At 57.8% G+C, this 82,936-nt stretch carries 69 protein-coding genes and 7 pseudogenes; 53 read left to right on the top strand and 23 right to left on the bottom strand.

The features are described 5' to 3' along the window. Nucleotides 1-177 precede the first annotated feature (177 nt). From cysD to K0P03_RS35200, 6 genes are all read left to right on the top strand, one after another. Nucleotides 178-1,107, top strand: a complete 930-nt coding sequence (gene cysD / locus K0P03_RS35225) for a sulfate adenylyltransferase subunit CysD (RefSeq protein WP_272792257.1) — start codon at nucleotides 178-180, stop codon at nucleotides 1,105-1,107. Beyond that, nucleotides 1,107-3,008 carry a sulfate adenylyltransferase subunit CysN gene (cysN, locus tag K0P03_RS35220; RefSeq protein ID WP_272792256.1) on the top strand — a complete coding sequence of 634 codons (1,902 nt, stop codon included), beginning with the start codon at nucleotides 1,107-1,109 and terminating at the stop codon, nucleotides 3,006-3,008. The genes cysD and cysN overlap by 1 nt, the downstream gene beginning before the upstream one ends. Before the next feature lie 45 nt (nucleotides 3,009-3,053). Continuing rightward, nucleotides 3,054-4,331: a capsular polysaccharide export protein, LipB/KpsS family gene (locus K0P03_RS35215; protein ID WP_272792255.1), complete on the top strand. Its 1,278-nt coding sequence runs from the start codon at nucleotides 3,054-3,056 to the stop codon at nucleotides 4,329-4,331. 13 nt (nucleotides 4,332-4,344) lie between these two features. Next, a complete protein-coding gene (locus K0P03_RS35210; protein ID WP_272792254.1) occupies nucleotides 4,345-7,041 on the top strand; it encodes a tetratricopeptide repeat protein in 2,697 nt (898 codons plus the stop codon). Nucleotides 7,042-7,087: 46 nt separating this feature from the next. Then, the gene (locus K0P03_RS35205; protein ID WP_272792253.1) at nucleotides 7,088-9,484 is read left to right on the top strand and encodes a capsular polysaccharide export protein, LipB/KpsS family; all 2,397 of its coding nucleotides are present in this window, start codon (nucleotides 7,088-7,090) and stop codon (nucleotides 9,482-9,484) included. A gap of 155 nt (nucleotides 9,485-9,639) precedes the next feature. Beyond that, nucleotides 9,640-10,980, top strand: a complete 1,341-nt coding sequence (locus K0P03_RS35200) for an IS1380 family transposase (protein ID WP_050746896.1) — start codon at nucleotides 9,640-9,642, stop codon at nucleotides 10,978-10,980. A 369-nt stretch (nucleotides 10,981-11,349) separates the two neighbouring features. Here K0P03_RS35200 and K0P03_RS35195 read toward each other — a convergent pair whose 3' ends face one another. Continuing rightward, nucleotides 11,350-12,444: a nucleotidyltransferase family protein gene (locus tag K0P03_RS35195; RefSeq protein ID WP_272792252.1), complete on the bottom strand. Its 1,095-nt coding sequence runs from the start codon at nucleotides 12,442-12,444 to the stop codon at nucleotides 11,350-11,352. 708 nt (nucleotides 12,445-13,152) lie between these two features. Here K0P03_RS35195 and K0P03_RS35190 point away from each other — a divergent pair. Both K0P03_RS35190 and K0P03_RS35185 read left to right on the top strand, forming a co-directional pair. Beyond that, nucleotides 13,153-13,413 (top strand): type II toxin-antitoxin system Phd/YefM family antitoxin, encoded by a 261-nt coding sequence (locus K0P03_RS35190; protein ID WP_272792251.1) that lies wholly within the window; start codon nucleotides 13,153-13,155, stop codon nucleotides 13,411-13,413. Continuing rightward, nucleotides 13,406-13,828 (top strand): hypothetical protein, encoded by a 423-nt coding sequence (locus K0P03_RS35185; protein ID WP_272792250.1) that lies wholly within the window; start codon nucleotides 13,406-13,408, stop codon nucleotides 13,826-13,828. The genes K0P03_RS35190 and K0P03_RS35185 overlap by 8 nt, the downstream gene beginning before the upstream one ends. A gap of 220 nt (nucleotides 13,829-14,048) precedes the next feature. Here the strand turns inward: K0P03_RS35185 and rfbC are convergent, their stop codons facing one another. Both rfbC and rfbA read right to left on the bottom strand, forming a co-directional pair. Continuing rightward, entirely contained in the window at nucleotides 14,049-14,603 is a 555-nt protein-coding gene (gene rfbC, locus K0P03_RS35180) for a dTDP-4-dehydrorhamnose 3,5-epimerase (RefSeq protein ID WP_272792249.1), read from the bottom strand. Then, entirely contained in the window at nucleotides 14,600-15,484 is an 885-nt protein-coding gene (gene rfbA / locus K0P03_RS35175) for a glucose-1-phosphate thymidylyltransferase RfbA (RefSeq protein WP_272792248.1), read from the bottom strand. The genes rfbC and rfbA overlap by 4 nt, the downstream gene beginning before the upstream one ends. Before the next feature lie 170 nt (nucleotides 15,485-15,654). On the opposite strand from rfbA, the gene rfbB reads away from it, so the two are divergent. Together rfbB and rfbD are read left to right on the top strand one after the other, a co-directional pair. After that, on the top strand, nucleotides 15,655-16,722 hold the full coding sequence (gene rfbB / locus K0P03_RS35170) for a dTDP-glucose 4,6-dehydratase (protein WP_272792247.1): 1,068 nt from the start codon (nucleotides 15,655-15,657) through the stop codon (nucleotides 16,720-16,722). 6 nt (nucleotides 16,723-16,728) lie between these two features. Further along, nucleotides 16,729-17,628 (top strand): dTDP-4-dehydrorhamnose reductase, encoded by a 900-nt coding sequence (gene rfbD / locus K0P03_RS35165; RefSeq protein ID WP_272792246.1) that lies wholly within the window; start codon nucleotides 16,729-16,731, stop codon nucleotides 17,626-17,628. 19 nt (nucleotides 17,629-17,647) lie between these two features. Here rfbD and K0P03_RS35160 read toward each other — a convergent pair whose 3' ends face one another. Further along, nucleotides 17,648-19,003 carry a hypothetical protein gene (locus K0P03_RS35160; protein ID WP_272792245.1) on the bottom strand — a complete coding sequence of 452 codons (1,356 nt, stop codon included), beginning with the start codon at nucleotides 19,001-19,003 and terminating at the stop codon, nucleotides 17,648-17,650. Nucleotides 19,004-19,074: 71 nt separating this feature from the next. Next, complete coding sequence (locus tag K0P03_RS35155) at nucleotides 19,075-19,950, bottom strand: M23 family metallopeptidase (protein WP_272792244.1); 876 nt, start codon at nucleotides 19,948-19,950, stop codon at nucleotides 19,075-19,077. A 229-nt stretch (nucleotides 19,951-20,179) separates the two neighbouring features. Here K0P03_RS35155 and K0P03_RS35150 point away from each other — a divergent pair, with 229 nt between their 5' ends. Genes K0P03_RS35150 through K0P03_RS35140 form a run of 3 tightly spaced genes read left to right on the top strand, consistent with a single transcriptional unit; the run spans nucleotide 20,180 to nucleotide 24,137 of the window. Then, nucleotides 20,180-21,901 (top strand): beta-1,6-N-acetylglucosaminyltransferase, encoded by a 1,722-nt coding sequence (locus tag K0P03_RS35150; RefSeq protein ID WP_272792243.1) that lies wholly within the window; start codon nucleotides 20,180-20,182, stop codon nucleotides 21,899-21,901. Continuing rightward, nucleotides 21,894-22,901, top strand: a complete 1,008-nt coding sequence (locus tag K0P03_RS35145; protein WP_272792242.1) for a glycosyltransferase family 2 protein — start codon at nucleotides 21,894-21,896, stop codon at nucleotides 22,899-22,901. Before K0P03_RS35150 ends, K0P03_RS35145 begins: the two co-directional genes overlap by 8 nt. Before the next feature lie 21 nt (nucleotides 22,902-22,922). After that, nucleotides 22,923-24,137 carry a glycosyltransferase gene (locus K0P03_RS35140; protein WP_272792241.1) on the top strand — a complete coding sequence of 405 codons (1,215 nt, stop codon included), beginning with the start codon at nucleotides 22,923-22,925 and terminating at the stop codon, nucleotides 24,135-24,137. A gap of 9 nt (nucleotides 24,138-24,146) precedes the next feature. Here the strand turns inward: K0P03_RS35140 and K0P03_RS35135 are convergent, their stop codons facing one another. The 7 genes from K0P03_RS35135 to K0P03_RS35105 form a co-directional block, all read right to left on the bottom strand. After that, a complete protein-coding gene (locus K0P03_RS35135; RefSeq protein ID WP_272792240.1) occupies nucleotides 24,147-24,887 on the bottom strand; it encodes a sulfotransferase in 741 nt (246 codons plus the stop codon). Next, on the bottom strand, nucleotides 24,802-26,661 hold the full coding sequence (locus K0P03_RS35130) for a hypothetical protein (protein WP_272792239.1): 1,860 nt from the start codon (nucleotides 26,659-26,661) through the stop codon (nucleotides 24,802-24,804). Before K0P03_RS35130 ends, K0P03_RS35135 begins: the two co-directional genes overlap by 86 nt. A gap of 53 nt (nucleotides 26,662-26,714) precedes the next feature. Further along, on the bottom strand, nucleotides 26,715-27,317 hold the full coding sequence (locus K0P03_RS35125; RefSeq protein WP_272792238.1) for a class I SAM-dependent methyltransferase: 603 nt from the start codon (nucleotides 27,315-27,317) through the stop codon (nucleotides 26,715-26,717). 20 nt (nucleotides 27,318-27,337) lie between these two features. Next, nucleotides 27,338-28,564 (bottom strand): glycosyltransferase, encoded by a 1,227-nt coding sequence (locus K0P03_RS35120; RefSeq protein ID WP_272792237.1) that lies wholly within the window; start codon nucleotides 28,562-28,564, stop codon nucleotides 27,338-27,340. A gap of 21 nt (nucleotides 28,565-28,585) precedes the next feature. After that, nucleotides 28,586-29,962 (bottom strand): HlyD family type I secretion periplasmic adaptor subunit, encoded by a 1,377-nt coding sequence (locus tag K0P03_RS35115; RefSeq protein WP_272792236.1) that lies wholly within the window; start codon nucleotides 29,960-29,962, stop codon nucleotides 28,586-28,588. Between the two features lie 20 nt (nucleotides 29,963-29,982). Beyond that, complete coding sequence (locus tag K0P03_RS35110) at nucleotides 29,983-31,662, bottom strand: type I secretion system permease/ATPase (RefSeq protein WP_272792235.1); 1,680 nt, start codon at nucleotides 31,660-31,662, stop codon at nucleotides 29,983-29,985. A 235-nt stretch (nucleotides 31,663-31,897) separates the two neighbouring features. Then, entirely contained in the window at nucleotides 31,898-32,827 is a 930-nt protein-coding gene (locus tag K0P03_RS35105) for a calcium-binding protein (RefSeq protein WP_272792234.1), read from the bottom strand. Nucleotides 32,828-33,185: 358 nt separating this feature from the next. Here K0P03_RS35105 and K0P03_RS35100 point away from each other — a divergent pair, with 358 nt between their 5' ends. Both K0P03_RS35100 and K0P03_RS35095 read left to right on the top strand, forming a co-directional pair. Then, nucleotides 33,186-33,974, top strand: coding sequence for an FkbM family methyltransferase (locus tag K0P03_RS35100; RefSeq protein ID WP_272792233.1), 789 nt, complete (start codon nucleotides 33,186-33,188; stop codon nucleotides 33,972-33,974). Nucleotides 33,975-34,060: 86 nt separating this feature from the next. Then, on the top strand, nucleotides 34,061-34,477 hold the full coding sequence (locus tag K0P03_RS35095; RefSeq protein ID WP_272792232.1) for a hypothetical protein: 417 nt from the start codon (nucleotides 34,061-34,063) through the stop codon (nucleotides 34,475-34,477). Between the two features lie 578 nt (nucleotides 34,478-35,055). On the opposite strand, the gene K0P03_RS35090 is transcribed toward K0P03_RS35095, so the two are convergent. Together K0P03_RS35090 and K0P03_RS35085 are read right to left on the bottom strand one after the other, a co-directional pair. Then, a protein-coding gene (locus K0P03_RS35090) for an IS5 family transposase (RefSeq protein ID WP_443020527.1) occupies nucleotides 35,056-35,810 on the bottom strand; the annotation gives its coding sequence in 2 pieces (ribosomal slippage) (nucleotides 35,056-35,466 and nucleotides 35,469-35,810; 753 coding nt in all). A gap of 114 nt (nucleotides 35,811-35,924) precedes the next feature. Next, nucleotides 35,925-36,857, bottom strand: a complete 933-nt coding sequence (locus tag K0P03_RS35085) for a LysR substrate-binding domain-containing protein (RefSeq protein ID WP_272792231.1) — start codon at nucleotides 36,855-36,857, stop codon at nucleotides 35,925-35,927. A gap of 103 nt (nucleotides 36,858-36,960) precedes the next feature. Between K0P03_RS35085 and K0P03_RS35080 the strand changes: the two genes are divergently transcribed. The 4 genes from K0P03_RS35080 to K0P03_RS35065 all read left to right on the top strand — a co-directional run bounded on the left by K0P03_RS35080 (nucleotide 36,961) and on the right by K0P03_RS35065 (nucleotide 40,707). Then, nucleotides 36,961-38,373 (top strand): M20 family metallopeptidase, encoded by a 1,413-nt coding sequence (locus K0P03_RS35080; RefSeq protein ID WP_272792230.1) that lies wholly within the window; start codon nucleotides 36,961-36,963, stop codon nucleotides 38,371-38,373. Nucleotides 38,374-38,437: 64 nt separating this feature from the next. Then, nucleotides 38,438-39,268: a transporter substrate-binding domain-containing protein gene (locus tag K0P03_RS35075; protein ID WP_272792229.1), complete on the top strand. Its 831-nt coding sequence runs from the start codon at nucleotides 38,438-38,440 to the stop codon at nucleotides 39,266-39,268. A 6-nt stretch (nucleotides 39,269-39,274) separates the two neighbouring features. After that, nucleotides 39,275-39,985, top strand: a complete 711-nt coding sequence (locus tag K0P03_RS35070; protein WP_272792228.1) for an ABC transporter permease — start codon at nucleotides 39,275-39,277, stop codon at nucleotides 39,983-39,985. Between the two features lie 2 nt (nucleotides 39,986-39,987). After that, nucleotides 39,988-40,707 carry an ABC transporter permease gene (locus K0P03_RS35065; RefSeq protein WP_272792227.1) on the top strand — a complete coding sequence of 240 codons (720 nt, stop codon included), beginning with the start codon at nucleotides 39,988-39,990 and terminating at the stop codon, nucleotides 40,705-40,707. 394 nt (nucleotides 40,708-41,101) lie between these two features. Here the strand turns inward: K0P03_RS35065 and K0P03_RS35060 are convergent, their stop codons facing one another. Both K0P03_RS35060 and tnpC read right to left on the bottom strand, forming a co-directional pair. Beyond that, the gene (locus K0P03_RS35060; protein ID WP_272792226.1) at nucleotides 41,102-42,046 is read right to left on the bottom strand and encodes a M10 family metallopeptidase C-terminal domain-containing protein; all 945 of its coding nucleotides are present in this window, start codon (nucleotides 42,044-42,046) and stop codon (nucleotides 41,102-41,104) included. 337 nt (nucleotides 42,047-42,383) lie between these two features. Then, a pseudogene (tnpC, locus tag K0P03_RS35055) lies at nucleotides 42,384-43,157 on the bottom strand (IS66 family transposase); the annotation flags it as partial. A 287-nt stretch (nucleotides 43,158-43,444) separates the two neighbouring features. Here tnpC and K0P03_RS35050 point away from each other — a divergent pair. The 8 genes and pseudogenes from K0P03_RS35050 to K0P03_RS35020 form a co-directional block, all read left to right on the top strand. Then, nucleotides 43,445-43,717, top strand: a complete 273-nt coding sequence (locus K0P03_RS35050; protein ID WP_272792225.1) for an antitoxin — start codon at nucleotides 43,445-43,447, stop codon at nucleotides 43,715-43,717. Further along, nucleotides 43,714-44,116: pseudogene (locus K0P03_RS35045) on the top strand (type II toxin-antitoxin system VapC family toxin). The gene K0P03_RS35050 and the pseudogene K0P03_RS35045 overlap by 4 nt, the downstream one beginning before the upstream one ends. A 60-nt stretch (nucleotides 44,117-44,176) precedes the next feature. After that, a pseudogene (locus K0P03_RS35040) lies at nucleotides 44,177-44,433 on the top strand (IS6 family transposase); the annotation flags it as partial. A gap of 58 nt (nucleotides 44,434-44,491) precedes the next feature. Next, nucleotides 44,492-44,701, top strand: a pseudogene (locus K0P03_RS35650) (type II toxin-antitoxin system prevent-host-death family antitoxin); the annotation flags it as partial. Beyond that, nucleotides 44,698-45,120: a type II toxin-antitoxin system VapC family toxin gene (locus tag K0P03_RS35035; protein ID WP_272792224.1), complete on the top strand. Its 423-nt coding sequence runs from the start codon at nucleotides 44,698-44,700 to the stop codon at nucleotides 45,118-45,120. The pseudogene K0P03_RS35650 and the gene K0P03_RS35035, both read left to right, overlap by 4 nt. Nucleotides 45,121-45,276: 156 nt before the next feature. Beyond that, nucleotides 45,277-45,534: a type II toxin-antitoxin system VapB family antitoxin gene (locus tag K0P03_RS35030; RefSeq protein ID WP_023516401.1), complete on the top strand. Its 258-nt coding sequence runs from the start codon at nucleotides 45,277-45,279 to the stop codon at nucleotides 45,532-45,534. Next, nucleotides 45,534-45,920 carry a type II toxin-antitoxin system VapC family toxin gene (locus K0P03_RS35025; RefSeq protein ID WP_272792223.1) on the top strand — a complete coding sequence of 129 codons (387 nt, stop codon included), beginning with the start codon at nucleotides 45,534-45,536 and terminating at the stop codon, nucleotides 45,918-45,920. Before K0P03_RS35030 ends, K0P03_RS35025 begins: the two co-directional genes overlap by 1 nt. A gap of 2 nt (nucleotides 45,921-45,922) precedes the next feature. After that, nucleotides 45,923-46,099 (top strand): annotated as a pseudogene (locus K0P03_RS35020) (integrase); the annotation flags it as partial. Between the two features lie 217 nt (nucleotides 46,100-46,316). Here K0P03_RS35020 and K0P03_RS35015 read toward each other — a convergent pair. Continuing rightward, nucleotides 46,317-47,411 carry a nucleotidyltransferase family protein gene (locus tag K0P03_RS35015; protein WP_272792222.1) on the bottom strand — a complete coding sequence of 365 codons (1,095 nt, stop codon included), beginning with the start codon at nucleotides 47,409-47,411 and terminating at the stop codon, nucleotides 46,317-46,319. A 563-nt stretch (nucleotides 47,412-47,974) separates the two neighbouring features. On the opposite strand from K0P03_RS35015, the pseudogene K0P03_RS35010 reads away from it, so the two are divergent. The 3 genes and pseudogenes from K0P03_RS35010 to K0P03_RS35000 all read left to right on the top strand — a co-directional run. Beyond that, a pseudogene (locus K0P03_RS35010) lies at nucleotides 47,975-48,342 on the top strand (integrase); the annotation flags it as partial. A gap of 133 nt (nucleotides 48,343-48,475) precedes the next feature. Further along, a complete protein-coding gene (locus K0P03_RS35005; protein WP_050746849.1) occupies nucleotides 48,476-48,730 on the top strand; it encodes a type II toxin-antitoxin system VapB family antitoxin in 255 nt (84 codons plus the stop codon). Further along, a complete protein-coding gene (locus K0P03_RS35000; protein WP_272792221.1) occupies nucleotides 48,730-49,116 on the top strand; it encodes a type II toxin-antitoxin system VapC family toxin in 387 nt (128 codons plus the stop codon). The genes K0P03_RS35005 and K0P03_RS35000 overlap by 1 nt, the downstream gene beginning before the upstream one ends. Nucleotides 49,117-49,446: 330 nt before the next feature. Here the strand turns inward: K0P03_RS35000 and K0P03_RS34995 are convergent, their stop codons facing one another. After that, the gene (locus tag K0P03_RS34995; RefSeq protein WP_272792220.1) at nucleotides 49,447-49,677 is read right to left on the bottom strand and encodes a helix-turn-helix domain-containing protein; all 231 of its coding nucleotides are present in this window, start codon (nucleotides 49,675-49,677) and stop codon (nucleotides 49,447-49,449) included. A gap of 145 nt (nucleotides 49,678-49,822) precedes the next feature. Between K0P03_RS34995 and K0P03_RS34990 the strand changes: the two genes are divergently transcribed. Beyond that, a complete protein-coding gene (locus tag K0P03_RS34990; RefSeq protein ID WP_272792219.1) occupies nucleotides 49,823-50,452 on the top strand; it encodes a hypothetical protein in 630 nt (209 codons plus the stop codon). A 27-nt stretch (nucleotides 50,453-50,479) separates the two neighbouring features. Here the strand turns inward: K0P03_RS34990 and traA are convergent, their stop codons facing one another. Further along, the gene (traA, locus tag K0P03_RS34985) at nucleotides 50,480-54,205 is read right to left on the bottom strand and encodes a Ti-type conjugative transfer relaxase TraA (RefSeq protein ID WP_272792218.1); all 3,726 of its coding nucleotides are present in this window, start codon (nucleotides 54,203-54,205) and stop codon (nucleotides 50,480-50,482) included. Between the two features lie 269 nt (nucleotides 54,206-54,474). Here traA and K0P03_RS34980 point away from each other — a divergent pair, with 269 nt between their 5' ends. The 16 genes from K0P03_RS34980 to K0P03_RS34905 all read left to right on the top strand — a co-directional run bounded on the left by K0P03_RS34980 (nucleotide 54,475) and on the right by K0P03_RS34905 (nucleotide 69,045). Beyond that, nucleotides 54,475-54,777 (top strand): mobilization protein, encoded by a 303-nt coding sequence (locus K0P03_RS34980; RefSeq protein ID WP_130520845.1) that lies wholly within the window; start codon nucleotides 54,475-54,477, stop codon nucleotides 54,775-54,777. Next, a complete protein-coding gene (locus K0P03_RS34975; RefSeq protein ID WP_272792217.1) occupies nucleotides 54,774-56,441 on the top strand; it encodes a type IV secretory system conjugative DNA transfer family protein in 1,668 nt (555 codons plus the stop codon). The genes K0P03_RS34980 and K0P03_RS34975 overlap by 4 nt, the downstream gene beginning before the upstream one ends. Then, nucleotides 56,428-56,649, top strand: coding sequence for a hypothetical protein (locus K0P03_RS34970; RefSeq protein ID WP_272792216.1), 222 nt, complete (start codon nucleotides 56,428-56,430; stop codon nucleotides 56,647-56,649). Before K0P03_RS34975 ends, K0P03_RS34970 begins: the two co-directional genes overlap by 14 nt. Before the next feature lie 167 nt (nucleotides 56,650-56,816). Continuing rightward, entirely contained in the window at nucleotides 56,817-57,110 is a 294-nt protein-coding gene (gene tnpB / locus K0P03_RS35760; RefSeq protein WP_080600525.1) for an IS66 family insertion sequence element accessory protein TnpB, read from the top strand. A gap of 208 nt (nucleotides 57,111-57,318) precedes the next feature. Continuing rightward, complete coding sequence (gene phnC / locus K0P03_RS34960; RefSeq protein WP_006473175.1) at nucleotides 57,319-58,128, top strand: phosphonate ABC transporter ATP-binding protein; 810 nt, start codon at nucleotides 57,319-57,321, stop codon at nucleotides 58,126-58,128. Next, nucleotides 58,125-58,973, top strand: a complete 849-nt coding sequence (gene phnD / locus K0P03_RS34955; protein WP_046802286.1) for a phosphate/phosphite/phosphonate ABC transporter substrate-binding protein — start codon at nucleotides 58,125-58,127, stop codon at nucleotides 58,971-58,973. The genes phnC and phnD overlap by 4 nt, the downstream gene beginning before the upstream one ends. 70 nt (nucleotides 58,974-59,043) lie before the next feature. Continuing rightward, on the top strand, nucleotides 59,044-59,850 hold the full coding sequence (gene phnE, locus K0P03_RS34950) for a phosphonate ABC transporter, permease protein PhnE (protein ID WP_006473411.1): 807 nt from the start codon (nucleotides 59,044-59,046) through the stop codon (nucleotides 59,848-59,850). A gap of 13 nt (nucleotides 59,851-59,863) precedes the next feature. Beyond that, nucleotides 59,864-60,862: a phosphonate dehydrogenase gene (locus K0P03_RS34945; RefSeq protein ID WP_003501101.1), complete on the top strand. Its 999-nt coding sequence runs from the start codon at nucleotides 59,864-59,866 to the stop codon at nucleotides 60,860-60,862. Between the two features lie 12 nt (nucleotides 60,863-60,874). After that, entirely contained in the window at nucleotides 60,875-61,795 is a 921-nt protein-coding gene (locus tag K0P03_RS34940; protein WP_003501100.1) for a LysR family transcriptional regulator, read from the top strand. 340 nt (nucleotides 61,796-62,135) lie between these two features. Further along, nucleotides 62,136-62,738, top strand: coding sequence for a recombinase family protein (locus K0P03_RS34935; protein WP_003501098.1), 603 nt, complete (start codon nucleotides 62,136-62,138; stop codon nucleotides 62,736-62,738). After that, nucleotides 62,731-64,383: an IS481 family transposase gene (locus K0P03_RS34930; protein WP_003501095.1), complete on the top strand. Its 1,653-nt coding sequence runs from the start codon at nucleotides 62,731-62,733 to the stop codon at nucleotides 64,381-64,383. The genes K0P03_RS34935 and K0P03_RS34930 overlap by 8 nt, the downstream gene beginning before the upstream one ends. Then, the gene (locus tag K0P03_RS34925; RefSeq protein ID WP_003501092.1) at nucleotides 64,380-65,360 is read left to right on the top strand and encodes an ExeA family protein; all 981 of its coding nucleotides are present in this window, start codon (nucleotides 64,380-64,382) and stop codon (nucleotides 65,358-65,360) included. Before K0P03_RS34930 ends, K0P03_RS34925 begins: the two co-directional genes overlap by 4 nt. A 157-nt stretch (nucleotides 65,361-65,517) precedes the next feature. Next, on the top strand, nucleotides 65,518-66,246 hold the full coding sequence (locus tag K0P03_RS34920; RefSeq protein WP_272792215.1) for a HEPN domain-containing protein: 729 nt from the start codon (nucleotides 65,518-65,520) through the stop codon (nucleotides 66,244-66,246). 420 nt (nucleotides 66,247-66,666) lie between these two features. After that, on the top strand, nucleotides 66,667-67,350 hold the full coding sequence (locus K0P03_RS34915) for a ParA family protein (protein ID WP_272792214.1): 684 nt from the start codon (nucleotides 66,667-66,669) through the stop codon (nucleotides 67,348-67,350). Next, a complete protein-coding gene (locus tag K0P03_RS34910; protein ID WP_272792213.1) occupies nucleotides 67,350-67,658 on the top strand; it encodes a hypothetical protein in 309 nt (102 codons plus the stop codon). Before K0P03_RS34915 ends, K0P03_RS34910 begins: the two co-directional genes overlap by 1 nt. A gap of 223 nt (nucleotides 67,659-67,881) precedes the next feature. Beyond that, a complete protein-coding gene (locus tag K0P03_RS34905) occupies nucleotides 67,882-69,045 on the top strand; it encodes a calcium-binding protein (protein WP_272792211.1) in 1,164 nt (387 codons plus the stop codon). 65 nt (nucleotides 69,046-69,110) lie between these two features. On the opposite strand, the gene K0P03_RS34900 is transcribed toward K0P03_RS34905, so the two are convergent. Continuing rightward, entirely contained in the window at nucleotides 69,111-70,187 is a 1,077-nt protein-coding gene (locus K0P03_RS34900; protein ID WP_272792210.1) for a hypothetical protein, read from the bottom strand. A 293-nt stretch (nucleotides 70,188-70,480) separates the two neighbouring features. Between K0P03_RS34900 and K0P03_RS35755 the strand changes: the two are divergent. The 3 genes and pseudogenes from K0P03_RS35755 to K0P03_RS34885 form a co-directional block, all read left to right on the top strand. Then, nucleotides 70,481-70,816: pseudogene (locus K0P03_RS35755) on the top strand (class I SAM-dependent methyltransferase); the annotation flags it as partial. Between the two features lie 45 nt (nucleotides 70,817-70,861). After that, the gene (locus K0P03_RS34890; RefSeq protein WP_272816006.1) at nucleotides 70,862-71,113 is read left to right on the top strand and encodes a hypothetical protein; all 252 of its coding nucleotides are present in this window, start codon (nucleotides 70,862-70,864) and stop codon (nucleotides 71,111-71,113) included. A 13-nt stretch (nucleotides 71,114-71,126) separates the two neighbouring features. Further along, nucleotides 71,127-72,719: a class I SAM-dependent methyltransferase gene (locus K0P03_RS34885; RefSeq protein WP_272792208.1), complete on the top strand. Its 1,593-nt coding sequence runs from the start codon at nucleotides 71,127-71,129 to the stop codon at nucleotides 72,717-72,719. A gap of 27 nt (nucleotides 72,720-72,746) precedes the next feature. Here K0P03_RS34885 and K0P03_RS34880 read toward each other — a convergent pair whose 3' ends face one another. Next, nucleotides 72,747-73,493 carry a sulfotransferase family 2 domain-containing protein gene (locus K0P03_RS34880; RefSeq protein WP_443020647.1) on the bottom strand — a complete coding sequence of 249 codons (747 nt, stop codon included), beginning with the start codon at nucleotides 73,491-73,493 and terminating at the stop codon, nucleotides 72,747-72,749. 420 nt (nucleotides 73,494-73,913) lie between these two features. Between K0P03_RS34880 and K0P03_RS34875 the strand changes: the two genes are divergently transcribed. From K0P03_RS34875 to K0P03_RS34865, 3 genes are all read left to right on the top strand, one after another. Then, nucleotides 73,914-76,220, top strand: a complete 2,307-nt coding sequence (locus K0P03_RS34875; RefSeq protein WP_272792206.1) for a capsular polysaccharide export protein, LipB/KpsS family — start codon at nucleotides 73,914-73,916, stop codon at nucleotides 76,218-76,220. 119 nt (nucleotides 76,221-76,339) lie between these two features. Beyond that, a complete protein-coding gene (locus K0P03_RS34870; protein WP_272792205.1) occupies nucleotides 76,340-77,524 on the top strand; it encodes a calcium-binding protein in 1,185 nt (394 codons plus the stop codon). Nucleotides 77,525-77,972: 448 nt separating this feature from the next. Continuing rightward, a complete protein-coding gene (locus K0P03_RS34865; protein ID WP_272792204.1) occupies nucleotides 77,973-80,696 on the top strand; it encodes a cadherin domain-containing protein in 2,724 nt (907 codons plus the stop codon). Between the two features lie 78 nt (nucleotides 80,697-80,774). Here K0P03_RS34865 and K0P03_RS34860 read toward each other — a convergent pair whose 3' ends face one another. Next, nucleotides 80,775-81,095: a hypothetical protein gene (locus tag K0P03_RS34860; protein WP_053190917.1), complete on the bottom strand. Its 321-nt coding sequence runs from the start codon at nucleotides 81,093-81,095 to the stop codon at nucleotides 80,775-80,777. Between the two features lie 620 nt (nucleotides 81,096-81,715). Further along, on the bottom strand, nucleotides 81,716-82,936 hold a 1,221-nt coding region (locus K0P03_RS34855; RefSeq protein ID WP_272792203.1), incomplete at its 5' end, for a replication initiator protein A.

Genomic DNA, 82,936 nt, shown 5'->3' with positions numbered 1-82,936 from the left:
GTCCGGATTGTCCTGTATTCGGCCCGCTTTCAAGCCTTGTGGGGCAGGAGGGGCGCATGTCGTAGTGAGGATATAACCAACAGGAGGCCTTTTCCGCCAGAGCAGATAGGCGTCTCCAAGTAGCGGTTCGCCAGAAAGCCTTTTGCTATCGTGCGGACGTTGTGCAAAGAGAACGGGATGTTCAATGGACCATCGGAGCACGTATTGACGTCTCTTACTCACCTTCAGCGACTGGAAGCTGAGGCGATCCATATTTTTCGCGAGGTCGCTGCGACTTTTTCCAAGCCGGTTATGCTCTATTCGGTGGGTAAGGACTCCTCCGTCATGCTGCATCTGGCGATGAAGGCCTTCTATCCGGCAAAGCCGCCCTTTCCGTTCCTGCATGTCGATACGACCTGGAAATTCAAGGACATGATCGCCTTTCGAGACCGCATGGCGGCCGAACTCGGCTTCGATCTGCTCGTCCATGTCAATCCGGAAGGCGTCGAGCAGCAAATCTCCCCCTTCACGCACGGCTCCAGCATCCACACCCATGTGATGAAGACGGTAGCGCTGCGCCAGGCGCTCGACCAATACGGTTTCGACGCGGCTTTCGGCGGTGCCAGGCGTGACGAGGAGAAGTCGCGTGCCAAGGAGCGCATTTTCTCTTTCCGCAACGCCGCCCATGCCTGGGATCCCAAGAACCAGCGCCCGGAAATGTGGAAAACCTACAATACGCGTGTTGCGCCCGGAGAATCGATCCGCGTCTTTCCGCTTTCCAATTGGACCGAACTCGATATCTGGCAGTACATCCTGAAGGAGAACATCCCGATCGTGCCGCTCTATTTTGCGGCGCGGCGTCCGGTCGTCGAGAAGGACGGCATGCTGGTCATGGTAGACGACGAGCGCATGCCGATCGGTAAGAGTGAAACGGTCGAGGACCGCCTCGTGCGCTTCCGCACGCTCGGCTGCTATCCGCTGACCGGCGCGATCGATTCCGATGCGACGACGCTGGAGGATATCGTGCGGGAAATGCTGACGGCGCGGACCTCCGAGCGCCAGGGTCGGATGATCGACAAGGACGAGGCCGGCTCGATGGAGAAGAAGAAGCGCGAGGGTTATTTCTGATGGCGACCGTCGCTTCGGACCTTTCCGCAAAGGGGATTGCCGATTATCTGCGCGAGCAGGAGAACAAGTCCCTGCTGCGTTTCCTCACCTGTGGTTCGGTGGACGACGGCAAGTCGACCCTGATCGGCCGTCTGCTCTACGACACAAAGCTGATCTTTGAGGACCAGCTCGCTGCGCTCGAGCGCGACAGCAGGAAGCACGGAACGGCCGGCGACGAAATCGATTTTGCGCTGCTGGTCGATGGGCTGGAGGCCGAGCGCGAGCAGGGTATCACCATCGACGTCGCCTATCGCTTTTTTGCCACCGATCGGCGGAAGTTCATCGTCGCCGATACGCCCGGCCATGAGGAATATACCCGCAATATGGCGACAGGTGCCTCGACGGCAGATCTTGCTGTCGTGCTGATCGATGCGCGTCAGGGCATCCTGCGGCAGACCCGTCGCCATGCCTATATCGCCTCGTTGCTCGGCATCCGGCATATCGTGCTCGCCGTCAACAAGATCGACCTCGTCGGCTACGACCGGACGGTGTTCGATAAGATCGTCGCGGAATTCAGGGCCTTTGCCGGCGCGCTCGGCTTTGCCACGATCCAGCCGATCCCGCTGTCGGCCCGTCACGGCGACAACGTCACCCGCCGCTCGGAGAATACGCCCTGGTATCAAGGGCCGCATCTGCTCGAACATCTGGAAACGGTTCCGGTCGAGGAGGCTAACCGCGAAAAACCCTTCCGGTTCCCGGTCCAGTACGTCTCCCGCCCGGATCTCGATTTCCGCGGTTTCGCCGGCCAGGTCGCCTCCGGCGCCGTCGCCGTCGGTGACACGGTGATCGTCGCCAAATCCGGCCAGTCGACGCGGATCAAGGAGATTGTCACCCGGGACGGTTCACTCGATCGCGCCGTGGAAGGGCAGGCGGTGACATTGGTCCTCGAGGACCAGCTCGAAGTCTCGCGCGGCAACATTCTGGTCGCCCCCGACGACCGACCGACCGTTGCCGACCAGTTCCAGGCGCATGTCATCTGGTTCGATGCGAACCCGATGATCCCCGGCCGCAGCTACATCCTGCGCACCGAAACGGACAGCGTCGAGACGACGGTGACAGCCCTCAAGTACGAGGTCGACGTCAACACCTTCGCCCATCTTGCCGCCAAGGCGCTGCACATGAACGGCGTTGCGGTGTGCAATTTCTCGGCCCGGGCGCCGATCGCTTTCGACAGCTACGCCGCCAACCGCGTGACCGGCAACTTCGTCCTGATCGACCGGATGAGCAACCGGACGGTCGGCGCCGGCATGATCGATTTCGGGCTGCGCCGGGCCGACAATGTGCACTGGCAGGCGATGGAAGTCGATCGCACGGCGCGGGCGGTCCTGAAGCACCAGAAAGCCGCGGTCGTCTGGTTCACCGGCCTTTCCGGCTCGGGCAAGTCGACGGTCGCCAACCACCTGGAGAAGCTGCTGCACGCCGAGGGCCGCCATACCTACATGCTCGATGGCGACAATGTCCGCCATGGACTCAACAAGGATCTCGGCTTCACCGCCGAGGACCGTGTCGAAAACATCCGCCGGGTGGCCGAAGTCGCCAAGCTGATGACCGATGCGGGTCTCATCGTGCTGGTCTCCTTCATCTCGCCCTTCCGCTCGGAGCGGCAGCTTGCAAGGGATTTGATGGTCGAGGGCGAGTTCATCGAGGTGTTTGTCGATACGCCCATCGAGGAATGCGCGCGGCGCGATCCGAAGGGGCTCTACAAGAAGGCGATGCGCGGCGAGCTCGCCAATTTCACGGGCATCAGTTCGCCCTATGAAGCGCCCGAAAATCCTGAAGTGCACCTCGAGACCGTCGGAACCGAGCCGGACAAGCTGGCGATGCGGATCCACGCGGTTCTGGAAAGCCGGATGGAGGGATGATCGACCGCATCCCGGCGCTACGCCGGATGCGGAGACGATAGAGCGATGGCGACCGACGCACCGAAAATCCCTACCTTTGCGCTCCATATGAACGGCTGGAAGCGGGCTGTCTTCCAGTCCTTCTTTCCGGAGCGGCGCTTCGTCTATCTGCCGCTGAACGTCACGGCGGAAGTGTTCGAGCGCAAGTGGATGGCGCGCATCGCGGCGACGAGGGGGGCGGAGGTCTTCATCTGGGGCCACAATCTGCCAGCCAACCTCGAGACCTTCGTGCGGGACCGAGGCATCCCCTGTTTCTTCATCGAAGACGGTTTTCTGCGATCGAACCGGCCCAACGCTGCGCGTACGCCACCCTTGTCGCTCTCGCTCGACAGTCGCCGGCCCTATTTCGACAGCCGGGGGCCATCAGACTTGGAAGTGATGCTGGAGACGCATGATTTTTCCGGCGATCCGGATCTTCTGGAACGGGCGAGGGCAGGCATCCGCCTCATCGTGGAAGGCGGCCTCAGCAAGTACAACATGGTGTCGAGCCTCTCCCTTGCGGACCTGCTCGGGGAGAAGACGAAGCCGCGCGTACTCGTCATCGGCCAGGTCGAGGATGACGCCTCCATCCTCTATGGATGCGACCGGAAATTTGGCAATAACGACCTCGTGCGGCTCGCCGCCGCGGAAAATCCGGACGCCGAAATCCTCTACAAGCCGCATCCGGATATCCTGAACGGCGTGCGCGACGCCCAGTCGGATCCGCAGGAGGTCGCCCATCTCTGCCGCATCCTCAGGGAAAAGATTCCACTCGCCCGGTCCTTCGAAACGATCGACAAGGCCTATGCGATCACCTCGCTCGGCGGCTTCGAGGCGCTGCTGCGTGGCATTCCGCTGACCGTGCTCGGCTGTCCCTTCTACGCGGGCTGGGGCCTTACCGACGACCGGCAGCCCAATCCTAGGCGCACGCGTCGGCGCACGGTGGAAGAGGTCTTCGCCGCCGCCTATCTTCGCTATCCGACCTATTTCGAGCCGGTGACGGGCGCGCGTTCCACATTCGAGCAGGCCGTCGAATGGTTGAAGCTGCGCCTTGAAAACCCGGAAAAATACCGGAACGAATTTGGCGATGCCAAGCCGGATGAATGGCGGCCCTGGGGCGCCTATGGCATCCTCGGCTGGCGCCACCTTTTGCCTTTCATCCTCATTCCCCTCATCGGGTGGGGCGGCAACAGGAGGCTCGTCGAGAAATACAGGGCCAATCCGATCCGCTTCTTCCGCGAGAGGACATCTCTGAAAGCGCGCATCGTCGGACGGGTCCTCTATCCGTTCGACGCACGGAAATAGAGGAGGCCGCGTCTTGTTCGAAAAACCGCTCATCACGGCCGTCATTCCCGTGCGTCTCTCCGCCGACCGGCTTTACGACGAGCCCGAGCGCATCGCCCGGATCATCGCGACACTGCCCCAAGGGTATGCGCCGCTCATCGTCGATTACGGCACGCCGGCGGAAAGGGCGGGAGAGTTGCGTGATCTTGCCGCCGCGACAGGAACGCGGCTGGTGCGCGTGGAAACGGGTGATGCCCCCTTCAGCGTCGGCCATGCGCGCGACATCGGCACACAGCATGCGCAAACGCCGCTGATCCTCTACCACGACATCGATTTTCTCATGTCGCCGCGCAGCTACGAGCGCGTGCTGGAGGAGACGCGGCTGCGCGGCATGCCCGACAATGCCTACACCTTTTTCGCCTTGCCCGGCGCCTATATGACGGAGGATTTCACCCGGCGTTACCTGGATCTCTTCGCACGCAGGGAGGCAGCCTTCGCTGATACGCTGCTGCATGACGGGGTGATGCGGGACGACAGGACGGTCTACCAGAATCACACCTATGCGATCTCGGCGATCGTCGCCAGCCGCTACCATCTCCTGGCGATCGGCGGGCACGACAAGAGTTTCGTCGGCCATGGGGCGGAGGATTTCGAGCTTCTGCACCGGCTCGCAAGCTACGGGCCGAAGGGACCGCGCACGGGCAATTATTATCTCAACACCCGCCGCAACGCGATCCAGCGCTATGAGGGGTTCCGGGCCTATTTCGCGCTCTATGGCATCGACGTCTTCCAGCGCGGCATGCAGATGGCTCATCTGTGGCACCCGCAGCGCGAGGATGCGAGCTATGTGACGCCGATGACGGAAAACCAGGAGCGCGTCTCCGGCATCATGGAAGCCTATGATACCGGTGCGTCCTGGCTCCTGCCCATGGAAGACCTGCATTCCCGGGAAAAGACGCTTGTCCTTGCCGAGGAAGACGCTCCGGCCCTCCGGGTGCTACGGCATGCTTTCCCCGCCTTCGGGCATTATCGGATCCGGCAGGAGGGGGATTTTGCCGATAGCGAATTGCTGAGCCGCACCCTGGATGCAGAAGGGTTTACCCGGATCCTTTTCCTCGACCCCTATGGCAATGACCATCGCTGCTCCCTGTACAAGGGCCTCAAGGCGGCGGGGCGGCGTCTTGTTGTCTGGGGGCAGGGTGGGCTGCCGGGAAGCTGGTTCTTCGATCCAGAAGGGTTTTGTGCTGACAGTGCCTCGTATGCGGCGGCGCGTTGGGACAAGCCTCTGGACGAGGCTGCCCGGCAGAGGGTGTTGGACTGGCTGGAAAGCGAAAAGCCCACACTTGCGGAGGACACCGAGGTAGCAGGGCCTGCTCTCGCCGAACGACTTGGTCTCGGCGGGCGGCGGATGGTGCTTGTGGATATGCAAGACCTGGATGACGGAATGGCCCGCGCCTTCGCTGGCCCTTGCGGCGGGGCTGATGCATTCAAGGACTGGATCGCTTATCTCGCAGAGGTGCTTGATCCGCAGACCTATCTCGTTGTGGCAAAATGCACGCCAGGCGCCGCCGTCCCTGATATGGCGCATGTCCTCTTCGTGGAGGAGAACGAGGAAGCGGCCGATCTGATTGACTTGGCTGCGTCGGTCGTCGTTCTCAACTCCGGTCTCGGTCTTGCGGCGCTTGCAAAAGGCAAGCCCGTGATCTGCTGCGGCGAAGCCTTCTACGCCCAGCCCGGCCTTGCGTGCACGGTTTCCGAAAGGGAGGCGCTGGTCGCGGCTGTCAAGGAGGCCTCCTTACCGGATGAGGACAGGCGGCTGAGCTTCCTGCGCTACCTGACCGAGGATTTCTATTCGTTCGGCGTTGCCGATCAGGTTCCCTCCAGCGCGGGAGGGACGACAAACCGTATCCTTTTTTCCGTCATCCGCGGACTGACCGAAGCTCCCATCGCTCTGGGGCAGGTTCCGGGAAACGTTTCTCTCAAGGCACCGCTCTATTTTTCCTTCGGCGGCCGTGAGGGGGTGCAGGAAGAGACGAAGGCTATCAATACATTCATCCGCATGGGAAGTGCGGCCTGCGAGAAAGGCGAATATGACGAAGCGCTTCGCCTGTTTGCGATTGCCAACCGGCGGCAGCTTGCCAACAAAAACCTGTCCCGTGCCATGATCGAAGCGGGCAAGGTGGCGCATGCGGCCGGCGAGCGTGATGAAGCTGCGCGCCTCTTCGAGATGGCGCGCCGATGGGTTCCCGATGGCATGAGTGCCGCGCGTCCGCTCATTGAGCTGGCGAAAGCCGTGCGTTTGGCGGGAGATTACGAGGATGCCGATCGCCTCTTTGAGATTGCCCATCGCTGGCTTCCGGAGGATCGGAATCTCCATAAACTCCTCCTCGAAACCGGCGTCCAGCGGCATGGTGGTCCCCTCGCCGACTGGATGATCCTGCCGGCCGGGAAACTGAGCGAAAAGGCACGGGAAGCCTTCGCCGCAGGCGATTACAGAAAGGCAACGCAGCTTTTTGAGGCCCTGCGTACGCGCGAACCCGATGAGGTCGAGCACCTGCGATGCCTAGCGGAATGCTATCTGAAGCGCGGTGCGGACGCTTTGGCGCTGGAATGCCTGGATGAGGCTTTGAAGCGCTTGCCCGAAAACAAGCGGCTGCAGCGCAGGAGGCGGGATGCAGCCTTGCCGCAATGGCTGCGCCGGTTCTTTCCAGGCCGGCCTTTCCTGCCCTGATGAAAGCGGCGGTGGGTGTGTCTTTCTTTACGACCAAGGATGACGAATGAGTTCCGCAGAAACCTCCCCCGGTAGACCGGGTGCGCCGATCAGCGTGCAGGACATCACCATGGTGTTCTGCGTCCGCCTTCATGACGGCAATCCCTGGATTGCCGACCGACTGGATGCGATGGCTGAATACTACCAGCCTTGCCCGCCGATCGTTGTCGTGGATTTCGGATCGGAGCCCTCGCACCGAAACGCCATTGCAGCCATCTGCACACGACGCGGCTATCGCTATCATTTCGTCGATGATCCAGGTGTGTTCTCGCTGTCGCTTGCCCGTAATATCGGTGCATCGCTGTGCGCTACGGATTTCATTTACTTCTGCGATCCTGATTTCATCAGTGAACGCGATCTCTTCCAGCGGCTGGCGGAGACGGCGAGCGCGCTCGATATGCGCAATGTCATCGACGTCATGCTCAATCCGCCGGCCTTTCATCTTGGGGCCGCCGAGACGCAGCAGCTCGAAAGCCTCGGCAGCGCCGAGCAACAATCATTCCTCCTGCGTAAATTCGCCTTCACGCTGAACTATTCCGAGGTGAGCGGCCCAGATGAGCGTTATGTCGCGCCCTATTCGAACGTCTTCCTGATCAGTCGGAAGATGTTCTCCCTCGTCGGAGGCTATGATCCATCCTTCCGTGGGCATGGATCTGAAGATTTCGAATTCCTGCTGCGCTTCTGCCTCCATGCGGGCCTTCTGCCTTTGCCGGAGGAGCCCGAAAAGGACCTGTTCGGGCCGCTTAGGGCCAATTTCTATCAGGCGCGGCCCTATGCCGGCTTTCGCAGGCTCTTCGAGCTGCTTTCTCAGCCGACGGCGGGGTTGGGGCTCAAGGTTTTCCACCGGCACCATCCTCGCGCGAAGGAACAGGCGTGGTATGCGTCTGGCGACAGGAAACGGGAGAATTTCCTTTCCGCGGCGCAAAAGTATCTCGCCGATCGCACAAGGTTGCTGTCGATCGACCATCTCGACCGCAAAAAGACGATTGCCTGCCTGTGCAAGAACAAGGACACGCTGGGCTATTTCCTGCCGCTCCGGCTTCTCGGCTACCGGCTCGTTCCCGTCCTCTCCGACAAGGCGGACGCGGTCGGCGAAATCCTTTCCGGCCTTGAACAGGGCCGGATCGACGACATCGCCATCTTCAATCCTTACATGAAGAGCCACGCCGCCTTCCGCCCGATCTTCGACAAGGCCAAGGCGCTCGGCCGGCACACGGTTGTCATCGAAAGGGGCGCCTTGCCGGAGACGATCTATTATGACGAGGACGTCTGCTACAACAGTGAGCGCTTTTCCGAAGCCGCCTTCCTTGCGGAAACGTTTTCCACCGAAGAGCTGGAAGATGCCCGGGCCTATGTCGACGACCTGCGCGGGGGCGGCAAGACCCTCGAACAGATGGGCGTTTACGAGGAGACGGCGGCAAAATACCGCCATCTCCAGGACGACCGCCGCCTCAAATGCTTCGTGCCGCTCCAGCTGGAAGACGACATGGCCGTTACCCTGTTCCTTCGCGGTGAACAATCCTACCCGCAGTTCCTGGCGTCCCTGGCGTCTTTGGTGACTGACAACCCCGACGTCCTCTTCATCATAAAGCCGCACCCCCTGTCGAAGACGGACCTTCCGCTTTCAAGTCCGAATGTCGTCACGGCGGAAAGGGATGACAACATCCACGCCCTCATCGACAGCGTCGATGCCACGCTCTGCTACAATTCCGGGGTCGGCCTTCTGTCCCTCATGCATGAGACGGTTACGATCACCCTCGGCAACGCCTTCTACAATCTCGCCGGGGCAGGCTATCGCGCACCCTCCGCCGCCGCCGGCATCGCGGCGCTGAAGAAAGGAGAGCTCAAGCGGCCTGCGCGTGACCTCGTTCTTCGCATCACCGCCTGGTTCATCCTCAGAAAATACTCCCGTTTCCGCGCCACGGACCACATCGTCGAGTTCCAGACCCGCAAGAGCCATGGATACAAGGACATCCGCGTGACGGAACTGCGCTGGAAGGATACGGCAGAGCGGCTCGGCCGCTTGAACGAGACGGTGCGTTTTTCCTGGCTGAGTTATGCCGGAGCCAAAATGGCGCCGACGCGATTTATGGGCGAGCCGGACCCATCAAGCGCTGAAGCGCTCAGCATGTCTGGTTTTGCCGCCTATCGGGAGGGCCGATACGAACAAGCGGCCGAACAGTTGATGCAGGCCTTCGCGTTGAAGGAGAACCAGCCGAACCTCTTGCGCCACGCGGCCGAGGCTTACCTTCTGGCCGGCGACCGGAAAGCGGCGATCGCGGCGCAGAAGGCGGCGATCGCACGCCTGCCGACCAACAAGCGCGTGAAACTGCGTCTCTGGATCATGCGAGCGCCGCTTCTCGGCATCATCCTCGGACAGCAGCAGTTCAAACGCCCGCAGTAAATGCCAGGGAGTGATTGTCATTTTGAGCGTTGATCGAACCGCGCCTAGCCCGAATAATTCATGAGGGGTTGGCGGATGTGGTTCAAGCCGTTGAAATGACGTAGGATTTGGTTGCTTACGCCGATCCGCGTCGTTTCTGGGAGACCGCACCCGCCATGAATGATCCTACGCTAGCGCTGCCCGGTTTGTCATCTGTTCGCGGCAAGTGCGTTGTCGCCCGTTTTGATGGCGGCATGCTGTCGTCCAACAGTGGGGTTCTCGCTCTTGCCGAAGTCGAGAAGCGGCTGCGGGTGGCTGACCGTCTGGCGCGCTGCATCGACGATCCGCGCTGCCCGGACCAGACCATCCATAGCCTGGCCGACATGATCGGCTTTCGCATGAAGATGATCGCTGCCGGCTACGAGGATGGCAACGATGCCAACCGTCTGCGTTCCGATCCGGTCTTCAAGATGGCCCAGGACGCGCTGCCGTCGGGTCGTAACCTGGCCTCGCAATCGACGATCTGCCGGCTGGAGAACCTGCCCGGCGTGCGGGAACTGGTGGCGATGGGCCGGGCGATGGTCGACCTTTACTGCGTCTCTTTCCGGCAAGTTCCCAAGCGGATCGTGCTCGACATTGACGACACCTTTGACGCCGTGCATGGCGGCCAGCAATTGCGGCTGTTCAATGCCCATTACGATGAATATGGCTTCCAGCCGATTGTTGTGTTCGATGACGCGGGACGGTTCGTCGGTGCGGTTCTGCGACCGGCAAAGCGGCCGAGCGGGGTCGAAATCCGTCCCCACTTGCGCCGCCTGGTGCAGGCGATCCGGAGCAATTGGCCGAACACCCGGATCCTGATCCGGGCCGACAGTCATTACTGCAGCCCGCAGGTCATTGACTGGTGCCGCGCCAACCATGTCGACTTCATCTTCGGTCTCGCGCCCACCACCACCTTGCGCAAGCATGTCGCAGACCTGGAAACCAGCACGGTGGCGCGGTTCGAAGCGTCGGCGAAGACGGGCAAGGTCCGCAGGTTCAAGGAATTCTTTGATGGCGCCGCCAGCTGGAGCCGCGTCGAGCGCATCATCGCCCGCGTCGAGGTTGGCGCCCAAGGCGCCGACACCCGCTTCATCGTCACCAACCTTGCAGGTGGCAAGGCCAAAGCGCTCTACGAGGACGTCTACTGCCGGCGTGGAGCGGCCGAGAACCACATCAAGTCATGGAAGACGCATCTCGCCGCCGACCGGACCTCCTGTACGAGAGCGGCGGCCAACCAGTTCCGGCTGTTCTTGCATGCTGGCGCCTACTGGTTGATGTGGGGCCTGCGCGCCGCAATGCCGAAACGATCCAGCTTTGCCGTCGCCCAATTCGACACGCTGCGACTGCGCCTCATCAAGATTGCCGCGCGCGTGGTCGAGATGAAAACCCAGATCCGCCTGCACCTGCCGACATCCTGCCCGGATCAGCGCATCCTGCGCATCGTCCTGGATCGCATCCCGCGGCTCGTGACATAGCCAACGGGGCGCTGACGCCCCAAAACGACCCCTGACCTCAACCTGCAAACCCCGCCTTCCATCGCGACGGATCAACTCCGGCGACTGGAAAAACTTGCCTGCGGTGTCGCGCAGCCAGCAAAAGCCTCGCATCTCGTCGCCAAAACGGCCCGCGCCATGCATTAAGGCGGCTAGGAGGCCTGCGCGCGAACAGCCCTAGTCACACGCACGGTTGCAAGGTGTTGATACCCGTGGTGGTTTCCACAGGGAAGGCTGACAAACACACGCCGGGGACGCTGTTCCTCTCGGAGAGAGAGCAGAGGTCGTTGCAGCGATCCGAGCGACGCTAACTGTCGTCGGCGCAAAGGAGCGGTTGAGTGGCCGGGGAGGTCATTTGGAACGCTCACCAGCTCTCAATTTCTCCAAATCAGGCATCTTCGACCCGAGCACCTTGCCGAGCGCTTGGGCGCCTTTAACTGGCAGCCTCAAGAAACCGTTGCAAAGGCTTGCCTTCCAAGCTCCCCCGCGATCCCATGCCTCTTCCCAAGCATCGACCAACTCATATTCGTGGCGCGTCTCTACCAGGGCTTCGAATAGCAAGGAAGCCTGCACCAGGTCTTTGTCTGACTTCACGCGTCCTAGCGCGTCATTGAGCCTTCTGGAGGCTACGATTAGCTTATGGACGGCATATCGTTCGGGAGCGGGGACCAGGACGTTCACGCCTTCGCGGAAGAGAAGCACCGTGCGGACAGGCTCGTAGATCAGGAAGTCTAGGAACCGGAGGTTTTCTGCCGACGCGCCGCCAAGGGCAGGCATGGAAGACGGCTTGCCCGTGTATTCGTCCGATCCTCGGTTTCCAGTTAAGAACTCTACCCGATAGCCTCTACCATTTTGGAATGCGACCACCTTGGCTTTGTCCGCCTGGTGCGGCACGGATCGGAAATCGGGATCGACCGACTGAAGGATGTCTAGAATGGGCGGAAGGCTGTCTTGGACCCTGGCTGAGATCGCAAAGTCCTGCGCGAAATCCGCGTCGCCTGTCTGCATGGCAGACGAGGGGAGTCGAACGCCGAGCATCCCCGCATAAGTGCTGAATGCCACCGACCCAATCAGGACCGCGCGCAGCCGGAACAATCCGGCGTCGGCAAGCGCCTTCGTGATGTCGCCCGCGAAGGTGTCGGGACCGGGGAGACCTGCACGACGCAGAGTGCTCACCATGCGCCTCCGCTCCCGGAGGCTGTCCTTGATCTCCTTGTGCGCCTTCACCCGCGCTGTGATCTCTTCGTCGCTTTCTGGACCGACATAGCTTCGCTTGTATTTGCCTTCGCCATCTGGGAGATCGAAATACCAGTAATTGCGGTCTTTGACGGTCACAGTCACGAACCATCCTTTCATCGGGAAGTCTGCCAAAAACTGACCGTCAAGCGTCCGCTGCGTCAGCTCCGCGAACATTGTCCGATAGCTGATGTCGATCTCTCTCATCATTGGCATTTCGTCCTTTTACAAGCGCCGACAAGCGTAGCGATCTGCCTGCCTTGCGCTTCCCTTTGACCAAAGTCGGTATCTCCAATCTTGGTCATCGTTATAATTTTTTGCCATAACATTATAACGCTGTATGCGCCCGTCAATGTTATAATTTTCTGCCAATATCTTATAACCGACATCAGCGCCGGAAAAGTGCGAACGCAATTGCGACGTTGCCTCTAGGCGCTTTTCGATCAACGCTTGATAACGTGGTAGCTCCCTTTTTCGGCCTGTTAGCTACGGCATTACTGAAGGCAGCGGCTCTCTCGGTGTCGATTTGCGAAGAATGGGAACATTGCCGGGTTTCATCGTTCCCATCTTGAGAAGGAACACTCTCCATTCGGGCATGCAGTCGCAGAGCGCCGGAATTGAGGGACTGGATGTACGCCTGAACTTCTGGCGCATACCTCTTCGCTAGGTTGAGCCCATATTACTGACCGGCGAACATCTCGGGCCAAGGAAGCAACGGCTTAGTGTCGTTTTGCCCCAGCCGAAACCGACCCTCGCCGCTGACGAGAGAGCAACCACTTTCTCCCCGCGTTCCCATTCTCACTCGTTCAGCGCATAAAGCCATAAGACAAGCCTAGTCCGGAGCGAGCGCACCCACAAACTTGCGAAATTCTGTTTTTTCTGTATTATCCTGTGAATACAGAAAATGAGGCGCTTCCTATGCACACCGTAACGACAGTCGAATTTATGCGTCACTTCGGCCGCTATCACGACGAGGCGAAGAAGAGTCCGATCACACTGACCAAGCATGGCCGTCCCTCGGTAGTCGTCCTCCCCGTCGAGCTTTACGAAAAGCTGAGGGGGCATGCGGATCCTCGTCGCGTCTATAAGGCAGGGGAAATGCCTGACGAACTGGCGACAATGTTCTTGGAGCAGTTGGAAAAGGATTCCGCGGAGCATCAGGCATCACCTGATGAATGATGGATTTTGTCGAGGCGACATCATCTCCTATCCTTACCTCTGGCAATGGCAGGTTGAGGAAAATCCGGACCGTGAACACGGCGAGAAGGATCGCCCTGTCTGTATGATCTTGACGATCACCGATAAGCAGGGCCTCACCCATCTTTTGCTGCTACCCATCTCTTCCAAGCCACCCTTTGAAGGTCAGGATGCTATCGAGATTCCGGGGCTGGAACTGCGCCGAGCAAAGCTCGCGGGCTATGAGCGCGGTTGGATCACGGTCAGCGAGTGCAACTACGACGTTTTGGAACGGTCGTACTATCTCGCTTACGGGCAGAAGCCAGTCGGCCGGTTCAGCAATGCGTTTCTTGAGAAAGTACGCCAAGCCTTTGCGCCGTTTCTGGCGGCTGGATCAGCAAAGGTCAATCGAACCTGATCGCGCGTCGGTCTGCTACTGGATTTCTGTCTCATTTAGGTATCCCCCAGAGAGGCGTCCAAAGCGAGTACGTCATCGACTGGGAAATATGGTCGAATGCACCGTGTATCGAGAGGGCTTTGCTTCTCCAGGAGGAGATCACGCTCAAGCGTGGCGTCTATCATCGTTTTCGACAGGGGGACATTCCAACTTATCCGCCACAGTGGGTCGCATACGCGGTTTATGCAAAGACGTCCGCTTCCGCCAACCGGGCGGCGGCGAGATCCTTGTCCGATAGCTGCAGGTCGCCAGCGGTGATCGGCCAGTCGATGGCGATGTCGGGGTCGTCGTAACGGATCGATCGGTCATGTTCGGGCGAATAGTAGTCCGTCACCTTGTAGACGACCTCCGTATTCTCGGTGAGCGTGACGAAGCCGTGGGCGAACCCCTTGGGGACCAGAAGCTGGTTCCATTTTTCTGCAGAAAGTTCGATGCCGACCCATTGGGCGAAGGTCGGAGACCCCCTGCGGATATCGACCGCCACATCGAAGATTGCTCCGCGGACGACACGGACGAGCTTGTCTTGCGCCCGCGGGGGCAGTTGATAATGCAGCCCCCGCAGCACGCCGCGTCTTGCGGACAGGGAGTGGTTGTCCTGCACGAAGGTGAGGTTGATACCGGAGCTCGCGAGCCGGGCGGCGTTGTAGGTCTCGGAAAAGAAGCCACGCGCATCGCCGAAGCGGGCGGGCACGATTTCGAGCACGCCGTTGAGCCTGGTGGGACGTATCTCGCTCATGCCGTGCAGAGCTCCCGGGCGCGCCGGCGCAGGTAGTTGGCGTATTCGCTGCGTCCCATCTGTTCCGCCCGCTGCAGCATCCTGTTGACCGGCAGCCAGCCCATTTCCACGCCGATTTCCTCCGGGCAGGCGATCTTGATGCCCTGGCGATGCTCGATGGTCCTTACGAAGGCGGAAGCCTCGTGCAGGCTGTCGAGTGTGCCGGTGTCGAGCCAGGCGTAACCGCGGCCGAGCTGCTTCACATGCAGCTTGCCCCGTTCGAGATAGGTGCTGTTGACGGTGGTGATTTCCAGTTCGCCGCGAGCGGACGGGGTGATGGAGGCGGCGATGTCGACGACGTCGTTGTCATAGAAATAGAGCCCGGTCACGGCCCAGCTCGATTTCGGGACGACGGGTTTTTCCTCGATGGATAGCGCCGTGCCGCCGGCGTCGAACTCCACCACGCCGTAACGCTGCGGGTCGTTGACGTAATAGGCGAAGACGGACGCGCCGCTTTCACGCGCTGCCGCCTGTCGGCAGAGGTCCGAAAGCCCGTCGCCGAAGAAGATGTTGTCGCCGAGAACCATGGCAACCGAGGAGGAGCCGATGAACTCCCGGCCGATGATGAAGGCTTCGGCGAGCCCGTTCGGCTGGGGCTGCACGGCGTAGGAAAGCTCGATGCCGAAATCCGATCCGTCGCCGAGCAGTTCCTGGAACAGCGGCAGGTCGCGCGGCGTGGAGATGATGAGGATCTCGCGGATGCCCGCCAGCATGAGTACGCTGAGAGGATAGTAGATCATCGGCTTGTCGTAGATCGGCAGGATCTGCTTCGAAACCGCGATGGTGAGAGGATAAAGGCGCGTGCCGCTTCCCCCCGCCAGAATGATACCTTTGAACGCCATGTAGGATAGACCAGTCACCAACGGAAAATCGCGCCGAACCTCGCATGGATGAGGGCCGTGTTGCAACACTTGCGCGCACCCAAAGACGCAGTCCTGTCCTTGCCCTGAAACTTCCCCTTCGGTTAAAGGTGAAGCCTCGCACTTCAGGCGAAGCGGACAGGAAAGCTAGCATGCGCGTACTCGTCACCGGCGGAGCCGGCTTCATCGGATCAGCCGTTGTCCGGCACCTCGTTCTGGAAAAGCGCTATGAGGTCCTGAACGTCGACAAGCTCACTTATGCCGGCACGGAGACGTCTTTGCAGGCTGTTCGCGGGGCGCCCAACTATCGTTTCCTGCGCGCCGATATCTGTGATGGCGAAACCATGTCGCGAACACTTACGGATTTCCAGCCCGACCGGATCATGCATCTTGCCGCTGAAAGCCATGTCGACCGTTCGATCAACGGGGCGCAGGACTTCATCAACACCAACATCCTCGGCACCTTCACGCTTCTGGAATGCGCCCGGGCTTACTGGTGCGCTCTGGAGGGAGAACAGAAACAGGCCTTTCGCTTTCTGCATGTCTCGACGGATGAGGTCTATGGATCGCTCGGGGAGAGTGGCCTTTTCAGCGAAACGACGGCCTATGATCCAAGTTCGCCCTATTCGGCCTCTAAGGCGGCCTCTGACCATCTCGTCAAAGCGTGGGAACGCACCTATGGCCTGCCGGTGGTCGTCTCCAACTGCTCCAACAATTACGGCCCCTACCATTTCCCGGAAAAACTGATCCCGCTTGTCATCCTCAATGCCATGGAGGGCAAGCCGCTGCCGGTTTATGGCAACGGCGCGAATGTGCGGGACTGGCTTTATGTCGAGGACCACGCCCGCGCCCTCGACATCATCGCTGAGCGTGGCCGGATCGGAGAGACCTACAATGTCGGCGGCCGTAACGAGCGGCGCAACATCGACGTGGTGACGCGGATCTGTGGTCTGATGGATGGTTTTCGCCCGCGTGCAACGCCGCATGGTGACCTCATCACCTATGTGACCGACCGGCCGGGACATGACGCCCGCTATGCGATCGATGCGACGAAGCTTGAAACGGAGCTGGGCTGGCGGGCTGACGAAACGTTCGAGACCGGCATCGAAAAGACCGTGCGCTGGTATCTCGACAATGAATGGTGGTGGAACCCCCTGCGCGAGCGTTATTCCGGTGCACGGCTCGGCCTTCCCGGCCATGCGCAGAAAACCGGCGTGTGAGGCGGCATGCACAGCACGCGTAAACGCATGGTGGTGACGGGCCGCGAAGGCCAGGTCGTCCGTTCGCTCCTGGAGCGCGGAGCCTTGAACGACCGCTTCGAGATCGTGGCGCTGGGCCGCCCCGAAGTCGACCTTCGCAATCCGGATGGGGTCGGTGCGGCCTTCCGGCTGGCACAGCCCGATATCATCGTTTCCGCAGCCGCCTATACGGCGGTGGACCATGCGGAGACCGAGGAGGCGGAGGCCCACGCTATCAATGCCATTGCCCCCGGGCGGATCGCCGGCGTTGCGGCTGACCTCGGTATTCCGGTCATCCACCTTTCCACGGATTATGTGTTTGATGGCGAAAAGCCTGGGCCCTATCTGGAAACGGATCCGGTTGGGCCGGCGAGCGCTTACGGCCGAACGAAACTCGCCGGCGAGCGCGCCGTGGCAGAGGCGACGGACAATCACGTCATCCTGCGTACGGCCTGGGTCTATAGTCCTTTCGGCAGGAACTTTCTGAAGACCATGCTCACTCTTGCGGAGAGCCGCGACCAGGTCAATGTGGTGGACGATCAGCGCGGCAATCCCACATCGGCGCTCGATATCGCCGATGGAATCCTGGCGATCGCCGAAAATCTTCTCGACAGCGCTGCTCCGCAGCTTCGCGGGATCTTCCATATGACGGGCTCGGGCTCGGCAAGCTGGGCGGATTTTGCAACGGAAATATTCGCTGTCTCCGCTAAGCAGGGCGGCCCCTCGGCTGCTGTCGGACGGATACCGTCCTCAGCCTATCCGACGCCCGCGCGCCGGCCCGCCAATTCGCAGCTCGATTGCGGCAAGTTGGAGCACGTTCATGGTGTAGCGCTCCCTCATTGGAAAAGCGCTGTCGCCGAAACAATCAAGGAACTGGTTTCGGCGTGATTGCCAAGGCGTCCTTCCATCAGTTTGCGAGCTTGTGTTCTTTGAGGACTTTTTCGATGTAGGTCTTCTTGGAGGCCTCTCCTGCGAAAAGTGCCCAATTCCGCCCCTGATTGTAGAGGACTTTGTCGCAGTTCTTAAAGGTGATCTGATCCTTTAAGTCTACATAAGCATAGAAAAGTGCGCATTGGTCTGCGAACCACATAGGGCTCTTTTTTCCTTGGGCCAGAACAAAAACTTTTGCCAGATAGTCGCGTAGATACTGTGCAAAGAGCCTACCACCCCGGGTGTCTCGTACTAGATTCGCTGCGGCTGGAATGGTTGACCATGGCAGATTGAAGACGACGTGGCCCGGTCGTAAGATTTTGGATTTAATGACGACATCTGCCTCCGCCAGTTCGGCGAGCACCTCACTTGCTGACAAATCCACAGAGCCGTCCGCATCTGATATCAGAATATCGGTATAGATATCGAGATAAGCGATCGCATGCATTAGCCGTGCACAGGCGTAATATCCTATTCTGTCGCGTTTTCCGAGGTTAGTAAGATCCGTCCGGTCTATGGTGAAGCCGATTGTCTCGTTAATATCCACGGCGCCACTAAGTGTTCGTGGGTCAAAGCCGACACAATGAAAGTGGACGCTGCGGTCAGGGTTTGTCACCGCGTGAATGGCGATAAACGTCGATGCATAGCGCTCGTAATAAGTCTGATCGATAGAGATAAGCGTTGCACGGCTCTTGTTGGCTCTTACAATCTCAAGAGGCCAGCTGGTTGTGTCGTACTCGGGCTCAAATAGTGTTGCCTTTGCCGCTGCAAGAGGCGGAATGAGTTCCAGTCCTTCGGACAAGCGTATAATCATGTCTCGCGCTGCTAACCTCTCTCCAAGAGAGTTTTGTAGGAGAGTTGAAAACAAATCGGCTCGGCGTGATTCAGAGGGCCAATATTTTCGCACGAATGTGATTGCATCAGATATTATGTTCTCGAATCCATCGGAATCAACGCCCTCGGCAATGATTTTCCAGTTCAATCGATATGAGCAGAGGAAATACAGGTCAGCTATATGCTCTGGAAATTTATGCAATGGAGCGGTGTCGCGAATAGCATCTGCCAGTTTTTTCCAATCTTTTAGAAAAAACATCAGCCAGGCGAACTCTATAATGGCTTTTGGCTTTTTCAGGCCTTTGTGGCCTTCTCGCCTGACTTCATCGGAAAGCTCTTTGAAGAAATTACCCTTTGAGCTTTCCTTTGCGAGAAAAAGCACCCTGGCATCTGCCGATTTAAAATGAGGGATCTCATGCCGAATGGCTTTAGCGGTCGCATAGCGACCGACCATGACCTCGAGGCTCTGATCTAGAGAGGGAAACCATTTTGCGAACATCACTTGTCCTTCTTCTGGGCAAGGTACCCTCTTTGCATCAACCAGCTCGTTACCTAGATTTCCCTCAGATGTCATTCAACGATGATAGTTGTCGTGGAGCTACGCACCACAGCCTCGTTGTTAAGAACGGAGACGCCGACCTCGTAGCGGCCGGGGTTGAGTGTGCGTTTCTTGCCGGCGAAGGCCGAATAGGTCGCCTTGTTTCGATCGAGCGGCTCGCTCGTGTGATCGACCAGGGTGTTTCCCTTGTCGTCCTTCAGGGCGAACTTGATGATGTCGCCTTTCCTGAGATTGGCGAACCAGGACCAGACGACGAAGACGCTGTCGCGCGAGGAAACCTGCGGTGGCGGACCGTCGTTGACGAGCGACTGGTGATCGATCGGCTTGCCGGCGAGGCCCGATGCGAGGATGTCGGGCTTCTTCAGGTCAATCTTTTCGACGATATCGGGGGAAAAGAGAGAGGCTGCCTGCTGGAAGGTCTGTATGCATCCCTCCGAAAGCTTGCGTCCCGTCAGGGGATCGAGTGTTTCCCCGTTTCGGGAAACAGTGATGTGGACATGAGGGAACTGGGCAAGGCCGGAAGAACCCACATCCCCGAGGCGGGCGCCCTTGCGCACGTCCGTTCCCGGTTTGACGGCAAGACTTCCCTTTTTGAGATGGCAATATTGGACCTCGTAGCCATCCTCCAGCTGCATGACCAGACCGTTGCCGCATTCCTTCCCGGAGATCCTCGTCCGGTCTTCCTCGGTTTCGACGAGATGATCTACCTCCCCGTCCCTGACGCGCAGCACCTTGCCGTCGGCGACGGCGATGACGGGATAACCCTTCTCCATATCTTTCAGGGAAAGGATGCGCAGGTCGGTTCCCTTGTGCCCGTCATAGGACTGGCCGCCGCACAGCGGGTCGGCAGTGCCGGCTCCCGCATCCATGTCGGGATATTGCTGCATAAAGCACGTCTTGCCGAGCTCACATTGGGCCGGCAGGCCAAGCTCGATCGCCAAGGCGGGTGCGGCGAAAAAAAGGGGCGTGAGAAGGGCTGAGCCCAGAAGGGGGAAAAGAGTTCGCAAAGGTTTTTCCTGAATTGAGGGAAAGACAACAGGACATATGGAAAGGCTGGCAGTTGACGGCTGGCGTGGCGAAGCTCTACCTAGCAAGCCGCAAGGAGACAGGCGGAATATGGCCATTTTAGCGTTCGTCTTGATAGCGCACGAGCCGGCGGAGGTGGTCGGAAATTCGATCGACATGCTGTTAAAGGCCGATGGCGAATGTGTGGTCTGCGTTCATTACGACGGCAACTCGTCTCTCAAGGAATTTGCCGAACTCAAGCGACGTTATGGCACAAGCGACCGGGTCCTTCTCGTAGAAGACAGGGTCCGTTGCGGCTGGGGCCAGTTTGGGCTCGTTGACGGAACGATCCGCGCGCTGCGCCTGCTCGCCGCATCCAGAAAGGCCTATAGCCACGCCTATCTGGTCAGTTGTTCCTGCTGGCCGATCCGGCCGATTATCGAGCTCAGACAGTTTCTTGACCGGAACGACGACGTCGACTTCATCGAAAGCCATGACGAGCGCTGGATGACGGGCGGCCTGCGGGAAGAGCGTTACACTCTGCGCCATCCCTTCAGCTTCACCCGCCAGCGTGCTTTGTTCGAGGCGGGTGTTCGCCTGCAGCGCAAGCTTAGGATCAGGCGGAAAATCCCGGCCGGACTCAGCCCGCGCTATGGGTCGCAATGGTGGTGCCTGCGGCGGGAAACGATTACCGGGATTCTGCGCTGGGTGGAGGAAAACCCTGCCGCTTATGCGTTTTACCGGCAGGTCTGGATTCCCGACGAAACCTTCTTCCAGACGATCGCCCATGCACTCGGCGCCACCGTGGCGCGAGGCTATATTCCGACTCTCTATACGTTCAACGTCCATGGCAAGCCGATCGTCTTTTACGATGACCATCTCGCCTGGTTGCAGCAGCAGCCCCATTTTTTCGCGCGGAAGGTCGCCCTGTCGGCGGAGCGTTGCCGCGCCGTGCTTTTCTCGCTCGCCGGTTCGCCAGCCCAGACGGAGCAGCCGGTCATCGACATCCCGAAGCGCGCGACGCGAATTCCGCCTGCGACAAGGACCGAACCATATTATGGCCGGATGTTCGAACCGGGCTCGGGCGTGCGAAACTGGCCGAAGAATCTGGAAACGATGCGTCAGAAGAGCGTGGTTCTCTACGGCCCTCCATCGCTGACGCGGCTTGCTGCCGAAACACTGCGCGCTTCAGGTGGCCTCACCGTACTGGGGCGGCTTTTCCATCCCGACCGGATCGAGTTCCAGCCGGGCCGATCCGATTTCCACGGGCTGAATTCCGGTGAGATTGCCCTTCGCGACTACGACCGGCCCCTCTATCTGTCGCGGGCCTTGCTTCGCTGCCCGGTATTGCCAGTCTTCGAGCTGTGCCCCGGCGACGACCCCGCTCTCGAGAGGCTCGTTTTGGAGAAAGAGGAGAGTTTCGTGGCGATCCCGCTCGTCCCGGGCGGGCGATCACCCGCCTGGCGCGTGTTGTTCTGGTATCTGGCCTTGCCGGAGTCGCAACGGGTTGCCATTGATGCCGCGACAAACCGGTTCGACCGCTTCCGACGTACGGAAGAGGCGGCCGCGAAACATTTCGGCCAGAAACATGTGGCGGCGATGGAGAGAAAACTCTTCGGCGCGGCGGCCGACAAGACCCTGGTGTTTTCCGGCGCGGGCGACGCGCCCGATCCTGAATGGAAAGCCGCGCTGCGGTTCCTGCATGGGGGGCGGATTGAGCCGCTTCTCACAGCCCTCGACGGGCTGGCCGGAGTTTTCAGTAAGCAGGACTGGCGAAAGCTTGCGCCGTCTTTCTCTGAGGAAGATGCAGGATTTGCGGCAAGCCATGGCTAGAAAAATCAAGCATCGCCTCGTCAGCAGCCGCGCCTATAATTTCGTCCTCGCACATTGGCAGAATCTTCGCTTCGGCGGCCAGTTGCGTTGTGTGCAAAATCGCCTTCGCAAGAGTGATCCCTGCGTGCTTTTCAGCTGCATCCGCAACGAGATGCACCGGATCGATTTCTTCTATCGTTATTACAAGGACCTTGGCGTCGATCACTTCGTTTTTGTCGATAACGGCTCCACGGACGGATTTCTGGAATGGAGCGCGGGCAAGAATGACGTGTCAGTCTGGCATACCGACAGGAGTTATAAGAAGGCTGGCTTCGGTATCTACTGGTGCAACTACCTTCTTCGGAAGTACGGGACGGGCAAGCTCTGCGTGACCGTCGATCCGGACGAATTCCTCGTCTATCCCCACATGGAGAGCCGTTCGATCAAGGACCTTGGCCAGCACCTCAAGGAAATAGGCTGGCCCTGCCTGCATGTGTTAATGCTGGATGCCTATAGCGACCGCTCAATCGACGAGACGACGATGGCGCCTGGTGACGATCCTTTCGCCCTCTGCCCCTATTTCGACCGCGACGGCTATGTGCAACGGTCGAACTATATGTCAGGCACCTTTGTGCAGGGCGGTCCGAGGCTGCGCGCCTTTAATCGCGAGACGCCGAAGGAGGCCCCTGCCCTCAACAAGATGCCGGTCGTCTGGTGGCGGAAGCATTACCGCTATCAGAGTTCCGCACATCTCATGTGGCCCTGGTCCCTCAACAAAACGTCCATGAAAACCGGCATTCCTCTGTCGGCCGCCCTTTTCCACTTCAAGTTCGTCTCTTCCCTTCAAGAGAAAGTGGAGGAAGAGATGAGCCGCGGCCAGCACTATGGTGGCAGCCGGGAGTACCGGCGCTACAAGGAAAATATCGCCGCGACCCTTTATCAGGAAGGCATCAGCGTGAAGTATGAGGATCCCGATCAACTCGTGAAGCTGGGCCTCGTGCATATGGGAGAGTGGATTTAACGATGCCCCGGATTATTGAGTATGGCTAAAATCCTTTTCGTCCATCATTTTTTTCCGGGCCAGTTCGGTTTTCTCGCGACCGCGCTGGTGGAGGGGGGTAACGAAGTCGTCGCCCTTGGCAGTACGACGGCGAGCGAGCTGCCGGGCGTCTCCCTGGTGCGTTGGCAAAATAAAAGAGGCACGACGCCCAATATCCTGCCAACAGCTATCCGGGCGGAAGCGGACATGATCCGCGCCGCGGCCGCCCTTGAAGCTGCAAGAGGTCTTCTTGAACGCGGGTTTTCACCTGATGTGATCATCGGTCATCCCGGTTGGGGGGAGACACTTTATCTTCGTGAGCTCTGGCCTAATGCACGGCTTATTCTGCACGCCGAATTTTTCTACAGTGCAACCGGTGGCGAACTCGGCTTTGACCCGGAGTTCGGTGCGGTCACCTTGGCCGACCGTTGTCGAGCGGTCTCGAAAAGCGCGACACTGGCTCTGGCCTATTCACAGGCTGACCGGCTCGTGGCTCCAACGCCCTTCCAGGCGAGCCGGCTTCCCGAATGTTTCCGGTCACGGACGGCCGTCATTCACGAAGGGGTCGATCTTCAGAAGATCCGCCCCACCCCGGATACCAGAGTAGCTATTGGCGAAAAAAGGTTCGGTCGGGACCGGCCACTCGTGACTTTCGCAAGCCGGGTCCTCGAGCCTTTGCGGGGTTGCCATACGTTCTTCCGTGCCCTGCCCCGTATCCTTGACGAGGTGCCAGACGTGGAAATCGTCATTGCGGGCGCGGAAACCGGCGCAGGTTATGGTCTTTCTCCCCCGGAGAACGAAACCTGGAAGAGCCATTTCTGGAAGGAGATCGAAGGCAGGGTCGATCCGGCCCGCATCCATTTCGTGGGATGGCTGCCGAACGAAACCCTGAACGCCCTCATGTCGATCGCAAGGGCCCATGTCTATCTGACCTACCCTTTCGTACTGTCCTGGTCTCTTCTGGAGGCAATGGCCTGCGAGGCCCTCGTGATCGGATCCGACACGCCGCCGCTTCACGACGTCATCGTCAATGGTGAGAATGGTCTCCTCGTCGACTTCCTGAGGCAGGATCTGCTCGCCGAAGCCGTCGTTGAAGCCTGCCGTCATCCCGAGCGGTTTCAAGGAATGCGCGCGGCAGGGCGGCAATCCATACTAGCGCGTTATGATCGCCGCAACGTCTGTCTGCCGCAGTGGCTGGACCTCGTTCGATCTACATAAGCTTGCGGATCAATAGGAGTGGCGGGTCTCCATGACCTTCTTGTAGGTTTCGGGGTCGAAGGGAACGCCCAAGAATTCCGTCAGCTTGCGGGCATGCTCCGGTCCCTTGACCAGCTCTTCGTATTCGACATGGAAGGCGTTCGGGGCGGCGGCGAAAGCGTTGTCCCGCAGCCGTTGATCCATGCTGCGGATTGTGGCGTAGGAATGGGCGGTATCCTTCCACCAGCTGCTCTTGGAGGTGGCGAGGATGTCGCGATGGTTGAAGATGATTTTCACGTCGCCGAAAATTTCCGTGACGTCCGACAGGAAAGCGTTGAGATCTTTAACCTCATTCCAGTTGATGCGAATTTCCTTGCATCCGACAACCTTCGCGTCCGCTGGCGGATTGAGGATGGATTCCACAAACACCTTGCGCAAAGTACCACGCATATCATCTGGCCTGATCAGATCGGCTCCGTACCAGGGGTGGACTGCTAACATCGACTTCTTAGCAACCTGCCCTTTTGTCTCCTTAGCGGATCGATAAAAGCTGCACAGGTGCGCAAGCGCGTTGTAGTTTTCCCCACGAATGCAAAAACCTGGCAAGCTGTTTAAATAGCCCATCAACAGGGTCGAGCCAGAGCGACCGTAGGTGAAAATGAAGACGTAGCGATAGGGATTGCGCTTACTTGGCGTCTTCTTCTGGGAATTCGAAGCGCCAGCGATTCTTGGCCTCGAGAGTTTGCTGATTAAGCTTCGAAATGATTTCATAAAGTTCAAAGGTCCTTTCAACGCTAGATACGTCGCTGATGACCGCTCCCTCGTAGTCCCGATCGTCCTTGATATAGATTTCCCTAATCGAGAGGAACTTCGAGTTCAAGGACGTGGCTTCCAGGCCGTTAGCGCTCATCACTCGACCTGTGGCATAATCTTCGAGGATATGCTGATATTTAGGGAGTGGCGTCGATGCGATGAGGCGCGCCGCTTTTCGGCTGAGGAAATAGCCGCCTTGACCATCATACCACGTCTGTTCGGGGTCGATCTCAAATATCAGGCCAGCGAGCTGCTTATTGGAGACAGCAGTGCTGTGCCAGTCAAAGGCCGTCCGGCTGCCTAGATTGACGTCGCTACCGATGTAATCAAAGTTCTCATAGGCGAATTCCAAAAGCTTCTGAACATTGAGTAGGCAATCGTCGTCAAGCTTGAAGTAATGCTCCGCATCAATGATACGCAAAGCTGCGGAAACCCCATGCCAGATCTTATGAGAGAGATACTCGTAGGTGTCTGGAACAGGTAGGATCAACCGGTCTTCGAAGAGCAGTGCTTGGGATTGCTCTGGGTGTCCCTCGATAAAGTAGACATCGATATTGGCAAGGCGAGCGTCTTTGGCCCAGGTGTCCCGTATTGCTTGCTGCTTATGACGGTTTTTTTTGCAACTCACGACCAGAACGGCCAGCTTGCCGCGTCGTGGAAGGTGAGAAACTTTTTTCTGATCGCGAAGTAGAATCGGTGAATCGGAAAGCCGCACCTCATCAATGTCCCATTGGAGGCCAGCCCTTGGTGTGATTACTGGGGCATAAATCGGATGACGTCCGGCGATGTCCTCTGGCGAAAGATGTAGCTTCCCACCAGCTTCCACGAAGTAAGTCTGCTTCCCAATAGAAAAGGCCTGAAGATCCCCGGAACGCCCGTCATCTAGCAAGAGGAAATCATCCGTTCGGCTACGCAACCGCTTGTCGTGGACGACGGCGGTGAGACGCTCAGGATCTGTTCCTGAATCGAGAAGGACGACATTGCGATGCCGGACCTCCGACAAAGCCCGGTTCATAAACAGCGCGCCTTTGAGCTTGCGCAAGGCCCCATCGCTTTTAACAGTCATTTCTATGACAGACGTGCGGATATTGAAGTGGGTACTTTGCAGTCCGACGAAGAAGCTGTGCTGAAAGAGGCTAGAATTATGGATGATGACGAGAATTTCATCGAAGTGCGAGTGGACTTTCTCCACTAGTCGAACGAATGTATCCTCGTTCCCATCCCACAGGTAAAGTCCGCATAATCCAGGTTTGAGCGCCTCCGTCTCTCCAAGAGCTCGCAACCGTGAACCAAGGCCCATCCTGAACCGATACTCGGGGAAGAAGCGCCACCGTCTGGAGAGGGCTTCAGTCACAGTTTCGTCGTCGCCAATCGTCATATAACGAAAATTACTATAGACGCTCCAGACGATGGATTTCGGAAAAGCCTTGCAAGGAAATTCGAGCCGAAAATCCTTCAGCTCGAGAATAAAGGTCTCACCTTCAAGAGAGAGCTTTCCCTTTATCGACTGCCCCTTAAACGGGAAATCATGCGTCTGCGGTTTGCTCCAGGCGCCAGCGTAGCGTTCTTTGACGGAAAGCTGTCCGGCCTCCCTATCAAACTCGACATGAAAAAGAACGTCATCGGCAAGGCTATCGACTATGTGGAAATAGAGGCGTGCTTCCTTGTCTACTGCCGAGGCCGAGAATAGAAGAGGGCTGTCGAACTTCTTGATAATTTTTGTTCGCTTCATCTACCAAGAGTTCCCTTTATACTGTAAAATTGTGTTACATAAAATTTTTATGGTTATATTGTTCTTTCACTATGTGGCTTAAATATTTTTATTTGATCTGGAGTCGGTTCTTTTTTGAATCCTATGAAGGCTATCTCTCTATTGCGACCTGGAATAGAAACTATCGTATGAAAGCCAGCACGCTTAAACGCACTTGCAAGTGATTTTCTGGTAAATCCAGTCTTGTGGGCGTAGAAATCTACGCCCGATGTCTCTATTTGCCTTCCATATCCATATAGGACATCCTTAACAAGAATTGGGCCCATTCCGGAATTGTAAAGAACGTCATCTATATCAAGTTCTTTCTCCACAACTTCCTTCATTACGGCGCCGATATCCGGAACGCGGACCTCTGCGAAACCATCAGATTTCAAGACGTGGGAAAACCCGGAAAGGACTTTTTGTACATCGTGAGAAAAATAATGCTCAAGATTATGTGAGCAATATATGGCATCGTATTGCTGTTCAGGAAGAGATAAAAGCTCGCGAGCGTCCATGCAGACGTCTGGATAAACGGCCGGATCTATATCCAGAAGTAGGTGTTCCCAATCTTTGTAGTACGGCGGTATAGCAACTTTCTTACTCCCGCCACCAACGTTGAGCACGCGCTTTTCCATGCAACTCCCCAGGACTACAGTTAATTTGAAGGCGTTTGCCCATTGGCAACGCGCTCGATTAAATTAAAGTATTTTTTTGTAAGGTCATTCATGTCGTAGCGCTCCAGCATGAGCGCACGCGCACGTTCCCTGAGTGGCGTGTAGCGAGCAGGGTCCGCCAAAACGTTTGCGAGCTGCGCTGCGAGCATCCCGGGTTCAAAAAACGGTACGAGGAGACCATTCTCCCCATCTGTTATGATTTCTCGAACCGGATCGGTATCAGAGCCGATGACAAGGGCACCGGCGCTCATGGCCTCCATCATGGACCAGGAAAGGACGAAGGGTACGGTGAGATAGACATGCGCCGCCGATACGCGCAGCACGTCGCGCAGCACTTGAAGAGGCTGACGCCCAAGGAAATGGATGCGGCTTTCATCCAGCGTCAGATTTTCGAGAGACCATTCCTTGTAGGTTTTACCGTCTTCGCGCTTGGCGCCATAGGCAACCCGATCTTCCCCGATCACGATCACATGAGCATCAGGGCGCTGCTCCTGAAGGCGCGCCACAGCCTCCATAAACTGCGGGAACCCGCGATAAGGTTCCATGCCGCGCGCAATGTAGGTGACCAGCGGGTCTCCCTTGCGAAACGTGAGATCACCAACCGAAAAGGTCGTGCTGTCGTCCGGAGAGAAGTACTCCGTATCGACACCATCGTGCAGCACGGAAATCCGATCATGGAAAATGGTGGGGTACTGGCTCTTCTGATACTCGGTCGGGCATTGCCCCCAGTCCATCGAGGCCAGGTCATGAAGAATGGCCGTGTTCTTCATTCGAATATTGAGTTCGGTATTAGGCTTCTTCGGTGCTCCATGATCGAGAAAGGAAGCATCCGATCCGTAAGAATGGAAATACCATTCCAGGTAAGGCATGTATTTGGCCTTCGGCCAAAGGTCTTTTAAAAAAAAACCATCGCCAAACCCGGAGTGGGACAGCATAATATCAGGATTCCAGCCTTTTTTTTGGGTATTCATAAAGGCTGAATAAACAGCCTGCCCGCGAATGACTGCCCCTTCTGTATAACGAACCGCTGGATGTGTTTTCTCACTCACCTCTCGGTGATTCTTATAGTGTATTCGGTCGATTATAGCAGGATTTTTGTTCGTCGCAAGCGACCCTGAAAGCATCTCTATATTCTTAAGCTTCTTGAGATGGCGTATAATTCTGGCATACTGCCCAGGAAAATTGTTGTGCACGAAAAGAATACGCATGGTTTTTCTTTGATCCGTATACTATTCTGTATAAGTCTTCATGGCGAAGCGCGTAACCGGTTCCGAAATATACTCAAAAAGAGTCTTGGCTTCCGTACGGAAGAACACTTCGGCCACGTTACCCGGCAGCACGTTTCTACCGTGCCTGGCGTCGCTCATTTTTACATGCGCTATGTAATAGGATGAGTTCGTCTGCGTGTCTGTAAAAGCGTCGGCGGAAATGTATTTTACAGTGCCATCCATAGGCGGAATCGCGTCGATGGTGTCCGTCGGAAACACCACTTCAACATCCTGACCGGTATGAATCTTCGTTATGTCTTTGGAATATACAGGAACCTGTATGAGAAGATTTGACGAATCGGGAAGTATCTCAGCGATTTTATCGCCAGATTTTATAACTCCACCCGTCGATTTCACGAGAAGGCTGAGTATAATTCCATCAACTGGAGACTTTACGCTTGATCTCCTTATGGTATCGTTCAACCTTGTTATGTAATCATCGCTTTGATTCAATTTCTGTTGTGTATCGGTAATGCTTTTGCTGACCAATTCGGCATGTTGAGAAACGAGGCCAATTTTCTGATCGCCGAACGACTTTATGTTATGATTTGATTTCTGGATTCCAGCCAGCGCATTGGCTCTTTGTGCTTCCAGTTGCGCGAGTGTGCGCTGCGCAGCAAAAACCTGGGATTGCCTGATCAAGCCTTGGTCAAGAAGTTCGACGTAGCTCTTTTCTTCCTTCTGCAGAAGGATCTTCTGCTCGCCATAGGCTGAGAGGAGGCTTTCCAGATAGGTTATGTCCTCGCGTTCGTTGGCGATTTTTCCATCGAGAACGAGCAGCTGTTGCTGGCGGGATTCGCGTGAACTGGTAAATTCACCCATCTGGCTTTCCAGCGCTTCCACCACACGCGGATGCTTCGATACCGGGTCCAGCAGGCTGGGATCGACAGAAAAGGTAGCAGCTCCGTCCCGCTCCGCACGCCACCGCGCCAGTTCAATGGTGCTCACGGCCTTTTCGACGAGAACGCGGTCGAGTTGGGATCTGCTGGATGTTTCTTCCAGTTTGATCAATGTCTGACCCGCTTTTACCTCATCGCCTTCCCGCACCATGATCTGCTCGACAACGCCGCCCTCCAGGTGCTGGACGATGCGGTTATTGCCTTCGGCAAACACGCGCCCCGAGCCAATCAGCGCGCCGCCGAGCTTTGCGGTCGCGGCCCATGTTCCGCCTATGCCCACGACGCTGATCAGCACGGCACAGGCGAACATTGCGAGGCCTCGGCGGCTTGTGGGCACCGAGTTGCTCCATGTCTGAAGCGACGACAGGTTCAGGCCGTCCGCTCTGAGCGGCGCGATAATATGACCGGTCGTAGGCTTTGGATCAGTATTGGAATTCATTTTCGTGCCACTTCCAAGTTTCACGATGCCTTGTTCGGAACTGCCCGCACCTGATTTGGCATGACATCCGCGGGAGAACCATAGGCATCGGCCAAGCCGTTCTTTAGAACGAGAACCTTGTCCACATGATGGAGAAGGGACAATCGTTGCGTCACGACGATCGTGGCTATGCCAGCACCGCTGGCCCTCTTCAGGAGATCGAAAAGCAAAGCCTCGCCGTCCGTGTCAAGGCTGGCATTGGGCTCGTCAAGCACGACGAAGGCCGGCATGCCATAATAGGCCCGGGCGAGACCAAGCAACTGCTTCTGGCCGCCGGAGGGCTGGAAGCCGCCATCTAAAATCTGCGTGTCGTAGCCTTGGGGAAACTGCATGATCATGTCGTGAACGCCAACGAACTGCGCAGCCTCGATGGCCAGTTCCGGCGGATCGTCGACACGCATCCTTGCGATATTTTCCCGAATGGTTCCCTCGAAAAAACGCACCTGCTGCGGCATGTATCCCATATAGGCGCCGCGCGTCACCGGATCCCAGGACCTGATATCCTGTCCGTCCAGCTTCACCTGCCCGCTGCTGGGCTCAAGATATCCCACGACCAAACGCGCAAACGTCGATTTACCGGCGCCACTTGGCCCGATAATGGCAACGTTCTGCCCGGGACCGAAGCTGCCGGTTATACCTTTCAATATCGGCTGCTGGTTCGGACCCGGAACAAAAACGACCCTGTCCGTCGTCAACGATTTCGACGGTCTCGGCAATTGGGTGACACCATCGACCAGCTTGAAACGGGTGAGGCGCTCTTCGAGCTTCGCAAGCGCAATCCGGCCCTGCTTGAGGGTCCGCCATCCGCTGACAATAGCCTCGATCGGCGCCAGCGCGCGCGAGGCGATGATCGAGGTCGCGAAGATGACACCGGCATTGGCAAGGCCGTCGATCACCAGAAGCGCGCCGCTACCGATCATGACGATCTGAATGATCTGCCTGATCTCTTTCGACAGGGAGGACAGCGCATTCGAGCGGCCAAGAACGGCGACGAGCTGGGTCAGGAACCTGTTTTGGATTTTGCCCCATTGGTTGACCGCTTGCGGATAGAGACCGAGCGCGCGGACGAGTTCCTGCTGCTCGAATTGATTGGTGAGCACCTTCCGCGCACTGGCGCTGGCTTCATCCGACTCCCTGATCTGGCTTGACGTCAGGATTTCATTGAGGACAGCCGTCAGGAACAGAACCACCATGCCGACCAGGACGACGCTTCCCAGAATGGTGTTGATGGTAAAAACGAGCAGAAGAAAAATGAACATGACCGGAAGGTCAAAGAGGCTGGGGAAGACGTTGGAACTGATGAGCTTGCGGATTTCAGCGAGTTGATAGAGTGATGCCGATGAACTCCCCTGGGGCATAGCCAGCTCACCGGCAAGCAGGAGACCGGATATGCGTGCTTCGAAGCGAATGCCGATCCGCGCAAGGAGGTTGTTGCGGATCGTCTCGAGCAGGCCGTGCGTGATCAGGACGACGATTGCAATGATGCTCAAGGCGATCAGGGTCTCTATCGAACGAGAGCTCAAAACGCGTGTGTAAACCTGCGAGAGGTAGAGGGGAACCGTCAGCAGGCCGAGGCTTGCCACGATCGAAAGGACCGCGGCGCCCAGCATCGCCCGCAAGGCGATCCGCTTTTCCGATTGATAGATTTCCTGAAGCTTCATCTCTGCCCCGATCGGCCAAAAGCTGCATGGACGCACGGTCCGGGCATGAACCAATATAGATCGATTGGTATTCTGCCCTCTTCATCTGTTTAGGATGACCTGCGCCCGCAGACCCGGAACGGATACAGTTGGCACCGTCCCATGTCAAATCTCTACGTTTCAGAACGTGTGCTAGATCGCTCAAAAAGAAAAGGGGGGCCAAAGCCCCCCTTTTCCCTCTTGTCCCTGAATGGGATTAGAGAACGATGTCGCCTTCAGCGAAGCCGCCAACGTTGATACCAAGAACAGTGATCTGGTTGCCACCGCCAAGATTGATCACGGTATTAGCGCCATCATTGAAGATAAGACCGTCCGTGATTGCGTCAGCGAGCGTGCCGCCGATGCCGTAGGCCGAGATATCGATAACGTCATCGCCCGTGGTGAAGCCGGCAGCGATCGTGTCATCACCGCTACCAGCGATGAAGCCGTAGGTGTCGGCGCCAGCGCCGCCATCGAGCGAGTCATCGCCAGCACCGCCCCAGATTTCGTCGTCACCGCCGCCACCAATTACGGTGTCGTTGCCAGCGCCGCCGAACAGCGTGTCGTTGTCGCCGGCGCCCGTTACCTGGTCATCACCAGCGCCTGCATACACTTCGATGAAGCTGCTTGCAGTGCTCGTGATCGTGTCGTCACCGAGACCACCGTAAATGGTGTCGCGCTGACCAGCCGACGTGATCGAGTCGTTGCCGGCGCCACCGCCGAGGATATTGTCACCGCCGTTGCCGTAGATCTCGTCGTCACCGGCGCCCGCCCAGATTTCATCGTCGCCATCGCCGCCGTTGATCGTGTCGTCACCAGCACCGCCGTAAAGAACGTCGTTGCCAGTTCCACCATCGATCGAGTCGTCGCCGCCACCGCCAGCGAGCGTGTCGTTGCCAGCGCCACCATCAATCGTGTCGTTGCCTTCGTCACCCTCGCCGGCCCATACGACGTCATCGCCGTCGCCTGCCGTGATGCTGTCAAGGCCGGGGCCTGCAACGATCGTGTCGTTGCCAGCGCCGCCGTTTACGGTGTCGTTGCCAGCGCCTGCGGAGATCTGATCGTCGCCAGCGAGACCGTTGACGAGATCCGCTTCCGCGGTACCTGCCAGGGTGTCATTGCCGGCCGTGCCATTAATCGTAGCCATATTTAGAGGCTCCCTCTTCAAAATTGTTCACTGCTGGGATGCATAGCTGCAGCTATGCTCCGACGTGCATGCCAATATTATAAAGGAAAGTCAACTCGGTCCGCGGCCGAATTATGCTTGCCACGCAGCCATTGTTTTCGGAATTTCAATCATAGCTCGATAATTATATAAATTTGGCGGAAATGTTGCGGCAACGCCACAGCCGCACGCCTTCAATCATCGAGTAAGATAAGAAAACAGACTTCTAAACGAAGAAAAACGCGGAAGGCCCAGCAAACCTTCCGCGTTCTTGCCTCTAAAGCGCTGATTTCCACGGCACAGCAAAATCTGCTTACGCGAAAACTCTGAGACATTCAATATGGTGCTCTTAAATTATCGCCACAATATCGACGGCGTCGCCTTGTGCCTGTCCCAAGACAGTGCTTATGAGGGGCATGGTGAAATGTACGAGGCTGGCCACGTGACGGAAATCATCGAGCATTTCGGCATACGGCTTCGCCCAGACCCAGAGTTCATGTCTCCAAAGCTGATTGAGGCTTTGCGCACTGGTCAGTATGAAGCAGGAGAGGCGCGCAAGATCGGCAAAATCATCCAGTCGGGCGACGTCATTCTCGAAATCGGCGCAGGCATCGGCTTCATGACAGCGTTGATGTTGAAGAACCCGGCGGCCGAACGGGTTGTTTCCTTCGAGGGTAATCCTCTGCTGATTTCTAAAATTCAGAGAACACTCGACGACAACAATCTCGGCGGGCAGCGCTTTGAGTTGCACAACAACATTCTCGGTGCAGAGGATACAGGAACGATCGACTTCCATATCCACAAGGATTTCTGGGCGTCGTCCCTGCGTAAGACGACGGGCACAATCCGCTCCTGCCCGGTTCCGCTCGCCAGCTTCGACAAGACACTCAAGGCCGTTCGGCCAAGCGTGATCGTCTGTGACATTGAGGGTGGGGAGACAGCGCTTTTCCCGACATCCGATCTCGCCGGTGTTCGTAGCGTTTACATGGAGCTGCACCAGCGGGTGATTGGTCCTGAAGGAATGCGCGGCGTGTTCCAGACTTTCCATGACCGAGGCTTTCACTATGACCAGAACCATTCGCATGGGGCGGTCGTGCTCTTCTCCAGGATTCCCACGTCGGCAGATTGAGGTTGGTTTTTCCGGTGAAAGGCCGTTAGGTTCACGCAAGTCGACCAGCTGATAATCTCTCGAACGATTATTCTTCGGAGAAGTCCATGTCGAACGTCGGCTCGGTCGGTGCTATTTCTGCCTTTACGCATAAGGCTTCCACCCCGGTCTTCAATGCGGAGCCATTTTACATTCCAGCAGAGCTGCGGGAGAGTTCCACCTCCACGGACAGCACCGAGGCGAAGCAGGATGCGGTCGGGCTCGAAGCAGCTCTTACCGAACGCCTTGCTGAAACAATCGCTCTTCTCAATGGTGGGGATTCCCTTTCCGCAAACGATCAACATATCGTCCTCTTCAACGCGATCTTGCAGAACAGGGATCAATTTCCTGCAGAAGCATTTCACATCAAAACCGACCTTCCGGGGGGCGCCTATATAGAGACGGAAATCCCGGCCATCGGGGACAAGGCCGCCGCGTTGCAACCCGTTGCTGTGATTTCAACCACCAAGCTATTTTTTGCCTGATTAACGGGCCAAAACGTTCGCCGTTACGTATGAGTGTAGTTGGTCGGCGACACCCCGCTCTCATGGGCTTGACGGGCGTATTTCATCAGGAATTCGTTGCGATAGGCTTGTCCGCAATCGAACCCCTGCGATTGGCTCCTCGTCGAAGCAGATTCGCTCAGCCTTTTCGGCTGACAGAATCTGCGTTGGGGATCAGTTCGTGTTTCTGCAGCGGCCTTGGCATGGGGCTCTCCAATGCGGCCGCGATATGCGCGTCAAACAGCCAAAAATCGATGAAGGTTCATTGAAAGCGCCTTCCGAATATTCGCTAGCGCAAATGGCAGCGAGACCTGGAAACGAGTTCGTTGGCTGCTCCGGAGCGGGCGGCGCTCGCTGCGATCTAGCGCATTTCTAAGTGCCGAATAACTGCCCTTCGCCAACCGTCCGCCGTACATTTCAGGTGAGTCGCTGGCGCCAAGCGTCAATCTAGGGGCGCTTCCGGTTGGAGGCGCAATGACATCCTCATGAGCAATTTAAGTTTTCCAGGTGCGATTAAGCGAATCTTTTATTGCACATCAAACTCCTAGGGTCCGGACTCACTAGAGCCACCAGATGACGGCTGCGGCGAGAGCGACGGCACCCATGAAGTTTTTGATGTTGCGATCGAAGCGGGTGGCGAGGCGACGCCAGTCCTTGAGACGGCAGAACATACGCTCGATGACGTTGCGCTGCTTGTAAACGGCGCGGTCGTACTCGTACTGGACCTTGCGATTTCGACGTGGCGGGATCACAGCCTCGGTACCGCGCTCGTCGAGCCACTCGCGCAGAGCCTGGCTGTCATAGCCCTTGTCCGCGACGAGCTGCGCGGTGGGCGGCAGGGCTTCGATACACAGCCTCGCCACCTTGCAGTCATGGACGTTGCCGGGCGTCAGGAGCAGGACGTGAGGGCGACCTTTCGCGTCGCAGACGGCATGGAGCTTGGTGTTCCGTCCGCCTTTCGTGCGGCCGATACCATGAGCCATGGCCCCCCTTTTCCGCCGCCTGCGCAGCGGTGGACCTTGATGCAGCTACTATCGATGAACAATCTGTCCGGCGCATCCTCGGCTCCGGCGAGTGCGCTGAAGATGCCTTCCCAGATGCCGCGCTCGGACCAGCGAACGAAGCGATTGTAGAGCGTCTTCTTCGGTCCATAGACGTCGGCGCAGTCCGCCCAGCGTCCACCGCATCGCAGCGCGTGGACGATTCCGCTCAACACGCGACGATCGTCCACGCGCGGCTTGCCCCGCACATCCGTTGGCAGGAGCGGTTCGATCCGTTCCCACTGCGCATCGGAAAACCAAAAGAAATCAGACATCTCACCGCCCTTTCGTCGCGGCAATGAATCATGCCCCAGCGCTCAAGGAAAGCTAATTATTGGGTCCGGACCCTAGTCGCGTTAACTTGATGCCCTTTGAAGGCGCGATGCCCATCACGCCTGAACCGTCGCAACACTCTCGGCACGCCGCATGCCTTCATCCAACAGCCAGCTTCGTAGCATCGCGACCTCTGGGCGCACGAGACTGGCCTCATTCGTTGTAAGTACATAGGGCTGGCGAATAGGCAAGGTCATGCCGAAGGCGTCGACGAGGCGCCCGCTGGCAAGCTCCTGCTCCACAATGAAATCCGGCACCAAGGCGAAGCCGGCGCCGGCGAGGCAAGCTTCGACGGCGAGGTGGACGAGGTTGAAGGACAGCGTCATGTGCAGTTCGAGATGTCCAAAACCGGTGGCGGCAAACCATGCTTCCCAGCCCTCGTCGTACCAGCCGGGTTCGGAGAAGTGCACGCGGATCAGCGGGCGTGACAGGAGGTCGGCCGGAGTGGGCGCGGCCGGCAACTGCGCCGCCACCACAGGTGCGGCAACGACGATCAGCTTCCCGCCGATCAGCATATCCTGCCGCACGCCGGTAATGGTGCCGCGATCGTGATAGATGGCAATGTCGGGATCACGCTCGTTGGCGCTCCAGCGGTGTGGAAGAGCTAGAACGGCGACCGCGATATCGGGATGTGCCGCATGGAAGCGGCAGATACGCGGCACCAGCCATTTCGTCGCCAGCGAGAACTGGCAGCGCACCGTCACAGTGCTGGTGCCACCAGGCGCACGGGCGGCCACGCTCGCCGCTGTGATCTGGTCGAAGATCGCTCCGAGGCGCGTGGCAAAAACACGGCCCGTTTCTGTCAGCCGCACGCCATTGGCCCGCCGCTCGAATAGGGGGGCCTCTACCCAGTCCTCAAGCTGCTTCATCTGGTGGCTGATAGCGCCGGGCGTAACACCGAGCTCGCCGCCCGCACGAGCGAAGCTGAGATGACGTGCAGCGGCCTCGAAGGCGCGCAAGGCCGGCAGGGGTGGTAGATGGCGTGTCATGGCATAGGCTCAATCACACTAAGGCTATCCGAGAGAACTTTTCGTTTGCGCCGTTATTCTTCCCCGTGACATCGTTCTGTCAAGAGAAGGAGTGAATACAATTATGCCTCGTGACGAAGCTATCTCCATCGCCACTGACTTCGCTTCCAACGGGCGTTTCCTTGCCGATCTGACCCGCCGGGTTGCCATTGCCACCGAAAGCCAGAACCCTGAACGACGCCCGGAATGCTACCGTTATCTGCGAGAAATCGAGGCGGGTTTTGCGGGGCTCGGCTTCGCTAGCGAGATCATCGAGAACCCTGACCCTACCGGTGGCCCGCTGCTGATCGCTCGCCGACAGGAGGGAGACGATCTGCCGACTTTGCTCATTTACGGGCATGGTGATGTCGTCGCCGGCATGGAGGGGCGCTGGGCGAACGAGCGTGACCCCTGGCATGTTAGCGTGGAGGGTGAACGCATTTACGGCCGCGGCACTGCCGACAACAAGGGTCAGCACACCATCGTCATGCTGGCGCTGGAAGCGGTGCTGCAGACCCGCGGCCATCTCGGCTTCAATACGGTCGCGCTTATCGAGACTTCGGAGGAAACCGGCTCGGCGGGGTTGAGGGAGGTGTGCCTCGCCCATCGCGAGAAACTTTCCGCCGACTGGCTGATTGCCTCCGATGGCCCCCGCCTTGCCATGGAGCGGCCGACGCTGGATGGCGGCACGCGCGGCACGGTCGATTTCGATCTCGTCTGCGACCTGCGCGCTGGCGCGCACCATTCCGGCAACTGGGGCGGCCTCATCGCCAATCCCGCTGCCATCCTTGCCAATGCCATCGCCAGCCTGATCTCGCACACCGGGCGCATTCATGTGCGTGGCATCCTGCCGGCCGAAATCCCGCCAAGCGTGCGCACGGCGCTGTCGCGCATCGACCTCAAGGCAGAGAAGGACGGCCCCGCGTTGGATCCCTGGTGGGGCGAACCGGGACTGAGCCAGCCCGAGCGGGTTTTCGGCTGGAATGCGCTGGAGGTGCTGGCCATGACCGCCGGCACGCCGGAACAGCCGATTAATGCCATCCCGCCGCGCGCTTCGGCGCGGCTGCAGATCCGCTATACGGTCGATACCGACCCCGCGACGTTTATTTCCGTCATCCGCGCCCATCTCGATGCGCACGGCTTTGAGAATGTTACGATCGTGCCGATGGCACAGGAATCGGACTGGGGCGCGACGCGGCTCGATCCGGAGCATCCGCTGATGCGCTGGGCCGCAGCCTCCGTAGAGAAGACGACGGGACAGGCGCCTACCATCCTGCCCAATGCCGGCGGCTCGCTGCCCAACGATTGTTTCGCCGACGTGCTCGGCATGCCCACGATCTGGGTGCCGCATTCCTATTCCGGATGTTCCCAGCATGCGCCGGACGAGCACCTCCTCCAGCCGCTTGTGAGCGAGGGACTGGCGATCATGGCTGGCCTCTTCTGGGATCTCGGGACGCCGGGCGGCCCCGAACGGAATTTCACAACAACAAAGAGATAGGGCGTTTTCGGGTTTCAGGAATAACCGCAACGCTCTAATCACCAAACGAAGGAGGAGGGGTTTCATGTTCAAGACACTGGCAAGGCTGTCGGGCATCCTGTCGCTCTGCGCGACGCTCGCAGCGCCGGCTATGGCGGAGGAGCAGGCAGAGGTGCGTATAGGCACGGATGGCGGCTACCTGCCATGGACCGCAATCACGCCGGAGGGCAAGCTGACCGGCTTCGACATCGAGTTGGCGGAGCTCGTCTGTGAACGCATGGAGCGCAAGTGCCGCTTCACCACGCAGCCTTGGGAAGGCCAGATCCCTGCGCTCGAACAGGGCAAATACGATATCGTCATCGGGGGCATCGCAATCACGCCGGAACGGCAGAAGCGCCTGTCCTTCACCCAGAGCTATGCCAACCTGCCGATCAATTTCGCCGCTCCCAAGGCGGCCGGCCTCAACGGTAAGGCGAACTGGGATGAGCTGCGGGCCTCGCTCGTCGGCAAGACGCTCGGCGTGCAATCGGGCACACAGAGCCAGAAGTTCATGGACAACGAACTCAAGGGCGACGTGACCATTCGCCTCTACGACAACCAGGATAGCCTCAATCTCGATCTACTCGCCGGCCGCATCGACGCCGCGCTCGCCGGCCGCTCGCCGTGGATCGCGCTGACAAAGACGGAACAGGGCCGGCCGATCGAAATCCTCGCGCCCGATCTCGACTATCGCCAGTTCAAATATCTTGGCGTGGGCGTCGGCGGGCTGATGCGCAAGGACGAGGACGCGCTGCGCAAGGCGTGGGACACCGCGCTGTGCAAGCTGAAGGCCGAGGGTGAGGTCAAGAGCATCTCTGAAAAATGGTTCGGCTTCGACATCTCCGTCGCCGCCGACCCGAAGATCTGCGGAGCCTGACGCATCATGGACGCCGGGGCTTCCCTCGCCGATCTCTTCGCATGGGGCCCCGGCGGATGGTCGAAACCGCTCCTCATCGGCCTTGGCGTAACCGTCGCCTGCGCCACCATCGGTTATGTGCTGGGCATCGCCCTCGGGCTTGCCGTGGCCTTCGCCAAGCTCGGCGGAAATCGGTGGCTGGCGGGGGCAGCCACGCTCTATACGACGGTGCTGCGCGGCGTGCCGCCGCTGCTCGTCATCTTTCTGCTGTTCTTTGGCGCCAACGGGGCCTTGATGTGGGTTGCCGGCGGCTTCGGCTATACTGGCTATATCGAGGTCGATGCCTTCACGGTCGGTGTCATGGCCGTTGCCCTCGTAGCAGCGGCCTATAGTTCCGAAGTGTTCCGCGGCGCACATGGCGCGATCCCACAGGGCCAGTTCGAAGCCTTCGCCGCGCTCGGCCTGCGACCGCTTGCCGGGCTCTGGACGGTGGTTATCCCGCAGATGTTCCGTCTCGCGCTACCGGGTCTCGGCAATGTCTGGATCCTCGCCATGAAGGAGACAACCCTGCTTTCAGTGATCTCGCTGGCGGAGCTGATGCGGGTGGTCGGCCTTGCCGGGCGCACCACGGGGCAGCCCTTCGTCTTCTACGGCGCGGCGGCCATCATCTACATGGTGCTGATCGCGCTCTCCACACGCGCATTCAAGGCGGTCGAAAACAGACTGCGGTGGGCCTGACCATGGACCTCGAAACCACGCTTCACGTCGCGACCGAGCTTGCCGGTGCCATCTGGATAACGCTGGCGCTAGCCGCCGTGACCCTGCCGCTCGCCTTCGTTTTCGCCGCACTCACTACCTGGGCGCGTGGCTCGCGCTACCGGTTGCTGCAGGTTCTTGCCGAAGGCTATGTTCTGGCCTTTCGCTCTACGCCGCTGCTTGTGCAGATCTTCCTGCTCTACTACGGTCTCAGCCAGTTCGCGTGGCTGCGCGCAAGCCCGCTCTGGCTGCTATTGCGCGAACCCTTCGCCTGCGCTGTCATTGCCATGAGCATCTGCGGCGGCGCCTATACGGCGGAAGTGATGCGCGGCGGCCTTGCCGCCGTTCCCGTCGGGGTAATTGAGGCCGCACGTGCGCTCGGCCTATCGCGCTTGCGCATCTTTTGGCTCGTAACCGCCCCTATTGCCCTTCGGCGAGCTTTGCCCGCCTACAGCAACGAGATCGTTGTCACACTGAAGTCCACCTCGCTTGCCTGCACCATCACGGTGATGGAGTTGACTGGCGTTGCCAAGGATCTGATGAGCCAGACCTTCGCCGTCATTGAAGTGTTCTGCATGGTGGCCGCTGTCTATCTGGCGATCAACATGATTCTGATCTTTCTACTGCGCCGTTTAGAGATCCGGCTTTCTCCAACCTACTTGCGCGCGGCATTACCGGCTCGCATGATGCCATCGACGGCCTGATCGCAACGCAACGGGTCTCCAATATCGGACCCAGTATGTTCACCGAGGTTGTGACAATGCTTGCCCAGCTCTGGCAACGACGTGATCAGCAACTTTGAGGCCGACCGCGATATCACCAAACTCGACGGCCAGAGCACATCGTTGTCGAAAGCGCAAATGGCGATGCCATTCTCAAGCTGTCTGGCGCGAGGGCAGAGTAACACTGCTGTGGGCATTTCGCCTGATGATGTCAATGCGGATTGATACCTATAGGTCAATTGAAGAAAAGTGCTCGGCCCCGATAACTTGATCAAATTCGTCCACACGGCCTAACGGCAAAACCGGACCACTTTCGCCGTGTCACCTCAGAGGCTCTCAAACCATACTTCGGTGACACCATTATTCAACCTTGGCTCTATAGGATAAAGTCTGTCACTTTCAGCGTCAGACTTGCGTCGATGAGGATTGAGAAATCTGCTTTTTTATCACCGTTTACGTCGGCGAACACGATGGTATCGCCGCCCTTCTTGATGTAGCGCAATTCTCCAGCATCACCTGAAAAAGCCTTCGTTCCGATAAACTCAAAAGTTTGGTTTCCTTTGGTCGCCGTATCCGCATCGATGGCTTTCAGATCGATCTTGTCGCCCTGCTTGCCGGAAAAATCCTTGACCGTGTCGCGTCCCGACGATGCAATCGTGGAGTCCTTGATCGATTTGAAGATAAAGACGTCCTTGCCCGCTCCGCCGTGGAGTTCGTCACGGCCCGCGCCGCCATAGAGTTTGTCGTTTCCAGCGCCGCCTTTCAGAATATCGTTGCCGCCTTGACCGGAAATCTGGTCGTTCCCTGCGCCACCATCATAGGTGTTCTTTCCGTTCGTCCCAAGAAAGCGGTCGTTTTCCGTGATGGACGGCTTCATAATCCGATCGAGGGGGATTTTTTCGTCGGGGCCGAAAAACCCGAACGTGAGCGGTTTCTCATTGGTAATAGAATTTATGAAGGAATTGTACTTTCCGGCGGTGGAGAGAGTCGGAATGGTGTTTCCCGATATCTGCATGGTGAACTGCTGATCGCCGAGATCAACAACAAGAATGTTCGCCACGCCTTTTGTACCGTTTCCATCCCGCCATGAGATTTGCGTTATTTCTGCGTCGAGTTTTTTCGGAGAGTAGACCTTGCCGTCTATGCGTAACTCGATGGCAGGGCTGGTAATCGTAATGCCCTCTTTTCCATCAGTCCGCTTGTAGCTGAAAACCGCATCCTTGCCGGTGGCTACCACTTCGAGCTTGGTCGATTTCAGCTTCGTGGCATTACCATTCGAAGTGTGGGTTGAAAGGTAGCCCTTGTAAGAAAAGGTCGTCATATCTTTCTCCGGTTATAACAGCGCATACATGGACAACAGTCTGCCTACACAATCTTGTCAATCCAGTTGATTGTGTTCAACAATAAATTTTTGCTATGCCGGAAGTTTATGGGAATTACCGGTTGCGGCAATATTAAATTTGCCACCACGCCATATTTTTGCGTTATGAGATGCTATCGATTCCTAAAAATCTATTGCAATGTGCGTTTAGGTCTTGGCAACCCGTAGCTACGAAAACAGAGGCGATCGCACAACAGGGCGCTCGGAGAGCGCCATCGAAGCAATCGATTATGTGTGAAAGGTACACCTTACCCACCGGCAGTTGGAATGTAGGCGTTTAGCCGATGGCGTCGGACCTGAAGTTCCAGGGCATGAGGGCTTCGATTTCAGACGCGGGCCAGCCCTGAGCGATGCGGGTCAAGGTTTGGCAGAGCCAGGCGAGCGGATCGACGCTGTTCATTTTGCAGGTTTGGAGACAGGGTGCCAGTGTCGCCCAGGTGCGTCCACCACCTTCGCTGCCGGCGAATAGACTATTTCTCGTGATTGCTACACCGCGCAACGCTCTTTCCGCGGCATTGTTCGTCATGCAGATCCTCCCGTCATCGGCATAGCGGGCAAAATCGGCCCAGCGTGACAGCATATAGTCGATCGGCCCGGCCACCGGGGATGAACGCGAGAAGCCGGCCCGCTCGGCGCGCAGCCATTCCTCCGTATCGTTCAGCAGCGGCTTGCTCTTCTCCTGCCGGGCAGTCAACCGCTCGGCCGCGCTGAAGCCGTTGATGTAGCGCTCGATGGCGAACAGAGCATCCATGCGCTTGACGGCCTCAAGCGCGAGCGGTGAGATCGGTTTGGCACCCCTGCCGCGCCAGGCATTGCGAGCGACATCGGCCAGTTCGAAGAACTTCCGGCGCGCATGGGCGAAGCAGAAGGCGGGCGTCGCCGGCATCTGCTTCCTCGTCCGGTCGAACAGCGGATTGAAGCCGTTGTAGCAATCAGCCTGAAGGATGCCGCTGAAGTCGACCCGATGCCGTTGCGGGTGCTCGCCGCGTCGGTCGCTGGAAGCATAGAAGACCGCAGCCGGTGGCGCAGGCCCAGCGAATGGCTGATCGTCACCTAGAGCGTGGGCGGCGTGCGAATCCGTGGGCACGAACATATATGGAGTCGTTTGCGGGAGGGGGTGGATCCTCCCGCCAAGGCTTTGGCCAACGATATTCTCCAGCGGGATTGATGTGCTACCACCCCAGCAATGAGACATGGGCCAGTAGATCGGTCTATGGGGGCTTTGCAATCGGAGATGATTTTCATGGATGATGATCCGCTGAAGAAAGGAGGAGAGAGGATGCGGCGGCTAGGTTTGCCGCCGCTTAAAATCTGGCATATACAAAGGAGGTGCGAGCTATGCCCATTCCATTCACGTCGCCGAAGCCGAAAGAGGCCAAACTATTCCGCAACAACCGCAGCCAGGCAGTGCGCATCCCGGTCGAGTTCGAGTTGCCGGGGGATCGCGTCCTGATCCATCGCGAAGGCGCAAAGCTCATCATTGAGCCTGTGAGCAGGCCGGCCAATCTTGTTGAGCTGCTAGCCGAATGGAGGAAGGAAACTCCGATGGAGGGGGACGATCAGATTCCGGATATCGATGACATCCCCGTCACGCCGGAGAACATCTTTTGAGCGGCTACATGCTTGATACCAACATCATCAGTGATCTCATCCGAAACCCGGACGGCGCGCCGGATCGAGCGTGCAGGGCATCAGCAAATCTGTACCAGCACGATCGTCGCAGCCGAACTGCGTTACGGCTGCGCCAAAAAGGGATCACCGAAGCTACTCGCGAAGGTCGCAAGCCTGCTTGAAACCATCGCTATCCTGCCGCTGGATGTACCTGCGGACGGGAAATACAGCGGTATTCGTGCAGAGCTCGAGGCCGCCGGGCTGACCATCGGTCAAAACGACTTGCAGATCGCTGCGCACGCCTACTCCCTTGGCTTGATCTTAGTGACGGACAATATCCGGGAGTTAGGCCGGATCCGTGGTCTCAAAGTTGAAAACTGGCTGAGGCGAGCAGATTAAGCTGAAGCCACGGCATCGTCAACTTAACGGAATCTGGCTTCCGATGTTAGCCCATGACCGATCGTGACCCGCTCTACCGCGGAGATTATCGCCCACGCGGTTTGGCTCTACTTCCGCTTTCCGTTGAGCTTGCGGATGGTCGAAGACATGTTGGCAGGGAGAGGGATTATCGTCTCGCATCAAACGGTCCGGATGTGGCAGGGAAATTCGGACGCGCCTTCGCCAACCAAATCCGTCGGCGTTCGTCCGGCCGGCTCGGCGGTAAATGGTATCTCGATGAAGCCGTCGTTTCGCTCGGTGGCAAGAAGCATTGGCTTTAGCGCGCCGTCGATCAGGATGGTTTCGTCCTGAACGTTCTCGTGCAAAGTCGCCGCCAGTAGCGCCAAGAAAGCGGCGCAAAATGGACCTGTGATCATCACCGACCGAGGCAAGCCTTCGCACGTGTTGATGACCTATGATGACTTCAATCGTCTGTCCGGCAAGCGCCGCAGCCTGGTCGAGACACTGTCCATGCCCGGGTTTTCCGAGATCGATTTCTCGCCCGAGCGCGCCGCGATCATTTTGCGCGCAGTGGATTTGTCTTGACCTATCTGCTCGATACCAATGTCGTCTCAGAATTGCGCAAGATCGGTGACAGCAAGGCCGACGCCAATGTCGTCGCCTGGGTTGGCCGGGAAGATGCGGCCTCCTTCTTCCTCTCGGCAATCACCATTCGGGAGCTTGGACGTGGGATCCTTGGCGTACAGCGGCGCGATGCCCGGCAAGGCGCCCGGTTACGGACCTGGCTCGACAACCATGTCCGGCCTGAATTTGCCGGCCGCATCATTGCCATCGACGATGTCGTCGCGACACGTTGCGCCCATCTGCACACTCCCGATCGACGCAATGAAGTTGATGCTTTGATTGCGGCTACAGCCCTTGTTCATGGACTGACGGTCGTCACCCGCAGCGTCAAGAATTTCGAGGGCACAGGCGCAATCATCGTCGACCCTTGGCTGGGCTGATCTTTACTTAGCGCATTTTAAGCACCTCAAGACGCTATAACCGCACTTCTCATTCTCCTTCTATTATGATGGATAAGATTGCCTTATCGTTCATAATTGACGGTTGCGCAAGGACATGGTAGAAAACATGAAAATGGTAGATTATAGGAGCCTTTCGTGTCCTTAAACATCAAGAACCCGGCGACCGTCGCCCTCGCCGACGAGCTTGCGCGCCGCCAAGGGATCACCAAGACCGCGGCCATTCATCAGGCGCTCAACGAGCGGCTGCACCGGCTGGGGCACGGAGATGTCGCACAGGACCGCCTTCTCGGAGAACTCCGCGCAATCAGCGAGCGTGTGGCGCGACTGCCCGAGCTCGATACGCGTACTGATGAGGAGATCGTCGGCTTTGACGAACACGGGATTCCGAACTGATGGTGATCGACACCTCCGCGATCGTCGCGATACTGCGCAATGAGCCGAAAGCGGAGACCCTGCGCAGGACTATAGTTGCCGACACCGTGCGGCTTGTTCCCGCAACCTGCGTGTTTGAAGCGCGCATGGTCCTTGTGAGCCGGCGTGGCGAACATGCGCTTGCCGAGATTGACCTCTGGCTCACCAAGATCGCGGCCGATGTGATTGCGGTCGATGCCGATCTGGTCGATGTGGCGACACAGGCTTGGCTCACCTATGGCAAGGGCCGTCACCCGGCCGGATTGAATTTTGCCGACTGTTTCTCTTACGCGCTTGCAAAGCGCAGCGACGAGCCGCTGCTTTTCATCGGCGATGACTTCTCCAAAACGGATATTCAGGCTGCCTAACGATGACGAGCGAGTCACGTTCGGCCGACGACGAACTCCCCGACATCATCGATATCGTGCGCGACGTGGTGGATGCCCTCTCCCCTGCCCTGCCGGCGCACCTCGAGCAATTGGCGGACCGGGCGCGCACCTATGTCGAAATGGCGAGCTCGGCGAATACTCGCCGCGCCTATGGAACCCCACGCCCATCGCGTTTTAGGACGGTCTCTCCGAAACCTGCGACACGCTACTCCTTGAGATCAAAGCGCGTAGCTCGTGCTGAACGTTCGTTGCCGAGACGGTCGGTGAGCAGGGAATAGAGCCCCGGGCGTCGTCCGGTCATCCAGCGCTTGTCGACTAGATCTGGCGCGCCTTGCGGTAGGCCGCAGCAGCATACACCTTCTTCTTTCTATTTCCTCATACAGGATCGTCAGACTGTTCCTTGCCGATTTCCTGATTCCCCTGCCAAAGGATCTGACGAAACGCGCTAGCTCCAGATTTCGATAGCATACTCCGTTCGGCCTGAAGTAGGGCTTCTTGCCAGGCCGGGCCGCGCTCCCATGCTTCATCGAACGCGATGGCGAAATCGGATGCTCTACGTGTCTCGAACAGGGCCTCGAAGAGGATCTCCGCCTGTCGGATGTCCTTGTCCCGCTTGATCGCGCTCATACCGTCGGTGCGTCGTCTCGTGGCGACGATCATCTTATGGACGGCATATCTCGCCGGATCCGGGACTGTCACAGGGACACCGCTCTTGTGAAGCAGGACTGTCCGCACAGGCTCCCTGATAAGAAAGTCGAGGAAGCGAAGCGGATCCGCGCTCGCCCCGCCGAGGGCAGGCATCTTCGATGGCTGGTCGATATAGTCGTCGGAGCCGCGGTTCGATGTCAGGAACTCCACGCGATATCCAGTCGAATTTTGGAATGCAGAAGAAGCCACGGATCCCGATCGATGAGGGACGGGTCGAAAGGTGGGATCGACTCTCTGCAGGAGTTCGACAATCGGGGGGAGGCTGTCTTCGACTTCCTGCGAGATCGCATAGTCCTGCGCAATATCCGCATCCCCGGTCAGGACTGATGCCGAGGGCAGGCGTACGCCGAGCAGTCCGGCGTAGGTCTGAAATGCGACTGTCCCGATGAGGACACAGCGGAGCCGGAAGAGGCCCCTGGCCGCGAGTGCCTCGACGAGGTTGCCGGACATCGCGTCAGGGGCGACCATGCCGCCGTCGCGTGTCAGCGTGCTAGCCATGCGCCTCCGAGCGATGAGATCGTCTTTCTGTTGTTGGTGGGTTTCGACACGCTGCGTGATCTCCGTATCATCAGCAGGGCCGACGTATCGCCGGGACTTGCCGCCGGAGCCGTCCGGGATGTCGAAATACCAATAAGCCCTCTCCTTGACGACGACACGCTGAAAGCGGCCCTCGGGTGGAAAATCGGCTGTCCATGCCGCGTCCATGGATCGCTGGCCCAATTCCGCAAGCATAGTCTGGTAGACGAGATCGATCTTCTTCATCGGTAGTGATGCTCCCCAACAGGGTGACTGCCCTTGGACCTCTCCCAGCGTTCAATCCCATGCCTTCTAAGCAGAGGTAGCCTGAGGCGTATTCGTATCGGCCCTCATCAATGACATAGCCGCCAATCTTGAGAACAGCTTCAGCGGACCTCGTTTTGTTCCGCTGGCAGACGTTAAGTTCGTTTGTTGCCGCTTCAAGCGCGATGGCCTTAACGCCGTTATACCTTTTTCGTAGATCGGTATAGCAAAACTGAAAAAAGGGGAAGTCCCCAGTGGACAATACCATGCACATTGCTCGGGTTGTCGCCCGGTCCCCTGTGCCGCTCTCAAGGTCAAAGCCGTGAGAGACCGGGCAAATATCTGATGCACATGAACGTAAACGGTCAGCCGATGGCGTCTGGCCGGAGGTTCCGGGGCATAAGCGCTTCGATTTTGGCTGCCGGTCAGCCTTGAGGGATGCGGGTCAATATGTGGGAGAACCAGTCGAGCGGATCGACGCAGTTCATTTTGCAGGCCTGCAGCTCAAGTCGGAGATCTATCTTGCTAGACATGAGGATAAACTCGAACTCACCGAAGTTGTGGCCTCTGGTACCCGCGGTTCGTTGCGCGGGCTTCGCGACCGGGCCATGATGCAGTTGCTCGGCTTTGCCGGCGGTCTGCGTCGCTCGGAGATCACCGGGCGCGACCTTGGCCGCGACCAGACAGACGATGGGCGCGGCTGGGTCGAAACTTTCGACAACGGCGCGCTGGTGTCTCTGCGTGGCTCGTCCGACGTCACCTGCCCTATCGCAGCACTGGAGCGCATAGATAAATTTGCCCCGCTCGCAAGAAAGAAGCACTCGCCGCCGGCATGTTTGGCGATCTTTCCGAGGCAGAGCGCGGCCAGCTTTTTGCCGGCCATTTGCTGCGCGCCCGCCTTGCCTCCTCGGCTGTCGAACAAATCAGAGATCCATGAAATGCAGCTAGCTGAGGAGCGCGAGAACCCAAGATCCCGGAGTTCTGGAATTTCGGCACTATTCACGCTATAGGTGGATTATATATAAGAAGGAGCCTGGATACCTGCGATGGCACTTAGTATCAAAGATCCGGAGACGGAGAAACTCGCACGCGCACTCGCTGCGCGAACCGGCGAGACCATTACTATCGCAACGCGGCGTGCGCTCGAGGAGCGCCTCAAACGGACCGGGTTGCAAGCGAAGAAAGCAGCCTTGATCGAGGACATGGAAGCAATGCAGCGCCGCTTAAGCGCCCTGCCTGTCCTTGATCACCGAAGCCCCGATGACATCATCGGCTACGACGAAAATGGGCTCCCAACCTGATGGTGATCGATACCTCTGCAATCGTGGCAATCTTCTTTAATGAACCCGATGCTGCGTCCTATCGGAATCGCATCGCAGACGACTCCATTCGACTGATTTCGGCTGCGACCCTCCTCGAAGCCGCGATGGTGCTAGAGGGCCGTTTCGGCGAGGCGGGCGGAGCCGAGCTCGATCTTTGGCTGCATAAGGCCGAGATCGAGGTCGTGGCAGTAACGGCAGAGCATTCCGATCAAGCTCGCAGGGCCTGGCGCCGCTATGGTAAGGGCCGTCATCCCGCAAGCTTGAACTATGGGGACTGCTTCTCCTATGCGCTGGCGACCTTGTCGGGGGAGCCACTGCTCTACAAAGGCAACGATTTCAAACAAACCGATATCCAGGCGGCATGACCCATCACGGTGAAATCGCTGCGGAGGAGGATCTGTCGGCGCTCGCGTCTCCTCCTCCCATGCCGCCTAGCTGCAGGTCTTGACTGAGCGCGCTCGAGGCTACATCGAAGCCATCATCAATCTTGAGGGACGTCGCCATATCCAGAGCCTCTTATCACTTAGCAATACCTGGTAATAATAAAGCTCTTCCCTGCCGAGCGGTCCATGCGGAGGCTATTGGCAAAAATGAACGCGATAGGGAGGCGCACCACTGATCGCCCTCCCCACACACTCCGTCCGTTTGTGCCGGTGTGATCGGCACGGTTACACTCCAGTCCAAAACTGCACCAATTAAGGCATTGGCTTTTTCAGCCGGACGCCGACACCCCCACCATTTTCTGGGATAAATTCTATACCGGCCTTTTCGAAGACTGACTGGATGACGATCATGGTGGAGTCTCGTAAGCGCTCGCCTCGCTCCAGCCTGGCTACGGTATCAGGCGATACGCCAGCAGATCTGGCCAGATCGCGTGTGCCCCAACCCAGTGCCACACGCGCCATCTTACACTGAACCGGCATCATTTCGTAACGCCGATACGATTAATTGTTGAAAAATGCAGCATCCTTGATTATCGTATCCACGTTACGAATTAGAACTCCCAAAGACGCTTCTGGTATAAAGAACCACAGTCGTCTTTCCGCAACCAAGCTAGTAGGAGCTCGGATCATGGCTGATTCCGAGAATAGCAGAATTTTGCCTTTTAAAACCCGCCGAAACATACTTTCGGCTGGGGCAGCGTTCTTCATGGCCGCTGCAACAAAGCAGGCATCTGGCACGCCCCGCACCCCTCCGGAAAGCGACGCCTCTCTTCTCGCTCTTTGGCGCAAGTGGAACAGTGCCCATCAGCGGCGGTGTGAGTTGACCGCACTCCAACGGCAGCTCGAAGCAAAGCTCTCGGAGGTTACGGACAAGCCCTTGGTTGCGATGCATATTCCTGGTGAGGAAATGCCTCTCTTCGTCTCCTCTGTTGAGGAGATCGAGCAAGCTCTTCCGGGAGCAGAGACCGTTGAGGCCAGAAACACTGCCGTCGAGCAGCTACGGTCTCTCCAACACGAATGGAACATTACAAGGTGGGAGCTCGGATACATTCAAGCTTGCGAAGAGGAGGTGATAGCGGACAGATTAGAATGGGAATTGGCGGAAGCTCTATGGCAGAGTTCCGCCAATTCCCTTGATGGCGTAGTGGCCAAACTGCATTCCATGATCGAAATGCAAGACCCAAATGCCTTCATGACCGACACCCCAGTACCAATGCTGCGCTCGATCCTCGCTGATTTGATGCGGATCGGCACCTGAGTTTCATTTCAGAAACGCCCGACACTCCTATCTGCTTAATCCAAGCCCTTTGGACTGGGAAAGCTGCAGTTTCAGGGCGTGATCGTGGCTCAACTCAGCCATCCTCGTGCGTTCGACCACTCGGGCTACAGACTTGATCTGCTCGGCTCGCGTCACAAGCTCTGGGCGCTGTTCAAGCTCCTTGGCAAAGTTTCGAGGATCAGAATAACCAAACCGGTGCTTGAGCGCCTCGGCAACCCGCCTGGCCTCTTCGAGCGCGGCCTTGCCCTCCGGCGTCGAACGTAGCTCATCAATGAGCTGGCTGCGCTTGCCAATGGGCGCCTTGTCCACCCGATCGAGAATTTCGGCACTGCGAGACGTAAGGCCAAGAACCTCGACCACATCGCGCTTTTCGCGCTGCCACTGCTCGGAGGCCCGTTCTTCCCCAAGCCGGCGCTCCCAAGCCTCGGAGGCATAGCCGATATGGGCAGAAGCTGCCTTGGCATAATGCAGCGCGGCTTTCCGCTCCTTGTTGTCCCCCAACAGACCGGACTTTCCGCGCAGTTCCCCAAACCGTTCCGGTTGCTCGGCCATGGCCTTCGCCATCACCTTGCCGTTACCCTCTTTCTCTGTGACGGCAGCGCGCAGGCGCCTTGCAACTTCGGCCGGATCACGGAACACATCGCGCACAATCGACTCCACGACTTCAAACCTTTGCTCGATAATGGGCATGGCCTTTTCGCGCGCGACGTCTTCAATGCTGCGATCGTGGCGCGTGATCGCCGGCACCAGAGGCTCGGGGGTACCGGCCTTGCTCGACCCAAGCCCCTGCGCCTGGTGATCGCGGCCCTGCTGTGCACCGGCGGCTACCGGTGACATGATTTCCCGCCAGTCTATCCGCCGCTCGCCCTCCTCCCCCCCTTCTCGGCCGTCCGGGCGGACTTCTCCACGATTATGGGCTAAATCTCCCCGAGGCTCCAAATGGGGGTCCTGCCCGAGATCTGCGCCAGCTTTCATCCCCTGCTTCCAGGACGTCTCCGGTTCTTTTTTCGCCCGCAGCCCAGCAGCACGATCGGCCCAAACGTCGACCTCACTGCGGACGCCCATTTGTTCCGCAATCCCCTGGTCGGCTGCGATCCCCCGCCGTTCGGCAAAGTCCTTGGTATAGTCGAGCGCGGTTTCCTTCACACCCGACCGCGACAGGCGATGCTCAAGCTGGTCATAGGCCAGCTCGCCGGCATTCTGAACCTTCCATGTGTTCCGATGCGTTTGCGTGCCATCGCGCAAAATGACGGGGGTGGAGCCTAGATGCTGAAGGCCGATCATCTCCCCGATGTCAGGCGCGGCCTCCTTCATGGCCCGCGCAAGATCTACGCTCCAAACGGTGCGGCGTTCGCCCTTGTCGTTTTCCAGCACCACGAAATAGCTGTCGCCCTTGCCTGGCTGGTGATCGTAGGGCGCAACACCATGCTCGACCAGGCGGCCCGAAGCCACCATTTGGCTAGCATTGGCGAACTCGTCCTGGGCAGCATAGAGTTGCACCCCGTCGCGATGCCGGGTCATGGCGACATAGGCCAGATGCCGGTCCATCGTCCCCGACGCCAACACATAGGACCGATCGACCGTCGCGCCCTGGTTCTTGTGGATCGTCGTCGCATAGCCGTGGTCGATCGCCTGATAGTCGCCCACCGGCACAGACACACTACGCTCCCGGCCGCCGTCGAGCTGCACCACGATCATGGGGCCGGCACCAAATCGATCAGGCTCGACGCTCTCAACCGTGCCAAGCATCCCGTTCTTCACACCAAGGTCGCGATTGTTCTCCAGGAATACGATGCGGTCGCCCGACGCGAACTCGCGCCTCCCGTCATTGGTCTGGAAGACCAGCGCACCGACGTTCTTGCCCTCGCCGCCTACGTCAGCCCGCGCGAGCTCACCCCGGTCCTGTAACTCCGTCCGGATCGCGTCATTGATGGCACGAACATCGACCCGGCGATGCGCCATGGCAACCCGGGTGCCGTCCGGACGCTCTTCACGATCGGCAAGGTAATCACGCACGATCTGGCCACGCGCGTCCTCGCCGGTTTCGGCAAAGCTGATATTGCCGCGATCCCGATAGGCGGCCAGCCCCTCGGCCGTCCGGTGGGTGGCAAAGTCAACGGAAGCCTCCCGCTGCCAGTCCACGCGCTGCCGGCGAATCTCGGACAGCTCGGCATGGCCGATTTCCTCCGTGATCGCCCGGAACGGTGCGCCGGCGCCGATCGCCTGCAACTGCTCATGGTCGCCTACAAGGACGATCTTCGCCCCGCGCGCCTCGGCCTCGCCAACAAAGCGGGCGAGCTGCCGGCTCCCGACCATGCCGGCCTCGTCGATCACGAACACGTCGCCGCGGCCGATCGTGCCGCGGTCGTTCTCCCAACCGCAGGACCATGACGCGAGGGTACGGCTCTGGATGCCAGAACTTTCCTCCAAGCCCTCGGCCGCCTTGCCCGACAACGCCGCGCCGTGGACCTGATAGCCCTCGGCCTCCCACGCCTCGCGCGCGGCGGCGAGCATGGTGGACTTGCCAGCGCCGGCATAACCGACAACGGCCGCGATCCGCTCCAGCCCGGTGATATGCTCGATCGCCCGGCGCTGCTCGTCGGACAGCCGGGCGGAAGCATCGCCGGCGCTGCGCTGAATGGAGGCGTCCTGCCGCTCTATCGCCCGCTCGACATGCCGGCGATCGACGTCATGACCATGCGCACCGTGCATCCGCTGCGCGCTCTCGATCATACCGGTTTCGATCTCGACCATTTCGCGGGTCGAATAGCGCGCAAGCTCGATTTCGCCCGTTACCGGGTCCGCGCGCTCGGCCTGCAACTCCACCAGCGCCGGCGAGGCCATCACCTTCGCAAAGGCGCTCTGGAACTCCTGCGGGTCGTCGTTGATGTAGCGATGCAGCGCCCGCGCAACGTCGTGCCGATCGAACACGCTCTTTTCGCCGGTGATGAGGGTCAAAACCTGTTCCGGCTTCTCCCGGATCAGCTCCGCATTGCGCCGCGCCGCGTCCTCGTCAATGCGTGTGCGCGATACGTCCATGCCCTTGCGCTGCATCTGCGTGGCATGGACGCCCATATGCTCCGTCGGCTCGATCTCAAGCCCGCGCTCCATATGCGAGCGATGATCGATCCGGATATCAAGACCGGCCCGCGCAAGATGCTCGTTGGCAATCCCCTCCCAACGCTGGCGAAGGTCACGAAGCTGTATGTCAGTCGTTGGCAGGTCGTTCGACAACAGCCATTTGTTTTCGCGCTCAAGATAGGTCTTCTCGCCTAGACCGCTCTCACCAACCTGCCGCGTCGTCATCATCACATGCGCATGATGATTGCGAACGTCGCTGGCGTCATGCGGCGCATGGATCGCAAAATCCACCGCCGCGCCATAACGGTTTGCCAATTCCTGCGCGAACCCCCGCGCCGCCTCCAGCCGCTGCTCGGCCGAAAGCTCATGCGGCAAGGCGATCTCGAACTCCCGCGCAACGCGAGCGTCCTTCCGCTTCTCGGCAAACTCCGCGGCGTTCCACAAGTCCGACCGATCCCGCGCCCAATCCGCCTCGACGCCTTCCGGCAAGACGATCTCCGCATATTCTACGCCCTGCTTTGCCGTGTAGTCATGCGTGATCCCGTCGCGCTCGTTGGTCAGCTTCTCCCCGGCACGATAAGCCATAGAGGCGACGGCGCTACGACCGCTCGCCCGCGAAACTGGCTTCATGCTCAAATGGTAGATCGCCAACCTGTTTCCTCGATCCTGTTTCCAATTTTCCCGCCAGCCTCCAAGCTGGCGGCGCGCTGAGTTGCGTACCAACTCGTAAGTGCGCCCTTCTTAAGGGAATCGCTACGCTCTTTCGTTGCTCGGTGTGGCGCTTGAGTTAACGCTGATGCAGTTAATTGATAGTCGGATTGTGCTGCAATTCCGGGAGATGTTCAATCGGAACAGGCAATATCTGGAAATGATCGTGAGAAATGATAGTCTCGGCGCTGAGTTGAGACAGAGGTGATGCGATGGCGCGCAAGACGATCGAACAAAGATTGGCCGAACTGGATGCACAGCGCGCCACATTGAAGGCCCGTCTATCGAAGCAGGAACGCGCCAACGACACGCGCCGCAAAGTGCTGCTCGGTGCGTTCGTCCTGCACCGCCTGGAAGGTGACCCGGATCAATTCTCGCGCGACCTGGGCGAATGGCTGCGCCGAGAACTGCCCGGCTTCCTGACCCGCGACGGCGACAAGGAACTTTTTGCCGATCTGCTCGCCGCCGCACCCAAGGCGGAACCCGCAGGCAACAACGGGGAGACGCCCTCATGAGCCAGACGGGACTTGCGTGGGCCGCATTCAAGAACATGCTATGGGCCGCTCTTCGCAATCCGTTGTGGGCGTTCCTGTCTCTGCTCGCCATGCCGTTCCGCGTCTGGAAACCGCTGCTGCAAAGTTTCTTCATTCTCTTCGTCATCCTGTTCGTGGTCGGACTGGGCGGGCGCATGGTCCTTCGCGACTTCGGCGGCTTCGGCCCCGGCTCCATTCCAGTCATTGCCTGGGATGGCGTCACACTGCTCATCATGGCCGCCACCGCCTTCCGCCTCATCACCGCCCCGATGATCCTCAATTTCGGGGACGTGGAAGGCAACACCCATGGTTCGGCCCGTTTTGCCACGGGCAAGGAAATGGCACCGCTGGCCCGCGCCGATACCGGCCTGCTGATCGGCCGCGATTCCAAATCAAAGCGCCTGCTGCGATATTCCGGCCCGGCCCATCTGCTGACCATGGCACCGACGCGCACCGGCAAGGGTGTGGGGACCATCATCCCGAACCTCATCACCACCGACCGCTCCGTGATCTGCATCGACCCCAAGGGCGAAAATGCCAAGATCGCCGGCCGCGCGCGCGAACAGTTCGGGCCGGTCCATGTGCTCGATCCCTTCGCCGTCACCGGCAGGCCCTCGGCCGCCTTCAATCCGCTCGACGCCCTCGACCCAGCCGGCCTCGATGTCGCGGAAGACGCAAGCACCCTGGCCGACGCCCTTGTGTTCGATGAACCCGGCATGGCCGGTGAGGCGCATTGGAACGAGGAGGCCAAGGCGCTCATTGCCGGCCTGATCCTCCATATCGCTGCCAGCGAACCGCGCGACAGGCGAAACCTCCCCACCCTGCGCGACCACCTCACCCTCGCCCCCGAAACCTTCGCCGCGCTCCTGAAGGACATGCAGGCGTCAACCGCCGCCGCCGGCCTGGTCGCCCGCGCCGCAAATCGCCACCTCGGCAAATCCGACCGGGAAGCCGCCGGCGTTCTCTCGGCCGCGCAGCGCCATACCCATTTCCTCGACTCGCCGCGCATGGTGGCCGTCCTCGGCCGATCGGATTTCCGCTTTGCCGATCTCAAGCACCGCAACGCCTCCGTCTTCCTCGTCCTGCCGCCCGATCGCCTCGCCACCTATTCCCGATGGCTGCGCCTGCTCGTCGCACAAAGCCTCACCGACATGGCGCGCGATCCCGCCAAGCCGGCCGCCCCGGTCCTCTATCTGCTCGATGAGTTCACCGCGCTTGGCCACCTCGCTCCCGTCGAGCGCGCCATGGGCCTTATGGCCGGCTATGGCGTCCAGCTCTGGCCCATACTGCAGGACGTTCACCAGCTCCGCGCCACCTACGGCCAGCGCGCCGGCACCTTCCTGTCGAACGCCGGCGTCCTTCAGGTCTTCGGCGTCAACGATCACGACAGCGCCCGCCTGATTTCCGATCTGCTCGGACAGGAGACGGTCGTATTCCAGACCATGAGCCGCGCCCTCGATGCCGCAGAAAGCCGCATCACCTTCGGCGAGCAGCACATAGCCCGCGCGCTGCTCACGCCGGACGAAGTTCGCAACCTGCCCGAAAATCTCGAACTGCTGTTTCTCGCCGGCCAACGGCCCATCGTCGCCGGCAAGCTCGCCTATTACGCTGATCCGGAATTCAGGGGGCTCTATGACGCTGCCTGACCGCCTCACCCATCTGCCGGACAGGAAACGCCGCGAGCTGGAGCGCGCGGCGCAAATCCTGTTCGAGGAATTTGACGAGTCCCTGAAAACCAAGCTCTCCGAAAAGGCCAGGCGTGGCCGTATCCTCAAGCTGATCCTGTTCGGCTCCTATGCGCGCGGCGATTGGGTCGAAGATCGCAAGAGCGGCTACCTTTCCGACTATGTGTAGCGGCTTGCCAACATAAGCGCCTCTGCTCGCAAACATCGGCATTTTCTGCTCGAATTATCTGACAATGGAGCGGGCGTCGTGCTCACGCTCTTTGCCAATGTGCTCGCAAACATCCGGGTCTGCTTGCAAACATCCGCCACGTGCTCAGATTAATTGCCAGCGACGGCATGGTCAAACCGGGACGCCTGCCTGTCGTAGTTGCTCGGTCAGCTGACGGGAATATTCGGGATCAAGGGTGCCCGCCAGGAAGGCGCGGATATACGGACATGCGCTGTGGCTTTCCCTCCTTGGCGCTTCGGGTGCAGGAGGTTCTGCAGCATGATCCGTTGTCAGGGCATCTCTTCGTCTTCAGGGGCCGCAGATCGGATATTTTGAAGATCATCTGGCATGATGGTCTGGGCGCCTGCCTTTTTACCCGGCGGCTGGAGAAGGGCCGGTTTATCTGGCCGAATATGGGATAGCATCCGTCAAGGTGGTGTAGAATTGGGACCGGGCCGTCATGATCAGGCGGCTCTGGGTGAAATTTCTCCATCGCAGCTACGCGAGGAGGTAGAGCTGAGTTTAAGTGCTGTCATTGAAGTTTCACGAGCCTGATAAACGGACGTCATATGTCGCCCATAGTGATGCAAATATTCAATCGATGCACCACTAACGATCAGGATTATTGTGATGCTGGCTCTGAACGGAGTTGCCGTGACCTATGCCAACGGCACCCAAGCTTTGAAGACAACGACATTGACGTTCAACCAGGGTCAGTTCGTCGTGCTCCTCGGTAGATCCGGCGCAGGCAAATCTACCCTCATCCGGACACTCAACGGCTTGGTTGCGCCGACGTCTGGTTCGATCACTTCTAACGATATTGGTGCTCTGGATGCGGAAACTAAGCTTCGCATTCACCGAAGGCGAACTGGGATGATATTCCAGCAGCACCAACTCATAGGGCGCTTGAGCGCGCTCGACAACGTCATGACGGGCCGCCTGGGCTACCACTCTGGCTGGCGTACGTTGTTCCCTATGCCGCGTTCGGATCGAAGGCTGGGGTTGGAATGCCTTGAACGCGTAGGCCTTCTTGATAAGGCTCTCGTCAGGGCGGATCAACTATCCGGCGGTCAGCAGCAACGGGTGGGCATTGCGCGCGCGCTGGTCCAGAAGCCCCAACTGGTCCTTGCAGATGAGCCCGTTGCAAGTCTGGACCCTGAAACGGCTGTCGAGGTCCTGTCGCAGCTTCGCGAAATATGCACAGCCGACGGCATCACTGCTGTGATCAGCCTTCATCAGATCGATCTAGCTCGCCGGTTCGGCGACCGGGTCATTGCTATGCGCGACGGGGAAGTGGTTGCGGACGCCGCTGTCGACGAACTGACCGATCAAATGTGTGCGTCGATCTACCGCAGCGCCCCAAGAAATCCGACCACAACACAAGATTTGTCCAACTACGAGTATGATCAACCTTTAGCTGCCATGGAGGCCGCATTATGAAGAAGCTTCTGTCCCTCGCATTCCTCGCCGTTCTTGGCTGGAGTTCGTTGGCGCATGCTGGCTCAAATCCAGAGACATTGCGCGTCGCGTTGCTACCGGACGAGAACGCCGCCACTGTCATCAAAAACAATCGTCCTCTCGAGGAGTATCTTGAGAAGACACTCGGTCGGGAGATTGAACTGATCGTAACGACCGACTACTCGTCAATGATCGAAGCGATGCGTTTCGGCCGGCTTGAGTTGGCTTATTTCGGGCCGCTCTCTTACACGCTCGCGAAAACCAAGGCTGATATCGAGCCTTTCGCAGCAGTTATGAAGGATGGCGAAACTACCTATCGCGCTGTAGTTGTCGCCAATGCAGAGGCTGGCATCGAAAGCCTTGAAGATGCAAAAGGGAAAAAGGTCGCGTTTGGGGACGTGGCTTCCACCTCAAGCCACCTTATCCCGAAATCTATGCTGCTTAAGGCCGGAGTTGAGGCTGGAAAAGACTATAGCGAGAACTTCGTAGGGTCGCATGATGCCGTGGCTATTGCAGTGCAGAATGGCAATGCTCAGATTGGCGGACTTTCGTTGCCCATCTACAATTCAATGGTCGCTCGTGGCACCATTGATCCTAAGAAAGTTATCGCCCTCGCCGAGTCCGATCCGTTCCCGCAGTACCCCTGGACCATGCGGTCGGATCTTGACACTTCGTTGAAAGAGGCGATCACCAAAGCCTTCATCGACCTTAAAGACGAAAAGGTATTGGCATCCTTCAAAGCCGATGGGTTCGCTCCGATCGATGACAAAGCCTACGACGTCGTCCGTGAGCTCGGTAAAGTGCTGAACTTGGACCTGAGTCAGTAAGGCGCGTTCGAGACAGTTTCTCACCTTTCGACGCAGGCGCTGGCCTGCGTCCTTTCTTCCAGGATATGTGATGACACAGCCGTCGGCCGACTACGACTCTATCCTTCAACATCAAAACAAAGCTTGGACCAGAGCTGGCGTGATCGCGTTGGCAATTGCGTGTGTGATCATTGTTAGCAGTTATCACTCCGGTCTTCTTGATCTGGAGCGTCTGGGATCTGGGTTTCCTGCGCTCTGGCAGCTCGGTACGGAAATGTTTCCCCCGGATTTCAACCGAGGCTTGGAGTGGATCAGCCCTCTCATCGACACTCTGGCGATGAGTATAGCTGGGACTGCGATCGCGGTACTGATATCACTTCCAGTTGGCTTTTTCGCCTCAGGGAAAACAGCACCCAACGCTGTCATCTATATGATCTCGCGTGGATTGTTGAATGGTCTACGGTCGATCCCGGAGCTGATTATGGGCATCGTCTTCGTGGCGGCAGTGGGATTTGGAGCGCTCCCAGGCGTGCTGGCTCTTGGTCTTCACTCGGTTGGCATGGTGGGCAAGTTCTTTGCGGAGGCGATCGAGCATTGCGATAATGCGCCTATAGAAGCCGCACGCGCAGCTGGTGCGTCGCCGTTCCAGATCGTGACGCGGGCGATCTTGCCACAAGTTCTACCGCAATTGGCCGATGTGACCATCTATCGGTGGGAGTACAACTTCCGCGCCTCGACAATCCTGGGCACTGTGGGAGCTGGTGGTATCGGTTTCGAGTTGATGACATCCCTCCGGATCATGAATTATCAGGAGGTTCTTGCGATCATGCTCGTTGTCCTTCTGATGGTCACCATCGTTGACCAGGTCGGCGCTCTCCTCCGCCGCCAGCTGCAATAGAAGGATAAATTAAATGCTCCCAAAGGTAGTAATCACCCATCGCGTCCACGAGGAGATTATCTCAAAGCTATCTCCCCACGCTCGTTTAGTTTGCAACGATACTGATGATACATGGCCCCGCGAGAAACTGCTCGCAGAATTGAGCGACGCCAAGGCGATGATGGCGTTCATGCCGGACATGATCGACGCGTCTGTACTCGCGCACGCTCCCGATCTTCAACTTGTGGCATGTGCGCTGAAAGGCTTCGATAACTTCGACATCGAAGCCTGCACGCAGCGTGGAGTCCACGTCACGATAGTGTCCGATCTTCTCACTGACCCGACAGCCGAACTTACAATCGGTCTGATGATTGCTCTTGGGCGGCACATTCTGCCAGGCGACAAGAGCGTCAGGAGGGATTACAAAGGTTGGCGCCCTCGGTTTTACGGCCTTGGGCTGCAGGGCACAGCAATCGGCATTTTAGGGATGGGAGCGATCGGAAAAGCTATAGCACAGCGCCTAAGTACCTTCGGCGCCATTGTGTCGTACTGGGATCGTCAATCCCTGGACAAAGCCGATGAGATCAGACTGAACGTAAAGCCTCTTGAATTTGACCAGTTGATCTCGTCGTCTACCTTTCTTGTGTGTGCACTCCCGCTTTCGGCCGAAACGAAGCATCTCCTCGGCGCTGAACAACTCGCCAAAATGCCCAAAGGAGCACTTCTTATTAATCCTGCACGCGGAAGCGTGGTTGATGAAGAGGCTGTTGTCGCTGCATTGCAGGCGGGGCGCTTGGGAGGCTACGCCGCTGATGTTTATGAGATGGAGGACTGGGCCAGACCCGACCGGCCTGACAAGGTCCACGGGGGTCTCCTCAATCGCGAACATGATTCGATCTTGACACCCCACATAGGCTCAGCAGTGGCGAAGTCGCGTTTGGCTATCGAGCACGAGGCTGCTGACAACATTATAGATTTTGTCCAAGGCCGAAGACCTCGTGCGGCAATTAACGAGGTTCAACTAATTCCTTGATTAGAGAAAGTAATGTTTAGCCTTTCGCATGTCGCAGCATTCATAGAGGTAATCGAAACTGGCAGCTTTCACGAGGCGTCGCGACGGCTTCAGATATCCCAACCGACTGTCTCACATAATGTGAAACGATTGGAGGATATACTAGGGGTGCGGCTGGTCGAGAGGAGGAAGGACAAGTGTGTGCCGACTCGGCAAGGGCTCGTATTCTTGCCATTCGCACGCAGCCTTTTGACCGTCACGAAGAGATCTCTGGACCGCCTGCACAGCGGCCGGATTACGTTGGGTGCCAGTACTAACATCGGTACCTATATTTTGCCAGTCCACTTGAAGCGTTTACAGGATGCTCAAGGCCGGCCACCTGAGGTGGCCGTTGCCTCAAATCCTGAAATCATCGAAAAGCTCTTGAGGAAGGAGATTGATCTAGCCTTTACCGAATGGTGGGACGATCGAAAAGGATATCAAGCCCGCCTTTGGCGGAAGGAAAAGCTGGTAATAATCGTATCCCCACAGCATAATTGGAGGACGCGAAAAACAATTGAAGCGGCAGAGTTATTTCAAGAGTCCCTCATTGGCGGAGAACGTGGAACCGGTACCGGATCCGTGCTCCGCGAGGCCTTCGGCCAAGCGGCAGAGCAATTCCCAATCTCATTCAATGTCGGGAGCACTGAGGCTGTGAAGCATGCAGTTCGAGCTGGTCTCGGCATTTCGATCGTGATGAGGAGCACTGTCCTCGATGAGCTCGCGTCGGGTAGGCTTTATGAGGTTTCTGTTGAGAATGTGGTTCTCGAAAAGTCTGTGTGGGCTGTACATCCCGTACATATGGAGGATGGTTCACCGGAAGCAATCGCGCTTAAGGTTATACTCGATGCGAGCGCCCCTCTGGGTGACCTAGAGCACGTCCACATTACTCGGGGTCATATCCGCAAGATTTGAAGTAGTTGGCGCATTCCTGCGGCTCGAACATGGTAACGGCCTGGCCGACCGCATCCTTTGGTATCGCCGCCTCAATTCCCGGAGTATCCCATACAAGGGGGACAAGATCGGGGACCGCCCGATTTTCGATGCGTAAGGTTCCCTGCTCCATGTCGCGAATATTCGGCCGTCAGACACATAGTTGGTTTCCATGGATCGTTTGTCATAAACGAGGGTTTTTGAGCATGCCATAGCGCATGCCGTCACGCCCCTTGAATGGCGCGATGGAATCTTCTCAAAACTGTTATAGAAACGGTTGTCGCAAAATGCTATGTGTCCAACGACTTTCAAGAACATTTGGATGGCTATGCGGGTCGGGTACGCCAGGGTCAGCACGATCGATCAAAATCCGGAGCTTCAGCTTGAGGCGCTGAGACGCGCCGGTTGCGAGAAGGTGTTTACCGAGCGCGGGTCAGGCGCTCGCGATGACCGCCCGGAATTGGGCCGAATTCTCTCCGACGTGCTTCGCACTGGTGACACGCTCGTTGTCTGGAAACTCGATCGGTTGGCGCGATCGCTAAAGAAGCTCATCGCGACGGCGGAAGAGTTGGAGCGCGCGAAGATCGGGCTCGTGTCCTTGACCGAGAGCATTGATACGACGACGCCGGGCGGCATGCTGACCTTCCATGTCTTCGGTGCGATCGCCCAGTTCGAACGTGCTCTGATCCGCGAACGCACGACGGCTGGACTGGTCGAGGCGCGGCAACGTGGCCGCAAGGGTGGCCGCCCGCCCGCGATGCGCCCGGGCGATATTGCCGCGGCGCGCGCCCTGATGAAGGAAGGCAGCATACCGGTACGCAATATTGCGCAGCGCATGGGGGTTTCTGTTGCAACCCTCTATCGTCATATCGGCAAGAAGGGTGGCTCTCCCAAAACAGTGGAATCCGAGGACGTCCATGGCTGAGCGGAGAAAGCGGCCGCCCGGAGAGGCTCTTGTCGATCTTCGACGCCGATTGTCGCTGCTTTCTCCCCGTGATCCAGGCCGTACCGAGATTGTTGCTCGTGCCGCCGATGCCTACGGCATCTCGATCTGGACCCTGTATCGGGCGCTGCGGGAGTTGAACCGCCCGAAATCCGTACGGCGCGCCGATCACGGAACCTCCCGGATCGCCCCGCAGCCGGAGATGGAAACCTATGCCGAAATCATCGCGGCCCTGAAGATCAGAACGGCGAACCGGAAGGGGCGGCATATCTCCACGGCGCGCGCCATCAAGCTGCTTGAGGAAGACGGCGTGGTGACGCCCGATGGCCTGGTCCGTGCACCGCCCGGCATCTTGAAACGCGCAACGGTCGATCGGCTGCTGCGTGTTTCCGGCCTGGATTATGCGCGCGTCACCCGCCCGGTGGCTGCCGTCCGATTCCAGGCGCGGCGTTCCAACGAACTCTGGCACTTCGACATGAGCCCGTCCGACCTGAAGCAGGTGGAAGCGCCGCTTTGGGTCGAGGAAGGGCGCGGCCGGCCGACGCTGATGCTGTTCTCCGTGGTCGATGATCGCTCCGGCGCGAGCTATCAGGAATACCGCTCCGTCTACGGCGAGGACGCGGAGTCCGCCTTGCGCTTTCTCTACAATGCCTTCGCCGCCAAGCCTGAACCGGAACTGCCGCTTCAGGGGATTCCAACGACCATCCATATGGATAACGGGCCGGTGAGCCGCTCGCGCGTTTTCCAGTCCGTCATGGGTAGCCTTGGTGTCCGGGTTCTCACGCATATGCCCCCGTCGGACAGCGAGCGGCGCACGCCGGCGCGAGCGAAAGGCAAGGTCGAGCGGCCGTTTCGCACGATCAAGGAAGTGCACGAGACCCTCTATCATTTCCACAAGCCGAAGGACGAAGAGGAAGCCAACCTTTGGCTCAGGCGCGCCTTGGTCACCTACAATAACGGCGACCATCGCACAGAGTCTCATGCACGCATCGAGGATTGGCTGCGGCATCTTCCTCCTGACGGGGTGCGGGCGATGTGCTCCTGGGAGCGGTTCTGCGCCTTTGCGCGCGAACCGGAACGACGGACGGTTGCTGGAGACGCGACCGTATCGGTCGAAGGCGCATCCTATGAGGTCGAGCCCGAACTTGCCGGCGAAACGGTGACCTTGCTCTGGGGCCTGTTCGATCAGGAACTGTTCGTCGAGCATGAGGGCAAGCGCTTCGGTCCATTCCAACCTTCGCGCGGGGCGGTTCCCCTCTTTCGCTATCGCAAATACCAGAAGAGCAAGCTCGAAGAGCGGCTCGACAAGGTGGTGCGCCTGGCAGACCAACTTGGGCTCCCCCGCGCCGCGGTCACCGGCGGGGATCGTCCATTGCCTTCGCTGCCCCCGACCACGGCTGGGCTGAGTGTACGGCGGACACCGTTTCCGGAACCCGCAATAGAGACCGCTTATCCAAATGGCCTCGCAGCCCGTGGGGCCATCGCCGACCAGCTCGGCCGGCCGATCGGCGCGATGAATGCCGGTGACCGCGCCTTCATCAATGAACTGCTTGGAGAAACACTCGACAAAAAGATGATCGCGGCCCGTATCCGCGAACGCTTCCAGGCGCGAAGAAAGGAAGAATGATGCTCGCTGACGTTCAATCCAGTTACGGCCTCGACCGGCCTTTCCAAGGGGCCGGCAACTTTGAGACCGAGCATCAGCGCACGATCATCCGCGAGGTGTGTGCGGCCGTCCAGACCGGTCGGCTTGTCGTGGTCTCCGGCCTGGTCGGTTCGGGGAAAACCCACCTTTTGCGCCGCATCGAGGCCGAACTCACCAAAGCCGGCAAGGTCGCACTCGCCAAATCGCTGGCGGTCGACAAGCGGCGCACTTCGCTGCCATCGCTCATTGAAGCCCTGTTCTACGACTTGTCTCCCGGCGATCGTGCGCAGGTCAAGATCCCCAAGCAGGCCGAGCGCCGGGAGCGCGACCTGCGCGACATCATGAAAAAAGGCAAACGGCCGATCGTCCTCGTGGTCGACGAGGCCCATGACCTGCACCACAAGACCTTAACCGGCCTGAAGCGACTGATGGAGGTGGTCGCCGACGCCGGCGTGCTCCTTTCCGTACTTCTTGTCGGGCATCCCCGGTTGCGCAATGATCTGCGCCGGCCGCAAATGGAGGAGATTGGCTACCGCACGACCATTTTTGACTACGAGGGGATCGGCTCCGCGCGCCGCGACTATGTTGCCTGGCTGCTTGGCGCCTGTGCGGCCGAAGGCGTAAAGGTTGGCGAACTCCTCGAGGAAGAAGCCATCGACCTCATCGCCGAACGTTTGCGCACGCCGCTTCAGATCGAGATGCATCTCACCCTCGCATTCGAGCAGGGCTTTCGCCTCGGCGCCAAGCCGGTTACCGCCGAAATCGTCGAGCAGGTCCTGTCCCGCGCCATCGACGATCTCGAACCGACGTTGACCCGAAATGGTTACGATGCGACGGCTCTGGTCACGCACCTCAATGCTCGGCCGTCGGATATCCGCGCCTTCCTGGCGGGCACCCTTGATCCCGAATATTCCCGTCAGCTGACCGAGCAACTACGACAGGCAGGCGTCCCGGTTTGACCATGCCGTCGCTGGCAATTAATCTGAGCACGTGGGGGATGTTTGCAAGCAGACCCGGATGTTTGCGAGCACATTGGCAGGGAGCGTGAGCACGACGCCCGCTCCATTGTCAGATAATTCGAGCAGAAAATGCCGATGTTTGCGAGCAGAGGCGCTTATGTTGGCAAGCCGCTACAACTATGACCTTCTCATCATCGTCAACGAGGAGCGCTTTGCCGAACAATATGACGCTTGGGAGAAGGCCGGCGAGCGGTTCTTGCAGGAGCTGACCATTACCCGCCAACTTGCCACGCCTGTCAACTTCATCGTCCACAGCTATCAGGACGTGAACGACCAGCTCGCCCAGGGCCGCCCCTTCTTTGTCGATATCGCCCGCGACGGCGTGGTGCTCTACGAGGCCTCCGGCTTTCCCCTCACCTCACCCAAGACCTTGACCCCGGAGGCAACCCGAGACCTCGCGCAGCAGTACTTCGAACAATGGTTTCCGGATACGGCCGAGCTGCTGGCAGGCGCAGCCTTCTATCGCGACCGGGGGAACCTTAACCTAGCCGCCTTTCAACTCCACCAAGCTACCGAACGCCTCTATCATTGCACCCTGCTCGTTCTCGCCCTCTACAGCCCAAAATCCCACAAGCTAACCTTCCTTCGCTCCCAGGCCGAAAGGATCGCTCCGCAGCTCATCGATATTTGGCCGCGCGATAGCCGGTTCGCTAAGCGGAGCTTTGCCCGTCTCGATCGTGCCTATGTCGATGCGCGCTATTCCCCGGCCTACGAAATAACCGGCGAGGAATTGGTCTGGTTGATCGATCGCGTGACCATGTTGCAAAAAACCGTGGCCAAGATCTGCACGGAGCGACTCGACGGCAACAAACCGGGCGCACCTTGAGTACGAGCCAGATGCCGTGCACCGAAGCCTTCACTAGTGCCCCTCCAGCTCTCTATAGCGTGGCGTGGAAACGTGTTCGCCTCCTCGCGAGTGCCGCTCACGCCGCCTCACTAAACCGGAGTTCGGTTAAGCGCCCGATCGCTCAATGGCTTATTGATTGAGCGATGCGCTTAACCGCATAGCCACCTATTCGCTGACTGCCAGCGGCCCAGGCCGCCAAGCCGCGGCACTTCACCCTTTCCATGCAGGAGCATGAGCTATGATATCGGTGTAGATATCAAATGATATTGATTTCAGATAGCATTCATATTGCAATCTAAATGCTATCCAGTTGCGATACGAATGCTATCTGATAGCTTTCAGAAATCATTCATGCATTCAAGCTATCAAGTATGCTTGATAATCAATAGGAGACGAGACATGCCGGTAGTGTGTGCAGCCAATCCCAAGGGGGGCGCGGGTAAATCCACGACCATCCTGGCTATAGCCTCGACCCTCGCTCAGCAGGGCGGATCTGTCACGATCATCGATGCCGACCCCAACAAACCGATCACCGACTGGCGAACGGGAAAGAGCAATCTTCCAATCAAGGTCATCAGCGAGGCGACAGAAGGCAATATCCGCGACCTCATCAACACCGCCGCAGCCGAGGCGCAGTTTGTCTTCGTCGATCTCGAAGGCACAGCAAGCCGCCTGGCCTCACGGGCTATCATCCGGGCCGATCTCACATTGATCCCGCTGGGCGGCAGCGCCCTCGATGCCAAGCAGGCGGCACGCGCCGTTGGCCTGGTGCAAGAAAGCGAGGAGGACATCGGGCGCAAGCTGAACTTCACACTCGCCTTCAATCGCACAAGCCCTCCGCCATTCACACGGCGCATCGAGCGAGAGATCGCCGATCAGATGCGAAGCAATGATCTGCCGGTTCTCGGCACCCATCTTTATCGCCGCGAGGCCTATAACGCCATGTTCATGGAGCGGCTCAGCCTCTTCGAACTCGACGCTCGGCAGGTAAATGGCCTGGAGGCTGCAATCGACAATGCCGTTCAATTGACGGGGGAAGTGCTCGATATTCTCCGTCGTAATTCAGCGGAAAGGGCGGCGTAATGTCCAACGACCTCGGTTTTGGGAAGGCCAAAAAACTCGACCTTTCGGACTTCACCCCTCGCTCCCCCGAAAGAGCCCCCCCGCAGTCCGAACAGGACGCCTCTGACCGAGCGGCTGAGCGTGTGGGCTTTCAAAGCCGCGAGCCGGTCCAGAGGATCAAGCGCATACGCAAGACAAGCGAACCTTTGGACCAGGCATTCGTGCGTGCGCCGATCGATGTCATCAACAGGTTCAAGCAATATTGCAACGACACTGGTATGTCCTACGGTGAGGCACTGGACGAGTTGATGCGAAAGGCGGGATTTTGAATGCTCCCCCTTCTAATCGACAATACTGGGTAGGGGGAAGAAGCCATATAAGCCAAACCGTCGCGATTTGCCGCCAGCCGCCTACACCCTTTACGTCCTATTTGTTCCGTTTTGCGCCCTATTACGGCAAACAGATGCGCAGATTAGACGCATACGCAACTAAGTTACTCGCTACGTAATCTCTTAGATTTCTCCAACAACTCACCATCGGTTGGAGGCTACTATGGGTACGATATCGACCGAAGTAACAAGCGAGATACTAGGGTTTGCCGACACGGGGGATTCGAGAAATAAGGTCATAGGGGACACGCTCATCTCCGTAACAAGGAATACATCCGGAGACGCAGAAGTCCAGGTCGATTTTCTTGGGGATTTTGGCGACCTAACAAATCTATATCCAGACGAATGGTTTAAAGTAAGCATCGACGGATATGATTTAGGAACATTTCAAGGGATACAGTCCCAATATACAACTTCAAATTTAACAATATCATCAGCCGATTGGAAAAATATAATAAAGGATGGTACCATTGGAATTACTTATACAATGGGCCCAGAGGTGGACAATCTCGACACGGACCCCAATGAATTTATTAAATTGAAGTTTTCCTGGGAGAGACCGTCTCCCGGAGAGCCATCGCCCACCCAAGTCTCAGGTACAAAAGCGGACGACATTCTGAACGGCACTGATGGGAAAAACATCATCAATGGCTTTTTGGGGGACGATACAATTTCCGCCGGCGGGAACAACGACATCGTAAAAGGCGGCCTGGGTGACGACCAAATCAACGGTGGCAACCATTCCGATGCGCTTTACGGCGAACAGGGCAACGACACTATCTTCGGAGACGACGGGAATGACATCGCATACGGCGGTGTTGGAAACGACCTCCTCAATGGCGGCGCAGGCCATGACTTCCTCTATGGCGGTTCTGGGAACGATACCCTCAAGGGCGGCGTCGGCAACGACCTTTTGAAAGGCGCAAATGGCGATGACGTGCTGAACGGTGGCGGCGGCCACGACGAACTCTATGGAGGCGCAGGTCGCGACAAACTTTCCGGCGGTATCGGCAATGACGAACTGTTCGGCAACAAAGGTAACGACGCACTTTTCGGCGGCGCGGGCAAGGATGCGCTCAACGGTGGTCTGGGCGACGACGAGCTTTCCGGCGGCCTAGGCATTGACACGTTCATCTTTGGAAAGAAGGAAGGTGATGATATCATTCGCGACTTCGAGGCGAACCGCGATACCATTCAGCTCAACGGACAAACCTACACTGCCGCTGAAGATGCAAATGGCAACGCAGTGCTTGAATTGTCCGGGGGCGGAAGCGTGACACTCCTTGGTATCGCGCTTGAAGATGTCAGCTCCGATTGGTTCTTGTGAGTGTAGCTCAACTACGCAGGGTCGACGCGCCCGCCTGACACTCCCGGCTGCGACGACCCTGCGGGCTATACAAGCCCAACAAGGTTGGCCACCTGCATAGCGACCTTTCTCTTCTGCTCCACGCGTTCCTTGTCCCTATGCCGGATTTCACACTCCGGCATCGTGAAGATATCGAGACTGCTCCGCAATTGACGGAAGTTCGAACCGAGTTCAGTCACCAAACCATGCTTCATGCGATAGAAGTCGGACTGCGCGGTATAATAGCCGGTCAAGCCGACCCGTGCCGCCTGAAGATGAGGATGGAACCGCCCCGTCAGCATGAAGTCATCGGCCTTCAGTGGCAGGCCCGCGTTCAAAAGACGGTCATTGTCCAGCATCTCGACCTGCGGAAACTGCGCGGCCACCGCCTGGTACAGTTCTGCGTCTCCATTGGAGCAGGCCCAAAACACGACCTTGTCGAATTGATCGAACAGTTTCGGCCCTTCCTCTCCCGTCGGCCCGAGCACGGACTTTGCGCTGAAACCTGAAAGATGCAACCATTTTCCAGAATGGCCGACAGTCTGAACGGGGAAGAGGAACGCATCATCCAATCCTTCAGACAAGGAGGGACAGGTTCCGATGATCGATTGCAAGGCATGAACACTAGCCGAATCCCGGCACTCGAAGAGTTGGCAGCCTTCGACAATGTTCCGCCAAGCCGCGGCGCCGACAGGGTAAACCTTCTTGAACGGTGCTATGCCAAGGCCGGTCGCAACAACCGGAACCGACAGGAGCCGGCCGATCTCGACGACAGCGCCCAGCAGCCGCGTGGCATTCTTCCAGTTGGCGCAGGCATATCCCCCGCCGAGGAAATGGAAGCCTCGAACCCCCTTAAATCTGGAAAGGTTGGAGCGGGCATATTCCACGCCCTGCTCGTAGAAACTCGCATACGAGCCTTCCACCCCATCGGTATGCCGCGGAATGGTCTTAACATAGTCGACATTTGCGAAGTTCCGCAGGAGCGCGGCCGTCGCCGCCGCACCCTTGCCATCTACGGTGATCGGCCCGCCATAACCAAGCTCCCGATAGAACCTGAGCCAATACTGAACAAGCAGCTCATCGCCGAAATTGGGCGCACCGTTGCCCGCCAAAAGATAAAGCACTTGATCCTACCATTTCCAAGAACGAACCAGCCGATGCCGCGCGATATAGCGGGGTAGGGCCATCACGTCACCTGTTTTGGTGAGCCGCCCGTACGAGCGGCAGAAACTGCTGCACACGCAAGATCGGGCGGTGGCGCGCGCCGGTCTCCCATCCACTTTATGTTACAATTTTATGACAAAGATACTTCCACTGGGCAGTAAAATGCTGGAGAAGAGAACCTCAGAAATGATCTTCTGAAACGCCCCGCCTCCTGCACCTTTTCGGTAAGTGCAAACCTTCTTGGAAGAGTTTTATGACAGAAACCACAGCGGAATATTGGAATCGATACTACGGCGCACGGACATCTCCAGTTCCTAATATTCCCTCACAATTCGCAGCCTTCGTCGCGCTGGAAGTTGGGGCGGATTCCACCATCGTTGATGTCGGTTGCGGCAGCGGACGCGACAGCCTTTTCTTTGCGAATGCCGGCTTCAATGTCCTTGGTGTCGACGCCTCTTCTGCCGCTGTTTCGCTTTGCCAGCGCACGGCGGAAGAAAGAGGTATCAACCGGGCTTCCTTTCTCTGCTGCAATGTCGATGACCCGGAACTGTCCGCTAGAATTTCGGCCGCTACGACAGGTCGGATCGTCGTCTATGCCCGCTTCTTCCTGCATGCTATCCCTGAAGAGGCAGAATTGGCCTTCCTCAAAACGGCCGCCAGCCTCGAGAACCTCGATCTCCTGGCGATCGAGTTCCGGACCGACCGGGACGCCCAACAGACGAAAGTCACCGATAGCCACTATCGCCGCTTCATTCCGCCACTCGACTTCCTGTCCCGTGCGGCAAAGTTCGGCTTTTCTCCGGCCTATTTTACGGAAGGTTTCGGCTACGCGAAGTACCGCAACGACGACGCGCATATCGCCCGGGTGCTGATGCGCAGGGCCTAGCGGGAGTCCAGCCGTGAAGATCGACATACTGGATTTCGGCCCGACTATCATCTCAGGCCTCCTCCGAGGGGCCGGAGAGCGCCCGGTAAAGCTGCAGTTGCTGGCAGACGGTATTCCCTTGGCCGGCAATTGGGGCATACCCGCACCAGATCAGGGCGGGCAAACGTTCCGCTTCAACCTTTCGTCCATCTGGTCCTACCTCGGCAATGAAGCTCGCCTGCAGATCCGGGCAAACGACGTAACCGCGGATCTGCCAGCGCCGAGCTTCGCAGACACTCCGAAACTCAGCCTCGAGGATCTCAGGGAAAAGCTTGAAGCTGGCCATGTCTTCAACGAAAAAGGTAAGCTTCAGCTTTCGAAAACCGTCGATACGGTCTGGCAAAACAACATGTTCGCCCTGTTCGATGGCATGTCCGCGATCCTAGCGACGAAAGGCCTGAAGCTTTTCGTCCTGTACGGAACGCTGCTCGGCGCCTACCGCAACAGCAACTTCATCGGACACGATCACGACTTCGACGCCGGTTACATCTCGAACCATATCGATCCCGACAAGGTGGTGGCGGAGGTCGTTGAGGTGGCAGAAGCTCTGTCGCGTCATGGTTATCGTGTCGCGTGCAAGCTGTCCTGCATCTGGGTGACGGATCCGAAGACCAATGTCACGATCGATATATTTCATACCTTTTTTGACGAGACTGGAAAGCTCCTGCTGCCCTTCGGGGTCTGCGGCGTAAAGCCCTTTATGAAGAGCAACTTCCGGGGCCATGTCGATATCGATCTCGCTGGGCGCAAGGTCCCGGCTATCGCCGATACGGAGGCGCTTGTCGAATATATCTACGGCCCGCACTGGAAGATCCCCAACCCGGGCCATAATTGGAACCTCGACAGAACCGAAAAGTTTCCACAGGGGTATGCCAAGCCATATCACCGGTGGAAGATCTACTGGATGGATTACTACTGCCACAGCCGCGGGATCCTATCGCCTTCATCCTTTGAGGGGTTCGTTTCCCGCTCCGGCTACTTGCGGCGCAATGTCGTGGATGTCGGCTGTGGGAATGGCAGGGATAGCTTTGCCCTGTCGGCAATCCGGCCAACCGTGATCGGGATCGACAATTGCAGTGTCGCGATCGAGACGGCCAGGGCTCGTGTGATGCCACCGCCATCAAAAGGTATCGTCCGCTCCTTGTTGAACCTCTTCCGCCGGCGGCCTGTCCTCACCTTCGAACACGGGGATATAACGGACCCCGAAACGCTCAAGACCCTCCTTCACACAGCAAGGCCTCCCCGGGACAAGGGAGGACTCACGCTTTACGCCCGCTTCCTACTTCATGCGATCACGCGTATCCACCAGGACAAATTCCTTGAATGCGCCGCCCGGGAGCTCAGGGCAGGGGACACCATCGCCTTCGAGTTTCGTACAGATCAGGACGAACCCCTGAAAAAAAACAGGAAGCTGGACGGCCGTCGTTTCATTCGCCCCGAACTGATCGAAAGGCAGATGACGGAACTCGGCTTCCAGGTCGTTGAGCGGGAGGAGGGGATCGGTTTCTCGCCCCATCTTAACGAGAACCCACATCTTTGCCGGCTCATTCTCATGAAGACAGGTTAAGGCAATATACGCAGCATCATAACCGCCTTAAAAATTGGGTGTTTTCTTGGCCCATTGGCCCCATGTAAAACGCTTGAAGAAACCATTGAGCGAAGCTTTGTGTTTTTCCGCCAATCTGACGATTGTCTCATCGTCCGACTGCTTTCCAAAAGCATGCCCAAAAACCTGATAGTCATTTTCGTAAACGCTTTCGAGCTTTCTAATTAGCGCGGCCGACAATTCGTCACGATCGGCTGGCGGGCCGCCAACTTGTTTTCGTGGCAGCTTCTTCGGCTCGCCAGTCAACGTTGAGAAGAAAAGTTCTATCTGACGAGATTCCGATATATCAAATATTATGTCATAGTAAGATCTGGTTGACCCAAGAAATTCCGTCAAAGAATCAGTGTGAATTTCAATAGAACTGCTCGCAGACCTATAACTTTCTATATTATAAACGAACTCTGAAAGGCTTGGCTTTGGGTTTATTCCTAATTCTGCAATTTTTCTCGCCGACTTAACTCCTTCAAGCTCCTTATGATGCACAACTCTGTTTCTCCACGCCGAGATAACTCTATCAACAGGGTCTCTAACGATGGCAATCTTAAAGAAGCCTCGATACTCTTTAGGGTTTATACTAGAAAACTTTGGAGTTCCATACTCCTTGTGAATGTGACGATGGGTTCCCTTTGCTTCGTCGCGTACGCCAATGTATTTTTCGCCGGTTCTTATGTTATGGAGAAGATGCTTCATAGAAGTATTCGCTGCCTTCGGCACAGGAAAATAGGCGACCTTCACATTATCTACCGTTACGACCAAATCATCATCCCTGCATTTCAATATATTGGGGTCGCCCCTCCCAATCGCAGCGAGTTAGTCTGCCAGGCAGGGGTTTTAATCGTTATTTCTAGCGGAGATCCCGTAAAAAAGCCATGGATCATATAGATATATTTGAATTCTATAAAATATATATAAATCCATACTTGGAAGCCTACACAGCCTCGCCGGGAGCGGCTTGGCCTGTGTTAGCCGGCGCCCGACTTCTGCGGGTTAAGCCGGCGAACGTTCCGTTTCCCTTTTCTTGGCCATGCTGATCAGTTTTCAGAAACCCGGAGCCTGTGGTAAGTGCGGCCATCCCGGCTGTGCTGCCCTCGTTCGATGACGAGACAAAAGCTGCTGCAGGATGCGCGGCCTTTAAATCAACACGGAATGAAGTGCATGGAACTGCCAGTTTTCTCACCGGCTCCAACCATCTCCGACCAGAAAGTGCATGACGTGCATCTCGATCCGCGCAAACCCATCGGCCCCTCGGACATTTCGATGGTGCTTTGCGTACGTTGGCACGCGGGAAATCCCTGGGTCATCGATCGCATCGCACTGATGGGCGACTATTACGTCCCTGCACCGAAAATCATCATCGTCGACTTCGGTTCGCCCGCTCCTCAGGCCGCGCAGATCCGAACGGTCTGCACCGACAAGGGCTACACGTACCTCCACGTAGACGACACGGACATCTTTTCCCTTTCGACAGCGCGCAATGCCGGCTTTGCGGCCGCCGACACGCCCTTCATCTACTTTGCCGATCCTGATTTCTTCAGTGAACGGGACCATTTCGGCAGGCTCGTCGACATCATCAACACCATCGATGCCACCCGTGTCTTCGACCTCGTGCTCAACATCCCTGCTTTTCATCTTTCCGAGCCAAAGACCGAAAATTTCTTCAATCTTGCCGATTTCGATGCACGGTCGGATTACCTGAAGAAACTGTCCTTCTATAGCTATTTCGAGAATTTTGAGCCCAAAGAGGGGCAGTTCATCGCCCCGTATAGCAACGTCTTCCTGATCGGCTCGAAGCTGTTTTCCTATCTCGGTGGCTACGATTCCAGCTTTCGCGGCCATGGATCGGAAGATTTCGAGTTTCTGCTGCGATACGGTCAGCACGTCAAACACCTGCCCATGCCGGCCGAACCGACCGAGGATTGCTTCGGGCCCGGCAAGGCCTCCTTCTTCCATCAGAAAACCTATAGCGGTTTCCGCCGGCTGTTCGAGGCGCTCGCCTTGCCGGCCGAATCCCTCGGCTTGAAGACGTTCCATCTCTGGCACCCGAAGGACAAAGGCTCCGACTGGTACACGAACAACGACTGGAAGCGCAGCCGCTTTTCAGAAGCGACCGAGGTCTATGTCGGGAAGGACGAGCGGTTGCTGGAGGTCGACTTCCTGCCGCGCGCGAAGAAACTCGCCTGCATCTGCAAGAACCGCCACCATTGGGGCTATTTCCTGCCGCTGCGGCTTACCGGCTTCGAGCTTGTGCCCGTTTTCGGAGAAACGGACGAAGAGATCGCTGCGCTGACGGGAGGGCTGACGGATGGAACGCTCGACGGCGTTGCCATCTTCAACCCTTACATGAAAAGTCATAGCCGCTTTGCCGGCGCCGTCATGCTCGCCCGGCAACTCCGCAAGGACGTGGTGGTCATCGAACGCGGCGCCTTGCCAAACACCGTCTATTATGCCGACGACGTCTCCTATGCCTCACCGTCCTATTCGCAGGAGGCTTTCGACCGGGAAATGTTCTCGAGCGCCGATCTGGACGTCGCCCGGGCCTATATCGCGCGCCTGCGCGAAGGGTCCATGACGCTGGAAGCCATGGACGGCTATGCCGCTACCGCCGAAAAATACCAGCAAACGAAACAGCCCGGAAAGCCAGTCTGCCTCATCCCGCTCCAGCTCGATGACGACATGGCCGTCACCCAGTTCATCAAGGGGGAGCAGAACTACCACGATTTTGCCGCCAGCCTGCCGCGTCTTGTCGAAACCAACCCGGATGTGACGTTCGTCATCAAGCCGCACCCGCTCTCGAAACTGGATGCACTCCCGCGCACCGATAACGTCGTCATCGCCGACCGGGCCGACAATATCCATTTCCTGATTGATCATGCCGACGTCGTGCTGTGCTACAATTCCGGCGTTGGGCTTCTGGCTCTGCTGCACGGTAAGCCAACGATAACGCTCGGAAATGCCTTCTACAGCCTTTCCGGCGCAGGATATCATGTGACATCTGCGGAGGCGGGCATTGCCAGTTTCAAATCGGGCGCCGTGCGCGCACCGGACGACACCCTGGTTCAACGGATCGCAGCCTGGTTCACCCAGCGCAAGTACTCCGAATTCATCGCGACGGACCACATCGTCGAGTTCGAAAGCCGCAAGAGCCACGGCTACAAGGACGTCATGATCACGATGCTGCGCTGGAAGGGACACGAGATCGCCCTTGGCCGCCTGCGGCAACTGGCTCCCTTCGGCAGGAGAAGTTATCTGGCTGCCCGCGCCGACGTGATACGGCCACCGGCCATTAAGGCGAAGAAAATCAGCCGCCTGCGCCGACCGCTGGTTCCGGTCGTCCGCTTTTTCATCCGCCGTTTCGGCTCCTCCTCCGCCCGTCGCAAGTTCGACGCCGGCCCGGTAGAGTTTTTTCAGTCCCTTAAAAAACCTGGCTACAGGTTCATCGGCAGGATGCTGTTTCCCGGATAAGGGGACCATATCGCCCTTAACCAAAGCCTCCTATATTTGGTTAAGTAAAAGCACCGACATTGACTATTGGTTGCATTCTGCAATTGTGCCCGCGAAATCCAATGTTGGAGTAGCGGACAATGCTCGTTTCGTTTCAGGATGATCAGACCGGATTTGGAAACACCTTCGGCCCCAATGGGCTCGTCCCAGGCTTTACGAGTGAAATTTCGGGAACTCCCACATCGACAACCGGTGATGTAAATATAACTCTCGAATATTTCGGTGACTTCGATGTCGGAGGCAGCACAGAGGCGCTAACGGTAAACATCGAAGGCGTCACTTTCGGTCCATACACGGGGCAACAATACAATGGAGCCTTTGGTCCTGCATCACCGATAACTGTAAATCTCACCATCTCACAAGCCACTTGGGCGACCATTATCCAGGATAGCGTCATCAACATCAGCTATGATTTGGGAACGGGCTTCAACAATCTCTCCGACGCCCCAGGCGCCGAGGAATTCATCAAGCTCCGCTTCGACTGGGACTACCACTATACCCCGCCAAAACCGCCAAAACCGCCAGTCGTCACCGGCACGGATGGCAATGACATTCTGCGCGGCTCGAGTGTCGCGGATGTCATGAATGGTGGGGCCGGAAATGATGCCGTGTTCGGCGGCAACGGCAACGACACCATTCGGGGTGGCACCGGTGACGACGTCATCGGCGGCGGCAACCACGCCGATGCGCTCTATGGCCAAGAGGGTGACGACACGATCTATGCCGGCGCCGGCGACGATTCCGTCAAGGGTGGGGAAGGTAATGATCTCCTGTTCGGTGGCGCAGGCCACGATTCCGTGTTTGGTGGGGAAGGCAGCGACACCATACAAGGTGACGTAGGCAACGATCTCTTGAAAGGCGCCAACGGCGACGATGTGCTGCAAGGCGGTGTAGGCAATGACAAACTGCATGGCGGGGCGGGAAATGACGCGCTTTCAGGCGGCGCGGGCAACGATCAGCTTTTCGGGAACATGGGCGCCGATACGCTCACCGGCGGTGCTGGAAAGGATATTCTGAACGGCGGCCTCGGAAACGATGTCCTCTCTGGTGGAGTCGGCATCGATACGTTCCTGTTCGGTAAGAACGACGGTGACGACATCATCAGCGATTTCGAGGTCGGCCGTGACGCCATCGCGCTTAGTGGGCAAACCTATACGGTTGCTGAGAATGAAAACGGCGATGCGGTGCTGGAACTGTCCGGCGGCGGCTCCATCACGCTGAATGGCATCGTCATTGGCGATGTCAGCGCCGACTGGTTCCTGTAGCCGCAGGGATTAGAAGCGTCTCATTCCTCGCCGGACGACGTATCATGTCATGACATATGACGATGACGACGAAGAGCACTAACGTTTCAAATCGGGACACTTTCGCGTGGGCATAACCCGGCGAAGGCATCTAGCGCAGATAATGTTGACTTTTTTATTCATAATATTTATCCGTCGCCAAATGCCTTTGGCGGTCGCGGACTACCGAAAATACGGGTCGCTTTGGTACTTCCTTTAAGGGGATTCCCTTTCGTCGCTTGCCCCTCATAGACTTGGAGTCCCGCCGGTATGCCGAAACGCATCGCAAAATTACATCGGCACTTTAAGCCATTTCCCACAGTATTTCACTGTCGGGGGTGCTGAAAACTACACTTCAGTACTAGCCCAGATCAGTTTTATAGCCGCGCTGAATGCAGGAAGCGCGCGCTTTTCTGTGGAGTTTTTATCAATGGCTAGCACTGCAATTACAATTGATGCGTCTAACGCAGGAACAACAGGCGTCAACGTCGGCACAAACAAAGGCGCCGACAATGCGCAAGCGTCCGATTACATCATCGATTTCTTTACTGGATTAGCAAATTCTGTCCAGGGATACTATGGAGGGTCCGACAATTACAGCGGCTCAATTATGGGCTACGCCTTTGCCGACAGCCTGAACAAGAGCATATCCATTGAAGGCCAGGATTTATCATACGATAAGCTCCACTATACGGGGAATGACCCGAGCGGAAATCCCTACAATCATGGAGACATGTCGGGTAAAATTGATAGTTTTACATTTGGCTTCATAAAGGATGACCAGACATCCCCGGCAACAGGCTCCTCGGCTGCAGATTTTCTATCTGTATTTTCAGGAGAGCTTAAAATATCCGGTTTTGACATCGACGTCGCGCCAGGAACAAATTTTAGCACATCAAACTTTGTCTACCTCCTTCATAAAGTTGCTGAATCGCATTCAACCGCGAACCTGAAACTCTTCTATGATCTTCTTTCAGCTAAATCTCAGAACTTTTTAGGTTCCGCTGGAAAAGACACTTATGTCGGAACCAATAACGACGACACGGCCACGGGCAATGCCGGGGATGACGCTATTGATGGCGGCGGTGGCGACGACACGGCCGTCTTTACCGGCAACCGTGCCGACTACAGCCTGACCAAGAATCAGGATGACACCTGGACGGTGAAGGACCTGCGCACATCTGGGACCTCAGATGGCACGGACACGCTGACCAATATCGAGAACGTCAAGTTCGCCGACACGACACTGGTCATCAGCGCGGCCAACCAGGCGCCGAACAGTCTTGCCCTTTCGAAGTCGAGCATCGACGAGGATGCAGCCGTCGATACTGTAGTCGGCACGCTCTCGGCGACCGACCCGGAAGGCAAATCGCTAACCTATACGCTCACCGATAATGCTGGTGGCAAATTTAAGCTCGCTACCAACAACAGTGGTGAAACGCAGCTCGTGGTCGCCGGCGCGCTCGATTACGAAACGACCACCAGCCACACGGTGAAGGTCAAGGTTTCCGATGGCGTCAACGAAGTCGAAAAGGCATTCACCGTCGCTGTTGGTGACGTCGCTGACGACTCGGATCAATCCAAGGGCACCATCACGATGGATGCTTCTGGTTCGGACGGCATTACCTTCGACACCTTCCTGTTGAAGCAGTTCCTCGCTGGCACGACTGGAGGCTTCCCGACCTTCGACAATGACAAAACCCTTTACAGTGGGAAGGAAGCCTTCTTCAGCTATGGAGATGGCGCGTCATCCAAATATGTCACGGCACGTGGCTCGTTCGGATATGATATCAACACTCACCGGATCTCCGGCGAAATCAATACAATTGAGTATGGCACACGAGGTACCGGCTCGTTCAAGAGCGACGGCTCCTTTACCGGTGGAAACGTCCTGCTCCGTATCACTGGTCTCAAGTTTGCCAACGACGCAAATGCGGACGCCAACGGTGAGGTTCGCAATTTCATGAATGCATTCATGGCGGGTGGCAGTGCTGATGCCACTCGCCTCGAGCTTTTTCTTCAACAGCTCAGGCAGTATGCCCAGAATGTTGTCGGCTCGAAGGGCGCTGACACCTATGTCGGCACGCGCTTCAACGATACGGTCAAGGGCAATGGTGGCAACGACGTCATCGACGGCGGCCTTGGCGAAGACACGTTCGTGCTGAACGGCGCAAAGGCCGACTATACCTGGGTCGAGAACAAGAACGGTACCTGGACGGTCACGGACAAGCGCACCGGCAGCAATGACGGCGTCGATACGGTCAAAGGCATCGAGAAGCTGAAATTCTCTGACGGGACCGTCACGATCGGCGAACCCGAGGTCTCCGATATCATCGAAGGGACGACCGGAAACGACTCCCTCCCGGGCACCAGCCGCTCCGACCGGATTCTGGGCCACGCTGGCAATGACAAGCTCTTCGGCCAAGCGGGCCATGACATCCTCAACGGCGGCGAGGGCAATGACCAGCTCTTTGGCGGAACCGGCAACGATCAGCTCTATGGCGGCGCTGGTAAGGATGTTCTCTACGGCGGCACGGGCAATGACGAACTTTTCGGCGGTGCTGATAACGACCAGCTCTTCGGTGGAACCGGCAAGGATGTCATCTATGGCGGCGCTGGTAAGGACATCCTTTACGGCGGCACGGGCAATGACGAGCTCTATGGCGGTGAAGGCAACGACGACATCTATGGCGGGACTGGAAATGACCAGGTCGAAGGTGGCGCGGGGAACGACAAGCTCCGTGGAGGCGACGGCAACGACGTCATTTCTGGTGGTGCTGGAAACGACCGGCTGGTAGGTGGCAATGGTGCTGATCTGCTCTCCGGCGGCGCAGGTAAGGATGTATTCGTCTTCAACACGCTCGCCAACTCGACAGTAAAGACATCCGGCCGCGATACGATCCTCGATTTCAACGGTAAGGCCGGTGATCGTATCGACCTTTCAGGCATCGACGCCAATGGCAAGGTTTCTGGTAACCAGGCCTTCTCCTTCGTCGGTTCGGAGCAGTTCTCCAAGACAGCCGGTGAGCTTCGCATCGAGAAGACGGCGTCCGACACCTTCATCTATGGGGATGTCGATGGCGACGGAAATGCGGATTTTGCCATCCAGGTGGCTGGCAGCACGACCTTCCTGAAGGATTACTTCGTTCTGTAAGCCCACCTTAAAACGGAAGCGCCGCCCCTATGGGGCGGCGTTTTGTCCTTCTGAATATTTTGATTTCTAGCTGCGCTCTCAACTTTGCAGTGGGACAGAGCTTTCCTTCTGCTGGCCTTCATTTTGCGCAGGCGGCCCATTCTTTGGCGGCATCGAGGAATGAACCCAAAGGATATCCCGTTCCATGGTGAACTGAAATCGCCGGGGATGAGGGTGCGTATCGCTGACCCCTTGCATATCGTTTATCGCATCCAGGAAATCCTTGGGCGCGATCTTCACATAGTGCCCGCCCAGAACGTCGAGGCTGACATACACTTCTGAAACCGATTGAGCGGCGATCTTCATTTCCCAGAGGAACCGCCAGCTCTTTTCCGGTTCGCTTGTCTGTTCCTGGTTCATCCTGTGCCTCGTATCGTTGCTGCCTTGAGGCAGGCCATCGTCAGACTGGTCTGTTCTCAAGGCCATTGCATGGCATTATAGAAGGATCGTCCTTCTCGGCGAAGGCCTTCCATCTGATTCATTCAAACCTAGTGAGATCCCTGACACTGCCAAAAATCTGATTTCATCATGAAGCGCGACCGAATTTGGGAGCTTTCTTTTCCCCTTTTGAGAAAAGCTTGACCGACAAAAATCATAAATTCTCTCTTGAAATGAGGCCTTCAGCCTCGTTTTAGGTCGTTTTATAAGTTTTAATAAGTTTTAGACGCAAAAAATTCTATTTTTCATTTTTCAAACAATGACTTATTTCTATTAGATGTCGGTGATGTACGGGTTGTCGTCGGTAATGTACGGTTTGTCGTCGGCGATGTACGGAAAATTGTCGGCAAAATACGGTTTTCGACAAAATCTGACTACCTGTCCCAAGGGATACTCAGGGAAACTTGTCGTCGGTGATGTACGGCAGGGCGACAAAAATTTGTCGTCGGTAATGTACGGATCGGGGACAAAATTTTGTCGTCGGCGATGTACGGCGAGCTGTTGATTTTTGTCGTCGGCCAAGTACGGAGCCACGACAAAAATTAGAGCTCGGCGAGAAGAGGGGAGAGCGGCAGGTCGCCTTCGTTGCGGTAGCGCATGCACAGCATTGATCCATCCTTACCGTTCTCGAGTGAGAGATCGTATTCCGGCATCGGGAAGGCGAGGGTGCGAGTGACGAACTCCCGGAGGTCGTAGGAGAACTTTCGCAGTTCCTGGGTGGAGCCGCTGCGCTTGTAGAGTTCCTTCAGGCTGTAGGTCGCCTCGGTCTTGCCGGCGGCTTTGCGTGCCAGGCGGTAGATGAAGCGGCCAAGGCCGGAGCTGATCAGGAAGTAGTCCTGGTGGAGAGTGAGGAGAGGCAGTGTCCGCTCGTTGCGCACCACGCTGGTATAGACCCAGTCGGGGATGCTGATCTCGATCGTCTCTATGCGGTTGGCGCCGGTGCGACTGACGACGCTGTAACCGCTGATCATCGGGCGGCTATCGACCTGGCGGCGCTTGCCGCCGGAGAGGTTGACCATCTTGATTGTGGTGTTGGCGAGCCGGTCGAGCGCGGCCTCGAGATCCTCGTAGGATTTGCCGCCGTCCGAGCGTCGGCAGAATTTCAGGATATGGGAGGCGCTCGGACGATAGGTTTTCGGCGGCAGGCTTGGCCTGAGGCCTTTTGCCTCGCTGCTGCGATAGTTTTTTACCTCGTCGGCGAGATAGGACACCATGTTGAGGAAGATGTCGTAGTCGAAGACCGTTGCAAGGCCTGTCTCTGCGCCGCCCTCGATGGTGATGAGGCTGTCCTTCAGCTCGTATTTGATGATGCCCTTGTTCGCCTTCTTGCTGAGCGAGAAAGGAGCGACATCCATGAGGTGTACGTCGTCCTTCAGCGGCGCATCGTAGATCGTCGGCACGAAGAACATCAGTTGCGCGTCGTCCTGCGGCGCGGTGCGCAGGATGCGTTTCGGCGTCGTCTCCTGCATAAGGGCTGCGGTGACGTCGGCCTGGATGGATTCGTTACGGATCGCCTCACCGAGCCTGGACAACAACATGTCCATCTTGCTGTCACCGAGGTTCTCCAGCTTCAGATCGGCCCAGACCCGGCGGCTGTAGTAGCGGCGCAGCCGGCTGAGGGCGTCCTTGTCGAGCTTGATCCGTTCCCGCTCGTTCTGGTCGGCATATTGATCGGCGAGCGTCTGCAGATAGGTGTTCTTCTCATGCAGGGACAGGTCGCTGAAGTCAGCGCGTGTCATAATTGAGAAGCGAGGAGCCTTCAT

The organism is Shinella sp. HY16 (assembly GCF_028534175.1).
GTDB lineage: Bacteria > Pseudomonadota > Alphaproteobacteria > Rhizobiales > Rhizobiaceae > Shinella.
The sequence above is the reverse complement of the archived record's forward strand: the minus strand, read 5'-3'. Positions and strand labels throughout refer to the sequence as shown.

Bases quoted from the DNA above. Each gene is read 5' to 3' on its own strand.
- cysD (WP_272792257.1), top strand. From the start codon at position 178: ATGTTCAATGGACCATCGGAGCACGTATTGACGTCTCTTACTCACCTT.
- cysN (WP_272792256.1), top strand. From the start codon at position 1,107: ATGGCGACCGTCGCTTCGGACCTTTCCGCAAAGGGGATTGCCGATTAT.
- K0P03_RS35215 (WP_272792255.1), top strand. From the start codon at position 3,054: ATGGCGACCGACGCACCGAAAATCCCTACCTTTGCGCTCCATATGAAC.
- K0P03_RS35205 (WP_272792253.1), top strand. From the start codon at position 7,088: ATGAGTTCCGCAGAAACCTCCCCCGGTAGACCGGGTGCGCCGATCAGC.
- K0P03_RS35200 (WP_050746896.1), top strand. From the start codon at position 9,640: ATGAATGATCCTACGCTAGCGCTGCCCGGTTTGTCATCTGTTCGCGGC.
- K0P03_RS35195 (WP_272792252.1), bottom strand. From the start codon at position 12,444: ATGATGAGAGAGATCGACATCAGCTATCGGACAATGTTCGCGGAGCTG.
- K0P03_RS35190 (WP_272792251.1), top strand. From the start codon at position 13,153: ATGCACACCGTAACGACAGTCGAATTTATGCGTCACTTCGGCCGCTAT.
- K0P03_RS35185 (WP_272792250.1), top strand. From the start codon at position 13,406: ATGAATGATGGATTTTGTCGAGGCGACATCATCTCCTATCCTTACCTC.
- rfbC (WP_272792249.1), bottom strand. From the start codon at position 14,603: ATGAGCGAGATACGTCCCACCAGGCTCAACGGCGTGCTCGAAATCGTG.
- rfbA (WP_272792248.1), bottom strand. From the start codon at position 15,484: ATGGCGTTCAAAGGTATCATTCTGGCGGGGGGAAGCGGCACGCGCCTT.
- rfbB (WP_272792247.1), top strand. From the start codon at position 15,655: ATGCGCGTACTCGTCACCGGCGGAGCCGGCTTCATCGGATCAGCCGTT.
- rfbD (WP_272792246.1), top strand. From the start codon at position 16,729: ATGCACAGCACGCGTAAACGCATGGTGGTGACGGGCCGCGAAGGCCAG.
- K0P03_RS35160 (WP_272792245.1), bottom strand. From the start codon at position 19,003: ATGTTCGCAAAATGGTTTCCCTCTCTAGATCAGAGCCTCGAGGTCATG.
- K0P03_RS35155 (WP_272792244.1), bottom strand. From the start codon at position 19,950: ATGCAGCAATATCCCGACATGGATGCGGGAGCCGGCACTGCCGACCCG.
- K0P03_RS35150 (WP_272792243.1), top strand. From the start codon at position 20,180: ATGGCCATTTTAGCGTTCGTCTTGATAGCGCACGAGCCGGCGGAGGTG.
- K0P03_RS35145 (WP_272792242.1), top strand. From the start codon at position 21,894: ATGGCTAGAAAAATCAAGCATCGCCTCGTCAGCAGCCGCGCCTATAAT.
- K0P03_RS35140 (WP_272792241.1), top strand. From the start codon at position 22,923: ATGGCTAAAATCCTTTTCGTCCATCATTTTTTTCCGGGCCAGTTCGGT.
- K0P03_RS35135 (WP_272792240.1), bottom strand. From the start codon at position 24,887: ATGAAATCATTTCGAAGCTTAATCAGCAAACTCTCGAGGCCAAGAATC.
- K0P03_RS35130 (WP_272792239.1), bottom strand. From the start codon at position 26,661: ATGAAGCGAACAAAAATTATCAAGAAGTTCGACAGCCCTCTTCTATTC.
- K0P03_RS35125 (WP_272792238.1), bottom strand. From the start codon at position 27,317: ATGGAAAAGCGCGTGCTCAACGTTGGTGGCGGGAGTAAGAAAGTTGCT.
- K0P03_RS35120 (WP_272792237.1), bottom strand. From the start codon at position 28,564: ATGCGTATTCTTTTCGTGCACAACAATTTTCCTGGGCAGTATGCCAGA.
- K0P03_RS35115 (WP_272792236.1), bottom strand. From the start codon at position 29,962: ATGAATTCCAATACTGATCCAAAGCCTACGACCGGTCATATTATCGCG.
- K0P03_RS35110 (WP_272792235.1), bottom strand. From the start codon at position 31,662: ATGAAGCTTCAGGAAATCTATCAATCGGAAAAGCGGATCGCCTTGCGG.
- K0P03_RS35105 (WP_272792234.1), bottom strand. From the start codon at position 32,827: ATGGCTACGATTAATGGCACGGCCGGCAATGACACCCTGGCAGGTACC.
- K0P03_RS35100 (WP_272792233.1), top strand. From the start codon at position 33,186: ATGGTGCTCTTAAATTATCGCCACAATATCGACGGCGTCGCCTTGTGC.
- K0P03_RS35095 (WP_272792232.1), top strand. From the start codon at position 34,061: ATGTCGAACGTCGGCTCGGTCGGTGCTATTTCTGCCTTTACGCATAAG.
- K0P03_RS35085 (WP_272792231.1), bottom strand. From the start codon at position 36,857: ATGACACGCCATCTACCACCCCTGCCGGCCTTGCGCGCCTTCGAGGCC.
- K0P03_RS35080 (WP_272792230.1), top strand. From the start codon at position 36,961: ATGCCTCGTGACGAAGCTATCTCCATCGCCACTGACTTCGCTTCCAAC.
- K0P03_RS35075 (WP_272792229.1), top strand. From the start codon at position 38,438: ATGTTCAAGACACTGGCAAGGCTGTCGGGCATCCTGTCGCTCTGCGCG.
- K0P03_RS35070 (WP_272792228.1), top strand. From the start codon at position 39,275: ATGGACGCCGGGGCTTCCCTCGCCGATCTCTTCGCATGGGGCCCCGGC.
- K0P03_RS35065 (WP_272792227.1), top strand. From the start codon at position 39,988: ATGGACCTCGAAACCACGCTTCACGTCGCGACCGAGCTTGCCGGTGCC.
- K0P03_RS35060 (WP_272792226.1), bottom strand. From the start codon at position 42,046: ATGACGACCTTTTCTTACAAGGGCTACCTTTCAACCCACACTTCGAAT.
- K0P03_RS35050 (WP_272792225.1), top strand. From the start codon at position 43,445: ATGCCCATTCCATTCACGTCGCCGAAGCCGAAAGAGGCCAAACTATTC.
- K0P03_RS35025 (WP_272792223.1), top strand. From the start codon at position 45,534: ATGGTGATCGACACCTCCGCGATCGTCGCGATACTGCGCAATGAGCCG.
- K0P03_RS35015 (WP_272792222.1), bottom strand. From the start codon at position 47,411: ATGAAGAAGATCGATCTCGTCTACCAGACTATGCTTGCGGAATTGGGC.
- K0P03_RS35005 (WP_050746849.1), top strand. From the start codon at position 48,476: ATGGCACTTAGTATCAAAGATCCGGAGACGGAGAAACTCGCACGCGCA.
- K0P03_RS35000 (WP_272792221.1), top strand. From the start codon at position 48,730: ATGGTGATCGATACCTCTGCAATCGTGGCAATCTTCTTTAATGAACCC.
- K0P03_RS34995 (WP_272792220.1), bottom strand. From the start codon at position 49,677: ATGATGCCGGTTCAGTGTAAGATGGCGCGTGTGGCACTGGGTTGGGGC.
- K0P03_RS34990 (WP_272792219.1), top strand. From the start codon at position 49,823: ATGGCTGATTCCGAGAATAGCAGAATTTTGCCTTTTAAAACCCGCCGA.
- K0P03_RS34980 (WP_130520845.1), top strand. From the start codon at position 54,475: ATGGCGCGCAAGACGATCGAACAAAGATTGGCCGAACTGGATGCACAG.
- K0P03_RS34975 (WP_272792217.1), top strand. From the start codon at position 54,774: ATGAGCCAGACGGGACTTGCGTGGGCCGCATTCAAGAACATGCTATGG.
- K0P03_RS34970 (WP_272792216.1), top strand. From the start codon at position 56,428: ATGACGCTGCCTGACCGCCTCACCCATCTGCCGGACAGGAAACGCCGC.
- tnpB (WP_080600525.1), top strand. From the start codon at position 56,817: ATGGTCAAACCGGGACGCCTGCCTGTCGTAGTTGCTCGGTCAGCTGAC.
- phnC (WP_006473175.1), top strand. From the start codon at position 57,319: ATGCTGGCTCTGAACGGAGTTGCCGTGACCTATGCCAACGGCACCCAA.
- phnD (WP_046802286.1), top strand. From the start codon at position 58,125: ATGAAGAAGCTTCTGTCCCTCGCATTCCTCGCCGTTCTTGGCTGGAGT.
- phnE (WP_006473411.1), top strand. From the start codon at position 59,044: ATGACACAGCCGTCGGCCGACTACGACTCTATCCTTCAACATCAAAAC.
- K0P03_RS34945 (WP_003501101.1), top strand. From the start codon at position 59,864: ATGCTCCCAAAGGTAGTAATCACCCATCGCGTCCACGAGGAGATTATC.
- K0P03_RS34940 (WP_003501100.1), top strand. From the start codon at position 60,875: ATGTTTAGCCTTTCGCATGTCGCAGCATTCATAGAGGTAATCGAAACT.
- K0P03_RS34935 (WP_003501098.1), top strand. From the start codon at position 62,136: ATGGCTATGCGGGTCGGGTACGCCAGGGTCAGCACGATCGATCAAAAT.
- K0P03_RS34930 (WP_003501095.1), top strand. From the start codon at position 62,731: ATGGCTGAGCGGAGAAAGCGGCCGCCCGGAGAGGCTCTTGTCGATCTT.
- K0P03_RS34925 (WP_003501092.1), top strand. From the start codon at position 64,380: ATGATGCTCGCTGACGTTCAATCCAGTTACGGCCTCGACCGGCCTTTC.
- K0P03_RS34920 (WP_272792215.1), top strand. From the start codon at position 65,518: ATGTTGGCAAGCCGCTACAACTATGACCTTCTCATCATCGTCAACGAG.
- K0P03_RS34915 (WP_272792214.1), top strand. From the start codon at position 66,667: ATGCCGGTAGTGTGTGCAGCCAATCCCAAGGGGGGCGCGGGTAAATCC.
- K0P03_RS34910 (WP_272792213.1), top strand. From the start codon at position 67,350: ATGTCCAACGACCTCGGTTTTGGGAAGGCCAAAAAACTCGACCTTTCG.
- K0P03_RS34905 (WP_272792211.1), top strand. From the start codon at position 67,882: ATGGGTACGATATCGACCGAAGTAACAAGCGAGATACTAGGGTTTGCC.
- K0P03_RS34875 (WP_272792206.1), top strand. From the start codon at position 73,914: ATGGAACTGCCAGTTTTCTCACCGGCTCCAACCATCTCCGACCAGAAA.
- K0P03_RS34870 (WP_272792205.1), top strand. From the start codon at position 76,340: ATGCTCGTTTCGTTTCAGGATGATCAGACCGGATTTGGAAACACCTTC.
- K0P03_RS34865 (WP_272792204.1), top strand. From the start codon at position 77,973: ATGGCTAGCACTGCAATTACAATTGATGCGTCTAACGCAGGAACAACA.
- K0P03_RS34860 (WP_053190917.1), bottom strand. From the start codon at position 81,095: ATGAACCAGGAACAGACAAGCGAACCGGAAAAGAGCTGGCGGTTCCTC.